Origin of the sequence: Shewanella sp. 10N.286.54.B9 (genome assembly GCF_041468565.1) — a bacterium.
Taxonomy (GTDB): domain Bacteria; phylum Pseudomonadota; class Gammaproteobacteria; order Enterobacterales; family Shewanellaceae; genus Shewanella.
On the sequence record NZ_JBFRIY010000015.1, the window covers coordinates 115,343 to 230,097 of the forward strand.

The 114,755-nt window shown below is 43.7% G+C and carries 108 protein-coding genes (1 of these 108 cut by a window edge); 41 read left to right on the forward strand and 67 right to left on the reverse strand.

Going from position 1 to position 114,755, the window contains the following annotated elements; translation table 11 throughout:
• Both AB4135_RS05140 and AB4135_RS05145 read right to left on the reverse strand, forming a co-directional pair.
• Positions 1-998, reverse strand: the 5' end (the start) of a protein-coding gene (locus tag AB4135_RS05140) for an efflux RND transporter permease subunit (RefSeq protein WP_371990884.1). 2,083 nt of this gene lie to the left of the window's left edge; 998 of the gene's 3,081 nt are visible here — the first part of the coding sequence; it begins with the start codon at positions 996-998; its stop codon lies off the left edge, out of view.
• Between the two features lie 123 nt (positions 999-1,121).
• Positions 1,122-2,204: an efflux RND transporter periplasmic adaptor subunit gene (locus AB4135_RS05145; RefSeq protein ID WP_371990886.1), complete on the reverse strand. Its 1,083-nt coding sequence runs from the start codon at positions 2,202-2,204 to the stop codon at positions 1,122-1,124.
• Between the two features lie 198 nt (positions 2,205-2,402).
• Here AB4135_RS05145 and AB4135_RS05150 point away from each other — a divergent pair, with 198 nt between their 5' ends.
• Positions 2,403-3,347 carry a LysR family transcriptional regulator gene (locus AB4135_RS05150; protein WP_371990888.1) on the forward strand — a complete coding sequence of 315 codons (945 nt, stop codon included), beginning with the start codon at positions 2,403-2,405 and terminating at the stop codon, positions 3,345-3,347.
• A gap of 52 nt (positions 3,348-3,399) precedes the next feature.
• On the opposite strand, the gene AB4135_RS05155 is transcribed toward AB4135_RS05150, so the two are convergent.
• The 3 genes from AB4135_RS05155 to AB4135_RS05165 all read right to left on the reverse strand — a co-directional run bounded on the left by AB4135_RS05155 (position 3,400) and on the right by AB4135_RS05165 (position 5,999).
• Positions 3,400-3,795: a c-type cytochrome domain-containing protein gene (locus AB4135_RS05155; RefSeq protein ID WP_371990890.1), complete on the reverse strand. Its 396-nt coding sequence runs from the start codon at positions 3,793-3,795 to the stop codon at positions 3,400-3,402.
• A gap of 167 nt (positions 3,796-3,962) precedes the next feature.
• Positions 3,963-4,619 (reverse strand): Qnr family pentapeptide repeat protein, encoded by a 657-nt coding sequence (locus tag AB4135_RS05160; protein ID WP_371990892.1) that lies wholly within the window; start codon positions 4,617-4,619, stop codon positions 3,963-3,965.
• A 9-nt stretch (positions 4,620-4,628) separates the two neighbouring features.
• Positions 4,629-5,999 carry an MATE family efflux transporter gene (locus AB4135_RS05165; RefSeq protein ID WP_371990894.1) on the reverse strand — a complete coding sequence of 457 codons (1,371 nt, stop codon included), beginning with the start codon at positions 5,997-5,999 and terminating at the stop codon, positions 4,629-4,631.
• A 244-nt stretch (positions 6,000-6,243) separates the two neighbouring features.
• Here AB4135_RS05165 and AB4135_RS05170 point away from each other — a divergent pair, with 244 nt between their 5' ends.
• The 6 genes from AB4135_RS05170 (at position 6,244) to AB4135_RS05195 (ending at position 12,831) form a co-directional block, all read left to right on the forward strand.
• On the forward strand, positions 6,244-6,534 hold the full coding sequence (locus AB4135_RS05170; RefSeq protein WP_020910789.1) for a co-chaperone GroES: 291 nt from the start codon (positions 6,244-6,246) through the stop codon (positions 6,532-6,534).
• A 95-nt stretch (positions 6,535-6,629) separates the two neighbouring features.
• Positions 6,630-8,282, forward strand: coding sequence for a chaperonin GroEL (gene groL / locus AB4135_RS05175; RefSeq protein WP_371990896.1), 1,653 nt, complete (start codon positions 6,630-6,632; stop codon positions 8,280-8,282).
• A gap of 644 nt (positions 8,283-8,926) precedes the next feature.
• The gene (locus AB4135_RS05180) at positions 8,927-10,915 is read left to right on the forward strand and encodes a hypothetical protein (protein ID WP_371990898.1); all 1,989 of its coding nucleotides are present in this window, start codon (positions 8,927-8,929) and stop codon (positions 10,913-10,915) included.
• A gap of 175 nt (positions 10,916-11,090) precedes the next feature.
• Positions 11,091-11,486 (forward strand): hypothetical protein, encoded by a 396-nt coding sequence (locus AB4135_RS05185; protein ID WP_371990899.1) that lies wholly within the window; start codon positions 11,091-11,093, stop codon positions 11,484-11,486.
• Positions 11,483-12,373 (forward strand): hypothetical protein, encoded by an 891-nt coding sequence (locus AB4135_RS05190; protein ID WP_371990901.1) that lies wholly within the window; start codon positions 11,483-11,485, stop codon positions 12,371-12,373. Before AB4135_RS05185 ends, AB4135_RS05190 begins: the two co-directional genes overlap by 4 nt.
• Positions 12,374-12,468: 95 nt before the next feature.
• Positions 12,469-12,831, forward strand: coding sequence for a phage protease (locus AB4135_RS05195; RefSeq protein WP_371990902.1), 363 nt, complete (start codon positions 12,469-12,471; stop codon positions 12,829-12,831).
• A 144-nt stretch (positions 12,832-12,975) separates the two neighbouring features.
• Here AB4135_RS05195 and AB4135_RS05200 read toward each other — a convergent pair whose 3' ends face one another.
• Positions 12,976-13,332, reverse strand: a complete 357-nt coding sequence (locus AB4135_RS05200; RefSeq protein ID WP_371990904.1) for a hypothetical protein — start codon at positions 13,330-13,332, stop codon at positions 12,976-12,978.
• Between the two features lie 286 nt (positions 13,333-13,618).
• Here AB4135_RS05200 and AB4135_RS05205 point away from each other — a divergent pair, with 286 nt between their 5' ends.
• The 6 genes from AB4135_RS05205 (at position 13,619) to AB4135_RS05230 (ending at position 20,281) form a co-directional block, all read left to right on the forward strand.
• Entirely contained in the window at positions 13,619-14,038 is a 420-nt protein-coding gene (locus AB4135_RS05205; RefSeq protein WP_371990906.1) for a hypothetical protein, read from the forward strand.
• Positions 14,039-14,349: 311 nt separating this feature from the next.
• A complete protein-coding gene (locus AB4135_RS05210; RefSeq protein WP_371990908.1) occupies positions 14,350-15,651 on the forward strand; it encodes a BamA/TamA family outer membrane protein in 1,302 nt (433 codons plus the stop codon).
• A gap of 13 nt (positions 15,652-15,664) precedes the next feature.
• Positions 15,665-16,714: a hypothetical protein gene (locus AB4135_RS05215; protein ID WP_371990910.1), complete on the forward strand. Its 1,050-nt coding sequence runs from the start codon at positions 15,665-15,667 to the stop codon at positions 16,712-16,714.
• 139 nt (positions 16,715-16,853) lie between these two features.
• On the forward strand, positions 16,854-17,231 hold the full coding sequence (locus AB4135_RS05220; protein ID WP_371990912.1) for a hypothetical protein: 378 nt from the start codon (positions 16,854-16,856) through the stop codon (positions 17,229-17,231).
• Between the two features lie 495 nt (positions 17,232-17,726).
• On the forward strand, positions 17,727-19,211 hold the full coding sequence (locus AB4135_RS05225) for a GIY-YIG nuclease family protein (protein WP_371990914.1): 1,485 nt from the start codon (positions 17,727-17,729) through the stop codon (positions 19,209-19,211).
• Positions 19,211-20,281, forward strand: coding sequence for a hypothetical protein (locus tag AB4135_RS05230; protein ID WP_371990916.1), 1,071 nt, complete (start codon positions 19,211-19,213; stop codon positions 20,279-20,281). Before AB4135_RS05225 ends, AB4135_RS05230 begins: the two co-directional genes overlap by 1 nt.
• A gap of 203 nt (positions 20,282-20,484) precedes the next feature.
• Here AB4135_RS05230 and AB4135_RS05235 read toward each other — a convergent pair whose 3' ends face one another.
• The 3 genes from AB4135_RS05235 to AB4135_RS05245 form a co-directional block, all read right to left on the reverse strand.
• Positions 20,485-20,892 (reverse strand): hypothetical protein, encoded by a 408-nt coding sequence (locus AB4135_RS05235; protein WP_371990918.1) that lies wholly within the window; start codon positions 20,890-20,892, stop codon positions 20,485-20,487.
• Positions 20,893-21,007: 115 nt separating this feature from the next.
• Entirely contained in the window at positions 21,008-22,693 is a 1,686-nt protein-coding gene (locus AB4135_RS05240) for a thiamine pyrophosphate-binding protein (protein WP_371990920.1), read from the reverse strand.
• A 139-nt stretch (positions 22,694-22,832) separates the two neighbouring features.
• Complete coding sequence (locus AB4135_RS05245) at positions 22,833-23,711, reverse strand: LysR family transcriptional regulator (RefSeq protein WP_371990922.1); 879 nt, start codon at positions 23,709-23,711, stop codon at positions 22,833-22,835.
• 373 nt (positions 23,712-24,084) lie between these two features.
• On the opposite strand from AB4135_RS05245, the gene AB4135_RS05250 reads away from it, so the two are divergent.
• Positions 24,085-25,251 (forward strand): BamA/TamA family outer membrane protein, encoded by a 1,167-nt coding sequence (locus AB4135_RS05250; RefSeq protein ID WP_371990924.1) that lies wholly within the window; start codon positions 24,085-24,087, stop codon positions 25,249-25,251.
• A 2-nt stretch (positions 25,252-25,253) separates the two neighbouring features.
• Positions 25,254-26,024 carry a hypothetical protein gene (locus AB4135_RS05255; protein WP_371990926.1) on the forward strand — a complete coding sequence of 257 codons (771 nt, stop codon included), beginning with the start codon at positions 25,254-25,256 and terminating at the stop codon, positions 26,022-26,024.
• A gap of 91 nt (positions 26,025-26,115) precedes the next feature.
• Here the strand turns inward: AB4135_RS05255 and AB4135_RS05260 are convergent, their stop codons facing one another.
• Both AB4135_RS05260 and AB4135_RS05265 read right to left on the reverse strand, forming a co-directional pair.
• Positions 26,116-28,077, reverse strand: coding sequence for a GGDEF domain-containing protein (locus AB4135_RS05260; RefSeq protein ID WP_371990927.1), 1,962 nt, complete (start codon positions 28,075-28,077; stop codon positions 26,116-26,118).
• Between the two features lie 408 nt (positions 28,078-28,485).
• Positions 28,486-29,064, reverse strand: a complete 579-nt coding sequence (locus AB4135_RS05265; RefSeq protein WP_371990928.1) for a DUF2785 domain-containing protein — start codon at positions 29,062-29,064, stop codon at positions 28,486-28,488.
• 516 nt (positions 29,065-29,580) lie between these two features.
• Here AB4135_RS05265 and AB4135_RS05270 point away from each other — a divergent pair.
• The gene (locus AB4135_RS05270) at positions 29,581-29,763 is read left to right on the forward strand and encodes a CCGSCS motif protein (RefSeq protein WP_371990929.1); all 183 of its coding nucleotides are present in this window, start codon (positions 29,581-29,583) and stop codon (positions 29,761-29,763) included.
• Between the two features lie 74 nt (positions 29,764-29,837).
• Here the strand turns inward: AB4135_RS05270 and AB4135_RS05275 are convergent, their stop codons facing one another.
• The 7 genes from AB4135_RS05275 to AB4135_RS05305 form a co-directional block, all read right to left on the reverse strand.
• Complete coding sequence (locus AB4135_RS05275) at positions 29,838-30,518, reverse strand: helix-turn-helix transcriptional regulator (protein WP_371990930.1); 681 nt, start codon at positions 30,516-30,518, stop codon at positions 29,838-29,840.
• A gap of 72 nt (positions 30,519-30,590) precedes the next feature.
• Entirely contained in the window at positions 30,591-31,052 is a 462-nt protein-coding gene (locus AB4135_RS05280) for a GyrI-like domain-containing protein (RefSeq protein WP_371990932.1), read from the reverse strand.
• Between the two features lie 35 nt (positions 31,053-31,087).
• Positions 31,088-31,471 carry a VOC family protein gene (locus AB4135_RS05285; RefSeq protein WP_371990934.1) on the reverse strand — a complete coding sequence of 128 codons (384 nt, stop codon included), beginning with the start codon at positions 31,469-31,471 and terminating at the stop codon, positions 31,088-31,090.
• 316 nt (positions 31,472-31,787) lie between these two features.
• Positions 31,788-33,356 (reverse strand): mannan-binding protein, encoded by a 1,569-nt coding sequence (locus tag AB4135_RS05290; protein ID WP_371990936.1) that lies wholly within the window; start codon positions 33,354-33,356, stop codon positions 31,788-31,790.
• A 339-nt stretch (positions 33,357-33,695) separates the two neighbouring features.
• Positions 33,696-35,255 carry an ammonia-forming cytochrome c nitrite reductase subunit c552 gene (locus AB4135_RS05295; protein ID WP_371990938.1) on the reverse strand — a complete coding sequence of 520 codons (1,560 nt, stop codon included), beginning with the start codon at positions 35,253-35,255 and terminating at the stop codon, positions 33,696-33,698.
• An 825-nt stretch (positions 35,256-36,080) separates the two neighbouring features.
• Positions 36,081-37,745 carry an ammonia-forming cytochrome c nitrite reductase subunit c552 gene (locus AB4135_RS05300; protein WP_371990940.1) on the reverse strand — a complete coding sequence of 555 codons (1,665 nt, stop codon included), beginning with the start codon at positions 37,743-37,745 and terminating at the stop codon, positions 36,081-36,083.
• An 812-nt stretch (positions 37,746-38,557) separates the two neighbouring features.
• Entirely contained in the window at positions 38,558-39,232 is a 675-nt protein-coding gene (locus tag AB4135_RS05305) for a YoaK family protein (RefSeq protein WP_371990941.1), read from the reverse strand.
• A gap of 386 nt (positions 39,233-39,618) precedes the next feature.
• On the opposite strand from AB4135_RS05305, the gene AB4135_RS05310 reads away from it, so the two are divergent.
• Positions 39,619-39,921, forward strand: coding sequence for a DUF134 domain-containing protein (locus AB4135_RS05310; RefSeq protein WP_220739563.1), 303 nt, complete (start codon positions 39,619-39,621; stop codon positions 39,919-39,921).
• Positions 39,918-40,415, forward strand: coding sequence for a NifB/NifX family molybdenum-iron cluster-binding protein (locus AB4135_RS05315; protein ID WP_371990943.1), 498 nt, complete (start codon positions 39,918-39,920; stop codon positions 40,413-40,415). The genes AB4135_RS05310 and AB4135_RS05315 overlap by 4 nt, the downstream gene beginning before the upstream one ends.
• Before the next feature lie 108 nt (positions 40,416-40,523).
• Here AB4135_RS05315 and AB4135_RS05320 read toward each other — a convergent pair whose 3' ends face one another.
• Positions 40,524-41,405 carry a DMT family transporter gene (locus tag AB4135_RS05320; RefSeq protein ID WP_371990945.1) on the reverse strand — a complete coding sequence of 294 codons (882 nt, stop codon included), beginning with the start codon at positions 41,403-41,405 and terminating at the stop codon, positions 40,524-40,526.
• Positions 41,406-41,556: 151 nt separating this feature from the next.
• On the opposite strand from AB4135_RS05320, the gene AB4135_RS05325 reads away from it, so the two are divergent.
• Positions 41,557-42,045 (forward strand): MarR family winged helix-turn-helix transcriptional regulator, encoded by a 489-nt coding sequence (locus AB4135_RS05325; protein WP_371990946.1) that lies wholly within the window; start codon positions 41,557-41,559, stop codon positions 42,043-42,045.
• A gap of 43 nt (positions 42,046-42,088) precedes the next feature.
• Here AB4135_RS05325 and AB4135_RS05330 read toward each other — a convergent pair whose 3' ends face one another.
• From AB4135_RS05330 to AB4135_RS05345, 4 genes are all read right to left on the reverse strand, one after another.
• The gene (locus AB4135_RS05330) at positions 42,089-43,084 is read right to left on the reverse strand and encodes a permease (protein ID WP_371990948.1); all 996 of its coding nucleotides are present in this window, start codon (positions 43,082-43,084) and stop codon (positions 42,089-42,091) included.
• Positions 43,085-43,160: 76 nt separating this feature from the next.
• A complete protein-coding gene (locus AB4135_RS05335) occupies positions 43,161-43,406 on the reverse strand; it encodes a thioredoxin family protein (protein ID WP_371990950.1) in 246 nt (81 codons plus the stop codon).
• Positions 43,407-43,457: 51 nt separating this feature from the next.
• Entirely contained in the window at positions 43,458-43,775 is a 318-nt protein-coding gene (locus tag AB4135_RS05340; RefSeq protein WP_220739582.1) for a metalloregulator ArsR/SmtB family transcription factor, read from the reverse strand.
• A gap of 237 nt (positions 43,776-44,012) precedes the next feature.
• Positions 44,013-44,264 carry a DUF2999 family protein gene (locus AB4135_RS05345; RefSeq protein ID WP_220739584.1) on the reverse strand — a complete coding sequence of 84 codons (252 nt, stop codon included), beginning with the start codon at positions 44,262-44,264 and terminating at the stop codon, positions 44,013-44,015.
• Between the two features lie 343 nt (positions 44,265-44,607).
• Here AB4135_RS05345 and AB4135_RS05350 point away from each other — a divergent pair, with 343 nt between their 5' ends.
• Positions 44,608-47,712 (forward strand): DUF3857 domain-containing transglutaminase family protein, encoded by a 3,105-nt coding sequence (locus AB4135_RS05350; protein WP_371990952.1) that lies wholly within the window; start codon positions 44,608-44,610, stop codon positions 47,710-47,712.
• A gap of 145 nt (positions 47,713-47,857) precedes the next feature.
• Here the strand turns inward: AB4135_RS05350 and AB4135_RS05355 are convergent, their stop codons facing one another.
• The 13 genes from AB4135_RS05355 to AB4135_RS05415 all read right to left on the reverse strand — a co-directional run bounded on the left by AB4135_RS05355 (position 47,858) and on the right by AB4135_RS05415 (position 61,871).
• Positions 47,858-48,490 carry a flavin reductase family protein gene (locus tag AB4135_RS05355; RefSeq protein ID WP_371990954.1) on the reverse strand — a complete coding sequence of 211 codons (633 nt, stop codon included), beginning with the start codon at positions 48,488-48,490 and terminating at the stop codon, positions 47,858-47,860.
• A gap of 126 nt (positions 48,491-48,616) precedes the next feature.
• On the reverse strand, positions 48,617-49,648 hold the full coding sequence (locus AB4135_RS05360; RefSeq protein ID WP_371990956.1) for an HlyD family secretion protein: 1,032 nt from the start codon (positions 49,646-49,648) through the stop codon (positions 48,617-48,619).
• The gene (locus tag AB4135_RS05365; RefSeq protein WP_371990958.1) at positions 49,645-49,956 is read right to left on the reverse strand and encodes an Mg2+ and Co2+ transporter; all 312 of its coding nucleotides are present in this window, start codon (positions 49,954-49,956) and stop codon (positions 49,645-49,647) included. The genes AB4135_RS05360 and AB4135_RS05365 overlap by 4 nt, the downstream gene beginning before the upstream one ends.
• 264 nt (positions 49,957-50,220) lie before the next feature.
• Entirely contained in the window at positions 50,221-50,622 is a 402-nt protein-coding gene (locus tag AB4135_RS05370; RefSeq protein ID WP_371990960.1) for a hypothetical protein, read from the reverse strand.
• Entirely contained in the window at positions 50,622-52,178 is a 1,557-nt protein-coding gene (locus AB4135_RS05375; RefSeq protein ID WP_371990961.1) for a S41 family peptidase, read from the reverse strand. The genes AB4135_RS05370 and AB4135_RS05375 overlap by 1 nt, the downstream gene beginning before the upstream one ends.
• A gap of 762 nt (positions 52,179-52,940) precedes the next feature.
• A complete protein-coding gene (locus tag AB4135_RS05380) occupies positions 52,941-54,227 on the reverse strand; it encodes an NAD(P)/FAD-dependent oxidoreductase (protein ID WP_371991068.1) in 1,287 nt (428 codons plus the stop codon).
• A gap of 181 nt (positions 54,228-54,408) precedes the next feature.
• Positions 54,409-55,224 carry an ABC transporter permease subunit gene (locus AB4135_RS05385; RefSeq protein ID WP_220738168.1) on the reverse strand — a complete coding sequence of 272 codons (816 nt, stop codon included), beginning with the start codon at positions 55,222-55,224 and terminating at the stop codon, positions 54,409-54,411.
• Entirely contained in the window at positions 55,221-56,126 is a 906-nt protein-coding gene (locus AB4135_RS05390; RefSeq protein WP_220738167.1) for an ABC transporter permease subunit, read from the reverse strand. The genes AB4135_RS05385 and AB4135_RS05390 overlap by 4 nt, the downstream gene beginning before the upstream one ends.
• 10 nt (positions 56,127-56,136) lie before the next feature.
• Positions 56,137-57,273, reverse strand: a complete 1,137-nt coding sequence (gene potA / locus AB4135_RS05395) for a polyamine ABC transporter ATP-binding protein (RefSeq protein WP_371990963.1) — start codon at positions 57,271-57,273, stop codon at positions 56,137-56,139.
• 109 nt (positions 57,274-57,382) lie between these two features.
• Positions 57,383-58,483 (reverse strand): polyamine ABC transporter substrate-binding protein, encoded by a 1,101-nt coding sequence (locus AB4135_RS05400; RefSeq protein WP_371990965.1) that lies wholly within the window; start codon positions 58,481-58,483, stop codon positions 57,383-57,385.
• Positions 58,484-58,749: 266 nt separating this feature from the next.
• The gene (locus tag AB4135_RS05405; RefSeq protein ID WP_248972997.1) at positions 58,750-60,099 is read right to left on the reverse strand and encodes a glutamine synthetase family protein; all 1,350 of its coding nucleotides are present in this window, start codon (positions 60,097-60,099) and stop codon (positions 58,750-58,752) included.
• Positions 60,100-60,101: 2 nt separating this feature from the next.
• Entirely contained in the window at positions 60,102-60,863 is a 762-nt protein-coding gene (locus tag AB4135_RS05410; RefSeq protein ID WP_371990967.1) for a gamma-glutamyl-gamma-aminobutyrate hydrolase family protein, read from the reverse strand.
• Positions 60,864-61,322: 459 nt separating this feature from the next.
• The gene (locus tag AB4135_RS05415; RefSeq protein WP_020914162.1) at positions 61,323-61,871 is read right to left on the reverse strand and encodes a cupin domain-containing protein; all 549 of its coding nucleotides are present in this window, start codon (positions 61,869-61,871) and stop codon (positions 61,323-61,325) included.
• 245 nt (positions 61,872-62,116) lie between these two features.
• On the opposite strand from AB4135_RS05415, the gene AB4135_RS05420 reads away from it, so the two are divergent.
• Positions 62,117-63,424 (forward strand): NAD(P)/FAD-dependent oxidoreductase, encoded by a 1,308-nt coding sequence (locus AB4135_RS05420; RefSeq protein ID WP_371990969.1) that lies wholly within the window; start codon positions 62,117-62,119, stop codon positions 63,422-63,424.
• A 71-nt stretch (positions 63,425-63,495) separates the two neighbouring features.
• On the opposite strand, the gene AB4135_RS05425 is transcribed toward AB4135_RS05420, so the two are convergent.
• The 3 genes from AB4135_RS05425 to AB4135_RS05435 all read right to left on the reverse strand — a co-directional run bounded on the left by AB4135_RS05425 (position 63,496) and on the right by AB4135_RS05435 (position 65,442).
• Positions 63,496-64,227 carry an SIMPL domain-containing protein gene (locus tag AB4135_RS05425; RefSeq protein ID WP_371990971.1) on the reverse strand — a complete coding sequence of 244 codons (732 nt, stop codon included), beginning with the start codon at positions 64,225-64,227 and terminating at the stop codon, positions 63,496-63,498.
• 45 nt (positions 64,228-64,272) lie between these two features.
• Entirely contained in the window at positions 64,273-64,692 is a 420-nt protein-coding gene (locus tag AB4135_RS05430; protein WP_371990974.1) for a GNAT family N-acetyltransferase, read from the reverse strand.
• Positions 64,693-64,899: 207 nt separating this feature from the next.
• A complete protein-coding gene (locus AB4135_RS05435) occupies positions 64,900-65,442 on the reverse strand; it encodes a carboxymuconolactone decarboxylase family protein (protein ID WP_371990975.1) in 543 nt (180 codons plus the stop codon).
• 177 nt (positions 65,443-65,619) lie between these two features.
• Here AB4135_RS05435 and AB4135_RS05440 point away from each other — a divergent pair, with 177 nt between their 5' ends.
• Positions 65,620-66,204, forward strand: coding sequence for a TetR/AcrR family transcriptional regulator (locus AB4135_RS05440; protein WP_371990977.1), 585 nt, complete (start codon positions 65,620-65,622; stop codon positions 66,202-66,204).
• A 246-nt stretch (positions 66,205-66,450) separates the two neighbouring features.
• Here AB4135_RS05440 and AB4135_RS05445 read toward each other — a convergent pair whose 3' ends face one another.
• Both AB4135_RS05445 and AB4135_RS05450 read right to left on the reverse strand, forming a co-directional pair.
• Entirely contained in the window at positions 66,451-68,379 is a 1,929-nt protein-coding gene (locus tag AB4135_RS05445; protein ID WP_371990979.1) for an alpha/beta hydrolase family protein, read from the reverse strand.
• Positions 68,380-68,491: 112 nt separating this feature from the next.
• Positions 68,492-68,995 (reverse strand): N-acetyltransferase family protein, encoded by a 504-nt coding sequence (locus AB4135_RS05450; RefSeq protein WP_371990981.1) that lies wholly within the window; start codon positions 68,993-68,995, stop codon positions 68,492-68,494.
• A 150-nt stretch (positions 68,996-69,145) separates the two neighbouring features.
• Here AB4135_RS05450 and AB4135_RS05455 point away from each other — a divergent pair, with 150 nt between their 5' ends.
• Together AB4135_RS05455 and AB4135_RS05460 are read left to right on the forward strand one after the other, a co-directional pair.
• A complete protein-coding gene (locus AB4135_RS05455) occupies positions 69,146-70,159 on the forward strand; it encodes a helix-turn-helix domain-containing protein (RefSeq protein ID WP_371990983.1) in 1,014 nt (337 codons plus the stop codon).
• A gap of 102 nt (positions 70,160-70,261) precedes the next feature.
• The gene (locus tag AB4135_RS05460; protein ID WP_371990985.1) at positions 70,262-72,295 is read left to right on the forward strand and encodes an alkyl/aryl-sulfatase; all 2,034 of its coding nucleotides are present in this window, start codon (positions 70,262-70,264) and stop codon (positions 72,293-72,295) included.
• A gap of 417 nt (positions 72,296-72,712) precedes the next feature.
• Here AB4135_RS05460 and AB4135_RS05465 read toward each other — a convergent pair whose 3' ends face one another.
• The 3 genes from AB4135_RS05465 to AB4135_RS05475 form a co-directional block, all read right to left on the reverse strand.
• Positions 72,713-73,402: a hypothetical protein gene (locus AB4135_RS05465; RefSeq protein ID WP_371990987.1), complete on the reverse strand. Its 690-nt coding sequence runs from the start codon at positions 73,400-73,402 to the stop codon at positions 72,713-72,715.
• Positions 73,403-73,911: 509 nt separating this feature from the next.
• Positions 73,912-74,355, reverse strand: a complete 444-nt coding sequence (locus AB4135_RS05470; RefSeq protein ID WP_371990989.1) for a GNAT family N-acetyltransferase — start codon at positions 74,353-74,355, stop codon at positions 73,912-73,914.
• 74 nt (positions 74,356-74,429) lie between these two features.
• A complete protein-coding gene (locus AB4135_RS05475) occupies positions 74,430-75,929 on the reverse strand; it encodes an aldehyde dehydrogenase (protein WP_371990991.1) in 1,500 nt (499 codons plus the stop codon).
• Positions 75,930-76,212: 283 nt separating this feature from the next.
• On the opposite strand from AB4135_RS05475, the gene AB4135_RS05480 reads away from it, so the two are divergent.
• The 4 genes from AB4135_RS05480 to AB4135_RS05495 all read left to right on the forward strand — a co-directional run bounded on the left by AB4135_RS05480 (position 76,213) and on the right by AB4135_RS05495 (position 80,457).
• Entirely contained in the window at positions 76,213-77,553 is a 1,341-nt protein-coding gene (locus AB4135_RS05480; RefSeq protein WP_371990993.1) for an aspartate aminotransferase family protein, read from the forward strand.
• Between the two features lie 114 nt (positions 77,554-77,667).
• Complete coding sequence (locus AB4135_RS05485) at positions 77,668-79,161, forward strand: CoA-acylating methylmalonate-semialdehyde dehydrogenase (RefSeq protein WP_371990995.1); 1,494 nt, start codon at positions 77,668-77,670, stop codon at positions 79,159-79,161.
• Between the two features lie 87 nt (positions 79,162-79,248).
• Positions 79,249-79,620 (forward strand): cupin domain-containing protein, encoded by a 372-nt coding sequence (locus tag AB4135_RS05490; protein WP_371990997.1) that lies wholly within the window; start codon positions 79,249-79,251, stop codon positions 79,618-79,620.
• A gap of 114 nt (positions 79,621-79,734) precedes the next feature.
• Entirely contained in the window at positions 79,735-80,457 is a 723-nt protein-coding gene (locus AB4135_RS05495; RefSeq protein WP_371990999.1) for a TorF family putative porin, read from the forward strand.
• Positions 80,458-80,854: 397 nt separating this feature from the next.
• Here the strand turns inward: AB4135_RS05495 and AB4135_RS05500 are convergent, their stop codons facing one another.
• Positions 80,855-81,037 (reverse strand): hypothetical protein, encoded by a 183-nt coding sequence (locus AB4135_RS05500; protein WP_371991001.1) that lies wholly within the window; start codon positions 81,035-81,037, stop codon positions 80,855-80,857.
• 218 nt (positions 81,038-81,255) lie between these two features.
• On the opposite strand from AB4135_RS05500, the gene AB4135_RS05505 reads away from it, so the two are divergent.
• Positions 81,256-81,600, forward strand: coding sequence for a DUF3634 family protein (locus AB4135_RS05505; RefSeq protein ID WP_371991003.1), 345 nt, complete (start codon positions 81,256-81,258; stop codon positions 81,598-81,600).
• A gap of 45 nt (positions 81,601-81,645) precedes the next feature.
• On the opposite strand, the gene AB4135_RS05510 is transcribed toward AB4135_RS05505, so the two are convergent.
• The 13 genes from AB4135_RS05510 to AB4135_RS05570 form a co-directional block, all read right to left on the reverse strand.
• On the reverse strand, positions 81,646-81,849 hold the full coding sequence (locus AB4135_RS05510) for a hypothetical protein (RefSeq protein WP_371991005.1): 204 nt from the start codon (positions 81,847-81,849) through the stop codon (positions 81,646-81,648).
• 128 nt (positions 81,850-81,977) lie between these two features.
• Positions 81,978-82,580 carry a DUF3833 domain-containing protein gene (locus AB4135_RS05515; RefSeq protein ID WP_371991007.1) on the reverse strand — a complete coding sequence of 201 codons (603 nt, stop codon included), beginning with the start codon at positions 82,578-82,580 and terminating at the stop codon, positions 81,978-81,980.
• Positions 82,568-83,200 carry a chalcone isomerase family protein gene (locus AB4135_RS05520; RefSeq protein ID WP_371991009.1) on the reverse strand — a complete coding sequence of 211 codons (633 nt, stop codon included), beginning with the start codon at positions 83,198-83,200 and terminating at the stop codon, positions 82,568-82,570. The genes AB4135_RS05515 and AB4135_RS05520 overlap by 13 nt, the downstream gene beginning before the upstream one ends.
• Before the next feature lie 40 nt (positions 83,201-83,240).
• A complete protein-coding gene (locus AB4135_RS05525; protein WP_371991011.1) occupies positions 83,241-83,708 on the reverse strand; it encodes a DUF2878 domain-containing protein in 468 nt (155 codons plus the stop codon).
• 46 nt (positions 83,709-83,754) lie between these two features.
• Positions 83,755-84,996, reverse strand: a complete 1,242-nt coding sequence (locus AB4135_RS05530) for a class I SAM-dependent methyltransferase (protein ID WP_371991013.1) — start codon at positions 84,994-84,996, stop codon at positions 83,755-83,757.
• A 2-nt stretch (positions 84,997-84,998) separates the two neighbouring features.
• Positions 84,999-85,766, reverse strand: coding sequence for a DUF1365 domain-containing protein (locus tag AB4135_RS05535; RefSeq protein WP_371991015.1), 768 nt, complete (start codon positions 85,764-85,766; stop codon positions 84,999-85,001).
• Positions 85,763-87,037, reverse strand: coding sequence for an NAD(P)/FAD-dependent oxidoreductase (locus AB4135_RS05540; protein ID WP_371991017.1), 1,275 nt, complete (start codon positions 87,035-87,037; stop codon positions 85,763-85,765). Before AB4135_RS05540 ends, AB4135_RS05535 begins: the two co-directional genes overlap by 4 nt.
• Positions 87,037-87,891 carry an SDR family NAD(P)-dependent oxidoreductase gene (locus AB4135_RS05545; RefSeq protein ID WP_371991019.1) on the reverse strand — a complete coding sequence of 285 codons (855 nt, stop codon included), beginning with the start codon at positions 87,889-87,891 and terminating at the stop codon, positions 87,037-87,039. Before AB4135_RS05545 ends, AB4135_RS05540 begins: the two co-directional genes overlap by 1 nt.
• A complete protein-coding gene (locus AB4135_RS05550; RefSeq protein ID WP_371991021.1) occupies positions 87,888-88,421 on the reverse strand; it encodes a nuclear transport factor 2 family protein in 534 nt (177 codons plus the stop codon). The genes AB4135_RS05545 and AB4135_RS05550 overlap by 4 nt, the downstream gene beginning before the upstream one ends.
• Positions 88,418-89,896, reverse strand: coding sequence for a deoxyribodipyrimidine photo-lyase (gene phrB / locus AB4135_RS05555; protein WP_371991023.1), 1,479 nt, complete (start codon positions 89,894-89,896; stop codon positions 88,418-88,420). The genes AB4135_RS05550 and phrB overlap by 4 nt, the downstream gene beginning before the upstream one ends.
• Positions 89,887-90,843 (reverse strand): MerR family transcriptional regulator, encoded by a 957-nt coding sequence (locus tag AB4135_RS05560; protein ID WP_371991025.1) that lies wholly within the window; start codon positions 90,841-90,843, stop codon positions 89,887-89,889. Before AB4135_RS05560 ends, phrB begins: the two co-directional genes overlap by 10 nt.
• 56 nt (positions 90,844-90,899) lie before the next feature.
• Positions 90,900-91,856 (reverse strand): YbgA family protein, encoded by a 957-nt coding sequence (locus AB4135_RS05565; protein WP_371991027.1) that lies wholly within the window; start codon positions 91,854-91,856, stop codon positions 90,900-90,902.
• A gap of 155 nt (positions 91,857-92,011) precedes the next feature.
• Positions 92,012-92,932 (reverse strand): DUF368 domain-containing protein, encoded by a 921-nt coding sequence (locus AB4135_RS05570; RefSeq protein WP_371991029.1) that lies wholly within the window; start codon positions 92,930-92,932, stop codon positions 92,012-92,014.
• Between the two features lie 159 nt (positions 92,933-93,091).
• Between AB4135_RS05570 and AB4135_RS05575 the strand changes: the two genes are divergently transcribed.
• Together AB4135_RS05575 and AB4135_RS05580 are read left to right on the forward strand one after the other, a co-directional pair.
• Positions 93,092-93,592, forward strand: coding sequence for a hotdog fold domain-containing protein (locus AB4135_RS05575; RefSeq protein WP_371991030.1), 501 nt, complete (start codon positions 93,092-93,094; stop codon positions 93,590-93,592).
• Positions 93,593-93,745: 153 nt separating this feature from the next.
• The gene (locus tag AB4135_RS05580; RefSeq protein ID WP_248972971.1) at positions 93,746-94,039 is read left to right on the forward strand and encodes a helix-turn-helix transcriptional regulator; all 294 of its coding nucleotides are present in this window, start codon (positions 93,746-93,748) and stop codon (positions 94,037-94,039) included.
• 6 nt (positions 94,040-94,045) lie between these two features.
• Here AB4135_RS05580 and AB4135_RS05585 read toward each other — a convergent pair whose 3' ends face one another.
• Positions 94,046-94,702: a cupin domain-containing protein gene (locus AB4135_RS05585; protein ID WP_371991032.1), complete on the reverse strand. Its 657-nt coding sequence runs from the start codon at positions 94,700-94,702 to the stop codon at positions 94,046-94,048.
• A gap of 260 nt (positions 94,703-94,962) precedes the next feature.
• On the opposite strand from AB4135_RS05585, the gene AB4135_RS05590 reads away from it, so the two are divergent.
• Positions 94,963-95,433 (forward strand): FKBP-type peptidyl-prolyl cis-trans isomerase, encoded by a 471-nt coding sequence (locus AB4135_RS05590; RefSeq protein WP_371991034.1) that lies wholly within the window; start codon positions 94,963-94,965, stop codon positions 95,431-95,433.
• Between the two features lie 68 nt (positions 95,434-95,501).
• Here AB4135_RS05590 and AB4135_RS05595 read toward each other — a convergent pair whose 3' ends face one another.
• The 3 genes from AB4135_RS05595 to AB4135_RS05605 form a co-directional block, all read right to left on the reverse strand.
• The gene (locus AB4135_RS05595; RefSeq protein ID WP_371991036.1) at positions 95,502-96,719 is read right to left on the reverse strand and encodes a M24 family metallopeptidase; all 1,218 of its coding nucleotides are present in this window, start codon (positions 96,717-96,719) and stop codon (positions 95,502-95,504) included.
• A gap of 298 nt (positions 96,720-97,017) precedes the next feature.
• Entirely contained in the window at positions 97,018-97,788 is a 771-nt protein-coding gene (locus tag AB4135_RS05600) for an ROK family protein (RefSeq protein WP_371991038.1), read from the reverse strand.
• 69 nt (positions 97,789-97,857) lie between these two features.
• Entirely contained in the window at positions 97,858-99,048 is a 1,191-nt protein-coding gene (locus tag AB4135_RS05605) for an MFS transporter (RefSeq protein WP_371991039.1), read from the reverse strand.
• A gap of 294 nt (positions 99,049-99,342) precedes the next feature.
• On the opposite strand from AB4135_RS05605, the gene AB4135_RS05610 reads away from it, so the two are divergent.
• The 4 genes from AB4135_RS05610 to AB4135_RS05625 all read left to right on the forward strand — a co-directional run bounded on the left by AB4135_RS05610 (position 99,343) and on the right by AB4135_RS05625 (position 104,149).
• Positions 99,343-101,130, forward strand: coding sequence for an aminopeptidase P family protein (locus AB4135_RS05610; RefSeq protein ID WP_371991041.1), 1,788 nt, complete (start codon positions 99,343-99,345; stop codon positions 101,128-101,130).
• 183 nt (positions 101,131-101,313) lie between these two features.
• Positions 101,314-102,612: a DEAD/DEAH box helicase gene (locus AB4135_RS05615; RefSeq protein WP_371991042.1), complete on the forward strand. Its 1,299-nt coding sequence runs from the start codon at positions 101,314-101,316 to the stop codon at positions 102,610-102,612.
• Between the two features lie 156 nt (positions 102,613-102,768).
• Positions 102,769-103,413, forward strand: coding sequence for a peroxiredoxin-like family protein (locus AB4135_RS05620; protein WP_371991044.1), 645 nt, complete (start codon positions 102,769-102,771; stop codon positions 103,411-103,413).
• A 94-nt stretch (positions 103,414-103,507) separates the two neighbouring features.
• Positions 103,508-104,149, forward strand: coding sequence for a DUF2913 family protein (locus tag AB4135_RS05625; RefSeq protein ID WP_371991045.1), 642 nt, complete (start codon positions 103,508-103,510; stop codon positions 104,147-104,149).
• A 100-nt stretch (positions 104,150-104,249) separates the two neighbouring features.
• Here the strand turns inward: AB4135_RS05625 and AB4135_RS05630 are convergent, their stop codons facing one another.
• From AB4135_RS05630 to AB4135_RS05640, 3 genes are all read right to left on the reverse strand, one after another.
• Positions 104,250-106,031: a flotillin family protein gene (locus AB4135_RS05630; protein WP_371991047.1), complete on the reverse strand. Its 1,782-nt coding sequence runs from the start codon at positions 106,029-106,031 to the stop codon at positions 104,250-104,252.
• 52 nt (positions 106,032-106,083) lie between these two features.
• Positions 106,084-106,707 carry an OB-fold-containig protein gene (locus AB4135_RS05635; protein ID WP_371991049.1) on the reverse strand — a complete coding sequence of 208 codons (624 nt, stop codon included), beginning with the start codon at positions 106,705-106,707 and terminating at the stop codon, positions 106,084-106,086.
• A 152-nt stretch (positions 106,708-106,859) separates the two neighbouring features.
• A complete protein-coding gene (locus AB4135_RS05640; protein ID WP_371991050.1) occupies positions 106,860-107,408 on the reverse strand; it encodes a DsrE family protein in 549 nt (182 codons plus the stop codon).
• A 113-nt stretch (positions 107,409-107,521) separates the two neighbouring features.
• Here AB4135_RS05640 and AB4135_RS05645 point away from each other — a divergent pair, with 113 nt between their 5' ends.
• Genes AB4135_RS05645 through AB4135_RS05660 form a run of 4 tightly spaced genes read left to right on the forward strand, consistent with a single transcriptional unit; the run spans position 107,522 to position 110,377 of the window.
• Positions 107,522-109,009, forward strand: coding sequence for a carboxypeptidase M32 (locus AB4135_RS05645; RefSeq protein ID WP_371991052.1), 1,488 nt, complete (start codon positions 107,522-107,524; stop codon positions 109,007-109,009).
• An 18-nt stretch (positions 109,010-109,027) separates the two neighbouring features.
• A complete protein-coding gene (locus tag AB4135_RS05650; RefSeq protein ID WP_371991053.1) occupies positions 109,028-109,507 on the forward strand; it encodes a GNAT family N-acetyltransferase in 480 nt (159 codons plus the stop codon).
• Positions 109,508-109,552: 45 nt separating this feature from the next.
• Positions 109,553-109,807: a DUF2960 domain-containing protein gene (locus tag AB4135_RS05655; protein WP_020914207.1), complete on the forward strand. Its 255-nt coding sequence runs from the start codon at positions 109,553-109,555 to the stop codon at positions 109,805-109,807.
• A gap of 60 nt (positions 109,808-109,867) precedes the next feature.
• On the forward strand, positions 109,868-110,377 hold the full coding sequence (locus AB4135_RS05660; protein ID WP_371991070.1) for an RDD family protein: 510 nt from the start codon (positions 109,868-109,870) through the stop codon (positions 110,375-110,377).
• 130 nt (positions 110,378-110,507) lie between these two features.
• Here the strand turns inward: AB4135_RS05660 and lptG are convergent, their stop codons facing one another.
• Both lptG and lptF read right to left on the reverse strand, forming a co-directional pair.
• On the reverse strand, positions 110,508-111,566 hold the full coding sequence (gene lptG / locus AB4135_RS05665; RefSeq protein ID WP_371991055.1) for an LPS export ABC transporter permease LptG: 1,059 nt from the start codon (positions 111,564-111,566) through the stop codon (positions 110,508-110,510).
• Entirely contained in the window at positions 111,563-112,678 is a 1,116-nt protein-coding gene (gene lptF / locus AB4135_RS05670) for an LPS export ABC transporter permease LptF (protein ID WP_371991057.1), read from the reverse strand. The genes lptG and lptF overlap by 4 nt, the downstream gene beginning before the upstream one ends.
• 223 nt (positions 112,679-112,901) lie before the next feature.
• Here lptF and pepA point away from each other — a divergent pair, with 223 nt between their 5' ends.
• Positions 112,902-114,410 carry a leucyl aminopeptidase gene (gene pepA / locus AB4135_RS05675; RefSeq protein ID WP_371991059.1) on the forward strand — a complete coding sequence of 503 codons (1,509 nt, stop codon included), beginning with the start codon at positions 112,902-112,904 and terminating at the stop codon, positions 114,408-114,410.
• The last annotated feature ends 345 nt before the right edge of the window (positions 114,411-114,755 follow it).

Genomic DNA, 114,755 nt, shown 5'->3' on the forward strand with positions numbered 1-114,755 from the left:
ACGGTATCGTCAACCATCTTGCTTTGGTCATAAACAGTGGCTAAAGACATGCCGATAGGCAACTCACTGTTTAACTCAGTCATGCGCTCATTGACTGCAGCACCAACATCGACCACGTTGACACCACTTGCGAATGCGATACCAATAGAAAGTGCTTTGCTGCCATCGGCGTGGTACATACTTTCTGGCGTCTCTTCGACATCTTTGTATATACTGGCAATATCGCCGAGATAGATTAGCTTTGCGCTACTCGGAGGGCTTATTAGTAAGCGTTCCATTTGGCTAACATTATCAAATTCACCCGTTGGATGAATACGAATACGGTTGTCACCGACGCGAATGCTACCGGCATTAGACACCACGTTTTGGCTTTGAATTAAGCCGTAGATATAGTCTTGGTCGAGTCCCAGAGCATTGAGTTTTTGTTGTGAGATCTCAACCACAACTTGATCCATCACCTTACCTGCTATGGTGACCTTCTTAATACCATCAACGAGCACCAGTTCACGTCGTAAAAAGTCAGCGTAGTTTTGCAATTCGCGATGACTGTAACCTTCACCACTTACGTTAAGCAAGATCCCATAAACATCACCGAAATCATCAATCACTTTAGGTGTCATGGCGCCGGGTGGCAGCTCATTGATTTTGTCATTCACCTTACGGCGGACTTCATCCCACACTTGTGGTAACTGGTCACCAGCATAGTTGTCAGCCATCTCTATCTCAATTTGAGATAAGCCTGCACTGTTAACTGAGGTGATGTGTTTTATACCTCCAAGTTGCTGCAAGGCATCTTCCAGTGGCAAGGTCACTTCCTCTTCCACTTGCTCTGGAGATGCACCTGGATAGGCTGTGACAACGAGTGCTTGCTTAATGGTAAATTCGGGAAACTCTAGTTGCCCAAGGTTAAAAAATGACACTGAACCACCTACCAATAACAGTAGGGCAAACATCCAGCTGATCACTTTGTGAGTGATCGAATACTCTGCAAAATTCATCGATAAAATCTCTTAATTAAAACGCCTGCTCGGCTGGCAGCACTCAAGCTCAATGGGTTGTTTATGCGCTAGCAACAACAATCGAATTCGAGTGAGTAACGGGGATAATAATGGGGTTGCTAACTACACCCCTCGCTGCCAACGAAGCGGCTTAACACGGAGATCTTCAACAAGATATTGCACACCCGCGACGACAACCTTATCGCCTACGTGCACACCTTGAGTGACTTCAATGCCGTTGGTGGTCACCTTGCCTAGACTGACGACTTGTGAGTGAACCTTGCCGCTATCAGCGTTGAAGGTCCAAATAATGTTTTGCCCATCAGTGTCGCGTTTGGTAATGGCACTGGCGGGTAATACTGAGGTAATGCCACTCACTTTGCTATTAGCAACATCCATAGTCAGCTCAGCACTCATACCCGGTAAAATGTTGATATCCGTTGGCTGCGGCAGGGTAAATACCACTTCGTAGCTTTGGGTGCCAGGGGTTACTTGAGTAGCATGCTCTTTGAGTTTTACCGGAAAAGATAGCTCTGGTTTAGTGGTAAAACGTACCGTAGGCTGGGTGGACGCATTAGGATTAAAGTGGGCAATATTACTGGCGAGTGACTCCGGTACTTGGATCACCACATCAATATTGCGATCTTTTTGCAGTACCAAAATAGACTGATTGGCTTGTACCATCTGATAGTTATCAATTGATATCTTGGCGATCGTGCCGTCAAACGGGGCTTTTAGTTCAGTGTAACTGAGCTGATCCTGCGCGCTAGCAAGGTTCGCCTGCGATGATTTAAGCTGTGCTTGGGCGGTGTCATATTCTGCTTGGGAGATAAGCTCGCGGCGCAGTAACTCTCCTTTGCGCTTAAAGTCGGCTGCTGCTAATTCATAGTCAGCTTCACGATTAAGCAGTGTATTACGGGCATCACGACTGTCTAGTCTTGCCAATACAGTGCCTTTTTTAACATGTTGCCCCTCGAAAAAGGCAAACTCAACTAAATGACCCGATAATCTAAACGCAAGGTCGGCTTGTTTAGTCGCAGCCACTTTGGCTGGGAATACACGAATAGAACCGGCATTTACATCGGTGACCTCAAGTAACTTAACTGGTCGTACAGTTGGTGCTGGTATTTCAATAGACTCTGCGCTGCAACCCGCTAACACTGAGGTAAGAACAATAAACGAGAGGGGAGTGGGCAAGTGCTTCATAAACAGAATTCCGTATAAATGTGACAATATGTATTAACTAAGGCGCTACGATAGCAGTCAATTAAGTTGAGTAAAATGGAATTGTATGGAATCATGAGTTCCGAAAAATGGAACTATTAAAGCTTGCTTTAGCTGCTCTAGTATGAACAAACTGATAATAGACAGTAATCTGTTGGTTAAATTTAGTGAGATGTTGTAATGAAAACTGAAGATATCACCTTGTTTCACCGTATCGTAGAAACAGGTAGTTTGGTAGAGGCGGCAGATATCCTCAATCTGCCTAAATCGACTTTAAGCCGCCGACTCACAGCGCTTGAAGAAGAGTTGAATGTTAAGTTGTTTCATCGTCAAAGTCGCGCCATGACATTGACGGCTTCTGGTAGCCATTTTTACGATAAAACAACGCCAATGTTAGCCCAATTGGAGCAGACCTTGTCTGAACTATCTGGGCAAGATGCCGAAGTCGCCGGCCATCTGCGGATCTTGATATTCCCCATTCCAGAGCTGCTACAGATCACCCATGCCATTTTTGAGTTTATGGATCTAAACCCTGGGCTAACCGTTGAGATTATTGTCAGTACAGAACCACAAGATATGATCCGCAATAACATCGATTTAGCATTTATGTTGGAAGATGCATTTAATGAAAATGAGATGGTTGCCCGGCATATGATCACCGAAACGGTACATTTTTTTGCTAGCCCTGAATACTTAGCTAAAACGGACATTCCAGTCACCCAAGATAATTTGTCTGAGCATAACTCGATACTGTTTCGTTACCCTAATGGTAAGATTTTCAATGATGTGCCATTTGGTCAAGATCGTACCTTGACCGTTAAGGGTAATCTCTGCGTCAACAGCTTAGATATGTGTTTAGAGGCGACCTTAATGGGACGGGGCATATCTATGATGCCACTGGCTTTTGCTCAAGAGCATGTCGATAGCGGTAGCTTGAAAATGTTATTTGAAGAAGTGGAGCCTTATGAAGGTAAGGTCTATTTGGTCTATCCATCAAGGCGGTTTATTAGCTTAGCAAGCCAGCGATTTATCGACTTTATGATGGAGGCGATGGAAGAGTGTATTCGTACCGGCAACTGCGATCGAGTTGCCAGCATTCGAGGCTCGATAAAATCAATAGTCTAGCCTCATAGAAGCTTAAACTTGCTTTGATACCGTTCCAAAACAAGGCGTGAAATCAGTTATTGCGTGCGCCTTGTTCAATCCAATCTCGAATCACATAGATATGCTCGGTAGATAACGGCTGGATCGTCTCCGCTATACGAGCTTTATGGTGCGGCGGCATTTGAATAGCGGCATCAACTTGATGATTGATGGCCAAGTACAGTGTGCTTGATGCCGAGCTACCAGGAACAATAACGGGACCATCAAGCGTACCCTGCATTAAATTGGCGTAGCTATCGAGTCGCAATCCTGTTTGTACAGTAGCTTCACCCGCAGTGGAGTGACAATCTACGCAAGAGTGATTAAAAATGGGTAAAACCTGACTTTGAAAGCTGATGTTAGAGCTAACGCCAATAGAGAAAGCGAAGAAAACCACTGCGGCAAAAAGAGCAATTTTGAAGGTGTTCATACAGACCTCCTTACATAACACTTTTACAGTGTTGAGCCTGAGTTAATTGCTATATTAAGTATAGTGGTTGCCTTGGCGAAGTAGCCCAATTGGGGCGCTTTTGTCAGCTTATTTGATAATAATTTGATCTAAGATAACTGCGATAGCCTCGGTTGGGATATTGCGGTTTAATCGGCGGTTATAATCAGTCCTAACGGTGCCAGCAACTGTTCTTGTTGCCACTGATTAATCATCACCCCATCAAGGGATATGTTGCGCGGATCTAAGCCTTCAAGTTCGACTCGAGTGAGGTTACAGCCGCTAAGCTCAAAAGTGCCCCATTGTTCGGCCGAGAATTCGCCACCACTTAAATCGGCACCTTTCATTGAAGCACCTGTTAGATTGGCGCCCCGCCAGCGATTATCGAACAGCTCGCACTCCTCTAATAGGGCACTGCTTAAGTCGGCATAGGCTAAGTTACAGGCGGTTATAAACGCGCTACAAAAATAGCTTTTTGGGGTGATGTAATTGGCAAAACTCGCACGGCTAAAATCACTACCTTGAAGGTTGCATTCACGCAGTTCAATGCCATAGCAGCGGGCACCTTTAAACAGCGCCATGCTCAAATTACAGTGCTTAAAACTGGCACTGGTAAGTGTGGCGTAGCTAAAGTCGCAACCGTCTTCTTCACCCTGCACCACAAACTTGCAGTGGCTAAAGCGAGCATCAGTTAAGTCGGCATGGCTAAAGCGACAGTAGTGGAACTCACAATGCTCAAACAGTGCATCTTGTAGATCTTGGTCGCTAAAATCTTCATGGCTAAAAATCTGCTTAGACGCTTGCATTGTTATCCTCTATTGCCCTGTTGCATCAACAGGAGTGTTTGATTTTTGATCGGGTTCTGAGATCCTACGCGCCAAGATATAACAAGCCAATCCCATAATGGCATTGGTGATCGGCAATGCTAATAACAAGCCTTTTACGCCACCTAAGTAAGAGCCTAAGGCTGCTAAAGGCAGCATGATTAAAAATAGGCGGCAGACGTTTAAAATAAGCGAACTCATCGGCCTGTGATAAGCATTGAGTGAGGTGGCGACTAAAATCACAACCCCTAACGGACCGTAAGCGGCAGGCAATACTAAGATGTAAAAACTGAGCCACTCTATGACCTGTGGGTCGCTACTAAATAGCCTAGCTAGCGGCTCGGCGACAAAGATGAGTGGCAGGTACAGCAGGGTTTGAAATATCAACACAAACTTGAGTGATAACAGCAGTGCGTCACGGGCGCGAGTAGTTTGCCCTGCGCCGAGGTTTTGCGCCACAAAAGGCACTAGGCTTGATGATAGCGCCATGACTGCAATCAGCATCACCGACTCTAAGCGCGTGCCTGCACCAAAAGCGGCCACCGCACTATGATCGATGCGTGCCAGCATCGCCATTATCATTGCATTCGCCACTGGGTTGAGCAGGTTCATTAACGCCGCAGGTTGAGCAATATGCGCCAATTGCTTCCAGTTGCACTTAAGTCTGGCAACATTGAACTCGGCAAACTCGACTAGATGACGTTTAAAAATTAATAAATGAGTCGACAGCGACAGTGCCACTATCCACGAGATCACCGTGGCAATAGCGGCGCCTTGGATCTCAAGTCGAGGGAACGGCCCGATACCAAAGATAAGTAGCGGATCTAATATCAGGTTGATCAACGCTGCCAGCATCATAATTTTTGCGGGTGAGCGAGTATCGCCTGTGGCGCGCAGCCCTTGGTTACCGACCATTAACAGCACCAGTAATGGCGCTCCTAAATACCAAGTAAACATGTAGTCATGGATCAACGGCAAGCTGCTTTGGTTTGCGCCTAACAAACTAAACAAGGGATCAATAAACAAGCTGCCAAATAGCGATATTAACGCGGTCAATAAAAAGGTGAGCAGCAAGGCGTCATGCAAAAAAACCTTGGCTTTATCGGCATGTCCAGCGCCAATCAAACGCCCTAAATTAGTCGATACCCCTGCGCCAATACCGATAGCGATGCTAGAAATAATCAGCGTTACAGGAAAAGTAAAGCTGATAGCAGCCAGCGCTTCAGTGCCCAACTGGCTGATAAAAAAAGTGTCAACGAGGCTGAACCCAAGAATGGTTAGAATACCAATCAGGTTTGGGAGGCTCATATTTAGCAGTACACGACCAATTGGCTGTGTAAGCAGCCCGTGTCTGTCTCTCATGGGGAAGTCTTGCCTAGTCTTTACTCGGAGGCGAATTCTATCAGGATTGGCTCGACATTTATAAATCAGAGTCAAAAAAAACCGATTTATTTTGTAAATGGGGCTTGGAACTGCAGACCTTTACCCCCATATCTCGAACATCAAATGATTTTTGCGGTTCACTAAGGTGAAATCAGCTAAAGTCGTTACTATCTTTAAAAGCCAGCAATAAGCGTTGGCGACAAAATAATAGGAGCATCCATCGATGAATATTCGCCCATTACATGATCGTGTCATTGTTAAACGTTCAGAAGTTGAATCAAAGTCAGCTGGTGGCATCGTACTTACAGGCAGTGCTGCTGAGCAATCTAGCCGCGGTGAAGTATTGGCTGTAGGCAATGGACGTATTCTAGAAAACGGCAGCGTAATGGCGCTAGACGTTAAAGTTGGCGACATCGTGATCTTCAACGAAGGTTACGGCGTGAAAAAAGAAAAGATTGATGGTGAAGAAGTACTGATCCTATCTGAATCAGACTTGATGGCAGTTGTTGGGTAAACCACACTCTCGCCACATAGATAGACCATGATCACCGTTGATGACAGTGCCTTAGCCACATCAGCGGACCGAAAAGAATTTAAAGGATAATAAACATGTCAGCTAAAGAAGTATTATTTGGAAATGACGCTCGCGTAAAAATGCTTGCCGGCGTAAACGTACTTGCAAACGCAGTTAAAGTTACTTTAGGCCCAAAAGGTCGTAACGTTGTACTAGACAAGAGCTTTGGTGCTCCACTTATCACTAAAGATGGTGTTTCAGTGGCGAAAGAGATCGAACTTGAAGACAAGTTCGAAAACATGGGCGCACAAATGGTGAAAGAAGTTGCTTCTAAAGCCAATGATGCTGCTGGTGACGGTACCACTACCGCAACAGTTCTAGCTCAATCTATCGTAACTGAAGGTCTTAAAGCGGTTGCTGCTGGCATGAACCCAATGGATCTTAAGCGCGGCATCGACAAAGCGGTTATCGCTGCAGTTGCTGAACTTAAAAACCTTTCTCAGGAGTGTAGCGACACTAAAGCTATCGCTCAGGTAGGTACAATCTCAGCTAACTCTGATGAAACTATCGGTGAAATCATTGCAACTGCAATGGAGCGCGTGGGTAAAGAAGGCGTTATCACTGTAGAAGAAGGCCAAGCACTCGAAAACGAATTAGACGTTGTTGAAGGTATGCAGTTTGACCGTGGTTACCTATCACCATACTTCATCAACAAGCCAGAGACTGGCAGTGTTGAACTAGAAACGCCATTCATTCTATTGGTTGATAAGAAAGTATCAAACATTCGTGAATTGCTCCCTATCCTTGAAGGTCTAGCTAAAACAGGTAAGCCACTGCTTATCGTTGCAGAAGACGTTGAAGGCGAAGCATTAGCAACATTGGTTGTGAACAACATGCGTGGCATCGTTAAAGTTGCTGCTGTTAAAGCCCCTGGTTTTGGCGACCGTCGTAAAGCAATGCTACAAGATATCGCCATCCTAACTGGTGGTACCGTTATTGCTGAAGAGATTGGTCTAGAGCTTGAAAAAGCCACTCTAGAAGATCTAGGTACAGCTAAGCGCGTTGTTATTACTAAAGATGACACTACTATCATCGACGGTACTGGCGAAGAGACACAAATTAAAGCACGCGTTTCACAGATCAAGATCCAAGCTGAAGAATCTACATCTGACTACGACAAAGAAAAACTTCAAGAGCGTATGGCTAAACTTGCTGGTGGCGTAGCCGTAATCAAGGTTGGCGCAGCAACAGAAGTTGAAATGAAAGAGAAGAAAGCACGCGTAGAAGATGCACTACATGCAACTCGTGCAGCAGTTGAAGAAGGTGTGGTTGCTGGTGGTGGTGTTGCACTCGTGCGTGTAGCAAGCAAAATCGGTGAAGTTGAAGTTATCAACGAAGACCAGAAGCACGGTGTAGTCATCGCACTACGTGCAATGGAAGCGCCACTACGTCAAATCGCGACTAACGCGGGCGAAGAAGGTTCAGTGGTTGCTAACAACGTTAAGAACGGCACTGGTAACTACGGTTACAACGCGGGTAACGACACTTACGGCGACATGCTAGAGATGGGTATTCTTGACCCAACTAAAGTAACTCGTAGCGCGCTACAGTTTGCTTCTTCAATTGCTGGTCTAATGATCACCACTGAAGCAATGGTTGGCGAGATCCCACAAGATGCAGCTGGTGCGCCTGATATGGGCGGCATGGGTGGTATGGGTGGAATGGGCGGTATGGGCGGCATGATGTAATTTTACTGGTCTAAATCGGTGATAACTGCGTTGCTGCTCGCTCGTGTAGGTGAACTACACGTCGCTCACAGCGCCTTGTTATAACACGATTTATCCTACGTAAAATACGTTGCTGGTCTGAAGCCTTAAAGCTTAGAAGCCAAACTTCTTGAAAAAGAATAAAGAAAACCGATACCTCAGGGTATCGGTTTTTTTATGTCTGGAGTTTGCTATGGCGTTGCACCTCAGGGGATAGCTGCGTTGCTTCACCATTCTAAACAGTTAAGAGTAGAAAGCTAAACGTCGTGGTAAAGCGCCTTGTTCTAACACGATTTATCCTATGTAAAATACGTTGCTGGTCTGAAGCTTAAAAGCTAAAGCCACTTGTTGTAAAAGAATAGAGAAAACCGATACCTCAGGGTATCGGTTTTTTTATGTCTGGAGTTTGCTTTGGCGTTGCACCTCAGGGGATAGCTGCGTTGCTTCACCACTCTAAACAGTTAAGAGTAGAAAGCTAAACGTCGTGGTAAAGCGCCTTGTTCTAACACGATTTACTCTACGTAAAATACGTTGCTGGTCTGAAGCTTAAAAGCTAAAGCCACTTGTTGTAAAAGAATAATAAAAAGCCCCGATACCTAACGGTATCGGGGCTTTTTTGTTTAAGGATGGACTTATCCCCGCAGTATATGGGTGTACTTGTGGGGGGGCTGGAACAAGAGTTTTTGCATGTTTTAAGTCTTAAATGTAGGAGCGGCTTTAGCCGCGAAGCTGTTACTTTTTGGCTGCTGAAAACTGAAGCTGCGAAAGATATGCCTGTCCTTTCTTTTTCTCGTAGCTATTTCTGTATGTCTAAAAGCGCGGTGCAACAAATCATTGATAATCTGAAGGATGATAGCTTTCCATCTATACAGCTTTTAACTGGAAAGTGGGGCTGTGGTAAAACACATTTTGCGAAGCTAAAAATAGTGCCTATTTTGGAAAAAGACTATGAACAAGCGCATTATATTTCATTATATGGGGTGTCTAGTTTAGATGACTTTAGAGATAAAATAGTGTCATTAAGCTATTTTAATAGTAAAAACTCCATTAACAGCTATTCAATGGTTAAAAATGTCGTTGGTAATGTAGCAAAGGGGTTTGGGGATAAAGGCGCTACCCTAGCAATTGCAAACTCACTGGCTAAGCCAATGAAGCATAAACTGCTTTCTAAGATTAGTCATTGTGCTTTTGTCATTGATGACTTAGAGCGAGTTTCAAGTCAAGCTCTGACCTCGGAGGTACTTGGTGAATGCTTAAATCTAGTCGAGAACAATGTCAATGTTGCCATTTTAGTATTAGCTAATGAGGAGCATATTGAAGACAAATCTATTCTCGAAAAAACCTTCAACGATAAGACTGTATTAGCGGCATCTCCAGCTGAAATTATTGCGGTTATTAGAGAACAATATGGACGGCATTTGGATGATGTAACGACTGCTTCAGCTAAAAGAATTATTTCTGATCTAGAAATATCTAATTATCGAATCGTACTCCGAGCCATGCAACGCTTTGTGCCTATTAAAGCTCAGATAGAAAAAATTCAGGGAGTTGATAAGGAAACTGCACTTTCAAATGTCATAAACCAGGTTTTTGCGATCACTTATGCTCATTATGAGTATGGGGCTAGTTTTAATGAAATTTGTAAAGAATCAACAAGGGGGCCACTTGACGGCATGGAGGCGCCCTCCTCAGGAGAAAGGGCAGCTGAAAAGGAGGAGACCCCAAAGGATAAGCTGGCTCGTGTACGTTTGGAAAGCATACGTAGAAGTATTCAAGGCTCGACTGGTAATGTTCCACCTGCCTTAGTCAGTTATTGCCTTAATATCACACCGATACCAATTGAGTTAGTGGAGGCTTTTAACCTTCCCCTTAAAGGTAAGCTTCTCGATAGAATCAAATCTTTTAGCATTTATAACCTTTCTGATAGCCAATTTGAACAAGCGATTATGGAAGCTAAAGAATTTTTGTTTGGCAATACTGCTGAGCCTAAGCACTTTTACGAATGGTTTGTAGTGCTTGATTCGTACTTCTTCTTTATTGAAAATATGTATATACAAGAAGATATTAATGACGAATATGAGAAAGCTAAAGCTGTAATTGAAACTCTAAAATCTTTTCAGCCAGCATCCTCTAATCGTTCTTATGAGATGCACCTTCGAAACAGGCACCCCAAGGTCCATAAGCTGTATAAAATTGCGAAGCCTTTAAATGATGAACTAGCTATTGATATTAAACAGCGCACACTTAAGAAAGAATTTCTAGCTAGCTGGTCTACGGCTAGTAATGAAATTTTTCAGAAGTATGAGACGAAACCTTTTTTACATCTGTTTGATGCGGAAGAAACATGCCAAGCCTTTGAAAACTGGAAGTTGGCAGACATTATTGTTTTCGGCCAGTTTATCGAAAACAGATATGTTGTTGGCAATGTTCGTGAATACTTAGAAGATGAATTTGAGTTTGTTCGTCAACTTAAAGCATATTTAGAATTAAAAATCCCGTCAATGTCAGCTTCCAGATTAAAAGGCTGTGTTAATTTGTTAGCAACAGACTATTTGGAGAAAGGGGTTAAGTGTATCGAGAAGGCTGAAAGCTATAGTAGGGTTGAAAATCGGTAAGAGAAAACTGAAGTACAGTAGAAGTGTTTACACAAGTTAAAAACTGAAATCTGTACCGTAGCGCCTATGACAAGTGGTTTTTTACTTAAAAAGCGATTTAAACAGCTTTTAAACGCTGTCGAGTGCTTCATCGTATTATTGTTTATATAGATTAAAAAAATCATAAGGATGTGTTGTGTTGAAACCTGTTTTACTTCCGGTGTTTGCTATTATGCTAACAGCTTGTACTGCACCTACTCGAACTGATAAGGATGAGTTTTTTGTTGTTAACTCCGGCATAGTTCCTACTGACAAAGTGCCACACTTTGTAGACTGTTTAACTGATGGGTTTAATAAGGCGCATTGGGGACTAACTGACTTTGAAGTTAGGCAATCAAAGCGGGCAACAGGCTTCCGTGTAGAAACATACACAGGCTCGTTGAATTATTTGATAGTTAGCGCTGATATTTTTAATGATGGCAAAGTCGTGCTTAATGAAAGTAGTGCTGCTGCATTGGTCAATACCAATGGAGAGAAAGAAGCCTTTACGAGTTGTGTGTCTGAATTTCAACTTGATGTGGCTAGAAAATGAATGAAATAAAAAGCGATGCTAATAGTGACTCTAATGCTGACGAAAAGATAGATGGATTTCCGTACTGGCTTACAGGTCTGTTACTAGGCGCATTTGCTATCGCAATATGTATTCTAGGCCTATACCTCTGGCAGTTTTCTGGGGCTTGGGGAAATCAGGAGTTATTTGCTCAATTTGGTGATTTTGTAGGCGGAACCATAAATCCAATTTTGGGTTTTGCGACGATAGGCCTACTTGTCTGGTCGATAAATATTCAGCTTAAAGAATTAAGAGATACGAGGCGTGAAGCACGAGATTCGAGAAAGGCGTTTGAATTGCAGCTTAAACTAGCTAAAGATGAGACACGGTTAAAGCAGATGCAGATGGGCATAGATTATTTTGTTAGAGAAAGGAATACTCAGCTAGACAGGAATATCCATTTAGGTTGCCTACAGAAAATAGGTTTTACTATTTATAGTAGATTGGAAAGTAATCGTAAAAATGAATTTGAAGTAGATGCTTTAGTCGAGGGGCTAAAAAATACTAGTTATAGACTGGTTTTTGAAAACTCCAAAAGCTTTGAGGCTACAGGTAACATACCTAACTTTATTGAGCAAAGTGAAATTCGGGAGATTGTTCTTAGAGAAATGCTAAGCGATGATAAAGTCAGAAATATAATTAACACATACCTTTACTATTCATTGCAAATAGTAAAAGTCCTGTTCGATTATCATGCGTTAACTATGTATAAAACCTATACGATAATGACTTTGCTTAAAGAATCAGCAGAAAGGCTTGCTCCATTGAAAGAACTATTTGATGAATATGATATAGGACCTCTTTCACCTGAATTATATGATGAGCTTTTAGAGCGGATTGAAGAGATTCAAGATTTAGATATCTATTAATTTGTATGAACTCTAATCCCGAAACCTTTCCAATCCGCTAGGTTGACCACCTCGGCCAGAATAGGCACTCCAATGTTATTGAGAGTGCCTTTTTTATGCCTGCAACATCCACCGCTTTTGGCTTTGCCGCCTTAAGCAGCCAACTTAATGCCAGCACTGATGAAGCCTTCACGGTGGCAGAAGATGGTTATATTCAGGCGCTGCCTGATGGCCTATTTGCCTCGGTAGATGGTCGACCTGCAGATGTAGTTGCAGGCAAGTGGTTGATGGATGAAACCGCGTTTACTGCATTGCAGGCAAATACCCCGCATCAAGCTGGTGATCTGGTTATTGACTACGAACACCAAACCCTCAACAAAGAGAAGAACGGCCAACCCGCCCCCGCTGCAGGTTGGTTCTGCATCGATGATGTGCAATATCGTCAGGGTGAAGGGAGGGCGAGCTTGTCGTGGGTTTAGCGAAGTGTTTACGCTAATGGAGAAAAATATCAATGACGCGATGAGGGGTTACTGATGGCGTGACGAAAAGACCAGAGCGATAAACTAATTATTATCGTTCTGGTAATCTTTAGCCGTTAAGGTTTAGGCTACAGTCATGTTGAATTACATCTCTTCGCTGACAGTACAAAGTCCTTTAAAAGCTGCTTGACCATCGACTTGAACCGTTGCCCAAAGTTGGTGATCGGCTAATGGGTACTGGCTGTAATATAGGTAAGTTGGCGTAGCGCTAATATCTTTGCCATCCACCGCGTCGATGCGGTAAATATTGCTCATCACTGGCGACTTATAGCTGCCATCAATCTTCACGATTGATTCGTTAGAGCGTAAAATCGTAATGTTATTCATTACTACATCATCAGCACCTTTAATTTTGCAGGTAAGATCGCTGGCCTGTACACCGGTGCTTAATGCCGCAATGCTAATTGTAGAACCTATCAATATTTTGCTCAGTGTATTCATTAAATCTAGCCTCATTATTTTAAACGTCTCAGGCATTTGCTGAGAAAAATTTAGTCATCTATTAGTGGAGCCTACTACAGCAATATTAGTTCCCAACATAAAACTGTCAATTTAATCTAATTAAGAAAAGTGTGATGTTAAGTCACTTATTTGCCATGAGAAGTGGGGGAAAGTGCTGATTTATAGGTGAGTAATAACAAGCTGCACTAATTTATTAATACTGATTTCAGCTAAGTTGATTAAACTAAAATGCTAATTATGTCATTTGTTAAAGAGGCTTGTCAGCATGGATAGTCGTAACTCAGATACCAATTCCAGCAGTAATAATCGTAAACCTTGGGTTGTTCTTGGAGTCATTGCGTCAATTGTGGTTGCGGTTTGGTTGCTATTGATGGTGATGCCTAAAGGGTTTAAGCAGACCCATGAAGAGATAGGTACTGGTAAGCCTGCAGTGGTTTTTGTGTATGATCCTGGCCTTGCCGTGAGTAATACTCAAACAGAGCAGATGAATGAAGCCCGTGCTCACCTTGGTGATAATGCACTGTTTTTGTTAGCTAGAGCTGGCACCCCTGATGGCGATAAGATGATCGCCACTTATCGAGCAGAATCAGCAGAAGTGTTGCTGTTTGACCCTACTGGTAAACTAATAAAAAGACAGTATGGCGTCATTGGAGCCAATGAGTTAATGCAGTGGCTGCGATTATAGGCCAGCTTTCAGCGTTCTAATACGCGGTTTTGCTCAGCCCACAGTCAGTGGGCTTTAGCCATATTGATTTAGGCTTTATCGATCTTTACTCTGTTCAAGTTATCGCTCTACTCCCTGTACTCTCTTCAATCTATAGCCCTTTCTAACGTCGATTTTATTACTCATTAATAACTCATTTCTCAACTAACGCTTCTAAAACATGTGCTTTTCTCATCATCAACTATATTTAGTCAAATAAAAGACTTACACCCACTTCTGCAGCAAGTCTGTAGATATCAAATAAAAAATGGTCTCGATTTGAAAAGGATTTTATGAAAAAGCTGATTCTTTTATGCCTTTTTCCAACAATTGCTTGCGCCGAAGTCGCTGCTGTGAATTCAGTTGAGCAGCTTCCAGTCGGTGATGCTTTGCCATTTTTTAAGACTTTGGAGCAAGCTGAGCAGAGAGCGCGAGCTTATAAAACAGCCATTGATGCGATTGATGAAAAGCTTGATGACTGCAATGTCGAGTGTGATGCACTAGAGCAAAAGCTAGATAACTACAAAAAAGCCTTGAAAGACCACTCCACAAAGAATGGCTTACCGCTGTTTTCGATTTTGGGTGGGCCAGGTTATATGCCAGAAACAGGTGTGATGCTGGCATTAGGGGCTTTGTACTCTTTCTCGACTAACAGACAAGAGCAACAGCTACAGCGCTCGAGCCTGACCTTAGTGGCCATCGGTAACAAAGTTGAAAGCGGCGTCGGTTTAGGCTTGCGGTCAAAGCAGAATCTGTTTTTTGATAATAATGCTATGCGCCTTATTGGCAAATTTACCATGGGTAAACAAAGTGAATATTACTGGGGAGTGGGTTATGAAGCTGGCGATGCGCTTGAAGCATCAGACGACCTGCTTTATGAGTATAAGATGTTGAATTACGAAGGAAACATAACATTTCTTACTTTTGATGGTTTTTATCTTGGTCCTGCTCTTCGGGTGAAAAGTTATCAGCCTGACGAAGATACCCTCCCGCAAACTGCAATTGATGACCCTAATTTTCAAGAGTTTAAAGACAAGCCATTCTCCTTAGGGCTAGGTGTGGCGCTTGAGCATGATAGTCGGGATTTCTCTGTAAATGCTTGGAGTGGCCAATTTTTCAATTTCGAATACATCGTCTATTCAGAAAAGATTGGCAGCGACAACGACTATCAGAAGCTACTGCTTGATTACCGATATTACTACTCTATAAGCAAAGGACGAGTACTGGCTTTTTATAATGCGTTTCAATGGAGTGACGGCGATGTACCTTATTACGATATGCCGACTGTCGGTGGTCAAGACTCTTTAAGAGGCGTATATCGAGGACATTACCGCGATAAAAATTCGATTGAAAATACCGTTGAATATCGTCATACCTTTAAATATCAAAATGGGGAGTTAACTCGGCATGGAATGACGGTTTTTGCTGGCTTAGGCTCGATAGCTAACGAGCCACAGCAATTGTACGACAACTTAATTTATAGCTATGGCGTAGGTTACCGCTTTGAGCTACAGCCGAGAATGAATGTGCGTGTTGATTATGGTCGTAATGCGACTGAAAGCGGCTTCTATTTAACGTTTAATGAAGCATTTTAAAAGGGAATTCACTATGTATAAATTGTTGGTCATACTCATCTCCAGCGCTACATTTTCTGTTTTAGCAACGGATGAACCTGTGCCGAAAACAACTGAAACAGTTGAATCTACGGCTGAAATTGAAGTACCGGAAACACAAACAGCCAGAGAGAAGCGTCAACAAAAGCGCAATGAGACGGTTCGTTCAGACATTATTCCCAGCAAAAGTACCGATCCTAATCGTAAGTGGGAGCATTACTTACCTTTCTTTGGTCAGCAAGTGATTGAAAAGGGGTATGACCTACCACTACCATTCTCAATTTCGATTATCCCCAATTATTCAAAACAAGATTTAGCACTTTCTAACTTAAAGTTAAATTATAAGGGGGTCGATATTGGTGAGTTTATTGACCTTGATAGTATTGATTTTGGTCAACCAGATGTCGAAACTGGCAGTGTACAGTTACGCTTAGCAGCGTGGATATTCCCCTTCATGCAAGTCGGAATACACGGCGGGCGGTTTGAAGGTTCAACCGATCTTTATATCAAAATTCCAACGGCTATTTTTGAGAAAATTGAAGAGGTATGTGGCGGCCGAGTGACGCCTGCATTTTGTGATGATGTACCTGAAAATATTGAACTACCAGAGATATCTCCAGACTACTCGGGATGGAACTATGGTTTTACCACCAACTTTGTTTATGGTTTTGACCATGTTTTTGTTCTGGTTCCATTCAGCTATACCTGGACTAAAACAGACGACGACAGAACTGAGTCAGAAACATTGCTAGTCAGTGCAAGAGTCGGAACTTCATTTAATGTTCCCAATTGGGGCTTTGTAAACCCGTATATTGGTGTTTCATATATGGACGTAGAGGGAACAACGGGGCAGTCAGATGCGGAGATCAAAGGTGGGCCAACTTTAGAAGGGCTTGGCTATACCATTACCCAGCAAAATGTTACCCAGTATGCAGGATTAATAGGTTTTGATTGGAGTTTGACTAAGCATCACTCGTTTGATTTAGAAGCTAATATCGGTGATGGTAGACAGAATTACGTGGCTATGTATACCTACAAGTTTTAATTTTTTAGCGGCAATGTTAGCAGTTGCTATTGAATAAACGGGCTAATTTAGTGCGCCAATAGCGATTACTAGCAAGGCTAATGAACTTACTCAGGGGGGTTGTGTCCATAGTTTCGACACCCACTGAATAGGTTTGAAAATGTTAAAACACATACTGGTAATATTGTCGCTGCTAAGTGTGACTTCCTTTGCTGTTAGTGTAGCAACTTCTGTAGAATCTGCGATAGAGTATGATGCTAAGTCTATCTGTTATAGTGTGGCGAAGGCGCTAAATGAGGACTGGCAGAACTGCGACAGTACAGGACCTACGTTGGACAAGCAGGGCACCACTGAGTATGTCTTTATGACCGAAGATGGCGAGCGAGCTTGCCGAGTGTGGACGACGAACAAAGGCCAGCAGAAAGGTTTTTTAGCACCTGCGCCCATTGATGCTGATGAGTGCCCATTAGGTACATTCTTTAATGTCGACCCTGTCAGTGAAAGTGAACATCAAATTGATATTACTTTCGGTGGTTAGCAAATTGCGGGGCTTAGCCTGTTGGACATCAATAGGCCCTTTATATGCTTATTGTAGGAAACTCCTCTTTATTCCATAGGGTAATAATCGCTTTGCGCTGACTTTTTAGCCATTTGTATGCCAATACAAATGGCTTTTTTGCTTGTTAATACACCATTCATCAATGAGTTACCATAAAAATACTTATTTCGTAAGTTATTAAGCGGTAAGCTGTTTGCTTTCTCTTTACCCTTTAAAATAAGTTTTGAGGGTTCATTATTACTTCAAATTTACTTTAGAAAAAAAGAAAGCGCAGCTGCAACTAAAAACTGTTTTGTAGTTGTACAGAGTTTGTCCATTCATGAATGCTGAGTGTTGGAATTTCAAATATTGGGATAAATGCTTGAAATTGATTTTGAATGCTATGTTATTTTTGTGTTTTAGTTAGTTTAAACAATATGTTGATGAGCGTCCTTATTTTATAAGCCTACTCGTCTGTATAACAAGGATGAATTAATGAGTACCTCAGATAGTTCTGCGGCAGTACACAGTCTGTCGCCACTCTCTAATGCCATTGTAGATAAAGCCATCGATAACGTGACCCGCAAATTAGTTGGTGGCGTTAGAAATAAAAATAATTCCCAACCCAATAGCAACAAAAGCAGTTTAAAAACCACTGTGTCCGATAGCTTAGCGGCGACCTCAGCTGCCGATGTTATGGAGGTCGCCAATAGAGGTGAAGCTTGGAAGGAGATGATCTCTAAAAGCCTTTCCCATGGGATCTCCTCATTATCTAGCATGCACTTTGATGGTGAGTTTAGTGTTCGTGATGGTATTGCTGATGGCTTGCATAAGGTGCCGAATACCCCAGGTGTTTATGTTGTCTTTGATAAACAGAATACCCCCGTTTATGTCGGAGATAGTACTAATATCCGTGGTCGATGGCATGCTGGCCATTTAAACGAAAATCGCCAGAAACTTAAAAATGGTGAGCAATACAAGTTGACCGAACAGCTCAGCGAGGGTTGTACAGTCAAATTCATCTCTTGTGAATCTAAAGAAACGGCCGCCGCCATTGAAGCGCACCTCATTAAAGATGCTGCACCGAAGGTGAATGCTCGTGAAGAGTTATTAAATGAGCAAGGTTCACGCTCCAACATCGAAGCTAAAAAAATGAAAGACGCTTCAGGAAGCACTGCCAGCTTGGTAAAAGGAGCGGCGACAGAAGCGGCTGCTAATGTAGGTTGGAATGTATTAGAAACCCTTATTACTACTTGTATTAAAGCACTTAAAGATGAGTTGGTTGATATTGTTTCTGGCGGTAAAACCAAGTTAAAAGACCGTGTTAAACGCTTATTCAAAAAGATTTGGGCAGTGTTGACTAATATGGTCAAAAATCCAGGCTCAATATTGAAAGGCTTATTCGAGTTCATCGTCAACGCCTTTGCTAGTGCTTTTCGAAAGGTTTATCAATTAGCAAAAAATATCTATGAGTTAGGTTATGCAGCGTGGCAACTTTATAAAGGATCAAAAAGCCTATCAAAGGAGGAGTTGGTACATAAAGTTTCGGAAATAATCATTACTAGCGGTTGTTTGGTGATATGGGACGCACTCGACCCTATTATAGAAGCGAAGTTAACCGCATTGTTTCCTCCTATTGCGCCGTACTCACCTTATATTGCGGCCACTATTGCTGCGATTGGCTTTGGTGTTTCAAGTCATTATTTATCGGGTTTTATCCCCACGGTCGTGGATAAAATTGTTAACTTTAACCCCATGTTGAACCAATCCTATGAGCAACAAAAAAGCGCTTGTGCCCAGTTGGTCATTAATGCGGAAAAGGACTTGATTCTGCTCAATGATCTCGAAGGTTACATGCGTTCATCAAAAGAACTTGTGGTCGATTTAAAAGCCAAAACGGGCCAACTAGAACAACATCAAGCTATCGAAGCTTTCAGCATAGAAGATAGATTAAACAGTATTTCCTTGGGAGCAAAATAGTGGAACTGGCAACAAAAAAACAAGAATTAGTAGAAAGGCAAGAGTACCAAGTTTTCTTTCAGGATTTTGAAAGTAATCTAGCTAAGCTCACTGAGGCACTGAAAAGCAGCCAAAATGTGCAGCAACTTGCCAGTGATATCAGTGAAAAGGGTTTTTGGGGTAATGCGTTTGGTGGTATTTCAGGACGTAATACCAAAGAGCTTGCTGGTATGATTGAAAACCTTGGCGCTAGCTTAGAGGTGACTCAGAGTATTTTGAGCATAGTGCTAAAAGTGCAAAACATTAAAAACGGCTTCTTAAAGGATTTTCACCAAGCACTAGTTGAGAAGATTGCCCATTTAGCCAAGGATGATCGTACCTTAGACAGTAATCAAAAAGATGCCGCATTGGCGATTGTGACTAAGTTAGAGCAGCAGGTCAGTTATCAGTTAGCCCAGTCAGAACAGATTGAAAGTCATCAGCGTAAGCTCACTGAGCTGGATGACTTTGTTGAAGTCAAAGATATTCTTGATTCCGAACAAAGTGCCAAAATTGAACGGTTAGACAAAACGTCAGAACAGATTATTCAAGGCGCCGATACTCGCCAACAGCTAATTAATGAACTGCAGCAAAAAAGCGAAATCAAGCGTAAAAAAGATCTCGCTCAAGATGAAGATATCAACCAGTTATCTAAATTGGCGCAAGCCCTGCAACAAGAGAGTGAAGTTAAAACGGAAAAAGATCAGTCTCAAGATAGTGAGATTACACGACTGAGTAAGCAAAACGCTGCGCTATTGAAAATACAGCAACAAGCCGATTTACAGATTAAAAGCCAAGCCGAGTTGATAGTTGGCATACGAAGCGAGTTGGACAAGCATACTCAGGATATAGCGGCTAATGGTGGCAGGTTAACCGAGCTTACCAACCAGCTTGAGCAGGCCCATCAAGCTTTGGAATATTCTAAGCAGCAACAGCAAGACTTTCAATTACAGCAGTCGAGTATTAAGGCTATGTTAAGCCGCCATGCTCTTTCTGGGCTGGCATTGGTTATTGCGGTTGCAGCAACTTATTTAACTCTGCAGCCACTCTGATATAGGCTGCTTCTTGTTAAGCGTTCAGCTATTGATAGCGGTTAAGCAGTCTTGATATTGAAATCATTAAGGCTGTTTAAATGTGTGCACTAATATTGATGTATCCCTCTGTTATTAGCGGCTTAAAGCAGTATTTGGATAAATAGACAATAATTTTATGGGGCTACGCATATTTCAAATAGCCCTTTGATATTCTCATCCTGCTAAACACCTCTTCTTCCCCACGCAGTAACGATGGCTTTACCGCGTCCTCGTTCGATGGTTTCATAATAAAAAGTGACTTTACGGATCACCCGTTTACCACCTCTAAGATCCATTAAGCGGCTCTCGCTACCTGCGCTAATGACAGATCTGAGTTTTAATTCGTCTCGCTTGCCATTGGCATACTCAACTATAATCTTCTTAATGTTTACCGGGCTTTTTTTAACTGCAATTTTAAGTTGTCTAAAGCCACCATTCGCTATCGTGACGTGCATGACATCTTTATCTACTCCACGCTTAACTGAGCGCTGGCCTAGCTTTTCCCACTGCGCTGCAGTGGCGGGTATAGAGACTGCTAGTACTAAAAATAGAGCTGATACTGACTTCACAAGATGATTGATAGAAAACATATTGGTATCTTTACGTGATGCTTGTTTTTTAATTAACGCCCCGTGATAGAGGCGTTAATTCACAAAGGGGATCAGCCATTACTGGCTGATATTGAGTGTTGTACGACGTGAGGTGTTAGTGTTTTAGTAGCTGGCTAAAACGTAGGTTGAAAGTGGCAGAGTCGTTTGGATCTAACATCACGCGGACGATGTTGACGCCTTTTGGCTCTTTTAACGCTTTGAAGATGGCATCCATCTCTTGCTCTGTGTTGGCGACATAGCTATGCACGTCAACACCTTCGGTACCACCAAGAGCTTCGCCAAGCTTTTCATACTTCCAAACTGCAATGTCGTTGTATGAACGCTCTTTACCTGGGTGAATCGCACGTTCTGCGCCATAGCCAGAGTTATCTAAAATGAACAGTGCCAGATCTTTTTTGTGCTCAATCAAGGTTGCTAAATCTTGAGCGCTCATGGTGAAAGCGCCTTCACCTTGAATACTGACCGAGCGACGATTGTGCTGTTCATTAGCAAAGTTTGCCCCGACATACATGCCGAAACCTGCACCTAATGATCCCCAGTTACCACAGCCGTGCATGACAATATCAGCTGGGAACTCTGCTTGTGATGCATTGATAAAGCCACCGGTATCGCCATAGAGCATGTCGCCAGCTTCAAGGTAGTTGGAGAACTGCACAAATAATCTATCTATCGTCAGTTCATTGTCTGTTGGAGTAAATTTGTCCTGTTGTTCAAAGGCAAACTTGCGGCGTGCTTGTAGGGTTAATTCACCCGCATCGATATGTCTGATAGCACCTAAAAGCGCAGGCACAAAATCACGCAGGTATACCATGTCATAGCGTTCACCATTGATCTCGACATAGTCTTTGCGGATCCAGATAACGTCTTGCTGCTGGCCGAGTCGCGTTGTGAATACACCTGTATCAAATTCATTTAATGTCACGCCAAGCGCAATCGCGACATCAGCGCCGTCCATCATCTCCTTGGTGTAATCTTCGCTGACTTCACCCATATAGATCCCGATACTATTGGGGTGTGCGTCAAAGTCGCCCATCTTACAGCTGAAGGTCGTTGCAACCGCGGCATTGAGCTGGTCAACCAACTGTATCCCTTGTTTGATCATACCTTCTCGTTGCAGTAGGTGGCCCGTTAACACACTGCGGGTTTTTGACTTCTCAAGCAGTGTCACACTAGCTTCTAGCGCCGCATTTAGATTGCTAGATGAAGACTGTTCAAGCATCAGGTCTAGTGGGCGAGTTGGTGCATCAACCATTGCTGTTTGCAGGTCATAAGGTACTTCTAAGTAAACAGGCTTCTTAGACTGCATTGCTTTACGTAGCATTTGGTCAACGTCGAAAGTAGCAGTGCTTAAATCGACCAGGCGTTGACTGGCGCAGGTAATATGCTTAAACATCTCGATATTGGTATCGAAGTTGTTTTCGATAACATGGTGGTAGCGTCGCTCTGTTGGTGTCGTTAGCACCTCAACAGCTGCGGTACCTGCAATCACTATAATGGGTGTGTCATCGGCATAAGCACCGGCAAGTGCATTAGTGCAACTTAAAGAACCGACACCGAATGTCACTACCATGGCGCCAAAACCGTTCATTTTTGAGTAACCGTCAGCGGCATAAGTGCCGTTCAGTTCATTTCTCGGCATGATATGTTGAACGCCGTGGTTGCCATCTAAAATCTCATCGAAGAATGGCAGTACGTAGTCGCCAGGGATACCAAAAACGTGGTTAGTGTTTAGCTCTTTTAGACGAGTAAGGATATAAGTTGCTAGTGTAATCTGTTGCATGGTGTTACCTCATTAATTGAATTAAAAGTGGTTAGCTGTTTGCTTGAGGTAATATTAAGGAAAGCTGATAATCTTCTATATAGCGTATTTTGAGCCTGCCAATCCCAAAAATGAGATTGGCATTTTTTACTGAAAAGCGTTATTTAAAAGCGCTGACGATGGCATCGACTACCGCGCGCTGGGCGGCGGACTGTAAGTTACGGCTGCGGTATAAAAGTGAAAAAGGCACAGGCGCTAATGCATAGTCTTCAAATATCGGTACCAGCTTGAACTGTTCATTTTGTGATTCGGTAGCATAGAGTGGAACGATAGCGTATCCAAGCCCGTCGTTAATCGCGCTGAGTAACATCTCGGCGTCGATAACGCTGAACTTTTGGCTTGGTTGGATCTTTATTACTTCATCAGTGCTTTTATTGGTAATAGGGAGTGAAGGGTGGGAGAGGGTCGCAACATAAGGCAAAGCATTAAACTCACCGTTTGCTATTTCATCTTTATATTGCTGAGCAAACTCCTCATTTGCCATAAAGGCTAACTCTAGCTCAATCAATTTTCTGGCGATTAAATTGCTGATCGGTAGTTCGCCATTCACCACTGCGATATCAACATCATCGGTTAATGTGGTTGAGTTTACCGAGTGCTTCAACTCGACACTTAATTTAGGGTTATCCTTTAACAGGCTGAGAATGGCCGGATGAATAAATCGAGTGTAGAACAGCTTAGTGGTAGATATGACTATATGGCCGCTAAGCAGGCCCGAATCATCATTGAGTTCATCGATAGTATTAGCTAATACCTCAACCATGCCGCTAAGCTTTTGATAATACCTGCCCCCTTCATTGGAGAGCATTAGCTTATTTTTGTTACGAATAAATAGCTGTAAGCCCAGACTCTCTTCTAATGCCACAATACGTCTACTGACAGTTGATAATGGTAAGCGTGTTTTTTCACTCGCTTGCTTCATGCTGCCATATTTCGCTACCTGACAAAAAACATAGTAATCATCTAATTGGATTTTCATAAGACTGTCCTATCCCTGTTTGATATCAAGATGCGTTATTTCAGTGGCAATTAAAAGTGGTTTATACATAATATTCACAGCATTTAAGCTACAACACTAAGGTTATTACGATAGTTATTGTCAGTGCTTTAGCCATGAACAAGTTGGTCGTTAGGCTGTTTGGGCAGGTTATACCTCCAAAGTTAAACCGCCCAATTTTGGCATTAGCCATAACGTCTGGAGCTAAATTGAAAAAGTAATTGTTGAAAACTGTCGTAATGGTAGAATGCGCTCGCAAGTTTATTATTGACCTGTTTGGCGGCTTTGCTTGAGATCACTAGTGCAAAAAGCGTCGCTACAATCCTTCTATTTCCCTTTATCGATTCGAGTACTTATGAAACGGATTTTATTGCTGACCCTATTTGCTTTTTCTAACGTCGCAGTTGCAGTTGAACCTCTGTTTGAAACCCCTAAAGATATGCAGCCAACTTGGGTTGATGACATTCTGTCGGTCTTTGGTGCTGACGGCGAATTTGATGACAGCAAGCCCATTGATATGAGCTACCTGCCAACAGCTTATTACACGCCTGAGAAAAAGTTTGGTGTGGGACTGTTAATGGTAGGCTTATATAAAACAGACGGGGCTAAAGCTGAAGAGCAGCCATCGTCATTAGTGCTTAACTCCTTTGTATCAATGAACAACTCTTACGGGGTTGAAGTTGAAAACATGACCTTTCTCAACGGCGGTAAGCAGCGCTTGTTACTGGGACTTGAGTTACACAACGAAGCATCCGTTTATTATGGGCAAGGTATCGAAGATGGCAATGTTGACGCTAACCATCATGAATTTGAAGAACAGGTTTATAGCTTTAAACCCACATGGATGAGCGAGATTGCAGGTAATTACTTTCTTGGTGTTGGAGCTGACTTTACCTATGCCAGTGCTGATAAACTTGAGTTAGTTGAAACCGGCGTTCCTGTGGATGTCGACTCCACATTGCCAAGTAACTTTAGCTCTGGCGTAGTGGTAACCAGTATTTATGACTCGCGAGATTACCGCTTAAATGCCACTAAAGGCTGGTTATTCCAGATAGATGCAGGCTTGTACCAAAACAGTGAATACTCGACGTTTTCAACCTATAACCTAGAACTCGCTAACTACATCGATTTAAGTTCTACATCCTTGCTAAGCGCTGCACCTGGACTGATTGCTTGGCAAGTACAAGGCAAATTTACCGACGGCGATGTGCCTTGGAACATGCTGCCAGATTTAGGTGGTTCAAGTGCAATGCGCGGTTATATCAAAGGTCGTTACCGTGACAAGCAGATGATGATGGGGCAAGTTGAGTATCGTTTACCTATCTTCCAGCGTTATGGCATGGTTTTTTGGGGCGGAGTGGGCAGTGTCGCCGATAAAGTCAGTGATCTTAACGAGGAGCTGTTAACCTCTTACGGTACAGGCTTCCGCTTTAAGCTAAAAGACAACATCAATTTACGCCTTGATATTGGCGTGGGTGAAAATGAAACTAACTTTTACCTCAACGTGAACGAAGTATTCTAGGCATGAATCAATTCGCTGTTTACCTGAAATTGAGCTTATTAGGCTTAGTAATTGCGCAAGCTTTACCTGTATCTGCCCAGCAGTCAAAGGTAGAGCAGGCGCAAGCTGCGCAAACGACAAAGTCAAAAGAGTTGGTTAAACAGTGTAATCGTAGTGCCAGTTACGATATTTATTTAAGTGGTATTCACACCGGCACTATGGAACGAACCGAAAGTTGGCAAGGTAAAACTGCGGTGGTGACTTCAAGTAGTAAAGCCAGTATCTTGGGGATTGGTACTCGCTATGAACAGCGGGCACAACTGTCTTGGTCAACGAAAACGGCCGAATGGCTTACTGATGAATTTCACCAAAAGGTCACCGGCTTTCGTGCCAGGGACATGCAAGTTTCTTTTAGTAATAATGGCCGAGATACTGAGGTCAATATAGATGGTGATATTGACCACTATCACTCAAAGGCCATTGCACTTAGGGATGTTGATACCCTAGCCATTCAAATGCGTCATTTTTTATTGCAAGGTCGTACCCAATTTGCCTTAGTCAGGCAAGCATCAGATGCCATTGAACCCTACCAGCTCTATGTGCAGCAGCAGCAAACTGCAACAATCGAGCCGTGGGGCGAGCTAGCTGTGATCCCGGTAAAACAAACGGGTGAGGAGGAAGTGACCTACTACTTTGCTCCTGAGCTGGACTATCAACTGGTTAAAGCTCGCTATCATGGCATTATTCTGCAAGGGCTGATTGAACTGAATGCCTACAGTTCAACGTGTGAATAAACGGCCCACTAGAATATGAGGCAATGTGGGTCATGCCTAGTTCTAAAAGAATTGGGTTCGAATAAAAGCTAAGTTCGAAAGATCTAACGCCCTACGCAGAATTTTTTGTATAGCTAGGTGTTATCTCTGTAAGCTTGAGTAGGGCATTTTTATGGGCAATTGTAATATTGTCGACTGCACTCGCTGGACACTGCAGATCGTATACACCTACCGCTCTGTTTCTGCCGTTTTCTTTTGCTAGATATAGTGCTTTGTCCGCCAGGTTAAGTAAGGCGTCAAGCTCTGAAATGTGGTTGACTTTGCCTACAGGGATGTAGCCAATGCTGATTGTTATATTTCTTGGTTTATCTTCGATGATAATTGGAGTGCTTCTCACCAACTGCATAATACGCTCAATCACCACTTCCACTTTAAAGCTATCATTAGGTGATAACACCATAAGGAACTCTTCACCGCCAAAGCGAACTACCCGGTCATTAGCGCGTAGATCTGATTGTAATGAGTTGATCATCGACTGCAACGCCACATCACCGGCCGCATGCCCGTATGTATCGTTAAAAGACTTAAAATTGTCGATGTCTATTGCTACTAAAAAGCTAGTGCCATCTTCAATATCTTTAGACATCAGACTTTTTGCTATCACATCTTTGAAATAGCGCCTGTTAAAGCACTGAGTTAAAGGATCGTAAAAAAGCTGGCGATTAATTTCAGCTTGATTGGCCTTATAAATATTGGCGTTACGCCATAGGGCTTTTATAGCAAACAGAGCAATTAACGTACCCAAAATTAGCGTGATTAGGATCAGTATGTGGTAATTCTGTTCTAGCTGAGCCTTCTTTTCCAAGGTCTGAATGATTTTTTGCTGTGTAATGGTCGCATCATCCAGCCTAATGCTCTCGTAAACCTGTGTTAGCAGTGTCACTAATGCAGCATGCTCTTTAGCGCTATGTTGTTTAAACAGCTTGCTATACTGTTTCTGTGCTTTAACTACTACTTGTTGGTTGTTTGCTAAAGCGGCTATTTCGATTAACTGCTGCCAATTGTCGAGTTGTTTTAGAATGTAATTTTCTCTTCCTAAGTAATCGACAACTTCCTCAAATAACACGGTAGATTGTTCTTGTTTTTTTTCAAATAAATAGATATAACTTTTTAGTAATTTCCCTTGATTAAGGAGGTATTGGTCATCAAAAGTCGTACTGTAGTTTAAGACTTCTTTGACTAGTTCTTTAGCGAGTTGCAACTCTTCCTGAAATAAGTACATTAAAGCAATATCTAATAGAATAAATTTAGATTCTCTTACGTCACCTCTTTCTTTGGCTTTGATGACCGCCTTTTTACTGAAAGCTAAGGACTCACTATACTTTTTCATATTTCTTAGTATTGTAGAGTGACTTACATAAATCTTATCTTGATACCACTGAGTATCTAGCTTTTCGATAGTGTCTTGGGCAATGATAGAGTTAGCTAGTGCTAACTCATATTGTTGCAGTTTATTGTAGGTATTAACAAGTTCGAACGACGAGATGTTCAGTCTATATATATCGTTGTTATCACTCGCGACTTTAAAAGCAGTGTTTAAAGCTCTTTCTGAAGACTCCATGTCATTGTATTTTGTGAATAGGCTATTGCTGTTTAAGCTTACCCAATATCTTAATGTTGCAAGCTTAGATTTCTGTGCAAATAAGAAAGATTTATAGATAGCTATATCGTAATCATCGCTGTTTTTTTGCCTTGCTATATCCGATTGACAAAGAGCAGTGGCAGCCCTGACTGAATGATTATATTGGTTTTCTTGTGATAGTTGCTTTAACTTATCTAGGTTTTGTTGTGCTAAATTCGGGGTTAACCCCGCACGCAATGAACATTCGTAGGCCTTGATAAGGGCTCGTTCTGCAACAGATGAATTTGCACTGTCATGGCGTAATATTTCTAGCTGTTCAAGTTTTTTTAATGGTTCTCCTACATAGCTATTTGCTATGTTATCCATTTTTAACTCAAGGGGAGTAAATATATACTGCTCATCAGCCAAGGATAATGGTGATAAAATAATCAATAATAAAAATAGAAAAACATTAAGGGCCACAGTCATACCTTTTAAAAATAAGAGTCGGTTTGATATAAAATGCTGTAAATATTAACTTCCTCCCCACAATCGTCCCGTTATTGTTTTATAGAAAAACTCATTTTAGTATTATTGTTGTGGGTAATAGTTTTATAAGATATTTTTACCATAAAATATACAATTAGGCTATTAAATATCAAAGGCAGTCAGTCAGGTTTGTTTTATTAACAATGGTATCTGTTTGTGTCCTTTTTTGTGTCTATATATTGAATTTTTAGAGGGGCTTATATTTTAAGCGCGTATTTACCTACCTAGCTATACAATTAACTGAGTTCGAGGTGCCATTACTTTAGCGCTATTTTTGATGAGATCTATTTTAGAGTTTGTTTAATGCCTCTTCTACTTGTGAATGCAGCTTTTTAAGTTGCCAATTCTCACTCTTACCGCTGATGATTCAGGACAAATACGACTATTGTGCAGCTTGGCTAAACCTAGATTACTATTGTAAACGCTTTGCCAATCTTTGAAGGGGGCTGGATCGACGATGCTGTCGAAAAACTGGCTAATATCGTGTTGAGTTAACTTCCCTGTGAGCACAATATAGATGGTTGGCAACGCCAACCTCTTTGGTTCTCCACAATGATAAAAATGCGCATCTTTCGCGACAACTTGCATCGATATTGCTTCTAGTAGCTGTTTCAATTGAGACGCAGTTATCTGCTTATTTAACGCTAGTTGTAAAAAGAGATCGGCACTATGGGCTACGGCGTGTCGCCAGCCGGTAACATCATCAAACCCTCTGTAATCATCAATCGATATCATATAGTGAGTGGCTGTATTAATAACGTTTTGGCGCTGTTTTTCTGTTAGGTAGGGGGCTATTCGATCAACCCTTACTACTTCTGCCAGAATTAAAGCAGCAAATGGTTGAGCAAAATTATTCGGGTCTTTATTTGTAGTAAGCAGTATTTGGTTCAAGTCGGAAAATAATGTTTGAGTGGTTATGGTCGTTAGCTGTTTGGTTCTAAATCAAAAAGCTGAGTCCCTCAAATACAATGCAATCTCTGGATCGTTATTATCAATGCAGTTAACTAATGATACCGCAGTCGTTAGTCTTTTCGTTGAGTCGGCGATTGCAAAATCGTTTGCTTCGAGCTGCTGAAGTTGTTCCGCACTAAAATATTTGTCGCAATCAGAACCCTCTATTATTGAATGCTATTGAGCATAATAATAAGCAATAAATTCCATCCAGTAGCCTCCTTTAACTTGCCTAGAAAATAACTTAATAGCATGGGAAAGGTATCGAGCTTAAGTGCAAATGTCGAATAGACTTCACTGTGGTGCAAACAGAACAATTGCTCAAACGATGGTCAATTTACTCGCTAACGACATACTGGTGAGGTGAGAAGAGGTGGACATTGTTAATAGTTGACTACTTTGCTCAAGAATTATAACATGCGTAAAAAATACACCTTTAATGCTTGTGGAGTTCATATGTCAGTATCATTCAAGAAAATATTTGGTTTAAACAAATCTGAGCAACAAGCTGCAGTACTAACGACTAAGGCTTCCGAGAAGGCTGATAAAGCTGCAGTGACTAATGCGGCGGTAAAAGCTGAAAATGCCAAGCCAAAGCACGGTGATAGCGGTGTTTGTTGTGGCTCTTGCTCTAACTGAGTTGTGAGTTTGAAGCGAAATTGGCTAAGAAGTGAGCTCGCAGAGCGAGTCAATTTCGTTGTATAGCTAGTACATTAGCAATGCTGAGCTTTCATCAAGCTAATGTAATCTTGCATCTCTTGCCCTGGAGTAATGGCAAACTGCTGCGATAACGGCTTTAAATTAACCACTCTATCGACACGGAAATTGCGGAAGTCATTTCGCAGTTCACACCAAGCGAGCAAAGTCCAAGTACCTTTCCAAAAATAGATGGCTAGCGGGCGTATTTTTCTGTGGCTGGTGTCGTCTTTTGCATCACGATAATCTAACAGTAGAAACTCTCTTAACCGGGCAGCTTTTCTTAGTGGGTCTATAAATTGAAACTCTTGTGTATCGATATAAGTATCTGGGGCAAACATCAAAGATTGATACTTTTTGAGCTTTGTTGGTAAGACCGCTTCAACTTTTATCATCGCTTGTTTAGCGGCACTAGAGAGCTCCTTTCCACCCCAAGCTTGTATCATGCGCATGCCAACTTGTATCGCTTCTAATTCAGCTTCATTGAACATGAGTGGTGGAACATTGACCTCTTGCCGTAACAGATAACCGACTCCAGCTTCACCCTCTATTGGAATACCGTTTAAGCAAAGATCTTGCACATCACGGTAGATAGTCCGTGTTGATACCTCAAGCCTTTCAGCTAACTCTTTAGCAGTGGTTAAGCGCCTATGACGCAGTATTTGCACTAATTGAAACAATCTATCGGCGCGGCGCATTGCATTCCTTAGTCGTTTTTGGATTAAAAGTGCCAAGCTTCAGCTTGGCACTTTTATACAGACAAACTGTTGCTAGGTTAATGGTTTAATACCAATATAAATCTCGACATTATGGCTATCTATATAGAGCTCATAATCGGTTAGATAACAGCGTTTATATTCACATTCTACAGAGGTGAAATATTGCCATACCTGCTGCCAAAGGCTTACCACACATTGAGGCATCTCTCCCTGCCCAGTAAATTTCAGGTAATCACCAGCAACTAATGTTAGATCACAAGCTTGCTCACGAGAGGCTGCTATGCCAACTAATACCGAAAACTCATCGTCCACATCTGATTGGTAATCATAATAGGCGCCAAACATGTGTTGATCACCGCTGTGTATTTGAGCATGCTCACTAAAGTAGCGTTGCCATAGCGGAGCAATTTTTTGTGTTGAAGCCTGCTGTTCTTTGAGGTTGCTCGTCCTTGCGCTTAAGCCCGCGAGTGTAATAGCGGGTTGCTTGACTTTCACCGGTGACAAATTATTCATACGTCCTCCTTGAATTCTCGATACTAAATTGGCCGTTACTTTTCCATAGACCAAAGTCCGACAGTATTGCCTTCGCAATCTTCAAACAGTGCGATAAACCCACACTGGCCATCTTTGATAGGCATAACAGGCAAGAGCACTTTTACACCCGCATGGACGATTTTGTCCACGAGCGTTGACAACTGCTCGCTTAGATGAAGATAAAGCACACTACCATGGGCTGAAGGTTGCATCATCTCATGTTTTACTAAGCCGATACTGGCAGTGTCTTTATCGGCAGTTTCTAGCACGGCCATCTCCATATCATTTATGACTTCTCGTCTGAAACTGACACCAAAATGTTTATTGTAAAACGCGACGGCTCTATCCATATCGGTAACTGGGATCTCGCCCCAAACTAACGCTGCTGTGGGTAACATGGTGAACTCCTTGTATGAGCTGAGTGAGCATTCGAGATGAAAGCCTATATCTCAGCGACAGTTCAAGGATAAAACAGGGCTACTGACAGCTTGGTGTCAGTAGAGAGTGAATGATGACTAATTATCGTTTGGAAATTGACGTTAACAGTGGGGGGAATAATCGGTTTTCTCTTGGTTGCTTCACAATGTAATGACTTAGGCTTTTCGGTTCAGTGCATTGGGGTTCTATCACCGAGTGTGTTTGGGCCTTTCATCAAAGCAGCCGAAGGGGATATTCGAAGAGCAGTTACTTACTCTTCGAATATCCTTGTATTGATTAGATTGCGCAGCAACCACAAACAGATTTCGCTAGTTGTGCACCAGTGCTAGCATTTTGATTGGTCCATTGACCATTCCACTTAAGTTTGCTGGAAGAGTTACTACAGGTGGTCGGACAGTCCGTTTTAGCCTGAGTATTACTGTTGATGGTGTTAGCGGGTTGTACATCCAAACATTGCTTAGAGCCGACAGCAATATCATCAAAAATATGACTCAAACTATTTGAGGTGGTATTGCTAATATTACTGTCCAAGCCTTCATAGTTATGACAACCGAAGCAGTTAGAGACGAAGCCTGCTGAGGGGGATGATTTACCGTCAAGGTTAATCGCTGCTGTGTTCACCTCTTGAAAGTCAGTCTCGGCAACAGTGTTAGCTAGCCTTAATGAACCGCGTTGGTTACTTATTTGCGTCACCGGTTGGTTGTCAGTAGGTGTTGTATAAGAGCCTTGTTTGGTATCGCTAACCCAAAGGGCGCCAACATTAAAGTAGTTCTTTAGCACCTTAAATTCATCATTCAAATAAGGTTGTACATTGGCATTGAGGGTTTTAATTGAGGAGACATTGTCGTCAAACTTAAGATCATCTATAGAAGAGCCGTAAGGGTACATACGGCAGATCTCTGAGGGCGTGCCAGTGAGCTTAGATTGTGAAGTCGGATTGTTAAATTCGCAACCAGGTTTATTGTCTTTTAGCCCTGCACTACAGGTTTGGCTAGCAAAAGACCAGCCTGTGGTTTTTTGCGGTAATGTGCAATCTGGGGCGTTAAGTTTGTGTTCAAACGTGGCCCAGACAAATTCTGGGTGAGCTTCTGTAGCAACGGCAATATGAAATCCAACCATACCCAGTTTTGTCGGTTTCGTGCTGCTATTTCCGGGGGTGGCAGGGGTAATGTTAGCCTCCATGGTGATGAAACTATTGGGGTCATCATTAGCGCCTAGCACTTTCCAAGCTGTTTTCATTTCGGTAGTGCCAGCTGGGAAGTTTTGTAGCTGTTGGATCTGTTTTACATTACACATGTTTTTGCTAAAGCGAACATCGTAATAGACTACATTACGATTTTGATCGTAAATGGTAGCGCCGCTACCTGCTTGACCAATTATCTGAGGAATGACCATATCGGTATCATTTTCTTGATGCTTTGAGGTACGCACAAATAGCACTTGTGAGTCATGTATATCATCGCAAGAGTTGGCAGGGCTGCCGTCTGGTTTGAACTCAAGCTGGTTAAATTGGCTGTTGTCTTGAAAGTTGATAACTGATGGGGCGTTTGTTGATTTAGCCATTAGATAGGCAAATGTTTGCCAAGAAAACTGGTAAAAGTCACAGAACGAACTGTCATTAGGACCGTCACTGGTTTTGACTTCACTTGGCATTGAGGGTGAGCTAAACCAAGTTGCATCAGCCGCACAGCTCTTCAGAGCAGTAGTGCCGCCACTGGCTGCAAGTTCTGCTACGGTCATCATTGCGTGGTCGGTAAGGGGCGCTGCTTGTACAAAGCTGCTGCTGGCAATGGTCAGAACAAGCGCACCGAATTGTGTGCTGGTTTTTCTTAATAGGGCGTCCATAGAATATTCCTTTATTTTAATAAACAAGATGCTGACTAAAGCTTATTCGCTGTTGTGAGCTCGAGTAGGTAATAGGACTATAGCTAAGGCTATACAGAGCAACCTTCTGGAACTATTCTGAATTCATCGTGTTTTATAAGTTAATGTTTATATTTGTTTTTGTGAGTTACCTGTGGGAATTCTTCTGCACGTAGCAGTTAGTGTTGATGACTTTTTTATTGAGACGAGTATAGAGAAGAGTGACTGAGTAATTGTTATGGATCGAACTAAAAAAACGCCAGTCGGTGAGGTGACTGGCGTTTGGGGTTGGAGATGTATTTTGCCTAACTAGGTTCGCAATTAACGTAGTTCAACAGGCCACTCTTTTTCAACGCGCTGCTCGATGAACTCTTCTTTAGCGCTTTGCATAGCCTCTAAATTAAGTCCGGCAAGCGGTTGTACTTTTGCTTTAGTATCGTACTTAGTTGCATCGTACTTATACTTTGGTGCGTACTTTGTTAACAGTGCATTTGCTTCGTTAAGTGCTTCATCTAATATCGCATTAGATTTCTCAAGTAAACGAATTGCTTCTGCTGGGTTATGCGCATGGATACCGTGAGAGGCTGTTGCGCTGTCCCAGAACCACTGTGCATGTCTAACTTTAGTTAAAAGACTATTCATCTCTTTGGCGAGTGGCGTATTGGCTTTTAATGCCGCTTCGTAGTTACCTTTGGCTTGAGCAATACTTTGATCCGCTTCTAGTCCTTTGATACCGTTAGCAGCCCAAATAGCCTGAGCTTTAAAGTGTGCTTCGGTTAAGCGTGGGTCAGTACCGTCAGCCTCAAAGCGCAGCTTATTGATCTCAGCTTTACGTTCATCGAAGATCTCTTTGAAATCACTGCCTTCATGACAACCTACACAGCTTTCTGGTAGCTTATTAGCGTCAAAAGTGACTTTATGGTTAGAGTATTCCACCCCTTTGCTATTTTCTGCTTTAGGCATATGACAGGTAGTACAACCAAACTCCATATGGCTAGACATCGCATGGTCAGTTCTATCCATCATGTTTTCAAACTCAGGATGTTGTGCTTTTATTGATGGCACGCCTGAGATTGCATTGGTCCAGTCTTTGAAGCCTATTTGATCAAAGTAGGCAAGTTGTGCTTCTGCGGCAAAACCTTCATATAGGCCGTCTGAGCCTTTATAGTTAACCACTTCTTTGTAGTCGGTTTTAACACCTGGTACCCAATGATCCCACGGGTAACGGACTTTTTTATCATCTTTGCCGTCAAAGTAATACTCTACATGGCACTGAGCACAAGTTTGGCTTGCCTGCATCGTTGCTGATTGCTCTGAGAAGTCTTTGCCTATGGCTTGCATAGCACGCTCTGCATATGGGCGGCTCATTCGAATTTCTGCGCTGCCCAACTGATGGCAATCTGCACAACCAATAGTGTTAGACATCTCATGGCCCCATGTCGACCAGTTGTTATTTGAGAAGTTATCTTCTCCAACTTTGTCGTACATGCGAGCGACATCGGGGGTTTTGCAAGACCAGCAACTGGCAGCCATGGCTTCGCCAACAACGTTGCCGTCATGGCCGACGACAGGATGGCCTGTACGAAGTGTTTTGACGATGTCTGTCATTGCATAGTGGTGACCACGTGCTCGGTTATAGTCTTTAGCGAAACCGTAACCAGCCCATGCAGAGATTAAGTTTGGGTTTGCGGCCAATAGATCAACTAAGTTACCTGACTCTGGGGTTGTTTGCTCAGTTTGAGCCCAAGTCTTGTATTGTTCTGGAAATGCCTTTTGCCAGTTATCGCTGTTGTATAGATCTACGTCTTTATCATTGGCGGCAGCTGAGCCAACGAACAAAGTAGAGACCATTATTGCCATGGACAGTTTATTAAGTTTCATCATCACTCCTAAATGCAATCAATAAAGTAATAGTTGTTTACTTGTAATTAATTATTGGTGGTTGAGAATGAGGTGATTATTACCATTTTAAATTAATCGGTGAATGTATTTTGGCGGGTAGTGTGATGTCTAACTTATTAAAGTTATTAGCTCGACACTATTTTATATTTACAAATGCTGAATAATACCTATTTGTAGGTATTGCGGTTTTTAGTGTAAATTAGCTCTGTTTTAGGCAAACAGCTATACATGGTTTTTCGCTATAGGCTGTTGTTTTAATTTGGCTTTATTGTCGTGTTTAATGTGTTTTTATAAGGGGCTATGATAGTTTTTTAATTTTATTAATTATCTTTTTATGTCTTTTTCTCGAGAATTTATTGCCTTTTATTGCCCCGATTTTAACTATTAATTAAAACTTAATTCTATATTAAAATACTGCTCATTTATATTAATTGTTAAGTCATTATCTTTTCTATGACTGATATTTGTTCGAGGTGATGTTGTATTTAACATTTCTGACTTATTACTTTTATAATATCGAGTCGACCATACTTAAGTGCTAATTTAATTAAGTTTAATTTAAGTTCATTTAATTTAATAGTATTTAAATTAAACTGTGCTTAATTTGGAGCTGAAACTGCAACCATATGTAGAAGTGATGAGTGGCAGGCTATTATGCCGAGGAGCATAAACTCTTTTGCTCTAGAGTTGTAGCTGCTTTAGCTCTAGAGCAATGAGTTGCTGTGTTAAACAGGAAAAAATGCCAGTCGGTGAGGTGACTGGCATTTAGTTTGGAGATGTATCTTTAGCTATTTACATTTGCAATTAATGTAGTTCAGCAGGCCAATCTTTTTCTACACGCTCTTTGATGAACTCTTCTTTAGAGGTCTTCATCGCATCGAGGTCAAGACCTGCAAGCGGTTGTACTTTTGCTTTGCTGTCGTACTTAGTTGCATCGTAGACATAGTCAGCATCGTACTTAGCAAGCAGTGTATTCGCTTCGATGATTGCCGCATCTAAAATCGTATTAGACTTGGTTAGCAAGCGAATAGCTTCAGCAGGGTTATGGGCGTAAATACCATGAGATGCGGTAGCGCTATCCCAGAACCACTGAGCATTACGTACTTTGGTTAGCAGGCTATTCATTTCTGTGGCAAGTTCATTGTCAGCAGTTAGCGCACCTTCATAAGCAGCTTTTGCTTCACCAATAGACTTTCCAGCTTCTAGGCCTTCAATACCGTTCGCAGCCCAAATAGCTTGTGCTTTAAAGTGTACTTCAGTTAGGCGTGGATCTGTGCCTTCGTCCTCAAAACGAAGTGCATTGATACTGGCTTTGCGTTTCTCAAACTTAGACTCGAATGCATCTGCATCATGACAACCGGTACAGCTAGCTGGAAGCTTGTTGGCATCAAATGCGACTTTATGATTTGAGTACTCTTGTCCATCCGAGTTAGTTGATTTCGGCATATGACAAGTATTACAGCTGAAATCCAAGTGATTTGACATCATGTGGTCGGTACGATCCATCATGTTTTCATACTCTGGGTGCTGTGCTTTTAGCGACGGTGCACCAGAGATAGCGTTAGTCCAATCCTTAAAGTTTTTCTCATCGTAGAATGCTAACTGCGCTTCAGCGGCAAAACCTTTGTACAAGTTGTCGTCGCCTTTGTAATCAACAACGCTAGCGTAATCGGTATCTATACCTGGTACCCAGTGATCCCAAGGGTAGCGTACTTTTTTGGAGTCGTTGCCATCGAAGTAGTATTCAACATGACACTGAGCACAAGTTTGGCCGGCTTGGTCAACATGCTCTTGCGCTGTGAATGTTTTATCAATCACATCCATTGCACGAGTCGTATACGCACGGCTTAGTCGTAGCGTGTTTTCACCGAGTTCATGACAATCTGCACAGCCGATTGTGTTTGGCATCTCTTCGCCCCACACTGACCAGCCATTATCTGCAAACTTGCCTTCACCCACCTCTTCAAACATGCGTCCGACATCTGGAGATTTACAAGACCAACAACTTGCCTTCATGGCTTCACCGACGATTTCACCGTCGTGTCCGATTAGCGGAGCGCCAGTACGTAATGTTTTAATAATGTCAGTTAATGCAAAGTGATGACCACGCGCACGATTGTAGTCTTTGGCAAACCCGTAGCCTGCCCAAGCGCTGACAAGATTAGGGTTAGCTTCTAGTAAGTCTGTAGGTACCCCCGATTCCGGGTTGCTCTCTTCAGTCTGCGCCCAAGTGGTGTATTGATCAGGGAAGGTCTCTTTCCAGTTATCGCTGTTGTAGAAATCCGTTTCTACCGGTGGCTCTACAGGTGGTTCAACTGGCGGCTCTACCGGCGGTATAGTGACACAGACATTTGTGTCGGGATCGAGCTCTGTTCCATCAGGACAGGTTTTAGTTTTATCATCATCATCGCTACAGGCTGATAATGCGGTCATTACCGCTACGGCGATTGCAAGCTTTTGTAGTCTCATCACAACTCCTCTAAATAATCTATTTGTTATTTATTATTTGCTTGTTTACTGATTTGCTAATAAAGTTTTATATTGTTATCTCAATAAATATTATTTTTTAATCTTGCTTTGTGTATTTTTGATTTAAGTTTTGGTTTGTTGATTTAACATTATTAAATAATATTAATCTGCCGATAGATAATTAACATGAGGGGTGGGTTTGCCATACATTTTATTAACCATAACGTGAGAGTGATCAATAAATTCACAAAACTTAGTTGTAAACAAAATAAGATAAATCTAACAAATACCTATAAAGTGGTACACCTTAATGGGTAGCTTGTGAGCCAGTGTTTATCAAGGTTTGCTGTGTAAGTCTTTGTTCTAATTTAGAGCTATGTATTATTTATTACATATGTGTTTACCTGTTGATATGTTAATTAATTGTAACTACCTTTGGTTTTGTAGCGTGATTAGTTTAAATTGTAAATGAGGTTTATTAGTTAAATGCCTATCAGTATTAGTTTTTAATTTTTAAGATTGATTTTATTTTTTCATTTTATATATCTTGATGAAGATAATGTTGAGGAATAATAACAAATATTTTGTTTTTTACCTTTTAGCTGTTGTGGTAATAATTTTGTTTTGCTAGGAGTGCTATTTTAAATGAAATTACTATCAGTGCTAATAAATATAATATTAAAGTAGAATTAATTTAAGTAAGCCTGTTTTTCTACAGAGTGCATTTAAATTTAATAATAGCAAGGCGACTACTTTAACCTGGTTTGTCATGGAAAAGCTCACATCGGCAGCTATGATGTCGCTTTACGGCATTACTGTGATGGCTTCGGTGCTGTTTTACGTTTATATAAGCGATAACTGATAGCTAAGATTAAGCAGATCCCGGCAGGAACGGTCAAAGCGTAAAACTGAAACTGCTGAAATAACAAGGCGCCTAGCGCTCCGCCACAAATGAAGCCAGTAATTATGAGCAGAAACAGCACCGCTTTACGCCTGTCGAATCCCTCTCCTTTAAGCCAGCTTCCCAACATAATCCCAAGATCTGTAAAGATTCCGGTGACATGAGTGGTTCTGACAATGGCACCACTGTATGTTGTCGCGAGTGCATTTTGCAGTCCACAAGCTGCAGATGCCATGTAATGCCCCACAAAACTGCCTGCTTGTAGAAAGTAGATAGCACCGATTAATAGTAAACCTTCGACAACGAGTAAGGTGTCATAGTGACGCCCAAGTTTTACTGAACTGCCAGATAGCAATGCACCGGATAATGTCGCACCGATGATAAAACTGATAAGTATCCCAAGTAGGTGAAGCAGGGCGGTGGGGGAAGAACTGAGTAATTGAGTGCCCACTAAAGTCGCAGTACCAGAGAGGTGCGATACAGACTGGTGCTCGAAACCCAATAAACCAATGGCATTAACGCAGCCGGCAATCAACGCTAGCACAAACGCGCCATATTCAACCCATTTGGGTAATTTTGATATCAACGTACACTCCAAAGTTAGCCAAATTGGCCTGTCATTGTCGATGTTTGCTATGCCGGTGTTGCAAGGGCTGTTGGTCGCAGGGTATTGCTTAAGGTTCAGCGTCAGAGAGGTTGGTTGTTTTACCACTCTATTCTGCCGCTGATCCAGAGAGCAAACTGTATTGTTGCTCGCAAAACTGGGCGCTGTAATAGCACTAGGTGAATACTGAGGCTTTATGCTTAAGGCATTAACTCAATTCAGTGATCTCGAATATTGAACTGCGTGAGCTAGTCCACAGTTTAGAGTTACCCAGTTGCCATACTATCGAGTTATTGGCGTAGGCCAATAACTCGCAATAGCCATTTAATATTGGCTGATATCTTACCATTGGCAAATTAGGCTGATTGATGTCCAGACCAAAGAAATGTAGAAAGTTATCCTGTAGCGCTCCCTATAGTCTATTTAAGCCTAATGGTGTTCCGTCTGTTGAGTTGGAAAAAATCCATATTGATGCTGATGAATTTGAAGCTCTGAATTTAGGCGATGTGCAAAAAATGAGTCAACTCGATGCTGCTGCTTCTATGGGGATATCTCGACAAACATTTGGCTATTTGCTGGCAAGCGCACGTAAAAAGGTGGCGACGGCAATAACTCAGGGTCATGGGTTAGTGTTGCCACAATCAACAGATACCAAAAGGGAAGTTTTATGATTATTGCAATGCCAATGAGCCGCGGTCGATTAGCGGGTCACTTCACTAAGGCGCCACGGATCGGTTTTTATAACGAGTACCACCACTTAGTGACCAGTTTCGACAATCCAGCACTAGCAGGTGACTGCAGTGCTAAAAAGGCGATGTTAGATCTAATTAAACAGCAAAAGACAGACGTTGTCATGGTGCAACATATTGGTGAGCGTATGCTGGGCAAGTTGCTCGCTGCTGGCATTAGTGTCAGCAAAGGTGATAGCGCTTTAAGTATCGAACAGCTGTTAGATCAAAGCACTGATACAACTTGTAGATTGCTAGATGCTTCTGAAGGGCGGAGTTCGTTGAATCACCTTAAAAAAGGTGGTTGTTGTGGCGGAGAAACGGGTGGATGTAGCTGCGGTGGTGCAAATGAAAAAACAACGATCTTGAGTCCAGACAATAAGCAAAATACTGCTGCAGACAAGCTTAATTATGCAGGATTTAGAGTTATAAATTAGTGCTGCTTCGGCAGCAGATTTAAAGAGTTAAACTGGCAGTGGTGTGCTTAGACCACTGCTGTTATGCCGATTCAGTGATTCGAACCGATTTCAATTGCACACAGAGAATTAATGATTGGCTAATTTTTTACGGATGATTTGAATCAGTGTCGGTGCAATTGAGGCCAAGATCATACTGGCCATAAGCAGGTATTGATGAGGCGTAAATGACTCTCCTAATAACACCATCCCACTGACAATGCCCGCGACGGGGTTCGCTATGCCTCCAAAGGTGAAATCAACCACGGTCATACGCTGCAGTAGCCAAACATACATGATGTAGCCAAGTACGGTATTAAGCATAATTATCCAGCTTAGGCCTAACGCATTTCCGATACTGAAAGTCTGTATTGCAGCAGAATACTGTTCTGGTGAAAGCAACGAGTGAATTGCTGCGGCAATTAACAGTAGTACACCACCGATAATTAGCTGCCAAGTGAGTACCGTCCACCAATGAATTCGGCTGCCAAGGGCTTTTGTTATGGTGCTACCAACGATAATGCAGCTAATGGCAGCCAGCATTGCCAATAGCCCAACGGGATTTAAGCTGATAGCACTAGGGTCAAACAGCATCCAAGCCAATATCACTAATACTGCACCAAAGCCTGCCTGCAAAAAACTTGGGCGCTTTTTACTCACCAACCAATGAAATAGCATAGCGAACACTGGCACCGAAACCATGCCAACCCCGGAGATTGCAGAGGGCAGGGTTAATGCCATGATAAAAATAAGACTAAAGAACAGCGCAATATTGATAGCACCTAGCTTAATCAGCACTGGCCAATCGGTTCTATTGGGTAAACTGGGTTTAACGGCTAACAGTAATAACCCCGCAGGTAATGCACGGATAGCACCTAACAATAATGGCGGCCAGTCTGGCAGCGTAAACTGGGTCATGGCATAGGTGGTACCCCAGAAAAAAGCGGGGATCATGGCGAGAAAAATATTCATAAACTACCTTGCTACTAAGTATCTTTACGTTAAGATAGTTTGAGTTTGAACCTGAATGTTATTTTTGTAAAGTATCTTTTTATAAAGTATCTTTATATTAAGATTAATTTGCTGGTGCTAATTCTGTTAACTGGCTGAGATAGAGTGTGAAATGGACGATATAGATAAAGTTGCTGGCCAATGGAACAAAGAGAAGCCACACCTAGATACGCAACCGATGGAAATTTTTGGTCGGATGATGCGTTTGCAAAAACATATTGAAGTGGAAATTGCAGCTTGCCATAAACAGTACGACTTAACGTTTGGCGAGTTTGACGTGTTGGCAACGCTTAGGCGCTCAGGTGAACCCTTTAACCTGACGCCATCAGCACTGTTATCTTCGATGATGCTGACCTCTGGCGCGATGACAAATCGTCTCGATAAGCTGCAGGCAAAAGGCCTGATTGAGCGGGTGCATAGCACTGAAGATCGCCGCAGTGTGTCTGTGGGGCTGACTGAAAAAGGCTTTGCCATCATAGATGCAGCAATAGAAGAGCATGTGCGTGTGCAGCATAACCTGGTGCAGCAGCTTTCTGATGCCAATAAGCCTGAGTTGAACCGCTTGCTCAAGACATGGCTAGCGGCTTTTGAAGGCAAGTAACTAGTCCTCTTTCGCTAAAAGTTGATGGGTGAGGCATAACTAGCTAAACCATGTTTAGCATCCACCCCATGAGGGTGAATGATATTAGTAACAGTACAAACAAAATTGCTAATAAGCGCCACTTCATTACTTGCTTAAGCATGACAAACTCAGGGAAGCTAGCTGCAACCGTACTCATACAAAAGGCCAGAGTTGTGCCTAAAGGCACGCCTTGCAGTAATAAACTTTCCATAACAGGAATAACACCTGTCGCATTTGCATAAAGCGGGATCCCCATCAATACAGCAAGTGGAACTGACCACCATTGCCCTTGGCCTAAATTGGCCTCTAGCCAACCAGCCGGTACAAACCCATGCAGTGCGGCGCCAATACCGACGCCGATAATGACCCATTTCCAGACTCGAGCAAAAATCTCAATCGTTTCAGATTTAGCAAACTGATGCCGCTGTTGCCAACCCAAAGTACTCACGGCTTGGGTTGTTGGTTTAGCAATTCCTGCAGCCTTTGCTGGCTGTTGGCCTCTTGCGTATGCTTTGGCTGCTACTGGCTGCAACCAACGTTCAGCCTTGAGCAAATCGAGCAAGGCACCGCCCAATATCCCGATGCTGATCCCTGTTACAACGTACAGCAGGGTGATCTCTAAGCCCAGAAGACTAAACAGTAATAGGATGGCGACCTCATTGATTAATGGTGAGGTGAGTAGGAATGCCATGGTGATCCCGATAGGGATCCCTGCAGAGGTGAAACCTAAAAATACCGGAATGCTAGAGCAGGAGCAAAAAGGCGTAATTGCCCCAAAGCCTGCCCCTAAGCCATAACCAACGAATTTGGGCTTACCAGATAAATAGTCTCTTACTCGCTCAACATTCAATGATGCTCGCAGCCAGCCGATGGCGTAAATCATCACAACCAGCAGCGCAAAAATCTTGCTGGTATCTTCAACAAAAAAATGAACCGCTTGTCCAAACTGCGTTTGGCTTGATAACCCTGCTAAATCATAGATTAACCAATCGGCCAATATCGAAAACCAACTCAGCATTGGCTCACCTCACAAATCAATGGTATTGCTATATGTTTAGTCCCAATTATCGTTTGGAACGGTTAAATCATTGTGGCTAGCAGCTAGCTGCTTGCTTTAACAGTTGCTCTATTTCATGTTTTGTTGGTACTTTGCCAGCAGTCATAACAACGCCATCGACAACAATAGCGGGTGTCGACATTACGCCATAATCGAGAATCGCGTCCATGTCAGTCACTTTTTCTAGCTCAAAATTGACCGACATATCGTTGGCAATTTGCTCTACATCGGCGGCCAAATTGGTACACTTTTTACAACCACTGCCTAGTATTTCTATTTTCATGTTGTGACCTTTTTACTGTTTATGGAATAAATGGGTTTTGGACTACGCTAATTAAACGAGTTCTGCATGATTTTGCGCATTTTTCTCAATCACCGTTTCTACGCAGCTAAGCATCTTGAGTAAGCAAGGCGTTTCAAGTCGATAATAGATCTGTTTGCCATCACGACGACTACTAACGATGCCAGCCTGCTTGAGTACTGAAAGGTGTTTGGAGACTGTAGAAATATCAGCGTTTACACCATCGGTAAGATCGCACACACAATGCTCCTGCTGCTGAAGTTGTTCTAATAACCACAAACGAGTCGGGTGAGCGAGTGCCTTTAGCACTGCTGCGCGAGCGGTTAGCTTACGCTGTTGTTCTGCTGTCATATCAATGTTCCTGCAAACTTGAAGGGATGCGACTTTATTATTTTGTCATTTGGTTAAATGGCCAAGTGTTTGGCAGTATAGATCTGAGTCGACTTGATTAGTGTGACCAAGTAAACAGTTTATACCTGTGACTGAATAAAGTGCTGGATTGAGCTTTTGGGAAGATAGAAGGGGAGTTTAAGTTGATAAACATAGATGTGGGGAAGGAGTATTTCTCTCTTCCCACAAACGCTTTTGTTACTGCTGTAATTGAGCTTTAGCTGCTTCAACTTTTGAAAAGTCTAAACCTAGCTCTAGAACTGCTTCTTTAATGAGTGTTGGAGTCTGCATCACTAGTGCCATCATCTGCTGCAATTTCTCTGCAGGGATCCCTAATTGGCCAACGGTCGCCATCGCCATCATTGGATTTTCTGTCAGTGTCTGGAATAGCTCACTGATTTGAGCGTCACTGATATTGTGTTCTTTTAAGATCGCAAGAATAGGGTTCATTGCACTGCCTTATATGCTTAGTTAAATAAAATAGGCATGGATTCTAACACACTCCATGCACTTAAGTGGTGAGTATAAAACTATCGACAATTATGTCCATTCCCGAGCTAGTTTTTGTCCCTTTTTAGATATGCAAACAGCGTAAATTAGTTAGTTTGGAAGTCGCATTACCCGCATAGTGGTATTGGTTTTAGCCGCCATTATTTTTACTGTGGCCTACAAGGTTGATTTAACAGCTAATTAAGGATAGTCAAAAGTATTAAATGTTATGGAAATGTTTTAGTATCAGTTGGCTCCATAGAGGGAGCCTTACATCAATAATAAGAAACAAAGGACTGGCTCGATGTTTAATCGAATATGGCTTAAAGCAGTTACAACTGCTGCACGATTATTTATCTTATCGATTGCTGCATGCTATTTGCTCATCAACTTCTCAGTATTTACCTTCGCCAATGCCAACAGCATTTCAGCTGTTACAGAGCGCCTATCGTTAGATGAAGACTGGCATAGCGGCACTTATCGCGAGCAGGGCGTAACCTATACACCGCAGCCAACGTGGGTGCAGTCAGTGCCTGTTAGTGAGCCAGACAAAGAACCTACGGGTCAGCTTGCCGATGGTATTTTTCATCTATTGCTCGATAATCAATATCGGGTAAGCGAAGGTGGTGAACAGAGCAAGTTTAATCGCTATGTTATTAAAGCAGTTTCAGCTAAAGGGCTAGAGTACGTCTCGCAAATTAGTGTGAGTTACGACCCTAGCTATGAGCGGATCGCTTTTCACGGGATTAAGGTTATCCGAGATGGCGTAGAAATTGATAAAACCTTAGATAGTCAGTTCAGTTTAGACAAAAGCGACAGCGGTAACGACCTGCTTTACGATGGTTCGCTTAATGCGTTTTGGGCGGTTAATGATATTCGAATTGGTGATGTTGTTGAGTATAGCTTTACACGGTTTGGCCAGAACCCTGTATTTGCCAGTACTTTCACCGGCTCTAGAACGCTGCAGTGGCAAGTGCCGATCCATCAACAGTTTTTGAGAGTGCTTTGGGGGAAGTCTACTCCTTTGCATTTTAAGATGCACAATACTGAACAAAGCTTTACCGAGAGTCGTTTAGGTAGTGAAACGGACTATCAACTGCTAGTGGAGCAACAGCCCATTTTAACGGTGAGTAATGATGCCGCAGCTTGGTATGAGCCTTATGCCAAAGCCGAGTTTTCAGAGAGTAAAGATTGGCGGGCAGTGGTCGACTGGGCTCGGCCAATGTTTGAACGTCAACTTGATGATTCTGCAGCGTTGCAAAGCAAGATTAAGCAGATCACCGAGCAAACTGATGACTTAGATCAGCAAGTCATGCTTGCACTTAATTTCGTGCAACAAGATATCCGTTATCTAGGGATTGAGATAGGCAGTAATAGCCATTTCCCTGCGAAAGCCAGTGACACATTAGCTAAACGCTATGGTGATTGTAAAGATAAGTCGGTGCTGCTAATCGCGCTATTGAAAGGACTCGGTGTTGAAGCCTCTCCTGTTTTAGTCAATAGCCAAACAGGCGAAAGCCTAGCTGATAAGTTGCCGTCAGCAAAAAGCTTCAACCATGCCATTATTAAGGCCGAGATAAATAACAAGAGTTATTGGTTTGACCCTACATTGTTGTACCAGCAAGTGGCTTTAGATGCTGTGTATCAACCTAACTATGGTTATGCGCTGGTATTAGAACCTGGGGTTGATGCCTTAGAAAAAATGCCTGCTGAGCACAGTGGCGGTAAAATCAATTTTGCTGAAAAATATGATTTTTCAAACGGCGTAGCAAAGCCATCAGCATTCACCTCTAAAGTGACCTATTCTGGTTATGAAGCACGCAGTAAAAGGGCGGCGATAGTAGATAGTGGAGTACAGGCTTTGTCTGAGCAATACGCTAAGTATTATGACAAAATCTTTAATGGACTCAGCATTAATACACCGCTACAAGTGACCAGAGATAATACTCAAGGGACACTGACAATTAGTGAAGACTATTTGTTAAAGGCGCCTTGGACTGAGGGGGATGACGAGGGATTTACTATTTACCTGTATGAAACCCAATTGTCTCCTTATCTGTCTATCCCCGAAAGCTTAAGCCAAAGAGCGCTACCGTTAAGTTACCCATTGCAGATTGAAGGCGACATTGTTGTTAATCTTCGTGATTCAAACTGGAGTTTTACCGATGAAACCACCAAGGAGGATAATCCTTTTTTTGAACTGGTTTATCAGGTTGCTTATAACAAGAAGCTACATCAACTTACATTGTCATACTATTACCGCACTAAGGTAGATAGGGTTGAGGTCGAGCAGCTCGCTGACTATATTGCGGCACTGAAGAAAGTCGACTCTATAGATAGCTACGGTATTGTTGATTACCCTAATGCAACCAGTGCAGCAGCAACCAGCGAGCCCATTGTGGCAGACACTTTGGAGTCAGTTAATCGCTGGGTTTTACTTGGCACTCTAATGCTATTTAGTATTGTGTATGCCTTGGTCAGTTTGACGATGGAAGCGAAAAGTAGCCATCAAAGCCAATTCTATCCAGTATCGCTAGTTAAGTTTTTCATTCTGTCAGTTTTTAGTCTTGGCTTGTATTCGGCCTATTGGAGCTATAAGAACTGGCAGTACATTAAATATGAGAAAGACAGGCCCGATATATGGCCTGTTGCGCGAGCTATTTTTTCACCGCTCTGGTATTACCCTTTGTATTTGTGGTTGGTCGTTGATCGTGACCAAAGAGAAAGTCAGCCATTCCTGATCCCTGCTTGGACGGCGGTTTTCCTGTTTGTAGGTTATCTGGGGTACAACTCCATGAGTTGGGAGAGCGATTGGGGTAACTGGGATTACCTTATTCCGTTCATTGTTTTCGCCCCGCTAGTCATGTACGTGAATAAGATAAATAAACTAAATACCGAGGCTTATTCAGCTAACTCGCAATGGCATGCACGCAATTGGGTGTTTATGGCTTGTATGTCTCCATTATTGTTATATTCAGCAGGGCAAGACGTTGGCTTGATTGCGCAAGATGACATTATTACTGGTGAAGAACTGTGGTCGCACGATATCGATTTTATGCAGCAAAACAAGGTATTCACTGAAAATGAAATGCCAGTTTTATTTTATAGCGACGATTGGCTGAGCAATCGATCAGACGGCAACGGATTCACGCCTGAGACTGTATTTTCCTATTGGGTTGAGAACGACGAGTTACAAGTTGCATCAAGTCCATTAAGCGCTGTAGAAGATATCCAAGTCGATTATGCTAATGCGAGTGAAGAGGCTGAGGTCGCTGAAGTCACCATTCATGTAGAAGATGGTGATGAATTTGTATTGTATGCCACTACCACAGACGAGAAAGATAAAGTCTTTGTTAAGCAGCTAATGCAACAGTGGCAAAGTCAAAGAGAGGGTAATACAGCTCTTTAGATTATCAGGGGCATTGATAGAGCCTCAGAAAAGCACATAATAGCTGCTTTTTTGAGGCTAGCTATTTTGTTAGAAAGCTCATTCCTAGTCATGTTTGCTGATGCTTTGTAAAGCTTGTTGAGCCTGCAAGACTCATAAAAAATACTTAAGGAGTCATCGGTCTCGACAGATCAAAACGATTGTCTTCTGAAATGCCGTAATAGGAGGTGGGCCCGCCTGCTCGCAAAATTGGCGCGGCTTTAGTGGTTAGAAACTCTCCCTCGGCGCTTAACAACTGCTTATCGATATGTACGGCAACTACCTCGCCTAACACTAACCAACTATCAATTTTGTCGCCATCTGCTGCTTGTAGTTGAATCAGTTGCGAAAGCTTACATTCAAAGTTAACTGGGCTTTGTGCAACGTAATCGGCTGCAACAATTGAAGCAGCTTTAGGAGTAAGACCTGCAAAATCGAATTCATCTTCAGTGTTGGCTAATGCCACCGAACTCTGATTCATTTTTGCTGCCAAGCTTTTAGTGGCTAAGTTCCAAGTGAACACCTTAGTTGCAGCAATATTGGCGACACTGTCTTTCCAGCCAATGCTGGCAAAGCCGATGATTGGAGGACGATAGTTGAAACAGTTAAAGAAACTATAGGGTGCCAGATTTCGTTGACCTTGAGCGTTGCGAGAACCAATCCAACCAATAGGGCGAGGCCCGATTATTGCGCTTAACGGATCATGGGGCAGACCATGGCCTTTGCTAGGCTCATAAAAATAGCGTTCATCCATATACATTGTTCCCTTTCTGACATGCTAAAGCTAATAAGGTGGTAGCTTTTCAACTTAAGGCTTGGTTGTCAATAAGGCTGGCTTTTGGAAATAATATCACCCGCCAGCATTATGGCTAGCGGGGCTATGTACTTATAGTGGGTTTAAGTATGCCTTAACGGCTTTTAGCCTGACGGTTGCTGCGCCAATGATATCGAGTACTCCCAGTATTGAGTGAGGCTTGTCAGCACTGACCCAAGCAGAGCCTGTGGCGCCAATGGGTAACATCGCCATGGTGTTTTCATCCACTTCAAGCACTACGGTTCTACCTATTGGCATTGAGCCAAGGTTAATATGGCGTGACACCATCTGCTCGCGAGGTAATAAATCGCCTTGAGATTCTCCAGTCGCTTCTACCTTACTATGGACTCGTGCTCTAAAAATTTGTCCAGGGTAGGCATCGATATAAAACTCAGAAAACTGCCCTGGTTGAATATAAGCGTAGGATTGATCTGGGATCCGCATCTCGACAAACTTTTTACCGGTATTCCATAGGTGCATAGAACCTACTCGAGTGCCATCAGCAATATAAACATGAGTCACCATGCCATCGAATGGTGCTCGTACTTGCAGCCTATCTAGCTCAAAGTTTTGCTTACGTAGTTGCGCATACTGAACTTCTAGTTGAGCGGCTTGCACCTTCAAATCGGCTTGGGTGATCTCAACTTTATCGGCAGCGTTTTCAAGATCGCGTTCGCTGACGTGCTCACCAAGTTCCGCTTTTCGTTGGTAATTGCGTTTTGCTTGAGCGAGTTGAACTTCGGTGGCTTCGATTGCCCGTTCTATCTCTTGCACTTTTGCATTGATCTCATCAATCGCACTGGCCACTTTATCGTCGACCAAGGTATAGATAAGTTCACCTTTTTTTACGTGTTGGTTGTGATCAACTGAAATTGATTGGATCTGTTGTCCAATAGCAGGTGACAGCACGGCATGAGGTGCACGTATGGTTGTAGAGTCGGTGAGATCCGCAGGCGAATAGAAGCGGTGCGCCAAGAACAGAGTTGTGGCAATTAAACAGCCTACTAATACGCTAATAAAGTAGTTACGCGGTCTTTTGTTGATCACATTGAATTTAAACAGTAACCAACAAATAAAAATATAGGGCAGCATTATCTCTTTCATACGCGTGTCCCCCTAATCCACTGTTGTACTTTGTCCCAATCAGTGACAATGGCGATAACAGCTAAAACCCACAGAGGTTTCCAGAGCAGGCCCAGCATACAGAGCCAAAATACCAGCTTTGCTTGCTGCATACCGCGCTCTTTTGCTAAGTATTTCGGTAGGGAGTGCAAGTGCCAAAGCTTAATGGCCACCCAGCAAAAAACACCGACAGTGACAGCGGTGATGACCCACATAAACGCAACGGAATTGAGTAATCCCATAGTGCCTGGCAAGTTGGTATAGACTAAGTCAGTATCATGGATTTTCATTTAACTCTCAGAAGCCAATTGGCTGGGATTAAGCTGGTTAACAATTAGGTTTATCTTAACCTTGGGAAGCTGAATCAAGCTTGAACTGCTAAAGGCAAAAGTGTGACTAAGCTCCAGATTGTAAAACTGTTATGCCAGCTATCTATGGTTTTGAAAGTGCACTTTGTTGTGGGGGCTTTTCTTTAATACAAAACACTTGGTATTACTTATGTCTAGCGCATAAAAAACGCCGCATTTGCGACGTTTTTTACCATAAAAGACTGTTTATTCAGCTTTGCATTTAAGCTTCGGTAGTTGTCTACTTTGCTCGGCGTTAGCCAGCTTTATAGAACATTTATCGCCCTGAATATACAACTGCACCATTTGTGGCATTTCATAGTTTCTGCCCATGATTAGCTGGCCAGTAGCATCTTTATGCGGCGCTCGTTCAATGGCCAGTAAACTGCTTTGTACAAATGCCGACGGGCTAATTTTTACATTGTCGGTATTGAGTAAACTGGCAATGGCTTGTTCAAGCTGACTGGTGTTATTGGCCTCGGCCGATATTAACAGCGCAGGTACCGCTTTGGTTTCACTTTCTGCAAAAGCACTGCAGCCAGTTAGTCCTACAATAAAAATGGCGCTAAATATCAGCTTAATCACCTGGCTAGATACTTGCCTGCACATTAGTGTGCTCCTTGCATATCACTTAAAATACGGTTGTTCTGCCAAAGAGTTTGCTTACGATTGTCTTTCAACATAAAGCCTTCATCAACAAAATCATTTGCAGCAGACACGCGGGACACGCTAGCGGCAACCACTGGGCAACGTTGGTTATCACGATAATAAAGTGCAGCACTTAGCAGGCGCTCATCAGGATCACCCAGAGCATGATTTAAGTCATCAGTAAGTGCACAACCTTGCACTTCGCTAGCGAGTGTTGGGCTGGTAGACGGCACAAATCCGTCAGAGTACTCACCAAAGCCTTTTTCATTAACGCCTTTAAATTGGATGGTGAAGTAAGTGGTAGCACAGTTCGGTGTTGGGTAGAAACCATATGGCTTACCACAGGTTGTCCCGCCTATTTGAATCACTTCGATATCGACACCACGTAAACCGTTCATAAGCGCTTCACTGGCAGAGCAGGTACTTGATGTGGTTAATACATAAACCCGTTTTAAGTCCAGGCTTGGCAGCGGGGTTCCACCTGTGAGTAAGCCAGTGTTAAAGCCCAAAGTCTCGTCTATAAATGGCATAGGAGACAGCGCTTGATTGGTAATAGGGTTAATGTTTGGGTATTTATCGTTAAAGCTGGTTTCTTCAAAAGTCTTATTTTCGGTTGCCTCTTTACCTGCAACCATATAACCAAGTTGACTTGCCATAGCCACTAAACCGCCGCCGTTATAGCGCAGATCGATAACAAGATCGTCCACATTTTCTTGGCTTAGGCTGGTTAGCGCATCAAATAGCCCGCGTTCAGCAGTTGCGATATGAGAGTTAAATTGCAGATAGCCCACTTTACCGTTAGCGGTTTGAATAGTTTTAGTGTTTTGCACTGGGGTCGAGACGATGGTTTGCGCTGTTAGCGTCACTTCGCGGTCAGCTGACGCGCCTAAGTCTCGAATGGTGAACGTCGTTTGCTTGCCATTTGCACTCGGAAATAGTCCGGCATTGAGAATGTCGATACTGGCACTGTCATTGGCATTTTTTACGCTAACCCCATCAATTTCTACAATGACTGCGCCGCGAGTGACATTGGCAGCGCTGGCTGGGGAGTTTGGCTCGTTATAAGTCACGGTAACTTTTCGCGCGCCAGCTTGTGAGCCATTATCGAGCTTAAAATTGATACCGTATCCTACAGAAGCGCCAGACTGATTCAGCTGTTCCCATTCTTCGGTCGACATAGAGAAGTGGAAGTTATCTTTCTTGTTGCCTGTGTCTGATAACTCCTCTGTGACCAGTAGATTAAAGTAATCAGCAACTGAATAAGGCGCAGGATCGCGATCTTCAATTTCACTGTACCAAAGATACGTATTGTTGCTCCATGAACGCAGCCATAGCTTTTCAGTCAATGCACTACCCGTTTGGTTAGCGCTACATTGGTTGATTAAACTCGACTCGTTAGCAAACTTTCCCTGCACCCATGTAGGACCATCATTGCCTCCATCTCCACCTCCACATGCGGATAGGCCAAGACTTGCAGCAATGATAATTGTCAGCATTTTTGTAGAGGACAACTTCATAAATAATCCTTTATTATCTCTAGTTCAACGGAACAGCTGATTACAATCAACGTTAGTTGCAACTTTATTACAGTTGCAGCGGTTTGCAATGCAAATTTGCATTAATGTTGCTGCGAGTGCTGTGTTTTCATATTAAGTTTCTGTTATTAGGGGTTGTTGATCTTTCACGGTTGTTTTTGCCGCAGTTTATTGGCTATTTTGGCAAGGCGGAGGCTATGCCGTTTAGTTATTATCCACAAATAGTCTACAACACAGTAAAAATAGCCAAGCAACGCGGCCCTTTGGGGTCGATTCAACGCTTCTATTCTTTTATGACTAGAGTGGGTTACGAGCTTTTCGCTTAGCCAGCTAAGCATCATCGCTCAAGCCTTGTACTAAAATAATTGAATTCGAACAAAAACTAAGCTCGAAAGATCAACAGCCCCTAGGCAATCTCTCAGTTCCTGCCATTTTTAGTGCATCAAAAGAAATAATCCTCCTTAGCTCAAAAACCTATTTTTTGCGATCAAAATCAAAAAATGCTCCCTAGATGTATGGGATATTGAGAGTAAGTAACAACATGTATCTAGAGAGATAGAGATGGATTTTATTAGACATGTACCTGCATTACTTTACGTTGTTGCAGGAATAGGCGCTGTTGAAGTGTTGGTGATAGGTTTGGGTCTAGCTATTAAAAAAATTAAGTCTAATTTGTAGAATAGTTAACGCGATACAAAAAAGCCTACTCAAGTAGGCTTTTACAATAACGAGCAGTGACAGAGGTTATACGCCCAACTTATCACGCATGGTGTAATACCAAGCGCCGATGGCACTGAATGGCACTTGGAACATATGGCCGCCTGGGAACGGATAATGCGGCAAACCTGCAAACGCGTCGAATCGTGTTGCTTGACCATTAATCGCTTCAGCTAAAATCTTCCCCGCTAAATGCGTATAGGTTACTCCGTGACCACTGCAGCCCTGTGAATAATAGATATTGCTACCAATGCGCCCTACTTGAGGCAGACGGGACAAAGTCAGCAAGAAATTGCCGGTCCAAGTGTAATCAATTTTCACATCTTTAAGCTGTGGAAAAGTTTTCAACATCTTAGGGGTAATGATTGATTTGATATCAGCCGGATCGCGTGCGCCATAAACCACACCGCCGCCATAAATAAGACGGTTATCACCCGATAAACGAAAATAATCCAATAGATAATTACAATCTTCAACGCAGTAATTTTGTGGCAGCAAGCTTTTCGCCAATTCATCACTAAGGGGCTCGGTGGTAATGACCTGAGTGCCACAAGGCATGGCTTTAGCTTGCAGCTTAGGGATTAAACCACCAAGGTAAGCATTACCTGCCACCACCACAAATTTAGCTTTTACGCTGCCATTTGCGGTATGAATCACAGGGTTTTCCCCCTCGTCGACTTTAATTACCGCAGAGTTTTCGTAGATCTTCCCGCCAAGAGACTCCACCGCAGCGGCTTCACCCAAGGCTAAATTCAGTGGGTGGATATGACCACCGCTTTTATCGAGTAATCCGCCCACATAGGCTTCGGTATCAACCACTTTACGAATAGCACTTTCATCCAGTAACTCTAGATGATTCATGTGGCCGTGCTTTTCCCATAATGCTTTTTGTGACTGTAGATGCCCCATCTGCTTGTTGTTAAGCGCGGCAAAAACGCCACCATCTTGCAGGTCACATTGAATATTGTACTTACTGATCCGCTCCTTAATGATCCGAGCACCTTCAAAAGCCATTTCACCAAACAGTTGACCCGCCTCTGTACCCACCGTTTTTTCAATAGAATCGATATCACGGCTAAAACTATTGACGATTTGACCGCCATTTCGACCCGACGCGCCCCAACCAATACGCGCAGCCTCTAATACCGTCACGCTATAGCCCATTTCTAACAGGTGCAGTGCGGTCGACAAGCCTGTGTAACCAGCCCCGATAATACAGATATCAGTATCGATATTATCTTGCAGTTGAGCACGCTCTGTTTTGTCATTAGCCGATGCCGCGTAGTATGAATCTGCATGTGGTGTACTGGTCATGGTTTCCGCCTGTCTGTGGTTATTTATTATTGACATAACTTCTGTCCTTCTCGCTTTGTAAGCGAATTTTACGATCACTATTAGTGAGCTATATGCTGCTCTAAATCTTCAACTTTCTATTAATACCTTGCCGCTGGTCATGTAGAGCAAAGCTTTACATGACCAGACTGCTTTTTATTGTTTAGGCTGAGCTTGAACGCTGTTTAGCGTCGGCTCTGCGGGCAAAATACCAAGAGACAAATGCTATCAAGGACACCATCAAGATAATCAAGGTCGCTAAGGCATTAATCTTAGGAGATACGCCCATTCTCACCGAGGAGAACACCACCATAGGCAAGGTGGTTGCGCCCGGACCTGATGCGAAACTAGCGATCACTAAGTCATCTAAAGACAAGCTAAATGACAGTAACCAGCCGGCGACAATTGCAGGAGAGATCATAGGTACAGTGATTTGAAAGAAGGTTTTTAATGGCGTAGCGCCAAGATCCTGCGCCGCCTCCTCTACTGAGCGGTCTATCTCACGCAGTCTCGATGACACAACAACAGCAACATATGCAGCACAAAAAGTTGAGTGAGCAATCCACACGGTTAACATGCCACGCTCTGCAGGCCAGCCAAGAAAATCGGCCATATGCACAAACAGTAATAGCAATGACAAACCAGTAATCACTTCAGGCATTACCAGCGGCGCCGTAATCATATTCGACAGGGTTAACTTACCCCAGCCCCGTGCGAAACGGGTCATGACAAATGCCGCCATCGTGCCAAGAATAACCGCCATAGTAGAGGCGTAAAATGCCACCTGCAAACTGGTGCCTACCGCATCTAAAATCTGCTGGTCGCGAAACAGTTCGCCATACCACTTAACCGAAAATCCACCCCACACGGTTACGAGCTTAGATTCATTGAATGAGTAAAACACTAAGATGAACATTGGCGCGTACAGGAAGAACATGCCAGCCCAAAGCATAATGGTAGAAAAGCTTAACTTCTTCATGCTGTTTTCTCCATCTCACGTGCCTGATAACGATGAAATAGCGTGATAGGGATAATCAATAAGCCCAACATCACAATCGCTAACGCTGACGCTACCGGCCAATCTCGGTTATTAAAGAACTCCTGCCACAATACTTTACCTATCATCAAGGAGTCTGGCCCACCGAGTAATTCAGGGATCACAAACTCACCAACCACAGGGATGAAGACCAGCATAGAGCCGGCAATCACGCCCCCTTTAGATAACGGCAGCGTCACTTTCCAAAAGGTATTTAAGCTACGTGAACCAAGATCTGACGCGGCTTCAATTAGGCTCATATCTAGCTGCGACAAGGTTGCATACAGCGGTAAAATCATAAACGGTAGATAGGTATAGATAATGCCGATATAGACTGCAGTATTGGTATTTAAAATCTGCAGCGGCTCGGAGATAAGCCCTGTCCACATCAATACGTTATTGATGACACCGTTGTTACTTAGAATCCCCATCCAAGCATAAACTCGTATTAGAAAAGAGGTCCAAGAGGGCAACATCACCAACAGTACCAACAAGGTTTGGCTACTCTTAGGTGCTCTGGCAATGGCGTAAGCCATCGGATAGCCAATCAGCAAGCAACCTATGGTCGAGATGGTCGCCATTTTTAGTGAACCTAAATAGGCGTTGTAATACAGCGAGTCATCAAGAATGAGCAGGTAGTTGCCCAAATTGAGCATAATATTTAGCGATTCTTCTGCGTACTGAAATAACGGCTCGTAAGGCGGTATCGCAATAATCGGAGTCGAGAAACTGATTTTGAGTACAATCGCGAAGGGCAGTGCAAAAAATAGTAGTAACCAAAAATAGGGGACGCCTATGGTCCAGCATTGGCCTTTGGGTAATCGAAACTTTAACGGCTTTTTCATGATCGATTCCTTATGATCTAAGGACCACTCCGCTGGTGGCCTCCCAGCTAATGAAAACCGCCTCTTCCCATGTAGGAGGATCCGAGCGACGTTCGCGGTTAGTCATGATGGTTTGAATTAACTGCTTATTAGGTAGACGGATGTAATACACTGATATACCGCCTAAATAAGCGATATCTTCCACCACGCCACTTGACCAGTTATATTCACTTTGCGGTTGCTCACGAGTAATACGCGTCTTCTCAGGGCGCACAGCGACCCACACGGTCTTGTCTTCGACACTGGTCGACACACCGTGATCAATGAAGATATTCTGCGACAAACCTTCACTGGCGATCATCAAGTGGTCGGCCTGATCTTGAATAATTTCACCTTCAAACAGGTTAACACTGCCAATAAACTCGGCAACCATCCGACTACTAGGGCTTTCATAGATGTCTGTAGGTGTGCCGGTTTGCGCGATCCAGCCATCATTCATGATGGAGATCCGCCCCGCCATGGTCATCGCTTCTTCTTGGTCATGGGTCACCATCACACAGGTCACGCCAACGGCTTCAAGAATATCGACCACCTCAAGCTGCATCTGCGTACGCAGTTTCTTATCCAGCGCGCCCATTGGCTCATCAAGTAGAAGTAATTTAGGTCGCTTGGCTAGTGAGCGAGCTAATGCCACACGCTGGCGCTGTCCACCAGATAACTGATTAGGCCTGCGCTTAGCATAGGCTTCCATATGAACCAGCTTTAGCATCTCTTGCACACGCTCTGCGATTTCAGCTTTTGGTAGTTTGTCCTGCTTTAAACCAAAGGCGATGTTCTGCTCTACAGACATATGGGGAAACAGAGCATAGGACTGAAACATCATATTGATAGGTCGCTCATGAGGCGGCATATCGGTAATGTCTTCACCATCGAGGAAAATACGCCCCTCAGACGGCTTTTCAAAACCTGCGAGAATACGCAGTAAGGTTGACTTGCCTGAGCCAGAGCCGCCTAAAAGTGCGAATATCTCACCCTTCTTTATATTCAGTGACACATCATCTACTGCGCGCACTTCATCAAATAGCTTACTCACTCGGTCGATCTGAAGTAGCACTTCGCCTTGCGTCTTTGTAATCGGTTTATTGGTGACGCCCAAGGTACTAGCCATATTACTTCTCCAACAGATAAGCCATTAAGGTCACAGGCTCACCTTTTAAAATTGTGTCTATTTTGCTGTTGATCAAAAAGGGCAAGGTAATACCTTGCCCTACATTTGATTAATAACCCGATTTCACTTTAGTCCACACGCGAGTCAAGGCACGCTGTGATTTCATTGGACGTACGTCACCGACGTAAAGGCGATCTAGCACCTCTTTGCTTGGGTAAATTGAAGTGTTAGTACGTACCTCTTCATCCACCATCGGCAGTGCGGGTACATTTGGGTTCGCATAAGCAACATAGTTACTAATAGGCGCAATGACTTCTGGACGAAGTAGATAGTTGATAAAGGTATGGGCATTTTTTACGTTAGCTGCATCAGCAGGTATCGCTAACATGTCAAACCATAGGTTTGAGCCTTCTTTTGGAATTGAATACTCAATAACCTGACCATTTTCCGCTTCTTCCGCACGGGCTGCAGCTTGGAAAATGTCACCTGAATAACCGAAAGCAACACAAGTATCGCCATTGGCTAGGTCAGTAATGTAACGTGAAGAGTGGAAGTAAGTGATGTATGGACGTACTTTAGCCAGAACCTCACCCGCCTTTTTAAAGTCATCAGACTTAGTGCTGTTGGGATCAAGCCCTAAATAGATAAGTGCCATTGGGATCATCTCATCTGCACTATCTAACAGCGATAGTCCACACTTAGACAGTTTCTCGGCATATTTAGGATTAAAGATAAGCTCTAATGAATCAACCGGTGCATCTTCGCCCAGTGCTGCTTTAACTTTATCTACATTGTAACCAATACCATTTGTTCCCCAAAGGTATGGCACCGAATACTGATTGCCTGGATCGGCAGATTCCAGCTGAGTCATTAGCTCAGGGCTTAGATTCTTATGATTTGATAATTGATTCGAATCAAGCTTTTGGAAAGCACCCGCTTTAATTTGCTTAGCTAAAAAGCTATTTGATGGTACGACAATGTCGTAACCTGAGCGGCCAGAAAGTAATTTAGCTTCAACCACTTCATTACTGTCAAACACATCATATACAACTCGAATACCAGTCTCTTTGTGGAAGTTTTCAAGCGTATCTTCGGCAATATAATCAGACCAATTATATACCCGAACCACTTCTTCAGCGTAAGTGACACTGCTGGCCAAAACACTTGCTGTGACGAGTGCTAGAGTGGTCACCTTTTTTATAAGCTTCATGCTATCTCCTATTTAGCGTAGCAGCAGAGATCCCCTCTCTGCTGTTGCTGCATTGTTTGCCGATTAATCGACTTAGTTCTTATTGTTAACCAATGCTACACCTGAAAAACCGCACCGGCAGTTGCTACTGCTTTACAGCTTTCATATAGATAATGCTCTGTTTTTTAGCACTATCTATATGAATGACTCCTTTTCACTAATTCTAATTTTTGTGTTAAATCACTACTGCTATCAATCCCCAAAATCGATAGCTGTAGCGGTACGCTCTAAACGGTTAGCAGTAGGAATTTACGTTCCCAAGAACTAATCACTTGGCGATAGTTCTCTAAATCTGCTTGCTTAACAGCCACATAGCCGTTAGTAAAGATTTCTCCTAAGTACTCACGACAAGCTGAGCTCTCAGCCATAACAGCCAACGCTTCTTCAAGGGTAAGTGGCAGCGAAATTCCGCTACGGGTTTCGTTGGCACGACCTTGAACTGGCGTCATAGGTTTAACATCTTCAACCATGCCCATATAGCCACAGAGTAAGCTTGCTGCTATCGACAGGTAGCTGTTGGCATCAGCGCCAGCAATACGGTTCTCAATCCGTAGGTTTTGCGGTGAAGACTCAGGAATGCGTAGGCCACAGGTACGATTCTCTTCGCCCCACTCCAAATTAACTGGCGCCGAAGTGCCTGGTAGGAAACGGCGGAAAGAGTTCACATTTGGCGCAAAGAGTGGCAGTAGCTCAGGAATAAATTTCTGCAAACCGCCAATGTAGCTATAAAACAACGGGCCTTTGCTACCATCTTCGTTAGAGAAAATGTTTTTTCCAGATTTAATGTCAACAATGCTTTGATGTAAGTGCATCGCGCTGCCAGGCTCGTTAGTGATAGGCTTTGCCATAAAGGTGGCACAAACATTGTGCTTCAGCGCTGCTTCACGCAAGGTACGCTTAAACACAAACACCTGGTCAGCAAGTGTTAATGCATCACCGTGGGAGAAGTTAATCTCCATTTGTGCAGTGCCCTCTTCATGGATCAAGGTATCGATATCTAAACCTTGGATCTCACACCAGTCATACATATCTTCAAATAGCGGATCGTATTCATTGGCAGCATCAATTGAGAACGACTGACGCCCAGATTCTTGGCGGCCTGAGCGACCAACAGGCGGAATAAGTGGTTGATCGGGGTCTTCATTAATACGAGTCAGGTAGAACTCCATCTCTGGCGCTACAACTGGCTTCCAGCCTTTATCTTCATACAACTTAAGTACTTTCTTAAGTAAGTTTCGTGGAGACAACTCAATTGGGTTACCCATTTTATCGTAGGTATCGTGAATGACTTGCGCGGTAGCTTCGATCGTCCAAGGCAGTTTATACACCGCATTTTCATCAGGAACACAAACGAAATCGATATCAGCAGCATCCAGTAAAGCGTCATAAGCTTCATCTTCAACATAATCGCCAGTCACCGTCTGCAACAGCACACTTTCTGGCATACGCATGCCTTTTTCATCAATGAACTTGCCCACTGGTGCAATCTTGCCACGGGCAATACCAGTCATATCACAGACAACACATTCAACTTCGGTGATCTTTTCGTCTTTTAAATAGCTAATTAGTTTTTTCATTATTATTTTACTCTGCTTGCTGCACGGCGCTGACATGCCTGATTAAAGGCTTTAAAAACGGCAGTATAAAAAGCGTTATCTAACACTTTCCACTCTGGATGCCATTGAACACCTAATGCAAAATTGTTTGCGTCTTTCACTGAAAACGCTTCTATTAATCCATCATTTGCATATGCTTCTGGCCGCAACCCAACACCCAAACGGTCTACGCCTTGAGTGTGCACAGAGTTCACCTCTGCGGAGCTGCGGCCCCATGCATCGTGAAGCAGCCCCCCAGGTTCTATCTTGACCTCATGGGACAAACCATACTGCTCTTCAACGGGTGCGCTTTTGTCTTCACGGTGCTCAATGAAGCCACCGACTTCATGCAACCTTTGGTGCAAACTGCCACCAAAGGCAACGTTCATCTCTTGAAAGCCACGGCAAATTCCCAGCACTGGCACACCTGCCTTAATAGCGGCGTGAATTAACGGTAAAGTTGTCGCGTCTCGCTTTGGGTCATGATGCGTTCCCGCTTCACTTGCAGGTCCATCAAAATGATGAGGTTCAATGTTTGACGGGGAACCGGTAAACAGAATGCCGTCGAGTCTTGATAACACGACTTCTGCAGGGCAATGTCCCAAGGACGGGATAATCAGAGGCCAAGCTTGAGTGGCATCTGCTATAGCTAATAAGTACTTTTCGCCAACAATGTTAAATGGATGCAATCCTAACTGTTGATTGCATGCCGTCACACCTACTACCGCGAGCCCTACTTCCGACATATAACACCTTCAATCCTTCGTATTCAGAGTTTTTTCAATGGTTTTTATAGTAATTTTTAATCTTGATTTACGAATTTTTATATAATGAACAAATCATACTCAAATGTTCATTTTTTCACACAGTACACTTAATTTTTAAACTAGGCAATAGATTAACAGTCAGGAATGTAAATAATATCAAACCAAAAGCAAACAATGATTAATTACAAAGACTTAAATAACTCATGGTTTGTTTCACTAGTAAAACAGTGGCTTTCAGAGGCAATAGTTGAGTGCTTTACTCATGTTTTCCATTGTTGACACACTTCACACAAACAGTGCTGTTATGCTTTATATTATTTACACGTGAAGCGCTGTAATTTCGAAGGGGCACGGGGCATTTGCGCAAAAAGACGACCAAAAGCCACCAGCTAAATAAGTATCTAGCTGGTAAGGTCTTATAAAGGTTTTCTTATGCGATTAGAAGTTTGCTGGGGTGGTCGCGCTAACAATACGGCAAGGCGTATCAAACGGGTTGCGAAAACGATGGGGCAGTTCACTATTAAAGTAATAGCTATCACCTTCGTTAAGTTCAAAGACCTCTTCACCGACGGTGAGCTCAAGTTTCCCTTCAATCACCATGGCGGCTTCTTGCCCTTCGTGTTTAAGCATCTCTATGCCGGTATCAGCACCAGGAGGGTAAGTCTCACTCATCACTGACATGGCGCGATTTGGAAAATCTCGTCCAATCAATTTGAAATCCAAAACACCATCACCGATATCCAAAAGTTCATCACTACGATAAACCACCTTCTGTTCGCTGACGGTCTCATCTTCAATGGAAAAAAACTCCACTAGAGACATAGGTAATCCAGATAGTACTTTTTTCAAAGAACTCACTGACGGACTAACGCTATTTTTCTCAATCATCGAGATGGTACTGTTAGTTACACCTGCGCGCTTAGCAAGTTCACGCTGTGATAAGCCTTTCTCTTTTCTAACGGTTTTAAGGCTTGCTCCAATATCCAAATTCTTTCCCCTAATTGAAGTTGTCGTTCTATGCCTCCAACAACATGCAGAACAATAAAACGCACGCTCCGGTTGTAACCCAGAACAGCTTGATGCAATAAGTACTGTTCATTTTATCGGGCGTGTTTGTATTCTACAGGAAAGCGTGTTAAAAATAACGAACATCTGTAAATAATTTATTCATAGACTCTTGAGTATACTGTCCCAAGTCCAATTTACAATAAAAACACATGTTTGGAGAAAATATGTCAACTAAAAGCCCGGTGCATAGTGAGCAATACCCTGCCTCATATTACTTCGCAACAGCAAAAGAGCTACACCAATCACCGCGATTGGAAGAGGTAATCGATGTTGACGTATGCGTTGTCGGTGGTGGCTTTAGTGGCATTAATACTGCAATAGAACTGGCGCAAAAAGGCTTTTCTGTCGCGCTACTCGAAGCGAAAAGGATTGGCTGGGGAGCCTCTGGGCGTAATGGCGGTGAGCTTATTCGCGGCATTGGTCATAATATTGAACAGTTTGAAAACATCATCGGCCGTGAAGGAGTAAACAGCATCGAGCAGATGGGTTTTGAAGCCGTTGATATTGTCAGGCAACGCGTCAAGCAGCATAACATCGACTGTAACTTGCAGATGGGTTATTGCGATCTAGCCATTAAGCCTAAGCATATGCATGAGCTTGAAGCAGATCTTGAGCACCTAACAAAGATTGGTTACGGCAAAAACATGACCCTACTCGACAAGTCTCGGGTTGGCGAAGTGATTGGTTCAGATTTTTATCAAGGCGCGTTGGTCGATATGGCGAGCGGTCACCTACACCCATTAAATTTAGCATTAGGTGAAGCCAAAGTTGCCCGTAACCTGGGTGTTAAGATGTATGAATACAGTGCGGCAGAGAAAATAATTAAAGGTGATAAACCTAAAGTCATTACCGCTCACGGCGAGGTAAACTGTCAATATTTAGTGCTAGCGGGTAATGCCTATCTTGGTCACAAACTCGAAAGTAATATTGGTGGCAAGGTGCTTCCTGCAGGCACCTATATTCTCGCCACGGAACCGTTAACCCAGGCACAATGCGACAGCATCATTCCCAAAAATATGGCTTTTGCCGATCTTCGAGTCGACCTCGACTACTATCATCTCTCAGAAGATAACCGCTTGCTATTCGGTGGTTTATGTACCTATTCTGGTAAAGATCCTAAAGATATAGAAGCAGCACTCAGACCTAACCTTGAAAAAGTATTCCCGCAGCTTAAGGGCATACGTATCGATTACGAATGGGGCGGTATGATAGGCATAGGTGCAAACCGCCTGCCGCAAATAGGTCGCTTAACAGATGCTAAGAATATCTTCTACGCTCAGGCTTATGCAGGCCACGGCGTTAATGCCACCCATATGGCAGCCAAACTGATTGCAGAAGCCATTAGCACCCAAGCAGAACGCTTTGATATTTTTGCACAAATACCGCATATGACATTCCCAGGCGGCCCTCACTTACGTTCCCCACTGCTTGCTATGGGCATGCTGTATCATAGGTTCAGAGATATTTTTTAAATAGCTAGATGACATAAAAACTATAAAAAGCCCTCTAATCGTGCTGTTCAGAGGGTTTCAATCATTATTTTTCAATTATTTACATTTAAATCAAACACCGCACTTATTGAAGAGGTAAAAGTAATCGATGCTTGTAGGTAACGCCCTTGTGTCAGATCAGAGCGATGTAATTTAGATCCCGTAACTTCAATCCGTTCAACTCCTCCACCGTAACCATAGTAGGAACGGTTAGCACTTGAATTGATGCTATATATCTGACCTAAAGTGGCACCAAACGCTTTGGCTAAGTTCGTGCCTTTTGATATAGCGTTCTCTACCGCCAGTTGGGCCACCTTTTCTTTTAGCCCAGCAGCTTTTGAAGATAGCAGTTCTACATCCTCAACCACGTTAACATCAACACTTAAAGCGAAATCAATAAATTCATTCATTTTATCGATTTGAGATAACGACACCACAACCGTTCTTGTTGCCACGTAACCTGAAACAACTTCGTTGTCGTTGTCATCCTCAGCATAAGTCACATAGGGTTCAGTTAATAAACTTGACGCTGTAACTTCATCTTCAGTAATAGCAAAACCTTCTAAGCCTGCCAATAATAAATTCACTCGCTTATCAACAATAGCTTTAGCATCTATAGCTCGATCCTTAAGGGAACTGACCTCAAAAGTAATTCTGGCAATATCTGGTTTAGTCGTTATTTCCGCGCTTCCTTGAACGGCAATATGCCTGCTGTCAGGAAAATGTGTATTGGCTAGAATAGGTAAAGACAAAATGAGTAGGATTAGTAGATAACAAATTTTCATAAAACTTCCTTGTTGACTAATTTAACTTCTACGGTCAAAGCGCTATCACGACGAGTACTTTTTTAGCATAAAGTAACGTGCGGGACTGCCAGCAAACTCTGGCACAGTGCCGACAACTTCAAAGCCCAGTTTTTGGTAAAATTGCGGCGCTTGAAAAGATAAAGTATCAAGTTGCGCAACCAAACAACCTCTTTGCTTAGCTTGCTCTTCGGCTTGCAGCATTAATCGCCGTCCAAGGCCGCTGCCACGAACCACATCATCGACCCATACCATTTCGATAAGGAAATTTTTGTATATGCAGCGACCAGCAACTCCGCCTATGATTTTTCCTTGGTCATCTTTGGCCACGACTGATAATGGCTGGGCTTCTTCATTGCCCATATTTTCATTTCTATAACGGCGCAGCCCCGCTAACAAGGTATCATTTACAGCGCTGTCTTCTTTGTGAAGCACTTCAATTTTCATAATCACTACTCAGCTTTTTTTATGTACCAATATCAACACCCAGCAATATTGGTTGTTATACGTACTGCAAGTTAACAGCAGTAACACACTGTTGTAAATAAACTATCTAGCGATTGAGCCCTAGAAAACTACCAGCCAGAAAAAAGCCTGTAGAATGTTCTACAGGCTTTCAATGTCAGAAAAAAGCTATTTCACTGCAATGAACCACTACCATGCATATTCGGCAAACATCTTATCGACCGGCGTCTTAGCAACATGATTGACGTAGTTACTAATCACTTTTTGCGATAGCCCTAGAATGATCTCTAGCACTTGCTTTTGGCCGTAACCTGCCGCGTAAAACGCTTCTAGTTCCGCGGGCTCAACATTGCCTCGATTGCGAACCATACTCAAGGTTAAGTCCTGCAATGCTTGTAACTTAGCGGTTGGCATCGGTTGACGATTGCGTAACGCCTCAGTCAAATCAGGGTCAACTTTCATTGAATGCGCAATACCGGTATGAGCCGGAACACAATAATGACACTCATGCTCTACGTTAATGGTTTGCCACACCACAGTGAGCTCTTCAGCATCAAATGACGAGCTCGCAAATTGCTGATGCAACTGCATATAGGCTTGTAGTGTATTTGGCGACTCCGCCATTACCGAATATAAACCGGGTATTCTACCCATCTGTTTTTCAGCGCCTTCTAGAATCGCTTTGCTCTTGGCTGGTGCTGATTCAATAGTATGAAATTTAAAGTCGTTCATGAGGATATTCCTAAAGTTAGTAGTACTTGATTCACTAATTTAAGAGCAACGATGTCACTCTGATTACTCGATTTAAAAACAACATCGCTTTCTTTAAAAACAATATAACTAGCTTTGAACGATCGTTCAAGATAAAATTGAACAATCGTTCAAACTTTTTATTGGTGTGATGGCTATATGGCAAAGAATGCAAAATTCAATCGAGAACAGGTTGTTGAAAAAGCAAAAGATTTGTACTGGGAGAAAGGCTTTCATGCTACTTCTATGCGTAATTTGCAGGATGTCATCGATATGCGCCCCGGCAGTATCTACGCGACTTTCGGTAGTAAAGAGGGATTATTTAAGGAAGCTTTAGCCAGTTATACCCAAGCTGGCATAGCAAAACTCGCGCAATCTCGTACAGAAACTAGCTCGCCAATTGAGGCGCTAAAAGCCTTTATGAAAATAGTGATCATTGAACAGCAAGCTTGCGCGCCAAGCCCTTTGTGTATGTTAGCTAAAACCGTTGCTGAACTAACCAATGAGCAGCAGGAGCTCTTACAAGTTGCAAAAAACTCATTAAAAGCGATGGAACATGAGTTTGAAAAGCTAATATTAGAAGCACAAGCTCTTGGTGACGTTAGCACAGGTAAAGATAGTAAGAAGTTAGCTCGTTATATTCAGATCCAGATCTCAGGCCTGCGTACATACAGCAGAATCTGTGATGGAGATGCGCCACTAGCTGAAATGATAGACGATATATTTGACCACTATCCGTTCTAGTGACTAGAGGTAGCTGATCTTTCGAGCTTAGTTTTTTGGCGAGTTCTATGCATTAGGGCAAGACTTGAGCGATGATGCTTAGCCCACTAGGTGAATGTGCGTAATTCAACAATGAAAAAGCCTGTAGATCGCTCTTCAGGCTTTTAATCTTTGATAGGCTCATTAGCTTAAACACTCAAAAGTGACTACACATTTTTCAAACCATGCTTCGTCAAATCCAGTATAAATATATTCTATTTAGAGTGCTTAAAGGTGTTTACGCAAAAATTTACTTAGCTCGTCGTAAGCCACTTTTCGATTCTCGGGATTATCCAAGAAATGGGTTCCATCTTTAAACTCAATGTAGTTAATATCAAGCTTACCTTTAGCCTTTTTATAGAAATCTTTTGACTGACTATAGCCAACTCGAGTGTCTCTAGTGCCGTGAATAAGTAATATTGGCGCCTTAATTTTGTTAATGTTAGCAATTGCAGACACCTCATCCAATGCTTCAACAGCGTCTTCATCACCAAACTCTACAATATTATCAACATAGCTCGATTGACGCTCTTCGTCTTCAACTAGCACTTTCAAATCACTAATCCCAGCAATACTCACTACGCACTTAAAACGTTCGCTAGATTGAAATGCAGCAGTCAGTGCTACATAGCCGCCATAGCTAGCCCCGACAATACACGCGTCTTTTGTAACAATATTCTGCGTATCGAGCCATGCAACACCATCCATCACATCTTGTTGCATCCGCTTGCCCCACTGGTAATAGCCATCAGTCTCAAATTTAGTGCCAAAGCCTTCAGAACCTCTGAAGTTCATCTGTAGCACCGCGTAACCTCGACTTGCAATGAGCTGAACTAATGGATCAAAGTAACGCATATCTCTCGCATGGGGTCCACCATGTGGCAACACCACTAACGCAGGTTTCTCACCCTCTTGAAGCCCAACAGGCAGAGTGAGATAAGCGGGGATCATCAATCCATCACTTGCAGGGTATTCAATGGCCTGCACGCTAGCAAGTGGCTGTTTCTCCAAATGAGGGTACTGAGAAAACCATAGACCCCCTTTATTCGACTTGAGGTCTAACCAGAAATACTTACCTGGTGAATTATCTTTAATCGCAAATACCAATACTTTGCTTTGATCTTTGCTTTCACTACTAATAAATACTTCGTAACCTTTTAATGCTGCTTTTATATCTTCAAAATGCTGACTGTCTTTTTCATCAAAATAGTGACGTCTTTGAAAATCATCATTCCACGTTACTCCAACAATTTTCCCACTAGAGTTAGTGATGGTAGCGCTAAGATCAAACTTTTCATGACCAAACAGCTTTGAAGCAAATTGTCCACTGACTATGTCATAAAGCCACAAACTTTGACGGCCAGTTTCTCTATCACTCAAAATATATGCCTGACTGCCATCATCAGTTAAACCTTGAACGCTAAAGGTAGCACCTTCACCCATCTTCTTTTTATGCAATAAAGCAAAGTCTTCATCTTCCGTTTTACGATACCAAGTGCTGATAAAGTGGCCTTTATCTTGAAATATCCCCTTAGCTTTCTCTCCTCCGATACCTAAACGAATGACGCCATTAGCATCAGGGTACCAAGCACCAACTTCATATTTATTAGCAAATTGTTTATCGAAGCCACCATCAGATAGATCGACCTTAAATACACTGTATGCTTTATCTCTCTTATCATATGTGCTGATCAGCACGTGCTCCGGCTCATTCTTCAGTGTTGACGTTAACTGGTAAGATTGCACTTCATGGAAAGATTGCTTACTCATTCGCTTATTGATGAGTTCTCGGACCTTTTTAGTCTTAACATTAATGCCGTAAAGTCTAGATACTCTATAATACATTCCGTTGAAATAGCCTGGGTAGCTAGTACCGATAATCACATATTCACTGCCGGACCAGCGAACAAAGTCGACTCTATCTTTAGCTTTTTTGAGCTGAGCAAGCCCAGTAATCTTCGCTGAACCAAACGCTGATAAAACGACTAAAGGACCGTTTTCAGTATTATAAATAGCCACGATTGACTCGCCATTAGGAGAGACCTGCGGAGATTCAATCATTCTGAGATTAGAAAAACTTTCAACAGGAATGGTATTTGTCGCAGCAGCGCAAGGCAAGGTGAACACCAATGCCAGTATTTTTATCCACTTATCCATATGTATAAATTCCATTATGCGGTGATAACTAGTTGTATGTAAAAAAACAACCAAGTATAACAATTTCGCAACAATCACCATAATGAGAAATTTACACTTACAAACCACGCTATCAATCTACTTCGCAGAACATGGTCTGCACCATGATCTTTGAACCATCTCTTAGTGGTTCAAGTTCTGGCCGAGCTTGGAAACCTAGCTTTTGATAAAGCGCGATTGCAGCAGGGTTCCCCACTGTCACCAACAAGCGAACCTCAGCAACATTCATTGTCCCTGCCCAATCAAGGATTTCTTGCAGCAATAACTTTCCAACACCTTGGCCGCGTGCGCTGTTTGCAACCCACATTTGATATACATGGGCGCATCGGTAGCAATTGCTATGTACCACGCCAAACGCCAAGCCAACTGACGCACCGTTTAAGCTGACAACTAATGGCAGCTGTGTCGCAACTTTTGTAGCCGTGAGCCGTGCGCGCCATGCAGCTTCACTGAACATCCGCTCTTTTTCGAAAGTAGATCCAAAAGAGTCCGGCGCATCTAGCAAAGAGGCCAGACGTAACCGCCTATATTCGCGCCAATCTTGCTCCGTTAATTGCCTTACATCTATCGACCCCATAACACCTAGACCTTTCCACTTTTATGCCATTGTCATCGCCCAGACTACATAATAGGATGAATTATAACCATATCAATTTTATAGATTTTAACGCTACAATGACGACATCAGCCAAGATACAACATCGAGCATGCATATAAGGAACTCGCTTTGACAACCGCAAAATACAGCACGATTGCCGCTTGGTCGTTAGCGATTGCTCGGGCCCTTAGTGCAAGTAATATAGACGCTGAAACCATATTTAAACGAGCCGGTTTATCTTTGTCTCAGCTAGAAGCCGAACCCGATTCACGTGTGGCGATAGATAAAATGACTTTGCTTTGGCAAGCAGCGCAGCAAGCGTCTGGTTCTGCCGCTTTTGGGCTTACAGTTGGCCAATATGCTTACCCGATAAACTTTCGCTCGCTGGGCGCTTTGATGCTGAGTAGCGATACGCTTGCCCAAGCCTTTGAGACCTTACCCGACTACGCTGCTCTAGTCAGTAATTCAGCGGTGATTAGCTTACAACGCACCCCACAGTTACTTGGGTTTACCATCATTCCACTCAATGGCGTTGAGATCAGTGATCTCGCGATTGATGCCTTTTTCACAAGCTTGATGCTGCATGGCAAACAGATGATTGGTCATAGTGACTTTGTGCGTAAAATTGACCTGCTCAGAGCCACAGCTAAGTCACAACAAGCTTGGTTAGATGTGTTTAACTGCCCGGTAACTATGGCTGCAAATAGCAACTGTATGTGGATGGACCGCACTATGCTTGAGCAGACCGTTATCAGTAAAAACCGCCATTTAGCGCAGCACAATGAGCAAGTTGTCAGGCAGTATTTACATAAGATGCAAGCATTGAGCTGGCAGGAAAAAGCCAGCCAAGGGATCCATGCTCTACTCGTTAATGGCGAACCAACTGCGCTAAAAATTGCCCAAATGTACAATATCAGTGAACGCAGTTTAAGCCGTTATCTCAAGCTTGAAGGGACTGGATTTAGGGCCTTGTTGAAGTTAAAACGCCAAGAGCTCGCGCATCACTACCTCGTCAATACTCAAATGCCCGTTAGCTCATTATCTGACACCTTAGGCTATAGCAGTGTCAGTAATTTCAGCCGATCCTTTAGCCAGTGGAACGGCGTCAGCCCTGCCAGTTATCGGCTAAAGTTTTCTAGCTAACCCACTTTTGGGTCATTCAAGTTGGCGAAAAATGATAACCAACTCGTTACCAACTTGTAATAACTTACGGTTAATTGTTAATTTGCTAGCCAGTGAGTCATTATGCCAAGTCAATCTCAACGATGTCATTTTCCCGCTCTATCTAAGCTATTTACACCGCTGCTTGGCAGTTTAGCCGCCACCCTTCTGTTAGGTTGTCAGCCAAGTCCAACTGCAGTTGAGAGTAACAGTCCCGATGAATCCGGCTTTACCGCGGCAAGTAGCCACACCATCGATGCAAATAAAGCGCTGTTAGAAAAGCTTCCCTTTAGCGACACTCAGGATTTTGAAGACGCCAAACGCGGCTTTATTGCCAAAATGCCGAAGCTGGTTGTGACTGACAAGCAAGGTAAAGCCATCTGGGATAGAACCGCTTACGACTTCATAACCGGTGATGCGCCCAGCAGCGTCAACCCCAGTCTTTGGCGCCAAGCAACACTCAACAACATCGACGGCCTATTTGAAGTCACTGAGGGCGTTTACCAGCTGCGAGGCTTTGATTTAGCCAATATGACAGTGATTGCAGGTAAGACAGGTTGGATTGTGGTTGATCCGTTAACCACTGCAGAAACGGCCAAAACAGCATTTGAATTTCTCAAACAGCAACTTGGAGAGCGGCCAATTAGCGCGATTTTATTTACCCATAGCCACATGGATCACTTTGGCGGCGCACTCGGCTTACTTGAAATGAATACTCCAGATAAAAACTCCCTAGATGGGATAGACATTATCGCCCCAGCAGGCTTTATGCATGAAGCCACCAGCGAGAACGTGATGGCTGGTACCGCCATGAGCCGCCGAGCCATGTATATGTATGGCAAACAGCTGCCGCGCTCTACAAGGGGGCATATTGGTTCCGGGCTAGGTAAAGAGCCTGCCTTTGGTCAATTTGGAATTCTAAGCCCCACTACCGTTATTGAGCATGACTCAACTCAGCTCATCGATGGCGTGCCATTTGAGTTTCAAATTGTCTCCGGCAGTGAAGCGCCAGCAGAGTTTACTTTTTACCTACCAGAGCAACAGGCATACTGCGGCGCTGAATTGGTCTCTAAAAACATGCACAACTTGTATACTTTGCGCGGGGCTAAGGTGCGCGATGCGCTAACATGGAGCCGCTCGATTGATAAAGCACTCAATGCCCAGCGCGATACCAAAGTGTATTTTGGCAGTCACCACTGGCCAATTTGGGGGCAAGAGCCAATCAATCACTTTTTAACAACCCAGCGAGACACCTATAAATATATTCACGACCAGTCAGTGCGCATGTTAAATGCCGGACTCACGCCAGCCGAAATAGCTGAAGCCATAGAGATGCCTCCAGCACTGGCAAACACTTTCTCAAGCCGTGGCTATTACGGTACAGCCAAGCATAATGCAAAAGCAGTCTATCAAGCCTATTTAGGTTGGTACGACGCCAATCCCGTTCACCTAGATCCGCTACCTGCAGTCGAGTCAGCGGAAAAGTATGTCGCGTTAATGGGCGGCGCCGACAATATTATCAAGCAGACTGAAATCGCCATAGCAGGCGGCGAATATCGCTGGGCGGCAGAACTCATCAACCATCTTGTAGTGGCAGATGATAGCAACAGCCGCGCTAAAGAGTTGTTGGCTTCGAGCTACGACCAACTCGGGTATCAAGCTGAGTCAGCACCTTGGCGTGACGTATACCTGAGCGCGGCTTTCGAGCTACGTCACGGAGCACCAAAGAAAGGAATCGATCTCGCGTCAATGAAACAGATCTTACTGCGATCGCCAGTCGAGAATTTTATGCAGTCAATGGCATCAAGAGTGATTGGTCCTGAGGCGTTTGGTGAGGAGTTTGAGCTTAATATTAATTTTACTGACTTAGATAAAAACTATGTGCTAACACTTAACAATGCAGTATTACACCACAAGCTTGCACCTAAATCAGCCAGTGCCAATGCCACGCTTAACATCAGTCACGAACTGTTTGTTGATATCATTATCGGTGCCGCAGGCGCTTCCGATGTCATCTTCTCTGACGAGCTTAGCATTGAAGGCAGTAAGCTAGATCTAGTCAGTTTTTTCTCCATGTTAGATCAGCCAAAAGGTGTGTTTAATATCGTCACGCCTTAAGGTTTATAGGTTCAATATTAAGCGGCTAGCCCATAGTTTAGAGGCTATGAGCTAGCCGCGTCATCATTCACTAAGCCTGTCCATATTTATTCTATCCTCGCACAAAAAGGCACGCCGAACGGCACGGCTGCAACAGTGATTATAGGGGGCTCCTCGTCAAGTCCCATTAACTATGGCTGTCTATGTATTTCTTAGCAGTATAGCCGCGTTCAACATGCAAGTGCACCATTACAGCTAACTCATTGAAGAGACAGTCATCCTGAAGCTTCTGCTAATGTTTATGTGCGACCATAACACAGCAAAGGACTCCAAGATGACTTATACCCACCTTAGCATGTCTGACAGAAAAGCTATTTACTATCGATATAATTCAGGAGATAGTTTCAGAAAAATGGGGCTAATTAAGAGGGGAAATCACTAGCTATCTAAGTTTGATTTGTCATGCCTGTCCATATAAACCGCCGGTTTATCTTTTTTAACGTTTACACAGCTAAGATATCCGCTTTCTTTCTTACCGGAACTAAATTCATAAGCCCATCCATTTAGTCCTGATATGTATTGTACATCATCAGCCATTTCATTCGATGAAACCCCATTCAAGATAGCCATACGAGAAATGACATTAGCAACACGACCAGGAAACTCTTTTAGAACATTCCACTCTTTAGTTAAGTTGCTATACTGGTATAACAAAGAATATTCGACTCTTGTGTCTTCACTGTTAACGATATTCTTAATGGCAAACACATCACCATCTAAGCTTTTGAATACACTAACAAAGTCACCTTTCTTTATCAGTGTATCCTTTCCTTGTTGTTCGTTATGGAAATAAAGACCAATATCATCACCATATCCAGCCCAAAAGTAGCCTCCCTCATACTGAGCAACACTAAATAAAAACCTTGACATATAGTTGACCGGAAGCTGATTAATAAAGTTTCTGTTAGCCTTTAAAGCATGCGGTATACCATCTATTTCGAATATAGAATAATAGGCGCCATTATTTGGCACTAAACCTTGAATTGGGCACTCTACATATTCATCTGCAAGTAATTGATTTGATATCATGCTAAAGAAAATAATACCAAGTTTCATAAGTTTTTTCATTTAAACTCTCTTTCCCAGCCTGATTGATAATTGACCCTTGGATTAAATTGATGCTGTGTCCCATTCAAGAGCAAAATCCTTAGCCAGCCATTATTAATCAATAACATACCCAGTTTAAAAACTGATATCAACGATTGCTACTTACCAAACGTGTACTTGAATGGCTTACAACAAAGAATGACCAGACGGTTCGAAGGAACTGGGGAGTTTACTGGGATTTATAGGTTTAAAAGCGCGGCTGATTAACTCGGTGTTTGAACAAAGGTATGCGGGCTTAAAGTAATATCTATAGCTAGCCACTATAAATCAATAGCATAAGCCAGCTTCCCTCTCAATATCAACGCACATATCCTACTCTAAACCTCTAGATGTTCTTTCAATATCGATTGCTAGAGGAAAATAGGTAAAGCGCTTGAATTGAGACTAAATAGTGGATTTATAGGCGTAGCGTGGTGAGCACTAGCTATCTAGACACGTTCTAATGACTATAGCTTAACTTTAAGAAAATCTTACAACTTCAACTCCATATCCACTCGATGCATGCCCTTTCCCCAACCATGCTCAATTTTGCAAATTTTGCTAGCGCCATGTTTGGCAAAAAAGGGCTCTGCAAGATGGCTGGTAGCAATTGTGATCCCGGTTAATCCAGCCGGCTTTGCCTGCTGCACCACTCGGCGAATAAATTGAGTGCCTAATCCCAGCCCTTGTGAATGTGGCGAAATTAAAATCCAGTTGAGATCGCGCCAATCTGCTGCTGAACCCATCAAACCAAAAGCGCCAATAATGACATCAGCTTTAAGGCAAACCTGATATTCACTTGGCTGCGTATCTAAAAACTCAGCGTAATCGGCGCGCTCATTGGCCGCAAAAAACGCAGGGCAATTTTCATCAAATAATGCTAAACAAGCCTCTCTATCGTCGGCGCGGTAGAGTCTAAAACTGATATCACTCATTGTAATCCTTAAAATAACAAAGCCAGCCCTCTACAGGACTGGCTATTGGTATAGTGGCTAGCCTTTGACGAAAATTAATCCAGTGCTATCCAAGTGGCTTTTATCTCGGTGTACTTATCAAATGCATGTAGCGATTTATCGCGACCATTACCCGATTGCTTGTAACCACCGAATGGTGCGGTCATATCACCACCGTCATAATGATTTATCCATACCATGCCGCTGCGCAATGCTTTGGCGGTTTTGTGGGCTTTGCTAATATCAGCGGTCCACACGCCTGCGGCTAAACCATAGATACTGTCATTAGCTATCTCAATCGCTTGCTGCATACCATCAAAGGTGATGACTGATAATACCGGGCCGAATATTTCCTCTTTGGCTATGGTCATCTTATTATCAACCCCAGAGAAAATCGTTGGCTCAATATAGACACCGCCACTGTCTTGCATCACTTGGCGGCCACCGAAATCTAAGCTCGCGCCTTCATCCTTACCTGATTGGATATAGCCAAGCACATTATCGAGCTGCTGTTTATCAACCACGGCGCCCGATGTGGTATTTGGGTTAAGTGGATGACCTGGCTGCCAAGCTTGTAACTCTTGGGCAATGAGGCCGATAAGCTCATCCTTAACGCCGGCTTCAACTAATAGACGTGAGCCCGCGGTGCACACTTCGCCTTGGTTGAATGCGATTGCACAGGCCGCAGCTTGCGCCGCTTTTTTAAGATCTGGCGCATCGTTAAATACGATATTCGGACTCTTACCGCCCGCCTCTAACCAAACACGTTTCATGTTTGACTCACCGGCATAAACCATTAACTGCTTGGCTATCTTGGTCGAACCGGTAAACACTAACGTATCGACATCCATATGCAGCGCTAAGGCTTTACCAACGGTATGCCCAAAACCCGGCAGTACGTTTAGCACGCCTTTAGGGATCCCCGCCTCAATGGCAAGCTGCGCCATACGAATCGCAGTTAATGGTGACTTCTCGGATGGCTTTAATACTACGCTATTTCCGGTTGCTAGAGCTGGCCCGAGTTTCCAGCATGCCATTAATAGCGGGAAGTTCCATGGCACAATTGCAGCCACCACACCGACAGGCTCACGGGTGATCATGCCGATCTCATTGTGTGCTGTAGGGGCTATCTCATCATAAATTTTGTCTATCGCTTCGCCTGACCAACGAATTGAGCGCGCCGCGCCAGCAACATCGACCGCGCGGGAGTATTGAATTGGCTTACCCATATCCAGGGTTTCAAGCAGTGCTAACTCATCAACATGCTCTTCGAGCAGATCGGCAAAACGGATCATCACTTGTTTACGTTTAACTGGAGGCAGATTTGCCCACACACCACTTTCAAATGTTGCTCTAGCATTGTTAACCGCAATATTAGCATCGGCCTCATCGCAGCTCGCCACTTTAGCCAACACTTTGCCATCTATCGGACTGATGCAGTCAAAGGTCGCTTTCGATTGTGACTCAACATATTCGCCAGCGATAAACGCTGAACCATTAATAGCGATTGAATCTGCGAGTGCTTGCCACTGGCTGCGGTTTTCGGGTGTGCTCATGATGACCTCTAAATGCTGTATGTAATTATTAGAATCGCTTTAAATGGGCTCTTTTTGTCTATAAACAGCAATAGAACCCAATAAGGTGTAGAGCAAGATTACGCTTAACCGCCCCTAAATTTCAATATATTTTACAAAAAGTTCATTTTTGCTATAAATAAATGCACAAAAAGCTTTCATGTTCATTATTTCTGACATAGCATAGCAAATATCAACCGCTCGATTAAAAAAGCAACACTTACTAAAAAAACAACAATAATTAAACTGAATCAAGGTAGATGATATGGCAGATTCACAGACGCACCACCACAGCGAAACACCGTCTTTATCAAATTACTGGATGCCGTTTACGGCCAATAGGCAATTTAAGTCTAACCCCAGAATGTTGGCTCATGCCAAGGGCATGTATTACAAAGACACTGCTGGTCGCCCCATATTAGATGGTACTGCAGGACTTTGGTGCTGCAATGCTGGTCATGGACGCAAAGAGATCTCTGAAGCCGTTAGCAAACAGATCCATGAGATGGACTATGCCCCCTCTTTCCAAATGGGCCACCCGCTTGCTTTTGAACTGGCTGAGCGATTAGCGCAAATAAGCCCTGCTGGACTTAATAAAGCTTTCTTTACCAACTCAGGCTCTGAGTCTGTTGATAGCGCGCTTAAAATTGCCCTGACTTATCATCGCGCCAATGGTGAAGCCACTCGTACTCGCTTTATTGGCCGTGAGCTTGGTTATCACGGCGTGGGCTTTGGTGGTATTTCAGTCGGTGGTATTGGTAACAACCGCAAGACCTTTAATCAGCAGCTACTACAAGGTGTTGACCATCTACCCCATACGCTTGATATGCAAGAAAATGCCTTTTGTCGTGGCATGCCAAAAACCGGTGCTGAAAAAGCAGAGGTGCTTGAGCAGCTAGTTGCGCTGCACGGGGCCGAAAATATCGCTGCAGTGATTGTCGAACCTATGTCTGGCTCTGCAGGCGTTATCTTGCCACCTGAAGGCTATTTGCAAAAATTACGTGAGATCACTAAAAAGTACGGCATCTTGTTAATTTTTGATGAGGTGATCACTGGCTTTGGTCGTGTTGGCGATGCTTTTGCTAGTCAGCGCTGGGGAGTCACTCCTGATATGATCACCACCGCTAAAGCACTCAACAATGGTGCGATTCCTATGGGCGCGGTGTTGATTGACGACGCTATCTACGACACTTGCATGCAAGGGCCAGAAAACGCCATCGAGCTGTTTCATGGCTACACCTATTCAGGTCACCCAGTAGCTGCGGCGGCCGCTATCGCCACCTTAAATATTTATGAAAATGAAAAACTATTTGAACGCAGCCGTGAACTTGAAGGCTATTTTGAAGATGCGGTTCATAGCTTAAAAGGCTTACCCAATGTCATCGATATCCGTAACACAGGTTTAGTCGGTGGTATTCAGCTTGCCCCTAGCGATAAAGGCATCGGAAAACGCGGCTTTGGCATCTTTGAACACTGCTTTGCTAATGGCACCTTAGTGCGCGCTACCGGCGACATTATAGCCATATCACCGCCATTAATTATCGATAAGCAACAGATAGATACCATCATCAACACCTTATCGGATGCGATTAGCGCTGTCGGTTAATCCCAGAACCTGCTGCTTGATTACCTAAGTTAACGTAACGGCAGCAGGCCAATCCATCAAAAACTATTAACACCATTGGCTCCCTACAGGGAATTACAATTAGGATTTTGCGTTATGCCTACGATTAACCATTACATTAATGGCGGCCACACTGCGCCTAGCCAACGTACACAAGCGATTTTTGAACCAGCAACAGGCGAGCAGCGCGGCACGGTATCTCTCGCTAGCGCAGCCGATGTTGCTGGTGCAGTCGAGATAGCTAAAAAGGCCCATGAGTCTTGGTCTAAAGTCACTCCACTTAACCGTTCACGAGTGCTATTCAAATTCAAAGCGTTGGTCGAAGCCAATATAGATGAGATGGCAGAGCTGATCACTCGTGAGCACGGTAAGGTGCTAGATGATGCGAAGGGTGAAATCATTCGCGGTCTAGAGGTGGTTGAATTTGCCTGTGGTATTCCGCACCTATTGAAAGGTGAGCATACAGAGCAAGTTGGCGGCGGCGTCGATGCCTGGACCTTAAACCAATCTTTGGGTGTGGTAGCGGGTATTGCACCGTTTAACTTCCCAGTAATGGTGCCAATGTGGATGTTCCCAATCGCAATAGCCTGCGGCAACAGCTTTATTATGAAGCCATCAGAGAAAGACCCAAGCTCGGTGATGCGCATGGCAGAACTGCTAACAGAGGCAGGCTTACCTGACGGAGTATTTAACGTCGTAAATGGCGACAAAGAGGCAGTTGATACACTGCTAACTCACAAAGATGTGCATGCAGTTAGCTTTGTTGGCTCAACCCCTATTGCAGAATACATTTATGCTACCGCCTCAGCACACGGCAAACGTGTTCAGGCTTTGGGCGGTGCTAAAAACCATATGGTGTTAATGCCTGATGCCGACTTAGACCAAGCCGTTGGAGCCCTTATGGGCGCGGCTTACGGCAGTGCTGGCGAACGCTGCATGGCAATATCAGTCGTGTTAGCAGTAGGCAACTCTGGCGATGCCCTAGTTGAAAAGCTATTGCCGCAAATCAAGTCATTAAAGGTTGGCAACGGCGTAACACCAGAGATGGATATGGGCCCTCTTATCTCGGCGCAACACTTAGAGAAAGTGACCAATTATGTGGAAACGGGTCTCAACGAAGGCGCCAAATTACTGGTCGATGGCAGAGAGCTAACAGTCGCTGACCATGAGCAAGGTTATTTCTTAGGTGGCTGTTTGTTTGACCATGTCACCCCTGAGATGACGGTCTATAAAGAGGAGATCTTCGGGCCAGTGCTCGCCATTGTGCGAGTAAAAGATTACGCCGAAGCGTTGCAACTCATCAACGACCATGAGTTTGGTAATGGCACCGCAATCTTTACCCAAAGTGGTGAAGCGGCGCGTCATTTCTGTCATCACGTGCAAGTCGGCATGGTTGGGGTGAACGTACCAATCCCTGTTCCGATGGCCTTCCATAGCTTTGGCGGTTGGAAGCGTTCACTGTTTGGTCCTCTGCATATGCATGGTCCAGATGGGGTGCGTTTTTACACCAAACGTAAAGCAATTACCGCTCGCTGGCCGCAGCCAAGTAAGCAAGCCAAAGCTGAGTTTGTTATGCCAACCATGAAATAACCGCTTAATGCGCAGTTAACGCTGCGCATTTGTCGTTTTTATCATGCAACAACATCACTCATGCAAGTAAAAGGAATAGAGCATCCGATGAGCATAGGCATTGATTCAATTATTGATTTTTCGGCTATCAATACCGCCGTTGAACGTTACAAACTAGCTGCAGAAAAACGGCTTCAGGGCGACCCAGAACAACAGCTGCAAAATCATTACTCAAGTGATTGTGACCAATTTCATGCCGGGGTTTGGCAAGGTGATATTGGCCGCTGGAAGGTATCTTACAGCGAACATGAATACTGCGAAATTATATCCGGGGCGAGCGTGATCACCGACAGCATTGGTAATCAAACCACAGTAAAAGCGGGTGATAGATTTGTGATCCCTGCGGGATTTAATGGTACCTGGGAGGTACTTGAAGACTGCCGCAAAGTGTATGTGATTTTCGAGCCTACTAGGCGCTGAAATCATTTTTTAGCCATGAGGTCGTAGCAAACGCTGCTGTTTGGCAAAACCATAAGATGCTTAAAACATAATAATGGAGCGTCTAAGTCAACATAGTAAAATGGAGATACTACCGTGTATAAAAAATTAAATAAAAAACGGATTGCCCAAGTTGTCGGTCTAACCTTATCAACAGCGCTAATTGCACCACTTGCTCAAGCTGAGTTCTCTGGTGAAATTGGGGTCACCAATGATTATCGTTTCCGCGGTGTATCTCAGACTGCGGGTGATTTCGCCGTTCAGGGCAGTGTTGATTACAGCATGGAAAATGGTATTTTCCTTGGTGTGTGGGCAAGTAATGTTGATGATGCTAGCTACGATGCTGATGTAGAAGTTGATATTTATGCCGGATATGCTGGAGCATTCGGTGCCGATGAAGAGTGGGAATATGACGTTACTTTGACCTACTACACCTACCCAGGACAAGATGAAAGCTCTAAGTACTTAGAAGCCTCTGTAGGCTTATACTATGGCGATTTCCATCTTGCGCAGTGGTACACCAATGATTATGCTAATGCTGATGTTTCACTAAACTATACCGAGCTTAACTACTCCTATGAAATTTTTGAAAACTGGAGTATCGATGCACACGTTGGTTACAGCTATGGCGATGGTGCAGACTATGATTGGGGTGAAGACTACGCCGATTACTCTATTGGTGTCTCGACTGAGCTTGGCGGTGTAGCACTATCACTGGCTTGGTTAGACACCAACCTAAGTTCAGACAATATCATCGACTCTTCTGAGCCTTGGAGAAACGATGGCACAGTATTAGCGTCAGCAAGCTACGCTTTCTAATACCAATCAGTATAAAGGTTGGGGCGCTCAGCGAGAGTTTAGCGGTTTTGAGGCAAGGTCATTAAATGCTCCTGCATTAATGACATTCACCACATCCATGTGGTTTGCAGTGAGTGAAGTACATAGTTGTTCTACGTTCAAGCTCACTAACGCAGCATCAGAGCCGCTAAAACTCGCCTGTAAGGAGTGTTTTTTGCTTCCTACTTCGGTGTTGGATAAAGGCAAAAGGAAACAACCATTATGACAATTATCCGCCTTGAACTAGTTCGCCAAAAAACACTCTGAGTAGACCCACTACTTATACCGATTGGTATAATACTGCTTTACCTTGCTTCCCCCAATAAAAAACCGCCAGCAGGCGGTTTTTTATTGCGAGGTTAAGATTCAAATAAATAGCTCATCTAAGTTTTGGCATTAAAATAACTTCACCCTCAGTGATCTTCCGACCAACCTCACGCCAATGCTCACTCAAATTTGCATGTTCATCACTGCGTTCGGGGAAAGCACGAGTTAGATTATCAATTAACTCGGCCTGCTGCTGACACAGCTCTGCCCACCTTTTTGCGTTAGAAACGCTCATATTGTCATCCTTTACCGAAAAGAATAGCCAGCCATCATTCCTTGGCCGCTAATACACACTGTATTAACTATCTGAATTGCATAATGCAATTAGGATTAATATATCCTATTGATTAAAAATTACAAATATTGGCAAACTGTGCGCTAGTGGCTTTAAAAAAATACCTAGCGAAGGTATCTTAGCTTTAAAGCTCATGGATCTAAGTAAAAGGATTAGTTATGACACCAACGCTACTCAAAATCGCTTTTATTGCTATCGGTATCTTCATTGTCTACAAGCTGATTTTCAGCGGTAAGAAGGGTTTAACCGTTTTTGAAATGCACTTTAAAGAAGGCAGATTAAACTCCCACAAAGGTAAGATCCCCGAGAAGTTTGAAAAAGAGTGCCGCGCTATCGCCAAAACCAACAAGCTGACCTGCACCATTAGAGCTGAAAAACTCAACGGCGTCAGATTGCATGTATCAGCCAATGTCGGCGATGATATTACTCAAAGAATTAGAAACATGTTCCCGTTTGAGTATTACGATAAAAAGCAGGTCGATAACAGCCGTAAAAGCTCTTAATTATCAGCTATAAGCTATAAGCTAGAGCGTTCACTCTGTGGCGCTCTATTCTTTTGCTTTACCTTCCTGCTCTTTCTTGTCAGCTTCCTTCACCAGATCGTCATTAATGATCGGGGTATTGTCACTCATCATCGGCGCTTGTCGTGAGCCCATCACATCATCATCTGAACTAGCAGAAACCGAGTAACTGGCATTAGAGCCACATGCTGACAACAGTATAAACAAAGATAACGCTGCTAAATATTTCATAAAAATCCTTTTAAGTAGACGAGTGTTAGCAGCATAAATGAATTTTCTAAACAAAGTTAGCTATGTATTGCCAGAAAATGTGTCTGGTGATTGGGGATTGATTTGCCTAAGGTCGGCCAGTCATTGCGTTATCTTGTATCGCTTTGTTTAGCGATCACCAAGGTCACCTCTGCCATAGTGATGCCAAACTTAATAATATCGGTGCGATTTATAATGGTATTTTCATCCACTAAAAACATCCAATCATCAAAGCGAACTTGGTATTCACTGCCATCGACTGGCAGTATCATCTCGTACTCCCACTGCAACGCCATACCTACTGCACGGCCTGTGGCTTCACCAATAATGTCGTTGGCTGTGCCGGTATAATTACCATCACCGAGGCTGGTGATGTTCCAAATGCGGATCTGTTTCTCACCATCATCATAGACGAACCACTCTTTTATCTCGCCATTATCACCATCCCATTTAGCGATCATCTCAACGGTAAAGCGTCGCACCACATTACCGCTATAGTCTTGCACAATCCCATGAGCCGTTAACGGTCCATTGAAGAACTGTTTCAAATCTAGCGCGGGTGTGCTGTCTTGGTAATCTTCTATATCACGGCTGCTACAGGCGTTCAGTAGTAAAGCGCTCGTCAAAATAGCGAATACTTTTAGCAATGCACCAAGGCGACTTGAGATCAGCTCCTTTGGTTTAAATTGATTGATGGTGCTTAACAGTCGCATGCGATCTCCCCTAATAGCTGCTTACGTAACTCGGGTCGGCTGGTTTGAGTCGATAACCAAATCGCGAGAAAGTCTTCACTAAAACCCTCTGGCATCGGCTCTTCTAGCGGTTTGCCATTAAAATAAAATTGGCTACTCTTAGGACTCAACACCTGCAGGCTCAAGGTGTCTCCTTCGTTAACATCGGGCCATAGCTCGCTAAGTGATGCTTGCCACTGAAGCTGACGTTTTTTATCCAACTGCAAGTGTTGCCACTGATCCACTGTCGCTTCAAGCAAGCGTTCACTAGGGATCTCTTGGTAATACTCAATCTCTAATACCATTGGATATCTACCTTGATGGTACTCACCGTCTACGGTTAGCAGACGGGCGCGGTAGAGGGTAAACCACCACCACTCCATCTCACCTCTTCCCACTTCCTTTAGAGCGCTAATATCAGCGGCTACATTCACTTGTGTATTATTACCAGCAACAAATTGTGAGCTAGCTGACAGGGCCTGCAGCTCTGTAGGCCCAACGGTTCGAAGCTGCGGGTTATCAAAACCCTGCTGTGCCATAGAATGTGTGCTAATTGCGGCCGCAATACATATTACAGCTCGATAAAGGAGAGAGGATCCCATGGTAACCTTCCTGTAAGGGTAGAACAGTCAGGTTTGCGCTTTAGCGCCGCCGACTGACATTAACAAATATAGGAAATATTACGAACCAGACGCTAAATAGGATCATTACACTGTTTAAATACTCTTGTGGCAGCACCACCGCGCCAAAGCGCGCTCCAGCAAGATAACTGAGACAACCAAATACACCACCGAGTATTGCATTGAGATAAAAAGGCAGCTGTTGGGCAAAGGCTAAGCTATAACGTAAACTGAGCGCAAAGTGGCACCAAATGAGTGCCAACCAATAGGGTGTAGTTTGAAACTCAAATACATTCATAAGCGTTAGAGTGGAGTCGATAACCAAACCACAAGCGACCACTTTTAGCATACAAAGCAGATCTGCTTGTCTATTGCTAGATAATGCAAAGTGCAGCAACAATAAGCCTAAGCTTATTACTAATACACTGTTCTGGTACAAGATGGATAACCACCACACAGCTTGAAACATCAGTATATTAATCAGATTCAACTGGGTGGTGCTGAGTTTTCCTCTTTGAGCCAATATCATCTTGAAGCTACAACTCAGTTCGATATTGCGGTCTTACGGCAACTAGGTGCACCGTACTGGTCGTGCGCTCAAGGAAACCGCCTTCACAGTAACTAAGGTAGAACTTCCACATTCTGATAAAGTCATCACCATAGCCAAGCGCTTTGATTTTTGGCAGTGCAGCATCGAAATTATTTTGCCAATCTTTAAGGGTCTTGGCGTAATCCAGCCCCATGTCATCAACAGACCAAGTGACGAAATCAGTATGCTTGGTTAACTCATTTGTCATGCGGGTTACTGAGGGCAAGCAGCCACCAGGGAAAATATAGCGCTGAATAAAATCGACACTTTTGCGGTAACTATTATAACGTTGATCGGCAATGGTAATAGCCTGAATAAGTAGCCGGCCATTGGGTTTTAATAGTGATTCAAGTTTTTTAAAGAACCCCGGCAAAAACTCATGCCCGACAGCTTCAATCATCTCGATGGACACCACTCTGTCGTATTCACCGGTTAATATGCGGTAATCATCTTTGAGTAAGGTGACCTTGTCGGCTAGCCCCTCTTGTTCAACCCGATTTTTAGCATACTCAAACTGAGCATCTGAAATCGTAGTGGTGGTTACTTTTACGCCATAGTGTTTTGCTGCGTAAATAGCTAATGCCCCCCAGCCCGTGCCGACCTCGAGCAGAGTTTGCCCCGCTTTTAAATCCAATCGCTGGCAGATAGTTTCGAGCTTGTGTTGCTGCGCCTCATCAAGCGAGGCATCCGCGTGCGGATATAACGCGCTAGAGTAGAGCATCTCTTTATCTAAAAACGCTTGGTACATGTCATTACCCAAGTCGTAATGCGCTAGAATATTCTTCTTTGAGCCCGCCTGCGTGTTACGGTTAAACAGATGCCCTAGTCGACTAAATGGCGTGGTTAACCAAGATAGTTTCTGCTCGAGCTTATCGAGTAGCGCTAAGTTTCTAGCGAAAATCTGCACCACCTTGGTTAAATCTGGGCTACTCCAGTGGTGCTGAATGAAGGCCTCTCCTGCACCAATAGATCCCGACAGTAATATCTGTCGGTAAAATCGTGGATGAGTCACCACTAAGGTGGCATGCAGATCAGAGTCTTTATTACCGAACTCATAACTGCTGTCTCCATCAATCAGACTCAAGTGCCCATCAGCTAGCGCAGGCAATACACTTAGAAGCAGCTTTTTGGCTAAATTATCTGGTAAACCCGCGCTCGCCAGACTTTTCTTAGTTGCTATATTTTCCATTATTATCTCTCCGCTGACTTACCGGGGTGCCCAATAAAAGGCACTCGTTTGATAAAAATTTTCAGTGCTTGCCAATAGATCCCTTGTACAATTCGCAGTGTCATCAATGGAAACTGAAGTAACATTTTCCGTAAACTCTGATGAGACATCTCTCGCCTAAACAAGCACAAATTGGCATCAAATAACTTTTGACTACTGCGGTTTTCAATGCCCACTTTTACTGATGAGGTGGGCGGTTGAATGCGCCAAATATATTTCATGTCTAAGTCCATAAAGGGCGATACATGAAAGGCCTTATCACTCGGTTGTGGGTTCGCTAAATCAACCAAGTAATAGTGACGTTGATTCCAAGGGGTATTACTGACTTCCGCCAACATATATTTAGGCTCATCACCTTGGTAACAAAAGAAGCAGTTTATCGGGCTAAAGTAGATCCCGAAGTGACGTACCTGGCCAACAAATACCACTCGATTACAGGTTATTTTTGCACCAAGCACTGCGATTTTCTCAAGCACTTTTACCTTTAAATCATTCACTTTAGCTAAACCGACTGAATCTCGATTGGTCGCTCTCAAGTAATCATTTGGATTAAAGCGTAAAGGGGCAAAGCCCGTTGCAGAGAAGAGCCAGCTCATCTGTTCGATTAAGTTAACTTCATCTAGATCTAGCACCAGCATTGCCATTTGGTAGTCAAAGTCATGCCTGCGCGGGCTATAGCGGCGATGCTTAACATCACCTTTATAAACACCACTGTTTAGTTGCGTATTCATAGCTGCAGCCCAAACGCATCACACACATCAAAGGCACTGTGTACGCCATCCTCATGGAAACCGTTGTACCAATAAGCACCTGCAAAGTGAGTATGATTAACACCCGAGATTAATGCTCGTTGCGATTGAGCCTGCATCGTTTGCTCATTGAATACGGGATGGGAATAGTTAAATACTCGCAACACTTTACTGTTATCGATAAGTTCAGACTGGTTAAGCGTGACACAGAAAGTTGGCGCATCGATAGGCAAACGCTGCAAGATGTTCATGTTGTAAGTGACCGACGCTTGTTTGCGAGTATCGCCATCTAAGCGATAATTCCAACTGGCCCAAGCAGCCTTGCGCTTCGGTAATAAAGACTCATCGCAGTGCAGAACCACTTCATTACTTTGGTAAGCGAGCTGACTTAATACGTTAGTTTCATCTTCAGTGGCATCACTCAGCATAGCGAGTGCTTGGTCGCTATGACAGGCCAGTACCACCTCGTCAAATTCTAACCATTGGCCATTGACCTGCAGCTTGACGCCATCGTCACTGCGCACGATTGCGTTCACCGGGCTATTAAGGTGAATTGCAGATTCGAAGGGGGCGATAAGATCAGGTATATAGCTACGAGAACCCCCTTCTAATACGTACCACTGTGGTCTGTCGGTAATGTTCAGCAAGCCGTGATTCTGGAAGAACTGAATGAAGAAACGTAATGAAAATGCCTTCATGTCATCGATGCTTGACGACCAAATAGCAGCGCCCATAGGCAGAATATAGTGCAAGCTAAAGAACTCACTAAAGCGTTCTTTCTCAAGCAGGTCGCCGAGTGTTTGGTAATCGTATCTATCGTCGACAAATGCTTGTTTACATAGCTTGTTAAAACGTAAAATTTCTCTAATAAAGAGCCAGAAACGTGGGCGAAAAATATTGCGCTTTTGCGCAAACAAGCTTGTTAGCGTATTGCCATTATATTCAAGCTGGGTCAGAGAGTTATGCACACTAAAGCTCATCTCTGTCGCCAGTGCTTTTACGTTTAAGCGGGCTAGAAGCTGCTCAAACCTTGGGTAGGTTCGGTCATTAAAGACGATAAAACCACTGTCAATTGCATACTGTTTACCGTCTTTTTCTACATCGATAGTGGCGGTGTGGCCACCGATATAATCATTAGCTTCAAACACGCTCACATCATGTTTTTGCGATAATATATGTCCGCAAGTAAGGCCTGAGATCCCTGAACCTACAATGGCAATTCTTTTACGATTACTACTATCAATCGTTTCCATTAGCGCACCTTCCTTTTGTTTTCGGGGATATTTGAGTGGCGACTTTGGCCCATCTCTTTAGCGTTAGATTGTTTGTTATTTGAATCAATTGCTGATGATTCATTATGCTTGGGTTGCACTAATTTTTGCCAAATCCCTAGTGGTAATAGTGAGATAAATTTTAAAAGTAGAGTGAAACGACGTGGAAAGTGTATCTCTTGCTGACCTTTTGCTAAGCCACTTCGAATGGCAATAGATGCTTGCTGCGGCGTTTGTTGCATCGGCATCGCAAAGTCGTTTTTATCTGTTAATGGTGTTTTCACAAAACCAGGACAGATAACACTGACACCAATTCCATGTGGCTTTAAGTCAAGCGCTAGGCTATTAGCTAGATACTGCACCGCCGCTTTTGATGCACCATAGGCTTCAGCTCTCGGGAACGGTAAGTAAACAGCACTGGAGCCCATTAAAGCGAGCTGGCTGCCACGAGACATTAACGGTAAAAAGGCACTGATACAGTGTCCCATTGAGATAACGTTAGTGCGGATCACGCGTTCAAACAGTGCAGCATCAAAGTGCAATGCATCGTCTATATATTCACAAGTACCCGCATTGAGGATCACCAAGTCCAGTTTGGCAAAGTCACCATTTTGAAGACGCTCAGCCTCAGCTTGTATCGCATCAACATCATTAATATCAAACACTAGCTTCTGTGCACCAACTAACTTATCCAGCCCTTGTTGATTACGGCCACAAGCCAATACTTTCCAGCCTTGCTGCAGGTAGTCACTGGCAAGCTGTAAACCAATACCAGAGCTAGCACCGGTGATCAGTACTGTTTTTTGTTGCTGCGAGGCGGAGGCTGAAGGACTCATTTGGCAACCTTAGACTTAATAAAACCAATCAAGCCGCCAACAAGCGGTAACTGCTCATAGACCATGGCGCCTAAGTCAAAATAGTCTTGGTGCCGGTTAATCTTGCCATCAAATGTCAGTAAACTAACCCCCTCGACACTAATGGCGTTGCCGGCGTTTAACTTAGGATGAACAAGGTTCATGGTCCATTTCAATGCTGCGGTGCTTTCATCGCGGATCACTTGGTGGATAACGAAGTCTATCGACTCAACATTTTGATAAAGTGTTTTAAAATAATCCGTTAATGCATTGAGGCCGGCGATTTTATGTAGTGGATCACTAAAGCGGATGTCATCTGAGTAGATCTCATTGAGCAGCTCGAGATTGTCCTTGTTTAATTTTTGATACACAGAAACAAAGCGCGCTATAATCTCATGCGGCAAAGTATCAGTACTTAACAACCGCTCATCGACTTGAACAGCTGGATCTGTAGTTTTGTTTGGCAAAACATTCAGAGTGTCGTGGTTTAGTGAATCTGCACTTGCTGTCATCCGAAAATCTCCTTGTCTAGATCTACCACTTCCACTTGGCTAACTCCGCGCTTCATTGCCGCTAGCTCTTTCAATGCTCTTTCGCGGGCAAATTTATGCTCGACAATAGGGTAAATATAGCTTTTATCTGAAAAAAGTTCTGCTTGAACAGGTATTTTAAGTTTATGAATTAATTTCAAATCTACCTCTTCAAGCTCTGGTAAGTAGTTACGGAGGAACCCACCAGTTGGATCAAACTTTTCGCACTGAGATATTGGATTAAACACTCTGAAATAGGGCTGTGCATCACAACCAGTTCCAGCAGACCATTGCCAACCACCATTATTGGCCGCCAGATCGCCGTCAATAAGCTTCTGCCTGAAGTAACGCTCTCCCCAACGCCAGTCTATTAATAAGTGCTTGGTCAGAAAGCTGGCAACCACCATCCGCAAACGATTATGCATCCAGCCAGTTTGGTTTAATTGACGCATAGCGGCATCTACCAATGGATAGCCAGTGTTACCGTTACACCATGCTTTAAACTCTAGCTCGTTGTTTCTCCATGCGATGTTGTTAGCTAAGGGGTTAAAGTTTTGCCCTTTTGATAATCGAGGAAATGCCACCAGCAGATGTCGATAAAATTCCCGCCAAATAATCTCGTTTAGCCAGCAGCGGCCAGGACTTTGATCATTAATCAAAGCATCAGGATAATGACTAAGCAACGCCACAATACACTGCCTTGCGCTAATAACACCGATGGCTAAATAAGCTGATATTTGACTGGTACCATCAATAGCGGGAAAGTCACGATTAGCTTGATAGTCTGCCATTTTAGTCAATGCAAATTGGCGCAGTTGCGTGAGTGCGACCTCTTCGCCAACCGCCCAAGCATCACTGGATTCCTTGTCGCAATGGAGGGTGATTTTGTCAGTGATGAGTAATGGCGGGCCTATGGGCTTAGGCACTGCAACAGTGTTGATAGCATTCCGCCGCGCTATCTCTCGCCACTTCTTAGCAAACGGGGTAAATACTTTGTACATCTCTGCCGACAAGTTGAGCACGGTTAACGGCGCTAGCAAACAGTGCTGCTGACAGAGCACCAACTCGACTTTATCGGCAACGGCCAGATCTCTTTGCTGCTCATTATATTCAGGCTCACAGCTGGCAAATACATAATCGACTTGCCATTGAGCAGTGTATTGCGCCAGGTAATCAGGGATCTGCTGGAAGCTATCTAGCTGATAAACATCTAGCGGGATCCCAAGTTCCGCCAGTGACATCGCAAGTTGGTTTAGCTGTCTTTCAATAAAATCTAGCTGAATAGGGGCAACGTCATGCTGCTGCCATTGCATTGGAGTCGCAATAAATAGGGCTCTGACAGAGTGACCTTCACGCAGTGCATGCTCGCAGGCAGCAACTAAGTTTTGATTGTCTTGCACACGTAAGTCATTACGAAACCATACAAGGGTATTTTCAGCTTTAACTGTCATTTGCATCTCTCATTATTCATTTTAACTGCAGCACCTGCAGCTAATGTATTGCTTGATAACTGCTGTAAAGAGATATTGCTTAGCCCAAAAATACTGTTATGACTTTGGGCATTGACTCCCCATAAGTGCAGTTCAACTTGTTGCTTCCTATCCAGTAAGTTTGTTGCTAACAACTGAAGTGCTTGTGTATCTGCCGAGTTAAAGTTTGGTGGGGCAATGAGCAGCACTTGCTGACAATCGACCCGTTCAACCAGCTCCGAGAGTTGCCCAACCTGATGAATGCTGAGCTGTTGGTGTTTGATATTATTTGCACTGAGCTCTGCTGACAGCAGTATTGCTTGCCACTCATCCACATCGCAGAGGCTAACCAGCAATATTGCAGGGTAATTATCCTGCAATAACGCTAATCGCCTGGCAGAGAAAGCATTCGCTAACTCTTTTGCCAACCACGTTTGAACAACTTTATCCTCACAGCTTAGTGCTGAACTTTTGCTAAAATCAGCTAGCCAAGGTAAATACAGACACGTTTTGAGTACATTAAATGGGTAGATGGCTGTCAGCTCACTAAGCTTGCGATGTAAGCCACTGCCATCAAGGCTGATACAGCATTGATTCAAGTAGCCAATATTCATCTGCCAGAAACTAATTTGCTCATCAGCAATCACTGCAGCCGCACTTGTAGAACTCTGCTGGGCTCCAGAAGCTGAATCTTTGAGTAGCGGCTTCACTTTACTGATCGCAACGCCCCTATCGAGCCAACCTAGAACCTCTACAATTTGCTCTATGTGTGCTTGACTATATAGCCTGTGGCCTTTGGCTGTGCGCTTGGGGATTACAATACCGAAGCGTCGCTGCCAAGCTCTTAACGTCACAGGGTTTACGCCGGTTTGCTCTGCAGCTTCACCGATACTAAACCAGGCTTCAGCTGTTGTTTCTGCTTTAAGCTGAGTCATGCTCCCCTCCAGCCACTAATGTATCTTTACCCAGACGACAATCACCCTTAATCCAGTTAATAGGCGTAGCGTAGCTTAAGCTCTTGTGGGTGCGGGTTAAGGTACACCTGCTTCTCAATGTACGGCGTTGGAAACTCACGCAAATAATGGTTAATCAAGGTCATTGGCACCAAGATAGGCTGTAAACCTTGGTTGTACTTTAAGATGGCTTCGGTGAGCTCTGCCTTTTGTGAGCTCGACAGATGTTTTTTAAAATATCCCTGCATATGTTGCAGCGCACTGGTGTGGTTCTTTCGAGTCGCTTTGACCTTTAAGATCTGCATGAAGTGAGTGAAATAGGTATCAGCGATCTTGTTCAAGTCACCACTCATGTCCGCTAACAGAGGACCTAGCTCGCGGTAAAGCTTTGGGTTATGCGCCATCAACATGTATTTATAACGAGCGTGAAAATCGAGAATATTACTCTTGGTAAAACCTGAAGCTTGCAAGCAATGCCAGTCATGATAAGCATAAACACGGGTAAAGAAGTTCTCGCGGATTGGCAAGTCATGTAACCGCCCTTCCTCTTCAACGGGCAACAACGGATAACGTTCCATCAGTTTACGCGCGTAAACTCCAACACCTGACTTCCAACCATTATTGGTGCCTAGCTTATATTCAGTTACACGTTCCATGCCACACGTTGGAGATTTAGCGCACAAGATATAGCCGCCGAGAAAATCTAATTGAGCCACTTTTTTATCGCTAAACGCATTAAGCTTGTCAGTGACATCTATTGAGCCATCAGCACTTTTAACAAATATGATGTCACCGTCTTTTTCGAGGCGTATTGATTTTCTTGGAGCGCCCATGCCGATTGCCATCTCAGGGCAAACAGGCACGTAGTCAAAGTGCTCTGCTATCTCTTTGCGGCAATAGCTTGAGGCTTTATGGCCGCCGTCGAAACGAACCTTCTCCCCCAATAAACATGCGCTTATTCCGATTTGAATTTTGTCTGAATTAAAATGGCTCATAGCATTACTCCCTTAATTTTAAAGTCATTACGCAGCATCCTTGTACAAGGATCACTTTGTTGTACAAGTTTTTAATTCAGTATGGCAATTACCTGGATTTATCCCAAAAAAAACGCCAGCAAAATGCTGGCGTTTATCTTAAAGTTGGTTACTTGCTAGCGACGGTTTTTATTGGCGAATTGCTCTAGTCCCCATACCAATAAAATGCCACATAGCATGGCGACAATGGCATAGCTTAATAATGCAGGCTGACCAGTAATATGTTCATACTGCAGTGGTGAAATAATACGTTCATCCAACGGCACCATCTCGCCTTTAGAGTTCTCCCGAAAACTCAGCACCTCTTTCCATGGCCAAATTTTACCAAGAGTCCCTAACATCAGCCCGGTTAAAAACACTAAAGTTGCATCGTGATACTTGCGCAATAGTAGCGATAACACATGGCTAAAGCTAAGTAGGCCAGTGGCAGCACCTGCTGCAAACGTTGCCATAATGGCAATATCAAACCCCTTTACAGCCCCCATAACCGAAGTATACAGCCCTAGCAGCAATAGAATAAAACTGCCTGAGATCCCAGGTAAAATCATTGCGGTAATCGCAATACAACCACCCAGATACACATTGAGGTAAGTCATCTCCAGCGCAATTGGATTTAGCATAGTAATCCCCCATGCAATGGCGACTCCTAATGCGAACAAGACTAAACGACCAACGGTGAAACCCTTAACCTGTTTGAGCATGTGCACCACAGATATTACTATTAGCCCAAAGAAAAACGACCAAACGGGAATAGGATGGGTGTGCAGTAGATAAGTTATAAGCTTAGCTAACGTCATAATGCTGGTTAAGATGCCACCAAATACACAAACTAAAAATGGTCCATTAATGTGTATAAAAGCCGCTTTAACACCTTGCTCTTTAATAATGCTAAATAAAGAGGGTCTAATCTTTTTTATGCTATCAAGCAGTTGATCTAATATGCCTGTAATAAAGGCGATAGTACCACCTGAAACACCAGGAACAACATCAGCTGCTCCCATTGCCATCCCTTTAAGGTAGGTCTTTAAATAGTTCACTTTATTCCTTAATCGACTCAGTAGAGTTATCTGCCAAAATTATACTGCGCTACACCAGAGAAGCGAAGCTTATCTTTACCGCGAAACAAGTAAGACGCTAGCAATCGATGTTAATTCAATGTTAATCTCATCCGACCAGTAAAGTTCACAAGGAAGAAGATGAGCAACTCAACGAATAACAAGCCAAGCAATAAGCCCACAAAGGTGATGTCTCTGTACAAGCGAATTACTCGCCTCCCCTTTGGCAACAAGATATTTTCACTCATGGTCTGCCGCATGGCCCCTTACTTCGGTACAGTAAAACCTTTTATCAGTGAATTAAAAGTGAATAAATGCGTTTGTCTTATTAAAAAGCGCAAATTAGTCCACAACCATATTCAAACTGTGCACGTAATCGCAATATGTAATGGCCTAGAGATGGCGATGGGCACCATGGCCGAAGCCTCTATTCCCAGCCACTTACGTTGGATCCCTAAAGGAATGAGCGTTGACTACACCGCTAAAGCGGGCAGCGATATCACTTGTGTCGCCGAAGTAAAGCCTGAGCAGTGGGTTGTTGGTGACATGTTAGTGCCAGTAACTGCATATGATACCGACGGCGTAGCTGTAGTACAGGGTACAATTAAGTTATGGATCTCAGAAAAACCATCGAGAAAATAAAGTATTCGCCAATAAGACTTCAATGATTGTCTTTACCCTGCTATTATTTCGGTAATGATCGAAATAATAGCAGGCCAGAGAAATAGAGCTTTATCACGGCTATCTAATTCTGCGCTTAAAGACTAATGGCAACACTGACACTGAGTTGAAATTATGGATATTGACGTTGCCGCAAAGGCATTAAAAGAACTTGGCCACCCTACGAGGTTGACGCTGTTTCGCTGCTTAGTAAAAGCGGGTCATGCAGGTTTACCGGTTGGACAACTGCAAGAGACATTACAGATCCCAAATTCAACCTTGTCGCATCACCTTTCAAGCTTGATGTCCGCCGGGCTTGTTAAGCAGCAAAGAGAGGGAAGAGTTCTGCACTGTATCCCTCAATTTGATTGTTTAGATGGCTTAGTCGCTTTTCTGCAAGAAGAGTGTTGCAGCGACGAAAAGTGTTAACGCCCGTCACCCTTTAGGGTGAAGGTGGCCAGTTTTTACATAGATGATGGTGTCTTGTTTAACGAACGGAAAATGCTCACTCTGATGTGGGCTTCTAAGCCATGTGTATTGTGGATAAGCGCCATGTTCATCGATAAACTCGCCGCTCAGCACTAGAATTTCTTCCCCACCAAAGTGACGATGCGCTTGAAATCGCTCGCCTGCAGGCCATTTAACCAACGCCACATGCTCATGCTCAAACTCATGCAGCGGCATCACCTGTAAACCACCGATACCCGCTCGCCATTCACCGGTGCGAGTATTAATCCGCACCTTTTGTAAATCACGTTTATCAAACTGGTTTAACTTTACCAGTAGCACACAGCCCTCTTTACTAAACGGCGCATGACTGCTCCCTGGCGGATTACGAATATAAGTGCCGGCAGGATAATCACCCTCTTCATCGGAGAATATACCTTCTAATACCAATATCTCTTCACCATATGGATGGCTGTGGCTGTTAAAACTGGCGCCAGCTTGATACTTAACAATGCTGGTTGTGTGACCACTTTCTGCTGCTGCGCGCTCCAATGGTTTACGAAATACCGTTGCAGATGGGCTATCTAACCAAGGTTGCTCTTGAGTTCTAATGACGACACGCAGGCTTAAATCCATATTTAACATTAAATCCCCCTTTGCTCACTGCATACTTTGATAAGCCCATATGTACGTGGCGATGATTAGAATCAGTACCGTTAAACTGTCGAAGTCCGTATATGATGGGTATATTATGAGTAAGTTAATTCAAATTAGAAGCGTGTTGGGCTCGAGCCAATGGCAGATAACGTTCAATCCCATACTCTAGCCTCTCGTCGATTTACCTGGCTGGGGCAATTCTATATGATTATAGCCACATTCAGTAAACGTAATTAAAGTGAATTCAAATGAAAATGATTTTAGCGGTCGTGGTTATCGCCTGTGTAATTTTTTACTTCTTCACCTCAATGAATAACCAGAAAGCGGCCAAAGAGAATATTGAGCTCGGCAATGCTTTTCTCGCCAAAAACAAATTAAATGAGGCTGTAACAACCACCGCATCAGGGCTGCAATATCAAGTACTGACAGCGGGCGATGGCACAGTCCATCCTAAGGCAAGTGATACGGTAACAGTGCACTACCATGGCACCTTAATCGACGGCACTGTATTTGATAGCTCTGTTGAGCGCGGCGAACCTATTGGCTTCCCATTAAATCGCGTGATCAAGGGCTGGACTGAAGGTGTGCAACTGATGGTTGTTGGCGAGAAAGCGCGCTTTTTTATTCCAAGTGAATTGGCTTACGGTAATCGTAGCGCGGGCAAAATTGCTGGCGGCTCAACACTGATTTTTGATGTTGAACTCATCAGTATCGATTAATAATCGCTTTAAAAAAAGCCCGAACGGTTAACCATTCGGGCTTTTTTGTGTCATTTTTTGAGTAATCGTTAAGCTTGATAACCAAACGGATCGTCGATTGAATGCGCAGGCTTAGTAAACCAAACAGGACCTTGTTCAGTCATATAGAAATGGTCCTCATGGCGCACACCAAACTCTCCTGGTACACATAGCATAGGCTCGTTACTAAAACACATCCCAACAGCGAGTGGAGTCTGATCGTTAAGCACTAAATACGGCCACTCATGAATATCTAAGCCAATACCGTGACCCGTACGATGTGGCAAACCAGGCACGTCATAGCCAGGACCAAAACCTTTGGCCTCTAGCACATCGCGAGCAGCACGGTCGACACTGGCACAGCTTGCACCTAACTGCGCCGCTTCAAAGGCTGCAATTTGCGCATCTTGCTCACACTGCCATAGCTCACGTTGGCGCGCACTAGGATCACCATAAACGTAAGTACGGGTAATATCTGAGTTATAGCCGAACAACTGACAACCAGTATCAATCAACACCGTATCGTTTAAATCAAGTGCTTTAGGAGACTTAACCCCATGAGGATAAGCGCTGTCTTCACCAAACAATACAATACAGAAATACGAGCCAGCTGGGATGCCAACCTTGATGTGCGCCGCATTAATAAAAGCTTCAACTTCAGTGGTGCTAATACCTTCGCGAAGAATACGCGCTGCAGCCTTATGCACCTCTAACGTCATATCTTTAGCACGCTGTAATAAACTTAGCTCAGTCGTGGATTTAATCATTCGGCAACCCGCCGTTGCAGGCTTGGCATTGACATAATTAAACTGCGGATGCGCTTGACGAACGCCATCAAATATAAAGAATGCAGCTGACTCATCGATACCTATATTACCTGAGCTAATGCCCATTTGAGCCAGAACATCACCAAAGAGTGCGTAAGGGCTTTCGTCCTCTTGCCAAGTATTCACCTTACCTTCGATGGCCATATAACCAAGTAACGTATCAACTTCAAATGCAGGTGCTATGTATTCAACCGCGCCACTAGCTGGGATAATCGCACCAACCATACGCTCACTGGCATACCAACGTGTTCCAGTAAAATAGTATAAATTGGTGCCCGCATTAACATAGATAGCGGCAATGCCTTCAGCCTGCATAATAGACTGGGCGTTAGCGATACGTACTGAGTACTCATCGCGGCTAATAGGCTCTGCGCCTTGAGTCATATCTGCGAGCTTGGCTAACTCTTGTTCTGCGGTTGAACCGCCTACGCCTATTGTCATCTGCTTACCCTTACTTTAAAAGTTAACCTAAGCGGCGAAAACACCGTGTATTCGAGGCGTTCAGCGCTTATCATAAATGAAGCTATCTCCCCATTTAACGCTATTGCCACAGCAAGCTTTAAACAGGGAGATCTATGTGAAAATATCTGCCTCACTTTCTAGCATAAAGTATACAAAAATACACGGTTAATTGCTGTTAATTGATAAATAGTTATTGAAAGCTTGCTTTAATCTCAGTAAATATCGTTTATCAAAAAAGGAGCGACTAGCGCTCCTTTAAGTTGATGCGATAACACTGCTACCCCGCCAACATACTCTTAAGTCCACGGCACACTATGGTTTCACGGTCATCGACACGATTAATCTTAGTGCTAGCCAACGGTGCTCTTAATGCCATCTTTTTTAATGTGTCGACGCAACCTTTGTAGTAATCGAGATTATTCATCATGCTGCCCGCAAGATAGACTCGCGACGGATTAAAAAGGTTTACCGTCCACGCAAGCCCCATACCTAAGTAACTACCTGCACGATATAGATCGGCACTACTACTAAGATTTCTCGCCACAATCGACTCACCACTAGCAAGTCTCTCCAAGCTAAATTCTCCGGACTCGGTCATCACTCGGCAATGCCCAAGCTCTCCAGCTATCCCCGCAGCCCCAGTGAAAGGTTTACCGTTAATCGCAATCGACATACCAATACCGGTATCACACATCACGAGCAGTTCACACTGCTGCTTAGGCTCAAGCAATGCCCGCATAGCGGCGTCACTGTCGTTAGCAATGATTATCCGTTTAGCTCGTGTCACCAACTGCTCGGCTGACAAACCATTAAGCCCTGGTAGTGACTTACAAGCGACTAATTGCTTGTTTTGCACTAAACCAGGAACGGCAATCCCCAGTGAGTAACCATTGAGATCATAGTCTTGTTCTAGTTCAGCAATTTGAGTGTTTAAGCTGCCTATATTGAACCTATCGCTGGCACCGATCTTATATTGCTCAACTCGCCCTTGAGTTTCGATCTCAAACAGTGCTTTTGAACCACTTATATCTACCGTTAATGTTTGCACCAACTACTCCTAAGGCGTTCATAAATATCAGTTAAACAGCTTACCACAATTTACTTAATTGCAAGCGAATCAAACATTTTTGTGTAGCATACGGCTGGTAGATAACTTCCACCATGCAATGAGTAGCAGTAACGCAGCAATCAGTGGTAAACAGCTGATCAGTAATATCTCCCAACCTAAAACATAAATTACCCAACCAGCACTCAGTGATGCCATAGCTTGCGCGCCAAAAACAAAGCTATCGTTAAACGCTTGCACCTTATAGCGCTCATCCTTGTTATAGCAACGAGGCAATAAAGCGGTACCCGCCACAAAAAGGAAATTCCAACCAATGCCTAGCAATACCAACGCTGCCCAATAATTAAGGAGATCATGCCCAAGCAGTGCGGTGACTATGGTTATCACATAGGCCAGTAGACCAAGTAGCATCATCTTCGATACACCAATGCGTACCACTAATGCGCCGCTAATAAATGAAGGTAGATACATAGCGATAATATGGCTCTGAATAACCCACTTAGTATCAGCAAGGGAATGATGTTCAATATGATGCATATGCAGTGGAGTGGCCGTCATCACAAAGCTCATCATGGCGTAGCCTAACGTTGCGCCAGCAATCGCCACCCAGATTTGCGGTTGTGACAATATTGAACCCAGAGAACGACCTGTGGTCCGAGTGGACTCAATCGTTGCTTTACGCTCAACTTTTGCTTCTCGATAAAAACATAGAATGGCAGCTGCAATCAAACTCACTATGGTTAGAAAGGAAAAAGCGCCAACATAAGCTTGTTCTGATAAAACGTCACCTAACACAGCCAATTCGGGCCCTATAATTGCGGCCACCAATCCACCCAATAATACTCTTGAAGCTGCTTTAGCTGCCAAGGTTTCAGACACCGACTCCATCGCAGCAAAACGATATTGCTGCACCACAGCGCCTGCAGAACCGAGCATCACACCACTTAAACAAAATAAGGTAAAGTTCTGTTGTGAGGCTGCAAAAGCTGCCAACATGCCAGAGCTTGCTGCCACTAATGCGCCAGAAATAAACACTGGCTTGCGACCAAAAGCCTGCATAAGTTTAGACACAGGTACGATAGACAATGCGACACCAATGACCATAGAGGCTATCGGCAATGTTGCAAGCTCAGGCGATGGCGCGATTTCCGCGCCAATAATACCACCTAACAACATCATCATTGGTGTGGCACTCATGGCAAACGCCTGCGCTAACGTTAGTATCCATACATTAAATGGCATAAGCTTTTATTACCCTTAAACAACACTATTAATTCGAGACGTCGTAACATTGATCAAAATTTTATTGCAACATAGTGGCACGAATTTAATGTTAACTCACCTAGGTAAACCGCTGAATATAGGCTTGTAGTCACAAACAACGCTACAAACTGGTAAAAAAGATAATACAAATAAGCCAGTAAGCCACTCCCCTAGCGCCAATAGATTGTGATAACCTCCGCGCTAAAGTAGAACTAAAATTCATCACATTCAGCCAATACCCTTTTGCTGATCAAGTGCTAGTTGGGAGTCATCATGTCAAATACTATTGCCGCACGCCTCAGTGCAATTCGAACTGAGATGGAAAAATCCAATCTCGATGCTTTTATTATTCCTCGTGCAGATGAGTATTTGGGAGAGTATGTCCCAGCCCATAATGAACGCATGCTATGGGCGAGCGGGTTTACCGGTTCTGCAGGCATGATCATTGTGTTAAAAGACTCAGCAGCTATCTTTGTCGATGGTCGCTACACGGTGCAGGTTCGTCAACAAGTAGATGCTGAGCTGTTTGAGTACCTAAGCTTGCATGACACGCCTCAAGCCCAATGGCTGACAGAGAAGCTCAGTGCCAATGCCAATGTCGGTTTTGATGCAAGACTGCATACCCTCTCTTGGTTCAATAACACTCGTAATACCTTGAGCAAAGCGCAGATAGAGTTGGTTGCCGTAAAAGACAACCCCATTGACCTTAACTGGAGCGATAGACCACAAGCATCAAGTGAACCTATCATGGCCTTCAGCGAACAAAGTGCTGGCCGCAGTAGTATCGAAAAACGCTGCACTATTGGCGCAACAATAAAAGCTGCTGGCGCTGATGTGGCGATTATCGCAGCACTGGATTCATTCTGTTGGCTGCTCAATATTCGTGGTAAAGACGTGCCACGTTTACCCGTTGTTTTAGGTACTGCCTTGCTACATGCCAACGGCGATATGCTGCTGTTTACTGACACCACTAAATTGCCAGCAGGTATTGAGCAACATGTCGGTAGCGGGGTTAGCTTTAAAGCCGAAGCTGAACTTGAAGTAGAGCTAGGCAAGCTTAAAGGCGCCAAAGTACTCTCAAGTCCAGATACTACCAATGCTTGGTTACAGATCACCGCAAAAAATTCCGGAGCTGAGCTTATTGCAGGTGCCGATCCGGTTGCACTGCCTAAAGCGCAAAAAAATGACGCTGAACTTGGTGGAATGAAGGCCTGTCATATTCGTGATGGCGTCGCAGTTAGTCGTTTTCTGGCTTGGCTTGATAGCGAAGTACAAGCTGAACGTTTATATGATGAAGGGCAACTTGCCGATAAACTAGAAAGCTTCCGCCTAGAAGATCCGCTATATCAAGAGCCGAGTTTCGATACGATTTCAGCTGCAGGTGCAAACGCAGCGATGTGTCATTACAACCATAATGATGGCACGCCAGCACAGATGACCATGAACAGTATCTATCTGGTCGATTCTGGCGCTCAGTATCTAGATGGTACTACCGACGTCACTCGTACCATTGCCATTGGTGAAGTGACTGATGAACAACGCAAGATGGTTACTCTGGTATTAAAAGGTCATATCGCCATTGACCAAGCTAAGTTTCCGCAGGGCACATCAGGCCAACAGTTAGACTCTTTCGCTCGTCAATATCTATGGCAACATGGCTTCGATTTCGATCACGGTACAGGCCATGGTGTTGGCCACTACCTTAGCGTTCACGAAGGGCCACAAGGAATAGCCAAAAATAGAAGTGCTGTCGCTTTACTGCCGGGCATGGTGTTATCTAATGAGCCAGGTTATTACCGTGCCAATGAGTTTGGTATTCGTCTTGAAAACTTAGTCGCTGTACGTCCATCTATCACTTTAGCCAATTGTGAACGCGAGATGTTAGAGTTTGAAGCACTGACCTTTATTCCAATGGATGCGCGACTAATCGATAAGCGCTTCCTGACTGAAACTGAAATTGAGTGGTTCAACCAATACCATCAGCAGGTGCGAGAAAAGCTAACTCCACACATGCAAGGCACTGAACTGACTTGGCTTAACAAGGTTACCGCAGCGATATAATGCAGTGGTTCGATAAAGCAGCGCATTAGCGCTGCTTTTTTATTGATTGCATTTGTCGCAGTCTAGAAAATAAGTACAGGTTTTAAACTAAAGTTTGCTATACTCCGCCACCGCCATTTTAATGGTAGAAAGAAGTTAGCGCCGTTCGCTAGCGGTTGAATAGTTGATTACAGGACCCTCATCATGAGATTTGAATCTTTTAGTTTTGCTCCCGAGATTTTGCGCGCCATCTCTGAATGTGGTTATCAGAAAATGACTCCTATTCAGCAGCAAGCCATTCCAGCGGTGCGCCGTGGTCAAGATGTGCTAGCCAGCGCCCAAACGGGTACAGGTAAAACAGCTGCGTTTTCGCTGCCTATCTTGCAAAAAATGCTCGACAACCCAATTGAAACAGCCCGTTCAAATGCGCGCGCATTAATTTTGACCCCTACCCGTGAACTGGCTTCACAGATTGCTGACAACATTAATGATTACGCCAAGTATTTAGAAGTGAATGTGGTCACTATCTTCGGCGGCGTTAAAATGGATAGCCAAGCCACAAAGCTAAAGCGCGGTGCCGATATTATTATCGCTACGCCAGGTCGTTTACTTGAGCATATTACCGCTTGTAACCTTAGCCTTTCGAATGTCGACTTTTTAGTACTTGATGAGGCCGACCGTATGCTCGATATGGGCTTTAGTGCTGATATCCAAAAAATTCTACAAGCAGTCAATAGTAAACGTCAGAACTTAATGTTCTCAGCCACTTTCTCTGCGCCGGTGAAAAAGCTTGCCAGTGAGATGATGGTCAAGCCAAACGTAATTACTGCTGACAAACAAAACACCACTGCTGATACCGTTAGCCAAGTTATCTACCCAGTAGAGCAGCGCCGTAAGCGTGAACTACTTTCAGAACTTATCGGTAAGAAAAACTGGCAACAAGTATTGGTATTCACTGCCACCCGTGATGCTGCTGATAAACTCGAAAAAGAGCTTAATCTAGATGGCATTCCAACGGCAGTAGTACACGGCGAAAAGGCACAAGGTAGCCGACGCCGCGCGCTGCGTGAATTTAAAGAAGGTAAAATGCGCGTGCTAGTGGCCACTGAAGTTGCTGCTCGCGGTCTAGATATTCAAGGCCTTGAGTATGTGGTCAACTACGACCTACCTTTCCTTGCAGAAGATTATGTCCACCGTATTGGCCGTACTGGCCGTGCTGGAAAATCAGGGGTTGCCATCTCATTTGTCAGCCGTGAAGAGGAACGTACCTTAGCTGACATTGAGAAACTGATTGGCCAGAAATTACGCCGTGTAACGGTTCCGGGTTATGAAGTGGGTAGTCGTGATTTACTTATCAAACAGCTGCAAACTCGTCGCAGTTTCGCCAAGAAACAACAACGTAGCGATAACGCTGGCGCTCAAGTGATTGCCGAGAAAAACATGCAAGGCCGTCGCGTGAAAGTGAAAAATGCCTCACCGGCAAAAATAAAGAAGATAAAATAATCGCAGTACGGACATCGAATTATTTTATAATCAATAAAAGCACCATATGGTGCTTTTTTTATGCGTATTATTTAGCGACAGGCTTTGAAAGTTATTCCCTAATAACGGGGTCTAGTTAAATTCCAACTGTCACTTCTACATTCAAAGGCCACAATAATGTTAAAAAAGACCTTAGTTACTCTGTCACTCTCACTATCAATACTGCTGTTTAGCTTGCCAATTTTTGCTAAACCTATTGCACTCGATGAATTGAACGTGATGCCGTTAATGAACGGCCAAACCATCCCGAGCGCATCACTTAAAGATCTCAATGGCAATAGTGTTAATATCGCCAAACTCACTGCTGGCAAGCCAAGCATTATCTTTTTCTATCGCGGCGGCTGGTGCCCATTTTGCAACTCTCAAATGGGACAGTTACAAGCGATTGAGCCCCAACTACTTGAGATGGGCTTTCAACTTATAGGCATCTCTCCGGATACCCCGGAGAAACTAAAAGCCTCAATGACCAAACAAGACCTCAGTTACACCTTGTTATCCGATGCCAATTTAGATACCAGTAAAGCCTTTGGTCTAGCGTACTTTACCAGCGCCAAAACCACTGCGCGTTACACCAGCAAGATGAAGCTTGAAAATAAACTGTGGCAAACACCATCTGGCGAGCAACGTTTAGTATTACCGGTGCCAGCTGTTTATATCAGTGATGCCGATGGCCTAGTGCATTTCCAGTATGTAAACCCAAACTTTAGAGTGCGTCCAGCACCAGAGCTAATCACTACCGCAGCAAAACTGGCGCTCAAATAATCTCTAGCAGCTGTGCTTCGGCGTAGCTGTTAAAGACTGGATTAGCTATAATCTCTCCGCCGTATCCTCATTTACTTTCCACGGCGGAGATCTCATGTCCGATACCAGTTATAACCAAGCCCTTTTAGAATTTGCTGACGCAGGTCTTGCAGCACTTGCCGAGTCAACGGCGAGCAGTAGTAGCGCCAAAACACCCGCGGCAGAGAGTCATTTTTTGTGTAGCTGGATGGTGACAGCGCTAAAGAAACGTAGCTTCTCAAAACTTATCGCTGATGATCTTACTTTTTGGATAAGACAAGCCCGCAGCATGGGAGCAGGAGCTGAACTTAAGTTGTTGCTGCAAAAAATTAGTCAGCAGTACCACTATATTGCCGATAAACAACAAGGTCTGGCAGCATCCTTAAAGGCGATGTTAGCTGAACTTGAAGCGGATGATTGGCTAATCATTACCGATCAAGAGGTCAGCAAGAAACTGAAACTTGATAGCGATGGCCACGCAAGTTTAATCATCTCAGATGATCAATTTAATCAGCGCATTGCTGGCGATGAACTGTTAAAACCCATCACACTTTATGTCCGCGCACCTGAGCCAGCCTTTGCCGCTGTAGCTTATAAGCATGATCTACTTATCAGTGCTGGCAACAAAAAAGCCTCGTTGATTAAGCACCACAAAGCTTATCAAATTTGGCCAAAAAACCTACAGCCAGCTCTAGCGCTATTGCAGCCATTAACTTAAAGCTGTTTAACCAATAAAAAGGCCTGCGAAATGCAGTAATGCCAGTCAGTTAAGCTGACTGGCATTCCCCCTAAGGCGCTCTTTAAAGTTGGCAGATAATTTAGTTAAGATCCGCTGCTGTGGTTTGCTTGTGACTGTGACCATCGAGCGTATCGAGCTCAACTTTAGGGATATTAAGCGCTTGCTCTGTGAGGCTGTTATTGCCTTTTAGCAGTTCACTTAAGTTACCGGTTTGTGCATCCACCAGGCCTAACTCTTTAAGCATAGAGTCAATCACCGGGCCATTGGCACGATAATTTAACGCTGCGGTAGTGACTTGCTCAGCAATGCCCCCTTGAGATGATGCTTGCACTCCAGCAGAGTCAGAACTGTGATTACCTGCAGCGCCATAACCCTGAAGTATTTTAATGCCTTCGATATTTTCCAGTGGCTTAACTGACTCTTTGATAATTTCAGGCAATGAGGCCAAAATAGCCAGTGAGCGTTGCAATGCAATCTGCTCATCGCTCAATACATTCTCAGCTTCATGTAATGCTTGCTTACCTGCGGCATCAACCGCATAGACTTTCTCATCAGCTTCTGCGCTTAACTTCTTCGCATCTGCGGCCGCTTTTGCTTCAATTAGAATTGCGCTCGATCTATCTTCCGCTGCGCGCTTTTCCGCTTCCGCTTCAACGGTAACTCCCACCGCCTCACGCTCCGCTTCTTTACGCGCATCAATCACTTCAATCTCTTTACGACGGTTCGCTTCGGCCACTTGGCGAGTGGTGATAACCGCTTCTTCTTTCTCTACCTTGAGTTTTTCAGCATCTGCGGCTTGTGCGCGTGCAGCAGACTCCTCTTCTGATTTCGCGGCAACGGCAATCTGTTTGTCTTGCTCAGCCACTTCGATATCGCGCTGCTGCTGAATGCGTGATTGCTCAATCGCTTTACGCTTTTCAATTTCGCGGGTTTCAATATCTTTGGTTTTCTCAATCTCGGCAGTTTCAATCGCACGATTTTTAGCAATCTCAGCTTCACGCTCTTCCCGCGTTTTTTGTTCTTGTTGCTTCAAAATTTCAGCTTTCTGCTCAGCACGCTTAAACTCCAGTGCTTGTTGCTGCACTAAGCGGGCCTCTTCTTCTGTTTTCTCGATCTCTAACGACTGCTTTTCTGCCTCAAGATTACGCTGCTCAATCTTGATACGGTTCTCTTGTTCTATATCGTTGGTTTCTTTACGCTTCTCTTCAATAATCTTAGCTAAGCGTGCGCGCCCTTCAGCATCGAAGGCATTATTCTCGTTGAAAAACTGTAAGTCAGTTTGATCGAACCCAGTTAACGATACCGATTCCAGCTCTAAGCCATTTTTCTCTAAATCATTGGCAACATTGTTTTGCACGCGCTGCACAAAGTCAGCTCGCTGTTCATGCATCTCTGTCATGTTCATTTCGGCAGCCACTGCACGCAGTACATCGACAAACTTGCTTTCCATCAGCTTTTTCAGCTCTTCAACTCGGGTTGTTCTGGTGCCAAGAGTTTGCGCCGCCATCGAGATTCCCTCTACATTGGGGGCTACTCGCAGATAGAAATCCGCTTTAACATCGACTCGCATACGGTCTTTGGTTATCAAGGCATCTTTTTGTGTTTTTTCCACTTCAATACGTAATGTATTCATATTGACCACAGTGGTTTCATGCAGAACGGGCAGAACGATGGCGCCGCCATCTTTAATTATCTTTTCTCCGCCAAAGCCTGTTCTAACAAACGCCATCTCTTTAGTAGCACGGCAATACAATTTGGCAAAAATCATCCCAATTACCAACATACCGACAAAAACTGAGCCTGCGATTATTAACGCAAAGCTACCACCAAATCCTGCAGCTATATCTTGTACTGGTTCCATCTATAATGTTCCTTCATTATTTAGGTTAAATTTATATCAAACATATGGATATTCATGATTCAAGTTTTGCCGCGCTCCAAACACGGCCTTTTCTTTTAAGCAGCACCACTTGCGTCCCGGTTAAAAACTCAACGCCATCTTCTTCGGGCTCCACTAACACATAATGCTTTTGCAAATAGTCGTCTTTAACTAATGCTTCGCTAGGGTTTCCTAAAACGGCTTTACCTATAGTTAAAGTACCAACACACCCATTAAGGTCTTCAACCGAAACTGCTGATGATTCATTTTTAGGTAAGATATTGGCAAGTTTTCCACCAAGAAAATGACAACTGACGGCCATGAGCATAAGTGAAATAGGCAAAGAAACAGATTGGGCAGATAGACTTTCAAACCAACTTAGAGAGACGAAGTTAACCGATAAACCTGCAATGGCAAAGCTCACAAGTGCCAGTACAAACCAAATCAGTAGCGGGAGGCGATTAATGCACAACCAGCCAGCAATCCCCGTGACTCCACCGACATCATTGCCTGCATCATTAGGCGCCCAATCATCGAGTAGCCCTAAAAAGCTAGCACCAATGACAAGGGATAAGCTTTCAACAATACCGAGTATACCAACAATACATAACGAGATGGCATAGGGTAAGTTTTCTTGGCTTAATAGAAATGAAACCATTAAATCCTCCATGAACACAATTTATCCGCATGATCCTATGCGGCGCAAAGCTTCGATGCCTTGCAATGTGGCTAACTGCATAATTTAAAATAATTTATGCAGTATTTAGCATACCAAACTTTGCCCTGTAGCCAAACTAAAAAATCCACAGCCTAAAAAGGATTCAAGCTGTAACCCTCTTTTGCTGCTATGGCGTGAGCTGTCATCGCCGATAATGCCATATCGACCCTAGGTAGCAACAACGGCAGTGACACATCATAATAAGCGGCACTTTGACCACATAAATTAAATTTAACACCAATTTTGGTCAGTTGGTTTATCAACTCTGCGTTGGCGTTAGGTTTACCTTGAATTGATTGATAGAATTTTTCCTGGGTAAAGTCTTTGACTGCACTGCCGTGGACCACCATCATCAAGTCGATATCATCGAGTGCAACACCATTGCTGACATGCATATTGATAAAGCGCGCCAACGTATCCAAACTACGGTTAACTTTGCCAGGCTCTGCGGCTTTGCTCATATCAAACACCACTTTGAATTGCATCTCTTTAGGAATGGTTACGCTGGTTTCAACATCAGCTATTTTTCCATAGTCTTTTAATACGGGTCCTGGCTTGAAGGCATCGCTGCCCGCCATGAGATTAAAGCTGCACATTAATAGGCTTGCAGCGATAAGATAAGCCCCGTGTAATCTTCTCATTTTTACTTCCCTATAATAGTTATTATTCAAACGATAATTATCGATTTATTACGCTTAGTAGGCGATAAAGTTCATGCTAGCATAGCGAGATTATTCATCTTTAGCTGACCTTTATGAACCAGTCTACTAACAAAAACTATCAATTGCTCTGCAGCCACTTTCAAAGCATTAGCCATTTTGAACATTTGAGCGCACTCGGTGATTGGGATCAAGCAGCGATGATGCCTATTGGTGGCGGCGAAGCGAGAGGCGCAGCAATGGCTGAACTTGCCAAGCATATTCATTCATTGAAAACCGCGCCTATGCTAGAGCAAACGATTGCCGCTGCAGAGTTAGAAACATTAGATCCGCAGCAGCAGGCAAACCTTCGAGAGATCCGCTATCAGTACCAGCAAGCGAATATTGTTCCGGGGAGCCTTGTTGAAGCCAAAACCAAAGCCGCCTATAAGTGCGAGCAAGCTTGGCGCGAGCAACGTAACCAAAACGACTGGCAAGGATTTAAACCTAACCTTGAGCAAGTACTTGCGCTTGCAAAGGAAGAGGCACAGATTCGTGCAGAAGCCCTTAATGTCTCCCCTTATGATGCACTGCTGGATAAGTTTGAACCCGGAATGACATCAACAAGGCTTGAGCAGATATTTGGTGGCTTAAAAAGCTGGTTGCCGCAATTAATTGAACAAGTTCAAGATAAACAGCAGCACCAAGTTCGTTTTAGCATTCCTCATACCAGTAGTGAAGCACAAGCGCTATTAAGTCGTGATGTGATGGAGCTTTTACAGTTTGACTTTAACCACGGTAGGCTCGATACCAGCAGCCACCCGTTTTGTGGCGGCGTTGCCAGTGATGTGCGTCTAACGACTCGTTATGATGAAGCTGATTTTACCAGCGGTTTAATGGGTGTGGTGCATGAAACCGGGCATGCTAAGTATGAACAAGGCTTGCCGCTTAAATGGCGCGGACAGCCCGCCGGCGTTGCCCGCTCAATGGCAATCCATGAAAGCCAAAGTCTGTTTTGCGAAATGCAGCTTGGACGCGGCAGTGCATTTCTCCAGCAGCTGCAACCAATGCTGAAGCAACGTTTAGACTGCAACTTAAGCCATGAGCAGCTGCTAAATATCTATTCCAGAGTCACACCTGGTCATATCAGGGTCGATGCCGATGAAGTCACCTACCCTTGCCATATTTTGCTGCGCTTTGAAGCTGAAAAAGCCATTGTTAGCAATCAACTCGCAATTGCAGACCTGCCTGACTTTTGGTCGGCGCAAATGCAATCGCTTTTAGGAATTAACACCGATGGAGACTACAAGAATGGCTGCATGCAGGATATTCACTGGGCCGTTGGTGAGATGGGATATTTCCCAAGCTACACCTTAGGTGCAATGTACGCCGCTCAATTCAGAGTCGCGATGGAACAGCAGTTAGGCGCTATGGAATCACTTGTCGCGAACGGAAAATTATCATCGGTAATGGGTTGGCTTGAACATAATATTTGGTCGAAAGGCAGTTTATTGACCACCGATGAACTGGTAAAACAAGCCACTGGAGAAACACTTAATCCAGAACATTTCAAGCAGCATTTACTGCAGCGATACTCCGCTTAAAACAAGTAGGATTAATAGATGAAACTACGCAGCATTGAAGCAAGTGACTGGCCAAGTATTCTTGAGATCCAGCTAGAGTGCTATCCACAGATCGAACCCGAGTCATTAGCAGTATTACAGAGTAAATGGTTAGCATCGCCGCAAAGCTGCTTTAGCCTCGAACTAAACCAACAAGTTGTAGGCTATTGCTTGGCTCATCCGTGGATAATCAATAATCCGCCCACTTTAGAGCAAGAGTTAGGCAGCATCACTGCAAGCGATACCCTGTACCTGCACGACATTGCGCTGTCAGCTAAAGCTCAAGGCAAAGGCGCAGGTCGATTGATCCTCGATCGCTTGAAACTGTTTGCAGTGCAAGACAAATACAACAGCATTAGCTTAGTTGCCGTGCAAGGTGCGGATCGCTACTGGCAACAACAAGGCTTCAGCGAGCGTAAGATCGAGAAAGATCTCAGTGGCTATCCAGCCGATGCCTGTTATATGGTTTATACCTTATAGCCGAGATTTGCTATCATATGCGCAATTTCAAAAGAGAAGACTAACATGGCCGTAAGAATCACCTATAAGTTCAAAGGCAAAGCCAAAGAGATCAACTTTGCCTACGACAAATTCCATGACATCTATGAAGCCGTTGCGGCTGAAGAAGGCGTTGATTTAACTCGCTACCATATGATGGAACAGCAAGTAGAGATGACATCTAAGGGTTCATCGGCGGTAAGAGATTTTCGTAATAAAGAGTTTGCTAGATTTGGTTTTAGCGATATTTATTACATTAAAGATGATCCTAAAGCGCGTTAACCCGTTAACAACACTGACTCGCAACCAACCAATTGAGTGATATTAATGACAGCAAACTCTATGCCCAACAGCGATCATGCTAACTTTCCACGCGCTGGTTTTTTCAAACGCTGCGGCGCAATTATTTACGACTTGCTACTCGCTGTTGCGGTTTACATGATCGCCGGCGCTATCGGTTTTGGCCTATTTACCGCACTGGTCTCTGGCGGGCTAGTCGACATAACAGGTTATGAGCATATATCCGATGCGCTAAATGCCGAGCCGTTATATAAAGGGATCTATCAATTCTGGATAGCCTTATGTGTAGGTTTGTTCTACATCAGCTTTTGGAGCTACGGTGGCCAAACTTTAGGGATGCGTGCTTGGAGACTTAAGATCCAGCACCCGAATGGTCAGAATCTAAGTATGATCACCGCTGCGGCGAGACTTATCTGGTCGTTACTCGGCATTGGTAATTTGTGGATATTAATTAACGGTGACAAGCTTGCACTGCAAGATATGATGACACGCTCTGAAGTGGTGGTACTGTCTAAAGAAGCTAATCAGATGCGTAACTGGCGAGGCGTTTAATTGCTTAATATGCGCTAGACGCTAGGCGCTAGGCGCTAGGCGCTAGGCGCTAGGCAGAATAAAAAAAGCCAATAAACTTGCTCACAAGTATATTGGCTTTTTTGTTGCCTACCTTCTAAGGATTAGGCCTTTATTTACGGATATAGTACAGCGCGCCAGCGCTAAATATGACAGCTGGCATTCCGGCACTAATAAACGCTGGTAGGCCATAAACGATACTTAACGGACCAAATACTTCACTGCAAATATAGAAACTAAAACCAGCCACGACCCCTAGCAGCACTCGCGCGCCCATGGTCACCGTTCTTAACGGGCCAAATACAAAAGATAGCGCCACTAACATCATCACAGCGATAGTGACAGGCTGCATTAACTTGCGCCACAATGCTAACTCATAGCGAGCAGAAGCTTGATTGTTGTTTTGTAGATAGTCCAAATAATCCAACAGCCCTTCAATAGACAACGACTCAGGCTTAACCGATACCACACTTAATTTCTCAGGCGTCAAAGACGATATCCATTTGTCTTCATCGAGGTTGGTCAACACCACTTGCTCGCTCTTTAGAGACGTTCTTCTAACGTCATAGAGCTGCCAAAATTTGCCCATATATTTAGCGGTTTCAGCATGGACAGTACTGGTAAGGTTAGTAGTATCGCTAAATTCGTACAAAGTGATATCGCGTAAATTATTGCTATCAACAATGCCACCAATATTAACAAAAAGATCACCATCCTTTGCCCAAACTCCACGGCTAGATTCAATCAAGCTACCGCCAGAGATCTGCGTTCGCTGGATCTCTTTCGCACGTACCTCGGCAACAGGCGCCACATACTCCGACAGTAACATCACCAAGATCATTAATGGAATCGCAGTTTTCATTGCCGACAGTGCAATTTGTAAGCGTGATAAGCCTGATGACTGCATCACCACCAATTCAGAATTTGATGCCAACATTCCCATGCCGGTAAGTGCGCCAAGCAGTACTGCCATAGGAAAAAACATTTCGATATCACGGGGGATCAAGAACAGTACATAGATCCCAGCATCCATCATGCTATAGGTGCCTCGTCCTACCAGCCTTAACTGATCAACCCACTTAATAATGCCCGATAAACCGGTCAAAATAAGCAGTGACAAAGATGAGCTGCTGATAAGAACCTTAGCAATATAGAAGTCTAAAATTCTCATGCGCGAGCCGCCTTTTTACGCTTAAACACGCCTGAAAGCTTCGCCCCTGTTGGCCGCTCTTTACCGAGTAAGAGCAGGCCTATTAACAGGGCGGAGGCATGGATCCACCACATTCCGAGGAATTCAGGAATAACGCCGTCTTCTAACGATTTACGTCCAGCGACCATCAACCCGAAGTAGCCCAAATAAAGCAAAATAGCAGGGAACATTTTAGCGAACTTTCCTTGGCGGTTATTCACTCGCGCCATAGGCACTGCAATTAAGGTCATTAAAGGAATAGCTAACGGTATCGCAAGGCGCCAATGAAACTCAGCAGTCGCTTCTGGCGTATCAATATCCATCAATTGGTCAATGGGCAGTGCCGAAAGCTTACGCCTGCGCTCTCCCGCCTCTTGCTCTTTAATCTCCATCTGATAGCCACCAAATTCGACCACCTGATAATCAATGCGTTTTGGACTCCCTTGATATTGCACCCCATCTTCAAGCTGCAACCTTTGCCCGCCTGTAGTGTCTTCAACCACCTTGCCAGACCGTGCGACCACAACATTCGCTAAGCCTGTTTCGTCTTCAGGATCCGGAAGCTGGGCAACAAATACCTTATCAAGCTTATTGTCTCGGCCAATGCGTTCGACAAATAATACTGCGCGGCCATTAGGGCTGGTTTGAAAGCGCCCTTGGGTTAATGCGGCAATCCCCGCCTCAGATTGGGCATGTTCTAACACCTGGTTTTGCCGCTCTTCTGCCCAAGGGGTAACATAAATAGACAAAAAGCCTGTAAACACCATGTTGACCACAGCAAGCAACAAAGTGACTCGGGTGATATACCATTCACTAATGCCCACACCGTGTAAAATAACCATCTCATTTTCTGAGTACATACGGCCATGAGCCAGCAAAATACCTAAAAATAGGCTGAGTGGCAGCACTAAAACAATTAGAAACGGCATATTGAGCCCTAGCAATGTCATCACTAGGGAAGCGGGAAACTCACCATCAGAAGCGTCTGCAAGCACACGCACGAAATGTTGGCTAATAAAAATAGCTAACAGCACCAAAAGTACTGCAATTTGCGCCTTTAAAACTTCTCGAATCAAGTATCTAAATACAATCACAGGTAGGATCCTGTCTCTAAACTTTGAATTATGCTGGTATCAATACAACTTTCATGTAAACTGTCTACTTTTAGTAGTTTTGTAACCAACAATTGCATAACATGGCCAGGGAAAACACCTGAAAAATCTATTTTAGGGTGCGCCATATTCAGGCCCTTTTTGGGCACAAGCAGACATTATCTAATAAATAATAAAATTTGTCTTTAAGAATCTAGGAGAGCTCATGGAGTTTAGCGTAAAGAGCGGCAGCCCAGAGAAGCAACGCTCAGCTTGTATCGTCGTAGGTGTATACGAGCCAAGACGCTTGTCCGGTATCGCCGAACAGTTAGATAAGATCAGTGATGGTTACATTAGTAACCTACTTCGTCGTGGCGATTTGGAAGGTAAGCCAGGACAGATGTTATTACTGCATCATGTACCTAACGTATTAAGCGAACGTGTACTTTTGGTTGGTTGTGGTAAAGAGCGTGAACTTGATGAACGCCAATACAAGCAAATTATCACTAAGACTATTAATACCCTAAACGAAACAGGTTCAATGGAAGCTGTTTGTTTTCTTACCGAATTACACGTGAAAGGTCGCGATACATACTGGAAAGTACGTGAAGCGGTCGAAAGTACACAAAACAGCCTATACAGTTTTGATGCGCTTAAGACACGTAAAGGTGAAACTCGTCGCCCACTACGTAAGTTGGTATTTAACGTACCCACTCGCCGTGAGCTAACGGTTGGCGAGCGCGCGATTGAGCATGGCATGGCTGTATCAGCCGGTATGCACCTTTGTCGCGACGTGGCAAACATGCCGCCAAACATCTGTAATCCCGCTTATCTTGCATCACAAGCTCGTCAAATCGCCGAAAATACTGAGAACCTCACAGTAACAACGGTTGGTGAAGAGCAGATGGAAAAGCTAGGTATGAACTCATACCTAGCGGTAGGCCGTGGTAGTGATAACGAATCTGTTATGACCATCATGGAATACAAAGGCGCTATTGATAATACTCAAAAGCCAATTGTACTTGTTGGTAAGGGCCTAACCTTTGATTCCGGTGGTATTTCACTTAAACCAGGCGAAGGCATGGATGAGATGAAATACGACATGGGCGGCGCAGCAGGTGTTATCGGTGCAATGAAAGCACTGTGTGACATGCAGCTACCAATCAACGTCGTTGGCGTACTTGCTGGCTGTGAAAACATGCCATCGAGCAATGCATATCGCCCAGGCGATATCTTAACCACGATGTCAGGTCAAACAGTTGAAGTGTTAAACACTGATGCTGAAGGCCGTTTAGTGTTATGTGATGTATTGACCTATGTTGAGCGTTTTGACCCAGAGCTTGTTGTTGATACAGCAACGCTAACCGGCGCATGTGTGATTGCATTAGGTAAGCACGCATCAGGTCTGTTCTCTGGTCATAACCCACTGGCACACGAGCTACTTAATGCTGGTGAGCAAAGTGGTGACCGCGCATGGCGCATGCCGTTATGGGATGAGTACCAAGAGCACTTAGAGAGCCCATTTGCTGATATGACTAACTTAGGTGGTCGTCCAGCAGGTTCTATTACTGCTGCTTGTTTCCTCTCTCGTTTTGCTAAGAAGTATAACTGGGCACATCTCGATGTGGCGGGTACTGCTTGGAATAGCGGCGCGAATAAAGGTTCAACAGGTCGCCCTGTACCATTATTAACTCAATTCTTGATCAACCGCGCAGGCGTTGAACAAGGTGAGTAATTTGGCTTAGCCAAAACGATTTATCTAGCATTGCCAGATAAAACAAAAGCCAGTTGTTAATTCAACTGGCTTTTTTAATGCTTTGTGTTTTTGGATAATCAAAGACAATTCAGCTGCATTGAGCTTTTGCAAGTCGCCGTGAATATATCCCTATAGGCTCTGCCAAATCATCCATGATTTAGAAACTTGCACAGCCCAACTCAGATGAATAGTTAGCATGTAGTCGTAAACTCGCTTTTGGACAGGAACGCGTTAGTGCAAAGGGTCTAAGAATGGCTAGTGGAATTAGCAAATGTATGGCTATCAATTAAAGTTTACACTGACCCTGACGAATCCCCACAAAAA

Coding starts and splice junctions, on each gene's coding strand:
- AB4135_RS05145 (WP_371990886.1), bottom strand. CDS start 2,204: ATGAAGCACTTGCCCACTCCCCTCTCGTTTATTGTTCTTACCTCAGTG.
- AB4135_RS05150 (WP_371990888.1), top strand. CDS start 2,403: ATGAAAACTGAAGATATCACCTTGTTTCACCGTATCGTAGAAACAGGT.
- AB4135_RS05155 (WP_371990890.1), bottom strand. CDS start 3,795: ATGAACACCTTCAAAATTGCTCTTTTTGCCGCAGTGGTTTTCTTCGCT.
- AB4135_RS05160 (WP_371990892.1), bottom strand. CDS start 4,619: ATGCAAGCGTCTAAGCAGATTTTTAGCCATGAAGATTTTAGCGACCAA.
- AB4135_RS05165 (WP_371990894.1), bottom strand. CDS start 5,999: ATGAGAGACAGACACGGGCTGCTTACACAGCCAATTGGTCGTGTACTG.
- AB4135_RS05170 (WP_020910789.1), top strand. CDS start 6,244: ATGAATATTCGCCCATTACATGATCGTGTCATTGTTAAACGTTCAGAA.
- groL (WP_371990896.1), top strand. CDS start 6,630: ATGTCAGCTAAAGAAGTATTATTTGGAAATGACGCTCGCGTAAAAATG.
- AB4135_RS05180 (WP_371990898.1), top strand. CDS start 8,927: ATGGACTTATCCCCGCAGTATATGGGTGTACTTGTGGGGGGGCTGGAA.
- AB4135_RS05190 (WP_371990901.1), top strand. CDS start 11,483: ATGAATGAAATAAAAAGCGATGCTAATAGTGACTCTAATGCTGACGAA.
- AB4135_RS05195 (WP_371990902.1), top strand. CDS start 12,469: ATGCCTGCAACATCCACCGCTTTTGGCTTTGCCGCCTTAAGCAGCCAA.
- AB4135_RS05200 (WP_371990904.1), bottom strand. CDS start 13,332: ATGAATACACTGAGCAAAATATTGATAGGTTCTACAATTAGCATTGCG.
- AB4135_RS05205 (WP_371990906.1), top strand. CDS start 13,619: ATGGATAGTCGTAACTCAGATACCAATTCCAGCAGTAATAATCGTAAA.
- AB4135_RS05210 (WP_371990908.1), top strand. CDS start 14,350: ATGAAAAAGCTGATTCTTTTATGCCTTTTTCCAACAATTGCTTGCGCC.
- AB4135_RS05215 (WP_371990910.1), top strand. CDS start 15,665: ATGTATAAATTGTTGGTCATACTCATCTCCAGCGCTACATTTTCTGTT.
- AB4135_RS05220 (WP_371990912.1), top strand. CDS start 16,854: ATGTTAAAACACATACTGGTAATATTGTCGCTGCTAAGTGTGACTTCC.
- AB4135_RS05225 (WP_371990914.1), top strand. CDS start 17,727: ATGAGTACCTCAGATAGTTCTGCGGCAGTACACAGTCTGTCGCCACTC.
- AB4135_RS05235 (WP_371990918.1), bottom strand. CDS start 20,892: ATGTTTTCTATCAATCATCTTGTGAAGTCAGTATCAGCTCTATTTTTA.
- AB4135_RS05240 (WP_371990920.1), bottom strand. CDS start 22,693: ATGCAACAGATTACACTAGCAACTTATATCCTTACTCGTCTAAAAGAG.
- AB4135_RS05245 (WP_371990922.1), bottom strand. CDS start 23,711: ATGAAAATCCAATTAGATGATTACTATGTTTTTTGTCAGGTAGCGAAA.
- AB4135_RS05250 (WP_371990924.1), top strand. CDS start 24,085: ATGAAACGGATTTTATTGCTGACCCTATTTGCTTTTTCTAACGTCGCA.
- AB4135_RS05255 (WP_371990926.1), top strand. CDS start 25,254: ATGAATCAATTCGCTGTTTACCTGAAATTGAGCTTATTAGGCTTAGTA.
- AB4135_RS05270 (WP_371990929.1), top strand. CDS start 29,581: ATGTCAGTATCATTCAAGAAAATATTTGGTTTAAACAAATCTGAGCAA.
- AB4135_RS05275 (WP_371990930.1), bottom strand. CDS start 30,518: ATGCGCCGCGCCGATAGATTGTTTCAATTAGTGCAAATACTGCGTCAT.
- AB4135_RS05280 (WP_371990932.1), bottom strand. CDS start 31,052: ATGAATAATTTGTCACCGGTGAAAGTCAAGCAACCCGCTATTACACTC.
- AB4135_RS05285 (WP_371990934.1), bottom strand. CDS start 31,471: ATGTTACCCACAGCAGCGTTAGTTTGGGGCGAGATCCCAGTTACCGAT.
- AB4135_RS05290 (WP_371990936.1), bottom strand. CDS start 33,356: ATGGACGCCCTATTAAGAAAAACCAGCACACAATTCGGTGCGCTTGTT.
- AB4135_RS05295 (WP_371990938.1), bottom strand. CDS start 35,255: ATGAAACTTAATAAACTGTCCATGGCAATAATGGTCTCTACTTTGTTC.
- AB4135_RS05300 (WP_371990940.1), bottom strand. CDS start 37,745: ATGAGACTACAAAAGCTTGCAATCGCCGTAGCGGTAATGACCGCATTA.
- AB4135_RS05310 (WP_220739563.1), top strand. CDS start 39,619: ATGTCCAGACCAAAGAAATGTAGAAAGTTATCCTGTAGCGCTCCCTAT.
- AB4135_RS05315 (WP_371990943.1), top strand. CDS start 39,918: ATGATTATTGCAATGCCAATGAGCCGCGGTCGATTAGCGGGTCACTTC.
- AB4135_RS05320 (WP_371990945.1), bottom strand. CDS start 41,405: ATGAATATTTTTCTCGCCATGATCCCCGCTTTTTTCTGGGGTACCACC.
- AB4135_RS05325 (WP_371990946.1), top strand. CDS start 41,557: ATGGACGATATAGATAAAGTTGCTGGCCAATGGAACAAAGAGAAGCCA.
- AB4135_RS05330 (WP_371990948.1), bottom strand. CDS start 43,084: ATGCTGAGTTGGTTTTCGATATTGGCCGATTGGTTAATCTATGATTTA.
- AB4135_RS05335 (WP_371990950.1), bottom strand. CDS start 43,406: ATGAAAATAGAAATACTAGGCAGTGGTTGTAAAAAGTGTACCAATTTG.
- AB4135_RS05340 (WP_220739582.1), bottom strand. CDS start 43,775: ATGACAGCAGAACAACAGCGTAAGCTAACCGCTCGCGCAGCAGTGCTA.
- AB4135_RS05345 (WP_220739584.1), bottom strand. CDS start 44,264: ATGAACCCTATTCTTGCGATCTTAAAAGAACACAATATCAGTGACGCT.
- AB4135_RS05350 (WP_371990952.1), top strand. CDS start 44,608: ATGTTTAATCGAATATGGCTTAAAGCAGTTACAACTGCTGCACGATTA.
- AB4135_RS05355 (WP_371990954.1), bottom strand. CDS start 48,490: ATGTATATGGATGAACGCTATTTTTATGAGCCTAGCAAAGGCCATGGT.
- AB4135_RS05360 (WP_371990956.1), bottom strand. CDS start 49,648: ATGAAAGAGATAATGCTGCCCTATATTTTTATTTGTTGGTTACTGTTT.
- AB4135_RS05365 (WP_371990958.1), bottom strand. CDS start 49,956: ATGAAAATCCATGATACTGACTTAGTCTATACCAACTTGCCAGGCACT.
- AB4135_RS05370 (WP_371990960.1), bottom strand. CDS start 50,622: ATGTGCAGGCAAGTATCTAGCCAGGTGATTAAGCTGATATTTAGCGCC.
- AB4135_RS05375 (WP_371990961.1), bottom strand. CDS start 52,178: ATGAAGTTGTCCTCTACAAAAATGCTGACAATTATCATTGCTGCAAGT.
- AB4135_RS05380 (WP_371991068.1), bottom strand. CDS start 54,227: ATGACCAGTACACCACATGCAGATTCATACTACGCGGCATCGGCTAAT.
- AB4135_RS05385 (WP_220738168.1), bottom strand. CDS start 55,224: ATGAAGAAGTTAAGCTTTTCTACCATTATGCTTTGGGCTGGCATGTTC.
- AB4135_RS05390 (WP_220738167.1), bottom strand. CDS start 56,126: ATGAAAAAGCCGTTAAAGTTTCGATTACCCAAAGGCCAATGCTGGACC.
- potA (WP_371990963.1), bottom strand. CDS start 57,273: ATGGCTAGTACCTTGGGCGTCACCAATAAACCGATTACAAAGACGCAA.
- AB4135_RS05400 (WP_371990965.1), bottom strand. CDS start 58,483: ATGAAGCTTATAAAAAAGGTGACCACTCTAGCACTCGTCACAGCAAGT.
- AB4135_RS05405 (WP_248972997.1), bottom strand. CDS start 60,099: ATGAAAAAACTAATTAGCTATTTAAAAGACGAAAAGATCACCGAAGTT.
- AB4135_RS05410 (WP_371990967.1), bottom strand. CDS start 60,863: ATGTCGGAAGTAGGGCTCGCGGTAGTAGGTGTGACGGCATGCAATCAA.
- AB4135_RS05420 (WP_371990969.1), top strand. CDS start 62,117: ATGTCAACTAAAAGCCCGGTGCATAGTGAGCAATACCCTGCCTCATAT.
- AB4135_RS05425 (WP_371990971.1), bottom strand. CDS start 64,227: ATGAAAATTTGTTATCTACTAATCCTACTCATTTTGTCTTTACCTATT.
- AB4135_RS05430 (WP_371990974.1), bottom strand. CDS start 64,692: ATGAAAATTGAAGTGCTTCACAAAGAAGACAGCGCTGTAAATGATACC.
- AB4135_RS05435 (WP_371990975.1), bottom strand. CDS start 65,442: ATGAACGACTTTAAATTTCATACTATTGAATCAGCACCAGCCAAGAGC.
- AB4135_RS05440 (WP_371990977.1), top strand. CDS start 65,620: ATGGCAAAGAATGCAAAATTCAATCGAGAACAGGTTGTTGAAAAAGCA.
- AB4135_RS05445 (WP_371990979.1), bottom strand. CDS start 68,379: ATGGATAAGTGGATAAAAATACTGGCATTGGTGTTCACCTTGCCTTGC.
- AB4135_RS05450 (WP_371990981.1), bottom strand. CDS start 68,995: ATGGGGTCGATAGATGTAAGGCAATTAACGGAGCAAGATTGGCGCGAA.
- AB4135_RS05460 (WP_371990985.1), top strand. CDS start 70,262: ATGCCAAGTCAATCTCAACGATGTCATTTTCCCGCTCTATCTAAGCTA.
- AB4135_RS05465 (WP_371990987.1), bottom strand. CDS start 73,402: ATGAAAAAACTTATGAAACTTGGTATTATTTTCTTTAGCATGATATCA.
- AB4135_RS05470 (WP_371990989.1), bottom strand. CDS start 74,355: ATGAGTGATATCAGTTTTAGACTCTACCGCGCCGACGATAGAGAGGCT.
- AB4135_RS05475 (WP_371990991.1), bottom strand. CDS start 75,929: ATGAGCACACCCGAAAACCGCAGCCAGTGGCAAGCACTCGCAGATTCA.
- AB4135_RS05480 (WP_371990993.1), top strand. CDS start 76,213: ATGGCAGATTCACAGACGCACCACCACAGCGAAACACCGTCTTTATCA.
- AB4135_RS05485 (WP_371990995.1), top strand. CDS start 77,668: ATGCCTACGATTAACCATTACATTAATGGCGGCCACACTGCGCCTAGC.
- AB4135_RS05490 (WP_371990997.1), top strand. CDS start 79,249: ATGAGCATAGGCATTGATTCAATTATTGATTTTTCGGCTATCAATACC.
- AB4135_RS05500 (WP_371991001.1), bottom strand. CDS start 81,037: ATGAGCGTTTCTAACGCAAAAAGGTGGGCAGAGCTGTGTCAGCAGCAG.
- AB4135_RS05505 (WP_371991003.1), top strand. CDS start 81,256: ATGACACCAACGCTACTCAAAATCGCTTTTATTGCTATCGGTATCTTC.
- AB4135_RS05510 (WP_371991005.1), bottom strand. CDS start 81,849: ATGAAATATTTAGCAGCGTTATCTTTGTTTATACTGTTGTCAGCATGT.
- AB4135_RS05515 (WP_371991007.1), bottom strand. CDS start 82,580: ATGCGACTGTTAAGCACCATCAATCAATTTAAACCAAAGGAGCTGATC.
- AB4135_RS05520 (WP_371991009.1), bottom strand. CDS start 83,200: ATGGGATCCTCTCTCCTTTATCGAGCTGTAATATGTATTGCGGCCGCA.
- AB4135_RS05530 (WP_371991013.1), bottom strand. CDS start 84,996: ATGGAAAATATAGCAACTAAGAAAAGTCTGGCGAGCGCGGGTTTACCA.
- AB4135_RS05535 (WP_371991015.1), bottom strand. CDS start 85,766: ATGAATACGCAACTAAACAGTGGTGTTTATAAAGGTGATGTTAAGCAT.
- AB4135_RS05540 (WP_371991017.1), bottom strand. CDS start 87,037: ATGGAAACGATTGATAGTAGTAATCGTAAAAGAATTGCCATTGTAGGT.
- AB4135_RS05545 (WP_371991019.1), bottom strand. CDS start 87,891: ATGAGTCCTTCAGCCTCCGCCTCGCAGCAACAAAAAACAGTACTGATC.
- AB4135_RS05550 (WP_371991021.1), bottom strand. CDS start 88,421: ATGACAGCAAGTGCAGATTCACTAAACCACGACACTCTGAATGTTTTG.
- phrB (WP_371991023.1), bottom strand. CDS start 89,896: ATGCAAATGACAGTTAAAGCTGAAAATACCCTTGTATGGTTTCGTAAT.
- AB4135_RS05560 (WP_371991025.1), bottom strand. CDS start 90,843: ATGACTCAGCTTAAAGCAGAAACAACAGCTGAAGCCTGGTTTAGTATC.
- AB4135_RS05565 (WP_371991027.1), bottom strand. CDS start 91,856: ATGAGCCATTTTAATTCAGACAAAATTCAAATCGGAATAAGCGCATGT.
- AB4135_RS05575 (WP_371991030.1), top strand. CDS start 93,092: ATGAGCAACTCAACGAATAACAAGCCAAGCAATAAGCCCACAAAGGTG.
- AB4135_RS05580 (WP_248972971.1), top strand. CDS start 93,746: ATGGATATTGACGTTGCCGCAAAGGCATTAAAAGAACTTGGCCACCCT.
- AB4135_RS05585 (WP_371991032.1), bottom strand. CDS start 94,702: ATGTTAAATATGGATTTAAGCCTGCGTGTCGTCATTAGAACTCAAGAG.
- AB4135_RS05590 (WP_371991034.1), top strand. CDS start 94,963: ATGAAAATGATTTTAGCGGTCGTGGTTATCGCCTGTGTAATTTTTTAC.
- AB4135_RS05595 (WP_371991036.1), bottom strand. CDS start 96,719: ATGACAATAGGCGTAGGCGGTTCAACCGCAGAACAAGAGTTAGCCAAG.
- AB4135_RS05605 (WP_371991039.1), bottom strand. CDS start 99,048: ATGCCATTTAATGTATGGATACTAACGTTAGCGCAGGCGTTTGCCATG.
- AB4135_RS05610 (WP_371991041.1), top strand. CDS start 99,343: ATGTCAAATACTATTGCCGCACGCCTCAGTGCAATTCGAACTGAGATG.
- AB4135_RS05615 (WP_371991042.1), top strand. CDS start 101,314: ATGAGATTTGAATCTTTTAGTTTTGCTCCCGAGATTTTGCGCGCCATC.
- AB4135_RS05620 (WP_371991044.1), top strand. CDS start 102,769: ATGTTAAAAAAGACCTTAGTTACTCTGTCACTCTCACTATCAATACTG.
- AB4135_RS05625 (WP_371991045.1), top strand. CDS start 103,508: ATGTCCGATACCAGTTATAACCAAGCCCTTTTAGAATTTGCTGACGCA.
- AB4135_RS05630 (WP_371991047.1), bottom strand. CDS start 106,031: ATGGAACCAGTACAAGATATAGCTGCAGGATTTGGTGGTAGCTTTGCG.
- AB4135_RS05635 (WP_371991049.1), bottom strand. CDS start 106,707: ATGGTTTCATTTCTATTAAGCCAAGAAAACTTACCCTATGCCATCTCG.
- AB4135_RS05640 (WP_371991050.1), bottom strand. CDS start 107,408: ATGAGAAGATTACACGGGGCTTATCTTATCGCTGCAAGCCTATTAATG.
- AB4135_RS05645 (WP_371991052.1), top strand. CDS start 107,522: ATGAACCAGTCTACTAACAAAAACTATCAATTGCTCTGCAGCCACTTT.
- AB4135_RS05650 (WP_371991053.1), top strand. CDS start 109,028: ATGAAACTACGCAGCATTGAAGCAAGTGACTGGCCAAGTATTCTTGAG.
- AB4135_RS05655 (WP_020914207.1), top strand. CDS start 109,553: ATGGCCGTAAGAATCACCTATAAGTTCAAAGGCAAAGCCAAAGAGATC.
- AB4135_RS05660 (WP_371991070.1), top strand. CDS start 109,868: ATGCCCAACAGCGATCATGCTAACTTTCCACGCGCTGGTTTTTTCAAA.
- lptG (WP_371991055.1), bottom strand. CDS start 111,566: ATGAGAATTTTAGACTTCTATATTGCTAAGGTTCTTATCAGCAGCTCA.
- pepA (WP_371991059.1), top strand. CDS start 112,902: ATGGAGTTTAGCGTAAAGAGCGGCAGCCCAGAGAAGCAACGCTCAGCT.